We start from the raw sequence: 91,545 nt of genomic DNA, 5'->3' as shown, positions 1-91,545 counted from the left end.
AGATCAACGTCCTCTACGCCATGCTCCGTGACCGCCAGCCCTTCCAGGCCCGAGCACCCCTGCGTCTCGTGGCTTGACAACAGCATTAGGCAGCCACCTCCTCGCGGGTGAACAGCCCGGCCCGTTCGGCGGCCCGGTCGCGCAGCCGGTGCACTGGTCCGAACAGCAGCTCGTCGCCGGCGGCCCGCTTGAAGTACAAGTGGGCCTCGTGCTCCCAGGTGAACCCGATCCCCCCGTGCAGCTGGATCGCCTCCCCGGCCGCACACCGCAGCGCTTCCAGCGCCTGCGCCAGCGCGAGTCCGCCCACGGTCTCCCCCTGAGCGACGGCCCAGGCCGCGTAACAGGCGGCCGACCGGGCCGCCTGCACGGCCACGTACACATCGGCCAGCCGGTGCTTGACTGCCTGGAAGGAACCGACGGGCCGCCCGAACTGCTCCCGCTGACCGACGTACTCCACGGTCCGCTCCAGCACCCGGTCGGCGGCCCCGACGGCCTCGGCGGCGAGCACGGCGGCGGCGGTGTCACCGACGGCGGCCAGCGCGGGCAGTACGTCGGCTTCCGCGCCTCCCAGCAACTCCGCTGCCGTGTCGCGCAGTTGGACCCGGCCCTGCGGTCGCGTCGCGTCGAGTGCCGTCTGCCGGGTCCGTACGACCCCCTGCGCGTCCCCCGCCACCAGGAAGAGCAGCGTCCGCGAGCGGGCGAACCCGCCGGTGTGCGCGGCGACGACGAGCAGGCCGGCGCCGTGCCCGTCCAGTACCTGGTCGACCTGCCCGTACAGCCGCCACCCCTCCGCCCCCCGGCGGGCCTGGACTCCTCCCGCCCGGCCGCCGCCGGCCCACGCCCCGCCGTTCCCGCCCGTCAGGGCGAGGGCGGTGGTGACGGCCGGGCCGGGGACGGCGAGGGCCGCGGTGAGCGTGCCGGCGGCCAGCCGGGGCAGCAGTCCGGCCCGCTGGGCCTCGGTGCCGAGGGCGAGGATCAGCGGGGCGGCGAGGACGGCGGTGGCGAACAGCGGGGTGGGCGCGAGCGCGCGCCCCACCTCCTCGCAGGCGAGGGCGAGTTCGGTGACCGAGCAGCCGACACCGCCGTACGCCTCGGGGAGCGCGAGCCCCGGCAGGCCGAGCCGGCCGGCGAGGTCCGCCCACAGGTCGAGGTCGTGGCCGGCCGGGGTGTCGAGGGCGGCCCGCAGTTCCCCGGCCCCGCAGCGTTCACTCAGCAGTTCGCGCAGGGTACGGCGGATCTCGTCCTGCTCGGCGGTGAGGCGCGTGTCCATGGCTGTCCCGTCCTCTCCTGATCTGACGGCCCGTCATATTAGGGGCCGGGAGCAGGGATGCCCAGAGGTACGCGGAGGACGTGATCTGATGTACCGTCAGATTCATGAGCCGAGGGAACCGAAAGGTCGCCGTGGTGGGTGCGGCCCTCTCCGACTGCGGCCGGGTGGACGACGCGACCCCGTACACCCTGCACGCCCAGGCGGCCCGCCGGGCCCTCGCGGACGCCGGTCTGGACCGCTCGCAGGTCGACGGCCTCGCCTCCGCCGGCCTGGGCACGCTCGCCCCGGTGGAGGTGGCCGAGTACCTGGGTCTGCGCCCCACGTGGGTGGACTCCACCTCGGTCGGCGGCTCGACCTGGGAGGTCATGGCGGCGCACGCGGCGGACGCGATAGCCGCCGGTCACGCGAACGCCGTCCTGCTGGTCTACGGCTCGACCGCGCGCGCGGACATCAAGGCGGGCCGCCGAACGGGCAACCTGTCCTTCGGCGCTCGCGGCCCCCTCCAGTTCGAGGTCCCCTACGGCCACACCCTGATCGCCAAGTACGCGATGGCGGCCCGCCGTCACATGATCGAACACGGAACGACCGTCGAGCAGTTGGCCCAGGTCGCCGTCCAGACCAGGGCCAACGCGGCGCTGAACCCCGAGGCCATGTTCCGCGAGCCCGTAACGGTCGACGACGTCCTGTCCGGCCCGATGATCGCCGACCCGTTCACCAAGTTGCACTGCTGCCTCCGCTCCGACGGCGGGGCGGCGGTCCTGCTGGCGGCCGAGGAGTACGTACGGGACTGCCGCACCGCCCCCGTCTGGATCCTCGGCACCGGCGAGCACGTCTCCCACGCGGCCATGTCGGAGTGGCCCGACTTCACCGTGTCCCCCGCGGCGGTGAGCGGCCGCCTCGCCTTCGAGCGGGCCGGGGTGCGCCCCGCCGAGATGGACTTCGCCGAGATCTACGACGCCTTCACCTACATGACCCTGGTGACGCTGGAGGACCTGGGCTTCTGCGCCAAGGGCGAGGGCGGGGCCTTCGTCGAGAAGGGGCGGCTGCTGGTGCGGGGCGGCGAGCTGCCGGTGAACACGGACGGGGGCGGGCTGTCGGCCCAGCACCCGGGTATGCGGGGGCTGTTCCTGCTGGTGGAGGCGGTCAGGCAGTTGCGGGGCGAGGGCGGTGACCGTCAAGTGCGTGCGCGGGCCGGCGGGTTGCCCCGCCTCGGGGTGGCGTCCGGTACGGGCGGCTGGTTCTGCTCCTCGGGCACGGTGGTGCTGGGCCGGGACTGAGGCCCCCCGAGGCGCGGCATCCTCAGCCACGCGCTGAACCGACCCGACCGGGGGCGGGGGGCCGGGGCACGGGGGGCCGGGGCACGGGGGGGCCGGGGCACGGGGGGGCCGGGTGATACTCCCCCCATGTCACACACCGATCTCCATGAACTGCTGAGGACACTGCGGGTCTGGTCGCCCGAGGTGACCGAGCTGCGCCCGTTCGACCCGGACACGGCACCGGACGCGCCGCTCGGCCTGTTCACGAGCTGGTTCGCGGAGGCGGTGGCCGCGGGGCAGCCGGAACCGCACACCATGTCCCTGGCCACGACCGACGAGGACGGCGACCCGGACGTGCGGATCGTGATGCTGCACGGCGCCGACGCGTCGGGCTGGTCCTTCGCGACCCACTCCACGAGCCGCAAGGGACGCGCCCTGGCCGCCCGCCCCCGCGCCGCCCTGGTCTTCTACTGGCCGGCGCTGGCCCGGCAGGTCCGGCTGCGCGGCCCGGTCACCGCCGCGCCCTCACCGGAGAGCCAGGCGGACCTGCACACCCGGTCGACGGGCGCCCTGGCGGCGGCCCTGACCGGCAGGCAGAGCGAGGTCCTGCCCTCCCTGGACGAGCTGCGCCGCACGTCGGAGGCCGCCTGGCAGCAAGCCCGGCGCAACCCGGCCGAACCCTCCCCGACCTGGACGCTCTACCGGCTGCGCCCGGAGACGGTGGAGTTCTTCCAGGGGGACGCCGAGCGACGGCACGTACGGCTGGAGTACGTGCGGAGGGGGGAGGACTGGCACCGGCAACTGCTGTGGCCGTAGCGGACCTTTGCCGGCGGCCGTGGCGAACCCCCAGGGGCCGTAGCGCCTCCGCCCCCTCACTCCCCGAACCCGTACACCGCGAAGTCGGCCACCTCCCGGTAGCCGAGGCGTTGGTACAGGGCGTTGCTGGTCGGGTTGGCCAGGTCGGTGAAGAGGAGCACCTCGGTGACTCCGGCCGCCACGGCCGCCGCGCTCACCTCGGCCGTCACCGCACCCGCGTATCCGCGTCCCCTGAGGTGGGCCGGGGTGTAGACGGGGGCCACGCGGACCTGGCCGGCGATCTCCGGTGTCGCCCCGGCCATGGAGACGGGCGTGCCGTCGGGGGTCTCCCACAGGGTGATGCCGCCGTAGGCGATGCGGGCGTCGGCCCACTGCTCGGCGGGCTGTCCCGCTCGCAGGCCCGCGGCTTCCTTGAACTCCGCGTGCCAGCGGATGAGCAGGTCCCGGTCGGCGGGGCCGGCGATCCGGGGGCGGCCCTCCGGTGCGGGGCGCGGGGGCGTCAGCCCGGTGAGGCGGTAGAGGCGTTCACGCTCCCGCAGCTCGGCCGTCGCCCCGGTCAGGCGCTCCCACTCCTTGGCGAAGGCCTCCGCCGTGTCCCGCTCGGCCATGACGTCGGGGACCGGCAGGCCGCGCTCGGCCAGGTGGGCCGCCAGCGCCTCGGCGTCGGCGACCGTGAGCGGGGTGATGTTGACGGGGAACGGCGGTGTCCGGAACCACACGCCCCGCACCCCGCCGGTGTGTTCGCCGAGTATGCCGTACCGGGGAGGCTCGTCGCCGTACATCCCCGGGCCACGGCGGCGCAGGGCGTCCGTCACCGTGAGCGGCACGGTGTGCAGGGCGGGCCGGGAGCTCAGGAAGTCCCCGGCGCGGCTCAGGAAGTCGTCCAGGTCGGCCGTCAGTTGCCAGTCAGCGGCGTCAGTGGCATCAGCGGGGCGGTCAGCGTCCATCCGCTCATGATCGCGCTCGGCTCGCCGGTCTGAACACCGGATTTCCGTCCCGGAACGCCACCTCCAGCTCCATTCCGGCCAGGGGCTCGCCGCAGTCCACCAGCTCCGTCATCATGCGCGGACCTTCGGCCAGGTCCACGACGGCGGCCACGTACGGGGTGCGGGAGCCGAAGGGCGGCAGGTCGTTGCGGTGGACCGTGGACCACGTGTAGAGCGTGGCCCGGCCGCTCGCCTGCTCCCAGGTGACGTCCTCGCTCCAGCAGTGGGGGCAGAACTCGCGCGGGTAGTGGTGGGCGCGGGCGCAGGCCGCGCAGCGGCGCAGCAGGAGCCGGCCCTGTGCGGCCGCGTCCCAGTAGGGGCGGGTGAAGGCGTCCGGTTCGGGGAGGTCGTATCGGGCCGTGGTCACGCGAACCACCCCGCCGCCGCGTCCAGCGACCACACCTGCCAGGACATGCCGAAGAACGCGACGGCGGAGATCAGCGCCATCATGGTGTTCTGGCCCTGCTCCGCCCAGTCGTGGATCATGAGAGTGAAGTACAGCGCGTTCAGCAGCAGCCCGGCGATCAGGGCCACGGGGGTCAGGAAGCCGAGGACCAGGCCGAGTCCGAGGGCGAGTTCGGCGTTGACGACGACGTACGCCATGATCTTCGGGCGGGGTTTCACGACCGTGTCGAAGCCGGACCGGACCGCTTCCCAGCGGTGTTTCGCCGCCACGTCCGCCGCCCAGGCGATGCCGGTTCCGCGCTCGAACCAGGCTTTCTTGTCCTTGTGCCGCCAGCTCTCCAGCCACCACAGGCCGAGGCCGATCCGCAGCACGGCGAGCCACTGTGCACCGTCGAGCCAGATCGCATGCATGAATCTGACGGTACGTCAGCTCACTGCTCCTTGCCGAGGGGGGTGCACGGTTTCCCTCACATCCGGGCCGGGTGCGACACCGGCCGCACGCACACCTTCCACAGCCGTGATCAATCCGCAACCAATTCCGGTCTTGACCGAGACCCATCAACGGGGCATGTGATTACGCTCGCGCTCATGGCCGTCTCCCGTCCCTCCGCCGCGCTCCTCCCACCGACCACCGACGACCGCCCGGTGTACGTCATCGGTGCCGGTCCCGGTGGCCTGGCCGCCGCGTACGCACTGCGGGCGCGCGGGGTACGGGCCGTGGTGCTGGAGAAGTCCGACGCGGTGGGCGCTTCCTGGCGCGGGCACTACGACCGGCTGCGGCTGCACACCACCCGCCGCCTGTCCGCCCTGCCGGGGCTGGCGATCCCGCGCCGGTTCGGGCGCTGGGTGGCCCGGGACGACGTGGTGCGGTACCTGGAGAAGTACGCCGAGCACCACGAGCTGGAGATCGTCACCGGCGTGGAGGTGTTCCGCATCGAGCGGGCGGCGGACGGCGAGGGCTGGCTGCTGCACGCGTCCGGCGGACGGCGGCTGACCGGCAGCGCGGTCGTCGTCGCCACCGGCTACAACCACACCCCGCGCGTCCCCGACTGGCCGGGCCTGGAGGGCTACGCCGGAGAGTTCCGGCACGCCGGGGACTACCGCAACGCCGAGCCGTACGCGGGCCGGGACGTGCTGGTCGTCGGCGCCGGGAACACCGGCGCCGAGATCGCCGTGGACCTGGTGGCGGGCGGAGCGGCGCGGGTGCGGCTGGCGGTGCGGACGGCTCCGCACATCGTGCGCCGCTCGACCTTCGGGTGGGCCGCCCAGTACTCGGGGGTGCTGATCCGGCGGGTGCCGGTGGGTCTGGCCGACCGGCTCGCCGGGGCGCTGGCCCGGCTGAGCGTGCCGGATCTGTCGGCCCGGGGTCTTCCCCGGCCCACCGAGGGCTGCCTCACCCGGGCCCGGGCGGGCGCGATCCCGGTGCAGGACGTGGGGGTCATCGACGCCGTGCGCACGGGGGCGGTGGAGGTCACGGCCGCCGTGGAGTCGTTCGAGGACGGGAAGGTGGTCCTCGCGGACGGGAGCCGGATCTCGCCGGACGCGGTGATCGCGGCGACGGGCTACGTCCGGGCGCTGGAGCCGGTCGTCGGGCACCTGGGCGTACTGGACGGGCACGGGCGGCCCGTGGCGCACGGGAAGCGGACACCGGCCGAGGCCCCCGGGCTGTACTTCACCGGGTTCACCAACCCCATCAGCGGGATGTTCCGGGAGCTGGCGCTCGACGCGGAGCGGATCGCGAAGGCGGTGGCCCGCCGGCTGCGGTAGCCGCACACCGCTCCGCACACACCGCTCCGCACGCCCCGGTCCGCGTACACCGGCGTGCGTACGCCTGCCCATGCGACCCTACGGAGCAGTAGCCTTCGTAACTTTGCCGTTCCAGCCCATTCCTGACGCTCCGTCAGTTCAAGTAACCTGACAGAGCGTCAGCAATTTGCCACCACGAGAGGGCGGGGCGGAACGATGCTTGGATCAACCCACGGCACCCTCACCACCGACGCCCGCCGGGCCCGGGTCATCGCCTGCGGCGAGCAGCGGACCGGACCGGTCGTGCACGGCCGGGCGGACGACGCCGACGACCTCGACGTCAGCGGGCGCCCCCTGTACGCGGACGTGCCCGATCTGGCACGGTTCTTCCGGCCCGAGTCCCTCGCCGTGATCGGCGCCTCCGACACCGAGGGGCGGCCCAACACGGGCATCACACGGCAACTGCTGGCCTGGGCCGAGCGGGTGGGGGCGCGGGTGCACCCGGTCCACCCGAGCAGGCCGTCGGTGTTCGGGATCCCGTGCCGGCCGTCGGTCGCCGAACTGCCCGAACAGGTCGACCTGGCCGTCCTGCTGGTGGCCGACCCGCTGCCGGTGATCGAGGAACTCGCCGAGGCCAAGGTGAAGTTCGCGGTCGCGTTCGCCTCCGGGTTCGCGGAGACCGGCGCGGCGGGCGCCGAGGCCCAGCGGCGGCTCGCCGAGGCGGTACGGCGGTCGGGGCTGCGGCTGCTCGGCCCGAACACCAACCTCAACGCCTTCGAGCGGTTCCGGGACGACCTCGACGGGCCGGCGATCGCGCTGATCACCCAGTCCGGTCACCAGGGCCGGCCCGTGTTCGCCCTCCAGGAGCTGGGCATCCGCCTCTCGCACTGGGCGCCGACCGGCAACGAGGCCGATCTGGAGACCGCCGACTTCATCTCCTACTTCGCCGAGCAGCCGGAGACCGGTGCCATCGCCGCCTATGTGGAGGGCCTGAAGGACGGTCGCGCGTTCCTGCTGGCCGCCGACCGCGCCGCCCGCCGCAAGGTGCCGGTGGTCGCGGTGAAGGTGGGCCGGACCGAGGCCGGGTCCCGTACGGCCGCCTCGCACACCGGCAAACTCACCGGCGCGGACGACGTCGTGGACGCGGCCATGCGCCAGTACGGCGTCGTCCGCGTCGACGGCCTCGACGAACTCCAGGACACCGCCGCCCTGCTGGCTCGGGCGCGGGCGCCGCTCGCCGAGGGGGTCGTCGTGTACTCCATCTCCGGCGGCACGGGCGCCCACGTCGCCGACCTGGCCGCCGGTGCGGGGCTGCGGCTCCCCCGCCTCTCGGAGCCGAAGCAGGCCGAGCTGCACCAGTGGATACCCGAGTACCTGAGCGTCGCCAACCCGGTCGACAACGGCGGGCACCCGGTCGGCGACGAACGCGGCCGGAAGATCATCGACGCGATCCTCGCCGACCCTGAGGTCGGGGTGCTGATCTGCCCGGTCACCGGCCCCTTCCCGCCGCTCAGCGACAAGCTGGTCCGTGACCTGGTGGACGCGGCCGAGCAGACCGACAAGCTGGTGTGCGTGGTGTGGGGATCGCCGGTCGGCACCGAGCCGGCGTACCGGGACGTCCTGCTGGGCTCCTCCCGGGTGGCCACCTTCCGCACCGTCGGCAACTGCCTGACCGCCGTGGGCGCCTGGCTCGCCCACCACCGCTTCACCGCCGACTACCGCTCCCCCTTCGACGAGGCCCCGCGCACCCTCTCCCCCTCCTACCGCAAGGCCGAGGCGCTGATCCGGCCCGGTCAGCAGCTCAGCGAGCACGCGGCCAAGCAACTGCTGCGCGCCTACGGCATCCGGGTGCCGCGCGAACAGCTGGTGACCAGCGCGGCGGCCGCCGTCCGGGCCGCCGCCCAGGTCGGCTACCCGGTGGTGATGAAGGCGTCCGGAGCGCGGATCGCCCACAAGACCGAGCTGGGCCTGGTGAAGATCGGCCTGACCTCGGCCAGCCAGGTCCGGGACGCCTACCGCGAGCTGACCGACATCGCCCGCTACGAGGGTGTCCCGCTGGACGGCGTGCTGGTCTGCCAGATGGTCGAGCAGGGCGTGGAGATGGTCGTCGGCGTCACCCACGACGACCTGTTCGGGCCGACCGTCACGGTGGGGCTCGGCGGGGTGCTGGTGGAGGTGCTGCGCGACACCGCCGTACGCGTGCCGCCGTTCGGGGAGCGGCAGGCCCGGGACATGTGCGCCGAGCTGCGCGGCCGGGCCCTGCTCGACGGGGTGCGGGGGCGGCCCCCCGCCGACCTGGACGCCCTGGTGGAGGTCGTGCTGCGGGTGCAGCGCATGGCCCTCGAACTGGGCGACCGGATCGCGGAGCTGGACATCAACCCGCTGCTGGTGCTGCCCCAGGGGCAGGGCGCGGTGGCGCTGGACGCGCTGGTGATGTGCCGGTGAGCGGCGGGGAGCACGCCGCCGGTGCCGTACGGCACGAGGTGCGGGAGCAGGTCGCGTACCTCACCCTCGACCGTCCCGAGGCCCTGAACGCGCTCACGCCGGCGCTGCGGGACCGGTTGACCGCGCTGCTGGAGCAAGCGTCGGCGGACCCGGACGTGCGGGCCGTCGTCCTCACCGGGACCGGGCGCGGGTTCTGCGCGGGCGCCGACCTCCGCGGCCCGGGCAGCGGTGGGGAGCGGGTCGCCGGGGACGTGGCCCGGACGATCCGGCTGGGCGCCCAGCGGCTGGTCTCCGCCGTGCTGGACTGCGAGAAGCCGGTGCTCGCCGCCGTGAACGGCACGGCGGCCGGGCTCGGCGCGCATCTCGCGCTCGCCTGCGACCTGGTGCTGGCCGCCGAGTCGGCCCGGTTCATCGAGGTGTTCGTGCGGCGCGGGCTGGTGCCGGACGGCGGCGGGGCCTATCTGCTGCCGCGGCTGACCGGTCCGCAGCGCGCGAAGGAGCTGATGTTCTTCGGGGACGCGCTGCCGGCGGCACAGGCGGAGCGCCTGGGCCTGGTCAACCGGGTCGTGCCGGACGCCGATCTGGCGAAGACGGCCCGCGAGTGGGCGGCCAGGCTGGCCGCCGGGCCCACCCGGGCCCTGGCGCTGACCAAGCAGCTCGTCAACGCCTCGCTCGACGGCGACCGGGCCGGCGCCTTCGCCGCCGAGGCCGCCGCCCAGGAGATCAACATGACGACCGGGGACGCCGGGGAGGGCCTGCGGGCCTTCGTGCAGCGCAGGAGCCCCGGCTTCCACGGCCGGTGACGCCGTCGGTGACCGGCGAGGTCACTGGAAGGTGGCATGCTGCGGGCGCAGCCCCAGCAGGACGCGGTGCGGGGCGTCGGCGATGGGGCGCTCGAAGGTCATGCCGTAGCGCTCGGCGAGCGTGAAGAAGCCGTCGGTGGAGGGGTCGTCGACGATCTGCTCGATCGTGCCGCGCACCTCCAGGTAGCGGTAGGGCTTGTCGGGGTCGTTGACGGAGAGGGTGGCCTGCGGGTTCTTCACGATGTTGCGGTACTTTTGACATCCTCCCCCTCTTAAAAGAGGGGGATTCCAACCTATACGGGCTGAGGTTCACGGACGCTCGACCGCCGCTTGGGCGGTGTCGTCCCTCCGGCACCGGCTGAGCGCCGGGGGCGGGGAATCCCACCCTGTCCTGCCGCGACGTTGATGCTTGCGTTGGTGTCTGCGTTGCAGGTGAAGCCGCAGGAGGAACACTCGAACTCGGCTTGGCTCTTGCGCGAGTTCTTGTCGATCCATCCGCAGGCACTGCATCGCAGGCTGGTGTAGGGGGCGAGTACGTCTTCGACCCGGCCGGGCGCTTTCTGTTCGGTGCGCTGCCGCAGCAGTCCCCAGCCTTGGGCGAGGATCGCCCGGTTGAGTCCGGCTTTGGCAGCGCGCCCGTTCCTGAGGTACTGGCCGGGTCGGTCGGGGTCGGGCTGCGCCTTGGCCTTGGCGGTCATCGTCTTGATGTTCAGCTTCTCGAACCGCACCAGGTCGTACGATCTGGCGAGCATGGTGCTGGTCTTCTCGCACCAGTCCTTACGCCGGTCGGCTTCACGAGCCTTGAGCCGGGCGACCTTCGCGTACTCGGATGCCTTGCGTTCACTGTCCTTCGGGGCCCGTGCCGCCCGCCGCTGGTGCTTACGGATCTGCGCCCGCTCGCGGGTCGTGAGCTGCGGACAGTTGAGGGTGCGGCCATCCGACAGCGCGGCCGTGATCTTCACACCTCGGTCGATACCGATGACCTCACCCGTGTCCGGTGCGGTGATGGGGCCGGGGATGACGGCGAACGCGATGTGCCACTGGCCGTTGCGGAAGGTGACACGGAACGTCTTCGCCTCCGGCAGCTCTGCGCGGGTGAGGCGGAAGCGGACCCAGCCGCAACCCGGCACCTTCACCTGCGCCCACCGGCGGTTCAGCTTCTGCACCACGACCGACCGGCCCAGGACCTGCTTGCCGGTCTTCGCGTTCAGCTTCGGCGAGCCATCCGGCTCATACTCGGGCACGCGGTCGGTGCCGATGACCCGGAAGCCTTCATGCCGGTACTTCTTGCGCCAAGTCGGCTCACCGAACCCGGAGGCGAAGCGGGCGTTCTTGGCCTTGGCGAAGTCCTTGAGCGCCTGCTGCTGCACGTCTGCGTTCCCGGATCCGAGCCATTCATTGTCGCGTCGGGCCTCGGTCAGCTGGCGGCACTGCTCGGCGAAACCCGGCGCGGACTTGCGCCAACCGCGCCAGTGGGAGTGTTGTTCGACGGCGAGGTTCCAGACGTACCGGGCGTGCGCGCAGTGCAAGAGCATCTGCTCTGCCTGCGCGGGCGTCGGGTACATCCGGTAACGTGACACGCCGCCACCATAGTGGCATGATGGCGGCATGGTCAAAGTCACGGTTCGCATCCCTGATGAGCTACACGCCCGGCTGGTCACGCAGGCGGAGGCCGACCGGCGGTCCCTCAACTCCGAGATCCTGCACCTGCTTGAGGGCGCCCTCGCCACCCTGGAGGGAAACGAGCAATCGCCCTGAAGGCGATTGCCCTTTCCTGCCCCACCGTTCGGGAGCAGGCATTCACCCAGCCCTGAAGGGCCGGGCACCCTGCCCGGCAAGCAAGGTGATGAACCACAGCAGTTCGCCATCCCAGCGGAACCAGACCGGGTCGCCCTGCACGGCACCGTCCGAGCGCAGGGTGCCCAGGCGGCCGAAGAGGGACCGTTCGACCAGATCGGTGTGGGAATCGGGGACCACGATTACGAGGAGGTCTCCAGCGTGCGACACGGACATCAGAGCTTTGTAGCCGTACTTGCGCGGACTCCGGCCACGACCGCCCGAGCTCTTCCTATCTGATGGCCCGTCATTTTCAATGGAGGGATGATGGGACACGCAGGAGCGGCAGCCGTCGCTGTCCGGTATCTGAGGTCGGCTCCGGCGGCGGGGCCGGTGGAGGCGTTGCCGCGGCCCGAGTTGCGGTGTGTCGGGGCGGACGAGCGGGCGCCGGTGGAGGCCAGCGAGTTCCGCCGTGTGCTCGGGAACTTCGCGACCGGGGTGACGGTCATCACCGCGCCCGGCACCGGGGACACGCCCGCACCGGCCGGCTTCGCCTGTCAGTCCTTCTCGTCGCTCTCCCTCAATCCGCCCCTGGTCTGCTTCATGGTGGGCCGTACGTCCTCGACCTGGCCGCGCATCGCCGCTGCGGGCGCCTTCTGCGTCAACGTACTCGGCGCCGGCCAGGGCGAGTTGTGCCGGGCCTTCGCGGTGAGCGGCGCGGACAAGTTCGCCGGGGTCGCCTACGACGCGGCGCCCGTCTCCGGGGCGCCGCGGCTGGCCGGCGCCGTCGCCTGGGTGGACTGCGCCGTCCACGCCATACACACCGGCGGTGACCACCTCGTCGTCGTCGGCCGGGTGCACGCCCTCGGCGCCGACGGGGAGGGCGCACCGCTGGTGTTCCACCGGGGGCGGTTCACCGGGCTGTCCGGCGCCTGAGACGGGCGCCTGCGGGCCTCAGGAGCGGGGTGCCGGGCCTCAGGAGAGGGCCAGGACGGGCTTCGGCGCCGTCGTCCGCCTGATCACCAGGGCCGACCGACCCTTCTACGTGCTTCCTGTTCGAGCGCACCAGCGCACGACGCCATACGTGTTCCTGTATTTCGAGCTTCCCTTCCCTGGTGTCTCGCGGGACTCCGAAATCAACAGGTCCACACAGACAAAGGCGCAGGTCATCGTATACGAGAAGCCTCGTAAGGGCTCGAAACCGTGGCAGGATTTTGAGCTGGTAAGACCCGGCGGTGCCCCATTACGGGCTCAGGGGTCATAGCTCACCCCTTCGCCGCCGACCGATACACCCCTCGAAGGAGAGGCGTGGCCCCTGTGGTCGCCGTTGGCAAGATGGTCCACGTGCTTGTAGCCATGCCAACTGCCCTCACCCTCGTGCGTAGCGTCCTGTTCCTGCTATGCTGTGCGGTCCTGCTCTTCGCCTTCTCCTACGTCCCCTTCCAGCGACGGCTGTTGCGCCAAGTGCGGATTCCGATACGGCGTTGGCTACGCCGCAGGAGGAGTGCGATACGGGCCCGCTACGACGGCCTCGTCAACACGCTCATGGGCCGCATGATCAGCCAGGTCGCCCCCGTCATCGCCGAAACTCTCCCGGACAGCGGCCTGCGGGCACGCCCCCTCATCGCGGAAGCCGCCTTGAAGTGGTGGCGAGCCGCCCTGTGGGCCATCCCAGCCCGGGCGCTCAGTCTCCTGATCCTCGTCTACTGCACGGCGAACCTTGAAGCGATCGTCGACTTCATCCGCAACCCGCCGAAGTACGACAATGACCTGCCACGCGATGCCACCAGCGGCTCCGAGCACAGCCACCGGCCAGACGCTCCGCCGCCAGACCCTCTGAGCTCACTCTTCAGAGGCATGAAGGACGCCGCCGCATGGATCATTCACAAAGTGACGGACGGAGTGTCTGCGATCGAACATCTCTGGTCCCTTGCCCCCTCCTGGGGGATCTTCACGCCCCTGACCTACCTCGTATTGATCCTTACGATCCTCCTGGCACTCAAGGCGCTCTACCCGTTCGCGATCGCCGTGACGAACGGGGCACGACAAATCCCGCCGGAGAACTCCGGTCGACAGCGCTCACCACGTCGCACCCGGCATCCCGCCACTGTCGATGACGAGGCCCGCTACAGGCCCGTTGTGGTGCTACTGCTGACCGCCGCCGACTGCGGTCGCACCTGGCGCGCATGGGGTCAAGGCTCCCCGCTGAACACGCCGCGAGTGTCTGTTCGCCGTGCCGAATACGTCATCCGGAATGCGTGGCGAACGGGAGGCGCATACAACTCTTGGTCAGAACGAGCGCGACAGCGTCACGCCCTCAAGGCCCACGCCGCCAAAGTGATCGGGGCTCTTCGCACGGTCGAAGCTCGCCAGTACACAGACCCCGACACCGGCATGGTCCTCCAAGAACTGGCCGACATGTTGCTCACCATCGCCGAGCGGTATGCGGAAGGGCGCCTCGGCCAGCTCCTGGATGATGTCGACACCATGGAGGCCGCCACCGATTACGAGTGGCTGCGCCTCCTGGGCGTCGGTGCGTTCGGCGTCGGGGCCCTGGTTGCGGCGTCGATGGCCAACCTGCCGGAGGAAGCCAACGGTGTCCTGGTCGGCCTAGCCCTGTTGCTGGCCGGCTCCTGGCTCTTCAGGCACAAGCTGACGCATCCGATGGACCTGCTTGATGTGTTGCGAAGCGCCGACCGAAAGTGACGCGCTCTCAAGGTGTTGGCAAGCCGACATCTGTGGCGAACAGCGATCACGGCGCCGTGTCTCGAAACCAAGGCTTGTGAGTCCGGACGCGACGACGAACACGATCGCTGACCAGCTCGTCGGCTACGCCCGCCCCTCCATCGACGACCAGGGAGCACAGCTTCAGCGCGACGCATTGACAGTCGTAGACTGCTCCCGCATCTTCGAGGACAAGGGCCAGCGGGAAGAACACCAACCGGCCAGAGCTCACGGCCGCACTGGACTACGCAAGATCCGGCGACACTCTGTGCGTGTGGAAGCTCGACTGCTTCGCCCGGTCCCTCATCGACCTCGTGACCATGGTCAACACCCTCCGGGACAGGGGCATCGGGTTCAAGGAGCTCACCAGTGCGCTGGCTGACATCGCCCCCGGCACGGCCGACGGCCGTCTCATGGCTTCAGGTGGTCGGGGCCATGGCGGAGTTCGAGCGCAGCCTCATCAAGGAGCGCACCCGTGCCGGACCGACGCAGCCAGGGCGCAGGGACGTATCGGCGGACGGCCGTCCGTGGTCGATGAGGACGCATTCACCTTGACCCGTGCCAGGGAGGCGAAGGGCGAGAGCGTGAGCGCCAAGGCTCTCGGGATCTCCCGAGCCACCTTGTACCGACACCTCGGAGAGGGCGCCTGAGACAGGCGTAAAGTCGAGAGGTCAGGCCGCCAAGGCGCGGACAAGCATCGTGCCCACGACCCTGCCCTCTGGGGGGTCGAGCAGAGACACACACACATCAGAGAAGCCGTGCCCCGTCAGGATGCACCCCCACTCTTCCGGGGTGCGGTCGTGCCGCAGTCCGGCTTTGGCAGGCTTCGGCCCCTGGCTACCGGGGGGCAAATGAGAGAAGGCCAGGATGCCGCCGGGCGCCATACGCGAGCGGATCAACGGAAGCAGGGTGTCCGGATCGACGAACCACACGGCGCCAAAGATCGAGAGCACCACATCGAATGTCTCGTCCGTCTCGTTCAGGAACGCCGTCGCCTCCGCCGTACGGAACTCAAGGCCCGGCAGATTGCCCCAGTGCTCCCGCGCGACCGTCTCGCGGGCGGGAGCGATGTCCACCCCTTGACCGGTCGCGCCAAGCGTCACGAGGTGCGCGAGGTTACTACCGCTCCCCGAGCCAAGTTCCAGCACCCGGCGTCCGGCCACGGGACCCAGAACGCTTTCGTTCGGCCCGTGGTCGGCGTACTGGGTCCAGTTCAGCCAGGTCGTATCACCCTTGGCGTTCACGGACCGGCGTGGCTTGCTCCCGACGGCGTACCTGTTCCAGGACTCAGCCAATGACATGCGGTGGTCCTTCCGGTATGAGGGGCCCACCCCCAACGTACGGCGGTGGGCCCCAACTCATTTGCTGTTCGCTACTACTTGGGCGAGTCGTGGCACCCGGCGTGACACTGGTTGCAGTCGGCCGCGTCCTCCATGCCCCACAGGTCGGGGTCGATCTCGAACCCTGCCGCCTTGATGGCCTTGATCGTCTGTTCCAGGACGAGCGGGCCGCCGGTCTTGGGGTCGTGGCCGTCCCGCGTCGCCTTGTCGTCGCTGACGCATTGGACACCGGCCATCGCGCCGGGAAGCTCCGGAACGTGATGGATGTACCGGCCCAGGTGCCGGCTGGTGAAGTGGTGGTACGGGATCGAGTCGAGCATGAACGAGTGCCATGCTTCGTCCACCTGCTCGGACGGGCCCATGAGAAGGTCCGGGTTCTCGCCGCACGTGACCAGGTAGGCGATGGCCTGGCCGAACTTGGCCTCTGCCAGTTCGCGCGTGTTCTCCGGGTTGCGGAGAAGGAGGGCCACCTCCCGTTCCCACACGTCCGGGGTGACGTACGCCTTCGGGTCACGGATCACTACTGCCGTGCTCATGCTGGCTTGCCTCCACGTAATTGATGGTCCGTGGTGCTCCGGTCATTTCGCCCACCCCTGCACCTGGGACACAGGCACGGCGGCATCAGGCCAGTAGCGAGGGGTTCTCCGCCCTCACCCTCGTACAGGGTTCGTGGCTTGGTCTGAGTGCCGTCGGCTCTCACCGTGTAAGCGCTGATGCGGATGGACATGACGACCATGTTCCGGATCGGGCATGACCGTTGCGGCGACGTTCAAGGCGTCCCTCAGGCGTCATGTCGGTGTCACCCGAGGGCGTCAAGCTGGTGTCAGTGGAGGCGCGACGTGGCTACCCTCGGATCATGACGACCACGGGCGAGGGCGAGCGAATCCCCAACGACGTGCTGACCTCCGTACGCAAGTCGATGAACCTCAGCCAAGACGAGTTCGCGCGGGGCTTACGTGGCGCAGGCGAGGAGCTGGGGGAACCGAACGACGCCTCCAAGCGACTCGTGCAACGCTGGGAGTCCGGGGAGACCAGGACATGCCGCCCGCTGTATGCGCGGGCACTGAAGCGGTTCACCGGCCGTACCCCCGAGTCGCTGGGGTTCGCGATCCCGATGGCACGCGTCCACTCGGACGGGGCAGGAGGCCACGACATGGAGGCTGGGGAAGTCGGCACGGCTGGCGCTGTCGCAAGCCCGGAGCCAGAGCCGGAGCCGCAGAGCGAGTACGCGGGCATCTGGCTGTCCCGCTACGAGTTCTACTCGTCCAGCCGTGACGAGACGTTCGACTGCAAGCATCGCGTCGTGATCGTCCAGCACGGCAACCGGCTGACAGCCCAGAGCCTGCCCGGAGCGTCGACCAACCCAGACAGCCCGTTGTCTCTGGATCTCACCGTTCATCGGAACGTCGTCACCGGTACGTGGACCGAGCAGACGGCTGCTGACGGGTACTACCAGGGCGCCCGGTACCACGGTGCGATTCAGTTGCTCATCGAGCCGACAGGCCGACGCATGGCAGGTAAGTGGGTCGGGTTCGGCAAGGACTTCGATGTGAACACGGGTCCGTGGGAGCTGCGCCTACTCGACCGATCGACAGGCCGCGCGAGCATCGAGCGGTACTCAACCACACTAGAGTGAGGGATCGGGCGCCACCTTGCGAGACCGCCCCGTACGGGCGCCTTGCCCCTAGTTCCACCTCGACCGGTTGGAACTGGCAGGGACGCAACCCGCATTCAGCTTCCCCGTCGTCTGCCGGGTGCACGCCCTCGGCGCCGACGGGGAGGGCGCACCGCTGGTGTTCCACCGGGGGCGGTTCACCGGACTGTCCGGTACCTGAGACGGGCGCCCGCGGGCCTGGGAGAAGAGCGCGCACGGCCCTCAGGAGACGGCCAGGGCGGGCTTCGGCGCCGTCGTCCGCCGGATCACCAGGGCCATCAGGGCCGCCGCCGCGCACAGCGTGCCGGACGCGTACCAGACGACGTCGTAGGAGCCGAAGACGTCGCGGGCCACGCCGCCGAGGAAGGCGACGGCGGCCGCGCCGATCTGGTGGGAGGCCAGGACCCAGCCGAACACGATGGCGCTGTCCTCGCCGTAGTGCTCCCGGCACAGCGCCAGGGTGGGCGGGACGGTGGCCACCCAGTCCAGGCCGTAGAAGACGATGAAGAAGAGCATCGGCGGGTGGACCGAGGGGGCCAGGAGCATGGGCAGGAAGAGGAGCGAGACACCGCGCAGGGCGTAGTAGACGGCCAGCAGGCGGCGGGACTCGAAGCGGTCGGTGAACCAGCCGGAGGCGACCGTGCCGACGACGTCGAAGACGCCGATGACCGCGAGCAGCGAGGCCGCCGCCGTGACCGGCATGCCGTGGTCGTGGGCGGCCGGCACGAAGTGGGTCTGGACGAGGCCGTTGGTGGAGGCGCCGCAGATCGCGAAGGTGCCGGCGAGCAGCCAGAACGGCCCGGTGCGCACGGCGGCGCCGAGGACGGTGACCGTGCGGCGGGCGGCGCCGGTCACCGGCGGCGGCTTCGGCACGAACTCCTCGGCCCCGTACGGCTTCAGACCGACGTCGGCCGGATGGTCGCGCAGCAGGAGCCAGACGAACGGGACGACGGCGAGCGCGGCCAGGGCCACGGTGACGGCCGCCGGGCGCCAGCCGTGGTGCTCCACCAGCCAGGACAGCAGCGGCAGGAAGATCAGCTGGCCGGAGGCGGAGGCCGCGGTGAGGATGCCGGTGACCAGGCCCCGGCGCTCGGTGAACCAGCGGTTGGTGACCGTGGCGGCGAAGGCGAGGGCCATCGAGCCCGAGCCCAGGCCCACCAGCAGGCCCCAGCACAGGAGCAGTTGCCAGGCCGCCGTCATCCACACCGTCAGGCCCGAGCCGAGCGCGATCACGGTCAGCGCGACGGCGACCACGCGGCGGATGCCGAAGCGGTCCATCAACGCCGCCGCGAACGGCGCGGTGAGGCCGTACAGGGCGAGGTTGATGGAGACGGCCGCGCCGATCGTGCCGCGCGACCAGCCGAACTCCCCGTGTAGCGGGTCGATGAGCAGCCCCGGCAGGGAGCGGAAGGCCGCCGCGCCGATGATCGTGACGAAGGTGATGGCCGCGACGAACCAGGCCCGGTGCACGCGCCGGCGCCCGAGGGGCGCCCGGCCGCGCCGGGCGGGGGAGACGGCGGCTTCGCTTGTCTGAGTCACGTCATAAAGAGTGCGGCAGCCGCACGCCTCGAACGAGTGGCCCGAGGGACAGCATTCGCTAGGATCGGGCCATGACCTCTTCCGGCCGGAAGCGCCGTCCGCACCGCGTCGTCGTCCTCGCCCTGGACGGCCTGCTCCCCTTCGAGCTGGGCATCCCGCACCGCATCTTCGGCCGCCCGATGGACGCGGACGGCCGGCCGCTGTACGAGGTCGTGACCTGCTCGGTACGGCCGCCCGGCCCGGTGGAGACGGACGCCGACTTCGCGATCCACGTGGCGCACGGGCCGGAGGCCCTGGCCACCGCCGACACGGTGATCGTCCCGGCGTCCTACGAGATGGGGCCGGTCTACGACGAGGGCAGGCTCACCGGGGAGCTGGCGGCCGCGCTCGCCCGGGTCCGGCCCGGCACCCGGATGGCCGCCATCTGCATCGGGGTGTACGTCCTCGCCGCCGCCGGTCTCCTCGACGGCCGCCCGGCGGCCACGCACTGGGCCGACGCCGACCGCTTCCAGCGGCTGTTCCCGAAGGTCCGGGTCGACGCGGACGTGCTGTTCATCGACGACGGCGACGTGCTGACCTCGGCCGGGGTGGCCGCCGGGATCGACCTGTGCCTGCACATGGTGCGCGGCGACCACGGCACGGCCGTGGCCAACGACGTGGCCCGGCACACGGTCGTGCCGCCACACCGCGACGGCGGCCAGGCCCAGTACATCCACCGCCCGGTCCCCGACCCCCAGCTGGCCACGACCGCGGCGGCCCGCGCCTGGGCGCTCGGCCGGCTGCACGAGCCGATCCAGCTGCGCGACATGGCCGAGCAGGAGGCCATGTCGGTGCGCACGTTCACCCGGCGCTTCCGCGAGGAGGCCGGCGTCAGCCCCGGGCAGTGGCTCACCCGGCAGCGGGTCGAACGGGCCCGGCACCTGCTGGAGTCCACCGACCTCTCCGTGGACCAGGTGGCCCAGGAAGCGGGCTTCGGTACGGCCCAGTCGATGCGGCAGCACCTGCAGCAGGCGCTCGGGGTGACGCCGACGGCCTACCGGCGGACGTTCCGGACGACCGCGCTCAGAACCTGAGCACGCGAAGGACGACTGCTCAGAACGTGAGCACCCCGCGCGCCACCCGGCCCGCCTCCGCGTCCGCGCGGGCCTTCTCGAAGTCCTCCACCGGGTAGGTCTCGGTCACCAGCTCGTCCAGCAGCAGGCGCCCTTGGCGGTACAGCCCGGCGTACAGGGCGATGTCCCGCTGGGGGCGCGAGGAGCCGTAGCGGCAGCCCAGGATGGACTTGTCCAGGTACATGGAGGAGACCAGGAAGGACGCCTCGGCGGTGGCCGGCGGCACCCCGAGGAGGACGGCCTGGCCGTGCCGGTCGAGGAGGTCGACGGCCTGCCGGATCAGCTCGGTGCGGCCGACGCACTCGAAGACGTGGTCCGCGCCCGTGGGCAGCAGCTCCCGCACGCCCTCCGCCGAGGTCAGGAAGTCGGTCGCGCCGAACCGCCGGGCCACCGTCTCCTTGGCCGGGTTGGCGTCCACGGCGACGATCCGGAGCGCGCCCGCGAGCCGCGCCCCCTGGAGGACGTTCAGCCCGATGCCGCCCGTCCCGATGACGACGACGCTGTCCCCGCGGTCCACCCGCGCCCGGTTCAGCACCGCGCCGACCCCGGTGAGCACCCCGCAGCCGATCAGCGCGGCGGAGGTCAGCGGGATGTCCTTGGGGATCGGTACCGCCTGCACCGCCTTGACGACCGTGCGTTCCGCGAACGCCGAGTTCGAGGCGAACTGGTGGACCGGCCGTCCGGCCCGGGAGAAGGGTCTGCCGGGCCTGCCGATCGCCTGCCGGCACATGGTCGGCCGGCCCCGGTCGCACTCCGGGCAGGTGCCGCAGTTGGCCAGCGTGGACAGGGCCACATGGTCGCCGGGTGCCACATGGCCGACGCCGGCGCCGATCGCCTCCACCACCCCGGCGCCCTCGTGGCCGAGCACCACGGGCGCCGGGAACGGGATGGTGCCGTCCACCACCGACAGGTCGCTGTGGCACAGCCCGGCCGCCGCGATCGCGACCAGCACCTCGCCGGGCCCCGGCTCCCGTACGTCCAGGTCGTCGACCACCTGGATCCGTTCGCCGTCGAACACCACGCCACGCATCACACGGCCCCCTTCGGTTCCCTCGGCAGACCGAGCACCCGCTCGGCGACGATTCCGCGCTGCACCTGGTCCGAGCCGCCGTAGATGGTGTCGGCCCGGGAGAACAGGAACAGGTACTGGTCCGCGTCGACCTCGTACGGCGCCGCCGCCGACCAGTCCTTCGGCCCTACGGCCGCCTCAGCGCCCCGCACCCGTACGGCCAGCTCGCCGAGCCGCTGGTGCCAGTTGCCCCACAGCAGCTTGGCGACGCTGGGCGCGGCCGGGTCCGCGTCACCGCCGAGGGTGCGCAGCGCATTCCAGCGCATGACGCGGAGTTCGGCCCACTGGCGCACGAGCGCGGCGCGTACGACGGGGTCGCCGACGGCTCCGGTGCGTACGGCCGTGCGTACGACCTGGGCCAGTTCCTCGGCGAAGCCGATCTGCTGGGCCAGGGTGGAGACGCCGCGTTCGAAGCCGAGGAGGCTCATCGCCACGGTCCAGCCGTTGCCCTCGCCGCCGACGAGGTGCGCGGCACGCGCGTGTGCGCCGTCGAAGAAGACCTCATTGAACTCGCTGGTGCCGGTCAGCTGGCGGATGGGCCGTACGTCGATCCGGCCGGGCTGGTCCATGGGCACGAGGAGGAAGCTCAGGCCGTGGTGGCGGCGGGAGTCGGGGTCGGTGCGGGCGAGGACGAAGCACCAGTCGGCCTCGTGGGCGAGGGAGGTCCAGATCTTCTGTCCGCTGATCCGGTAGCCGGAACCGGTGCCGGTGCCGTCCCGGACCGCGGTGGTGCGGACGCCGGCGAGGTCGGATCCGGCGCCGGGTTCGCTGTAGCCCTGGCACCAGAGTTCCTCGCCTGCGGCGATGGGCGGAAGGAAGCGGGACTTCTGGTCCTGGGTGCCGTGGGCGATGAGGGTGGGTGCGAGCAGTTTCTCTCCGATGTGCCCGGAGCGGGGCGGTGCTTCGGCCCGCGCGTACTCCTCGGCCCAGACGACCTGCTGCGTCAGCCCGACGACCCGGTTCCCGTACCCCTCCTCACCCCACCCCAGTCCGATCCACCCCGCCTTGCCGAGTACTCTCTCCCAACTCCGCCGTTCCACAGCCCCGTTGAGGTGCTCGACCAACCACCCCCGAGCTTCTCCCCTGAACGCCTCGTCCTCATCACTGAACCCGAAGTCCATAGGTGCCACCTCCATCACTCACAGCAAGGACAGCCGGCCGGGGGTGGGTCCGCTCACCGGCGCCGCCAGGGTGCCGCCGCGCCCACCCGTGCCGCCCTGGGGGTCCCCCAGGCCCTCAAGGCGCTGGGGGAGGCACGCCTGCCCGTGGCTGGGGCAGGTTGGGGGGCTGCGGCTGCTTCGAAACCAACGGCACTGCAGCGCCCCGTCAGGGGCGCGGGGAACTGCGCGAGAAACCACCACGCACCCGCACGTGCACGACCACACCCACCACCCCATGGGCGCGGGGAACTGCGCGAAAGGCCACCACGTGCCCGCACCCGCCAGTCCACAACGCGGCCCGAGCTACTGGGCGTTCGGTCGGTCCGAGCGCCGCGCCGCGGACTCCATCGCCGCCAGTTGGGACAGCATCGGCATCGGATCCACCCCCACACTCCCCCCCAGCACCTCCCCCACCCGGGCCGGAGTCCACCCCCCCTCCTCGTGAGCCGAACGCAGTTCCCTCGGCTGGGCCCAGACCGCGATCTTCGGCCCGGCGACGGTGTAGACCTGCCCGGTGATGCCCCGCGCGGCAGCCTCGCCGGAGAGGAGGTAGACGACCAGCGCGGCCACATCCTCCGGCTCGCCGATCTCCTTCAGCTCCATCGGCACCCCCGCCGACATCCGCGTACGGGCGACGGGCGCGACCGCGTTGGCGGTGACCCCGTACTTGTTGAGCCCCAGCGCAGCGCTGCGGACGAGCGAGATGACGCCGCCCTTGGCCGCGCTGTAGTTGGCCTGGGAGACGGACCCCTGATGGTTGCCGCTGGTGAAGCCGATCAGGGTGCCGGACCTCTGCCGGCGCATGACGGCGGACGCGGCACGGAAGACGGTGAAGGTGCCCTTGAGGTGGGTGGCGATCACCGGATCCCACTCCTCCTCGGTCATGTTGAACAGCATCCGCTCGCGCAGGATGCCCGCGACGCACACGGCCCCGTCGATCCGCCCGTACCGTTCGAGCGCGGTGTCCACGACCCGCTGCCCGCCCGCCATGGTGGAGATGTCGTCGGCGACGGCGACCGCCTCCCCGCCGGCCGCCTCGATCTCCTTGACGACGGCGTCGGCGACCTCGCTCGCCGGCGCGGTGCCGTCGGCGGCGACCCCGTAGTCGTTGACGACGACCTTCGCTCCCTCGGCGGCGGCCGCCCGCGCGACCGCCAGGCCGATGCCCCGCCCGGCGCCCGTCACGGCGACGACCCTGCCTGCCAAGAAGTTCCCCACGTCCGGCCCCTTCCCGCGGTTTCTGACGGCCCGTTAGATTCTATGGCGCGCCGGACCGTCGGACACAAGCCCCGGGGAGGCACCGGATGTCACTGCCGGAGGAGTTCCACGACATCGCCAAGCGGGTGAACAACTGGGGGCGTTGGGGGACGGACGACGAGATCGGCACCCTGAACCTGATCACGGACGCGGTGGTGCGCGAGGCCGCCGCGACCGTGCGCACCGGCCGCCGCGTCCCCCTCGCGCTGCCGCTGAAGCAGGACGGTGTGCAGACCGGCATGATCCCGGGGCGGCTCAATCCGCTGCACGCGATGGTGCAGGTCAACCAGGAGATCTTCGGCCCCGGCACGGTCGCGTGCAGCGACGACGCGGTGACCATGGGGCTACAGGCGGGTACCCACTGGGACGCGCTGACGCATGTCTCGCACTCGGGGCGGCTCTACAACGGCCGCCCGGCCGGCACCGTCACCGCGCACGGGGGCGCGGAGTTCGCCGGGATCGACAAGGCGCGGCACGTCGTCTCGCGCGGGGTGCTGCTGGACGTGGCCCGCGCGCGGGGCGTGGACCGGCTGGCGGGCGGGCACGCGGTCACGCCGGAGGACCTGGCGGCGGCGGAGGAGTTCGGCGGGGTGCGGGTGCGCGCCGGGGACGTCGTGCTCGTGCGCACCGGTCAGATGCGGGTGTATCTGGCCGGGGACAAGCACGGTTACGGCTATCCGTCGCCGGGGCTGTCGGTGCGCTGCCCGGAGTGGTTCCACGCGCGCGACGTGGCGGCGGTCGCCAACGACACCCTCACGTTCGAGATCTTCCCCCCGGAGATCGAGAACCTGTGGCTGCCGGTGCACGCCCTGGACCTGGTGGAGATGGGGATGCTCCAGGGCCAGAACTGGAACCTCGAAGAGTTGTCCACAGCCTGTGGAGAAGAGGGGCGGTACGCCTTCTGGCTGTCGGCGATGCCCGAGCCGTTCGTCGGGGCCACGGGCACTCCGGTCGCCCCGGTGGCCGTCCTCTGAACCACCCCCGCCCCGCGGCCGGGTTGGCGGCGCGCCCCCCACGCACACCCCCCACGCATGCGTCACGCGCCGCCATCCGACTCGACCCACTCTCGACGAGGGCGCCCCCCTCGGCCCCTGCCCTCGTCGTCCCCTCGCGGCGAATCGTTGCCCACAAGCGTGTTCAAACAGTCACCCGGCGTCAACACGGGCGAGACGATTCATCACTTACATCCCTTTTGCAGGACCCGCGCACGGATGCACCACCCGGCGCACCACCGCACCGGGCGGTCACACCGCCTCGTACGCCAGGTCCTCGTACGCGGACCGTCCGCCCCCGTACGCCACCGCCGCGCCCTCCCCTGCGGCGTCACACCGGTCGAGTTCGCACCAGATGCTCTTGCCGGCGCTGTCGGAGCTCCAGCCCCAGCGGTCGGCGAGGCAGTCGACGAGCGCGAGACCCCGGCCGCCGGTCGCCTCGCCGCCGACGCAGCGCGGGACGGGCGCGCGGGTGCTGGCGTCGGCGACCTCCAGGCGGACGGTGGCCGTGGCGGCCGCGTCCCCCAGGTCCGCCGCCGCACCCGGCAGGGAGAGGCGCAGCACGGCCGGACGGCCGGTGTGCACCACGGCGTTGGTCACCAGTTCGGAGACGAGCAGGACCAGGGTCTCGGCCACGGGTTCGTCGTCCCCCGCGCCCCATCCGGCGAGCCGCGAACGGACCCACCTGCGGGCCCGCCCCACCTCCGCGGGGTCGGGCCGGATCTCCAGCTGCACTTGAAGCACCTGCACCGCTCACACCATCCGAACCGGCGGACACATGACCGCACGCCGTGCGAACGCCGCAGCAGAGGCCGCGACGAGCATCACGACGAGGGCCACGATCGTAGCCATTTTCTGCATGGCCAGAACAACAGCCAGCGCAAGGGTCACGGAACGTGATTCCCTTGAGAGACAGCATGGTTGACGTACAGTCACTCCAACAAGCGCTTCAGGCATATTCCAGCGCGAAGGAGTACCCGTACGGCATACTGTGCGACGCTCAAGCGGGGGAGTCGAACAGGCGGTGGCGCAAGCCCTTACCGCCCCGCGAGCAGCGGCGCGCACCGCACGGCCCGGAGAGGCCCCCGGGGCGCCTCCGGCACGGCACTGGCTCGGAACCACTCGCACACCGGACAAGGTACCGGAGGGGCCGCCCGGCGACCGCCCGTGACGAGTCACGTCGAGGACACAACCCGGTATCGACGCTCCGTGATTCCGGTGGTGCCACGATCGGCGGCATTCCGCGCCACTCAGGTCAGCAGATCGGCGGCCAGCAGCTCCTCGTGCTCCGCGCTGCCGCCTCCGCGCGCGGCGCGCACCCAGGCCCGCTTCAGGTGGAGGTGGACGTCCGCCTCCCAGGTGAAGCCCATGCCGCCGTGCACCTGGAGGCAGTCGCGGGCGCCGCGTACGGCGGCCTCGTCGGCGAGGAGGCGGGCGGCGGCGATGTCCTCGGGGGTGGCGGTGAGGGCGGCGGCGTAGACGGCGATGCGGGCCGTCTCGGCGCGGACCAGCATGTCGGCGCAGAGGTGTTTGACGGCTTGGAAGGCGCCGATCGGGGTGCCGAACTGTTCTCGGGTCCGGGCGTGTTGCACGGCGAGCTCGCCGACGCGGAGGGCGGTGCCGATTTGTTCGGCTGCGGTGAGGAGGTCTGCGACGCCTGGTGCGGTGCTGGTACCGGTGCCGGTGCCGGTGCCGGTGCTGGTGCTGGTGCTGCGTGGTGCGGCGGTATCGGTGCCGGGCGGGGGTGGGGACGCTTGCCGGCGCTGAGCGGGCGCCTCCCCCACTCTCGGCTTCGCTCGAGCGGGGGGACCCCCATCGCCCACCCGTGCCGCCCCAGCGGCACGACTGCCCGCAGCTGCGTTCGTCCGGTGCAGAGGGGTGAGGGGGTCCAGGGAGCGTATGGGGGTGGCTCCTGTGGTGTCGCCGCTCACGGCGTCCGCCGCCTCCAGCCATTCCACCAGGTCGCCGTCGACCGCCGTCACGATCGTTTCGCCGGTGGCCGCTCCAGGGATCGTGGCCGCGGCCAGGTGGGTGGCGAGGGTGGGGCCGGGGAGGAGGGAGCGGCCGACTTCCTCGAAGGCGAGGACCGCTTCGGGGAGGCCGAGGCCGATGCCGCCGTCCCGTTCGGGGAGGCAGAGGGCGAACAGGCCGGCCTCGCCGAGGGCGCGCCAGCGGGTCCGGTCGAGGCGGGGCGGGCCCACCGCGTCGGCAGCCGCGCGGAGTTCCCCGGGGCCGAACAGCCGGGCGAGTACGTCCCGTACGCCCTGCTTCAGCGCCCGCTGGTCGTCGGTCAGTCGGAACCGCACGGGTCACCGCCCCTTGGGCAGGCCGAGGATGCGCTCGGCGACGATGTTGCGCTGGATCTGCGAGGTACCCGCCGCGATGGTGTACGACAGCGAGGAGAGCCGGTCGAGGACCCAGGGGCGGTCCAGGTCCAGGCAGCCGGTGCCGAGGACGTCGGCGGCGGTGTCGTACAGCTCCTGGCGGGCGTGCGAGTACCTCAGTTTGAAGACCGAACCCCCGACTCCGGGCACCGAACCGCTCGCCTCGGCCTCGCTCACGTTCCACTGGGTGAGCCGCCACAGCGCCCGGAACTCCGCGTTGAGGCGGCCGAGCCGGCGCCGCAGCCCGGGGTCGTCCCAGCGGCCGTCGTCGCGTGCTGCGCGGGCGAGCTCGGCCAGCACCCGGCGGCACGCGACGACCTCGCCGACGAAGGCGGTGCCGCGTTCGAAGGACAGCGTCACCATGGTCACGCGCCAGCCGTCGTTCTCCGCTCCGACCCGGTTGGCGACCGGCACCCGCACCTCGTCCAGGAACACCTCGGCGAACTCGGCGGACCCGGCGAGCGTGCGCAGGGGCCGTACGGTGACGCCGTCGGCATCCATGGGCATCGCCAGCCAGGTGATGCCCCGGTGCTTGGGCGCGTCGGGGTCGGTGCGGACGAGCAGTTCGCACCAGTCGGCGACCTCGGCGTGCGAGGTCCAGATCTTGGACCCGCTCACCACGTACTGGTCGCCGTCGCGCCACGCGCGCGTGCGCAGCGCGGCGAGGTCGGAGCCGGCGCCGGGTTCGCTGAACCCCTGGCACCACACCTCGTCCCCGCGCAGGATCGGGCCGAGCCAGCGCGCCCGCTGGCCGGGTGTGCCCTCGGCGGCGATGGTGGGTCCGGCGTGCAGCAGCCCGACGAAGTTGGCGCCCACGTAGGGCGCGCCGGCCTTCTCGGTCTCCTCCAGGAAGATGAGGCGCAGGGTCGGGGAGGCGTCCCAGTGGACCTCGCCGTATCCGGCGTCGTACAGCATGCGCTGCCAGCCGGTGTCGTAGGCCCTGCGCGCGGGCCAGTCGTCGGGGGACGGTTTCGGCGGCAGGGTGGGCAGCGTCGTGCCGAGCCACTTGGCGAGCCGGGCCCGGAACTCCTCTTCCTCCGGCGTGTACGAGAGGTCCATCAGGTGTCGAGGTCCCGGTCGAGATCCAGGTCCAGCATGCGGATGGCGTTGCCCCGCATGAGCTTGTGGACCGTCTCGTCGTCGAGGCCCTTCACGTGGTCGAGGGCGACGTCCTTGGTGTGCGGAAAGGTCGAGTCGACGTGTGGGTAGTCGGTCTCGAAGGTGGCGTTGTCCCGGCCGACGACGTCGAGTGAGGCGACTCCGTGCTTGTCGCGGAAGAAGCAGCAGAAGATCTGCCGGTAGTAGTACGTGGACGGCGATTCGGGGATCAGGTCCCGGACGCCGCCCCAGGCGCGGTGTTCCCGCCAGACGTCGTCGGCGCGTTCCAGCGCGTAGGGGATCCAGCCCATCTGACCTTCGGAGTAGGCGAGTTTGAGCGCCGGGAACTTCACCAGGACGCCGCTGAAGAGGAAGTCCATCATGGAGGCCATGGCGTTGTTGAAGCTCAGCGAGGCCTGGACGGCGGGCGGGGCGTCCGGGGAGGCGGCCGGCATCTGCGAGCTGCTGCCGATGTGCATGTTGACGACGGTTCCGGTGTCCTCGCAGGCCGCGAAGAACGGGTCCCAGTACCCGGAGTGGATGGACGGCAGCCCGAGGTGGGTGGGGATCTCGGAGAAGGTGACCGCGCGTACACCGCGCGCGGCGTTGCGCCGGATCTCGGCGACGGCGAGGCCGACGTCCCAGAGCGGGATGAGGCAGAGCGGGATCAGCCGGCCGCCGCTGTCGCCGCACCACTCCTCCACCATCCAGTCGTTGTAGGCGCGCACGCAGGCGAGCGCGACCTCCTTGTCGTGGGCCTCGGCGAAGGTCTGGCCGCAGAAGCGCGGGAAGGTGGGGAAGCAGAGGCTGGCCTCGACGTGGTTGAGGTCCATGTCCTTGAGCCGTTCGGCGGGGTCCCAGCAGCCGGGCCGCATCTGGTCGCGGGTGATGCCCTCCAGGGTCATCTCGTCGCGGTCGAAGCCGACGGCGGCGATGTTGCGCTTGTACGGGAACTTGAGGTCCTCGTAGAGCCACCAGTCCGTCGGCGGGCCGTCCGGGTCCATGGTGATCTGGTACTTCCCGCCGACGTAGGCGAGTTCACCGATCCCGGCGGTCAGCGGGCGGGGCCCGCGGTCCCGGTACCGGGCCGGCAGCCAGGTGTCGAAGAGGTGGGCGGGCTCGATGACGTGATCGTCGACGCTGACGATGCGGGGCAGTTCGGTAGCCATAAGTCCCCTCCGCCGAACAGGCGCGGCAGGTGTCCGGTTTCGGGTGGCGACCGGACCCTGCTCTTCTGATGGTCCGTCAGATAGCATGGCACCTGACGAGTCGTCAGCCAAGCAGTCGTCAGCCACGCAGGGGGCACACGTGAACGAGACCCCGCACTCCCTCGGTTCCGCGCCCACCCTGTGGGACCTGGTCGACCGCCGCGCCCGCCTCACCCCGGACCGGCCGGTCCTCCTCCAGGACGACCGCACGCTCACCTTCGGGGAGCTGCGCGACCGGTCCGAGCGGGTCGCGGCCGGCCTGTACGGCCTGGGCGTGCGCCCCGGCACGGTCGTCGCCTGGCAGCTGCCCACCCGCGTCGAGACGGTCCTGCTGTCCTTCGCGCTGGCCCGCCTGGGCGCCGTGCAGTCCCCCGTCATCCCCTTCTACCGGGACCGCGAGGTCGGCTTCGCCCTGCGCGAGTCCAAGGCGGAGTACTTCGCCGTACCGGGCGTCTGGCGCGGCCACGACCACACGGAGATGGCCCGTCGGCTCGGCGCGCGTGGGGTCTTCGAGGCGTACGACGACCTCCCGGACGGCGACCCCGTCGTCCTGCCCGCCCCGCCCGCCGACGGCACCTCGGTCCGCTGGATCTACTGGACCTCGGGCACCACCTCCGACCCCAAAGGCGTGCTGCACACCGACCGTTCGCTGATCGCGGGCGGCTCCTGCCTCGCGCACGCGCTGCGCCTGACGGCCGACGACGTGGGCTCCATCGCCTTCCCGTACGCCCACATAGGCGGCCTCGACTACACGGTGATGCTGCTCCTCTACGGCTTCCCGGCCGCCCTGTTCGAGCACTTCGCCCTGCCCGACGCGCTCGACGGCTACCGGCGGCACGGCGTGACGGTGGCCGGCGGCTCCACCGCCTTCTACTCGATGTTCCTCACCGAACAGCGCAAGCGGCCGGACACGAAGGTCGTCCCGACGCTACGGCTGCTGGCCGGCGGCGGTGCCCCCAAGCCGCCCGAGCTGTACCACGCGATCGTCCGCGAGATGGGCGTCCAGCTCACCCACGGCTACGGCATGACCGAGGTCCCGATGATCACCATGGGCGACCCGGAGGACACCCCCGCGAACCTGGCGGCGACCGAGGGCCGGCCCCCCGAGGGCATGGAGATACGGATCGTCGACGGCGAGGTCCGGCTGCGCGGGGAGGCCGTCTGCCGGGGCTACCTCGACCCCGGCCAGTCGGCGGCCGCCTTCGACGAGGAGGGCTTCCTGCGCACCGGCGACCTGGGCCACCTGACCCGCTCGGGGCACCTGGTGCTCACCGGGCGCCGCAAGGACGTGATCATCCGCAAGGGCGAGAACATCTCGGCGAAGGAGATCGAGGACCTCCTCGCCACGCACCCGTCGGTGGCCGACGCGGCGGTGATCGGCCTGCCGGACGTCGAACGGGGGGAGCTGGTCTGCGCGGTGGTGGAGCAGCGTCCGGGGAGCGCCCCGCTGACGCTTCCGGCGGTCGCCGGCCACCTGCGCGCCGAGGGCCTGTCGGTGCACAAGCTGCCGGAACGCCTGGAGATCATGGAGGCACTGCCCCGGAACGACACCCTGCGCAAGGTGCTGAAGTACAAGCTGCGGGAGCGTTTCGCGGCGGTGCCGGAGTCCTAGGGCCTGTCTGGGATCAGGACCGCTCGGGGACCGTGAAGTAGCGGGCGAAGGCCGGGACGATCTCCGGCTCGGCGAGGCTGCCGTCGCCGTCGGCGTCCAGGGCGGTCGCCACCGCCTGGGCGATCTCGTCGGGTACGCGCAGGACGCGGAGGAAGCGGGCGGTGTCCTCGACGGTGACGGTCACCCCGGGCGCCTTGGCGTTCGCGTCACCGGCCGCGACGGCGAGGGCCGCGTGCAGGAAGGGGCGGGCGATCTCGGCGAAGCGTTCGGGGTTGTCCCGCAGCCGCTTGACGGCGCCGGTGACGAACTCCTCTCGGGTGATGCGCTGGTCGCCGTCCCGGTCGGCGATGCCCGCCATGCCCTGCCAGAACGCCTCCGCCCCGGCGTACAGCGCCTGCCCCCGGTCGGAGCGGGCGGTCACCGCGAACTCGGCGAGCAGCGCCTTGGCCGCCCCGCTGAAGTCCTCGCGGTCGATGTATCCGTTGCCGTCCTGGTCGAAGAGGGCGAACCGGGCGGCGATCCTGCGCTCGTACTCGGTGCTGACCATGTCTGTTCGGGCCCGCCTTACGTGATGACGTGGGTCGATCCGGTCGGTCTCGGTCGATCTGGCAGCGAGCGTACGGCGCGGAGGACCACCGGGCGGCGCGAAGCGGAGGGTTGTGCCCGGACCGGGGGAATCCTGCGACAACAGTGTGGCTTTGTCGCGCAGACGGTCAACGTGTGGAGTGGCGGGCGGACCAGGCCGACAGGGTCACGCCGAAAGGGGGTCGATCTCGTCGGCGGTGGCGGAGTCGATGTCGGGGTGGACGTCGAACAGCCGGCGCACGCCGAGCGCGCCGAGGACCCGGTTCACGTGCGAGCCGTCGTCCGCGCCCCGGTCGGGCAGGATCAGCCGCAGCCGGCCCTGGCAGGAGCGGATGAGGCGGCGGGCGGCGATGAGCACGCCGACGCCGCTGGAGTCGCAGAAGAACACGTCGGAGAGATCCACGACGAGTTGGTGGTGCCCCTCGGCGACCACGTCGTGCACGTGCTGGCGCAGCACCGGCGAGGTCATCAGGTCCAGTTCCCCCGACACCCGGAGCACGGCCCACTCGCCCCCGTCGACGCCGGTCACGTTGAATGCCACGGCCATGCCCCTCCGCTCGCCGGATCTCGGGAACCGGAACCGTCCGGAAACGGAAGCAGTTCCTACGCTTCTTTTCGCGCGGCTGCCCAGCGGCCGTTCCCTGAAACCCCGGAGCACAAACCGTCGACGATCGACATAGGTCTTGTTTCGGTCACTACCGATCCTGTTCGATCAGAGATGCACAGTAAGTTCGCACCTGTTGTGTGAAGGTTGCGTGAAGGGGGCACTATCACCTGCGGCGCTTCGGGGGCGCACACTGACACAAGGGGGCGTGCACTGTCAGACGTGCCGACTACATTCGGGATGACGGTGCCGACAGGCTGGACAGGACGAGGGGAGGGTCACATGCCGGCGAAGGACGCACCACCCCGCTGGGACCGCAAGATGCAGCAGCGGCTCGCGCGCGGCGAGGCGGCGGCCCTCGGCGAGCTGTACGACCGGTTCGCCTCGCTCGTGCACAGCCTCGCCCACCGTGTCCTCGACGACGAGCAGGCGGCCGACGGCGTCACCCGTGAGGTCTTCGCGCACGTCTGGGAACACCCCGACACCTACGACCCCAAGCACGGCCCGCTGCGCTCCTGGGTGGCCGCGGTGACCCACCGGCTCGCCGTCCAGCGACTGCGGGCCACCGCCACCGCCGCGCTGCCGCCGGGGCACGCCGACGCCGGGGAACTGGAGAGCACCGTGCGCCGCGCCTCGGTCGCCGCCCGCGCCGACTACATCGTCCACTCCATGCCGGCCCCGCTGCGTGCCGCGCTGGAACTGGCGTACGTCCAGCGGCGCGACTACCGGCAGACCGCCGCCGACCTCGGCGTCACCGAGGAGGAGGCCCGCCGCCGGCTCCGCCTCGGCCTGCAACTCCTGTCCACCGCCCACGACACCGGGACGCCGCCGGGGTACGGGGGTACGGCGTGAGCGAGAACACGGGCGACGTACCGTACGGGATCGGTGACGGCGAGCCGCCCCGGCCGCCCCGCATACCCACGCCCCGGGCCTCCGTCGAGGACGGTGGGCTGCCGCTGCCCGACCCCGGAGACCTCGTGCCCGTGCCGCTCGACCTCTCGCACGATGTCCTGAAATCGCTGCTCGGCGCCTGGGCGCTGGCCGCCTGCTCGGCGGCGGAGACGGCGGCCGTGGAGGACCACCTGGGCGACTGCGGGGCCTGCGCGGAGGAGGCGCTGCGGCTGCGGGAGGCGGTGGGCCTGCTGCGCGGGCCCGAGAGCCTCGACCTGGACCCCGCCCTGCGGGCCCGGGTCCTGGAGAGCTGCCTGGACCGCCGCCCGCCGCAAGTCCCCGTGCCCGAGTGGGCGGCGCCGTACGACGCCGAGACCGCCCGACTGGACGCGCTGCTCCAGGACTTCGGGGACGCGGAGTGGCACGCGCCGGTGCGGTTGCGGTGGTTCGAGGGCGGGGCCGCGACGAGCCGCCGTACCACCGTGGCCGGGGTGATCGCGCACCTGCTGTCGGTGGACGGGCTGGTCGCGGTCGCGCTGGGACTCGACGACCCGCTGGCCGATGTCGCCGGAGCGGCGCAGAAGGCGGGGCCGGCCGCGCGGACCGAGGCGTTCTGGGAGGGGTCCCGCTTCCCGCCGACCGCCTCGGTGCGGGCGCCCTGGCGGCAGCAGAGCCACGGCCTCGTACGGACCGTGTCGTTCACGGGCAGCGGAGCCGGCGGACTGACGGTGCCGTACGGCGAGTTCGAGCTGCCGCTGTACGACGCGATGGTCGACCGGGCGTTCGAGTGCTGGGTGCACGCGGAGGACATCGCGGAGGCGGTGGACTATCCGTACGAGCCGCCCGCCCCGGCGCACCTGCACCGGATGATCGACCTGGCCGCCCGCATGCTGCCGGCCGCGCTGGCCGAGCGGCGCCGGGCGGGACTGTCGGCGCCCGGCGCGGCCCCGCACCTCGTTCCCGCGGGGCGGCCGGGGCGGAGCCTGCGGCTGGAGATCGAGGGTACGGGCGGCGGGGAGTGGCTGATCCCCCTCGACTCCCCCGCCGCGGTCGGCTCCGCCGAGTTCACCGTGGCCCATGTCGCCCTGGACGACGTCGAGTTCTGCCACCTGACCGCGGGCCGAATCCCCCCACAGGACGCGGCGGCCGGCCAGACCGGCGACGAGTCAGCCATCAGGGAGGTCCTGAGCGCGGCGGCAACACTGAGCCGCATGTAACGCACCGCTGCCACACCGGCCCGGAGTGGGGACACTTCCCGGCGCTACCAAGGTGCCGCCGCGCCCACCGTGCCGCCCTGGGGTCCCCCCAGGCCACCACGCACCCGCAGGCGGAAACGGCGACCGTGGGGCAGCGCCCCCTAGGGGGCGCGGGGAACTGCGCGACAAGCCACGACGCGCCCGCAGGCGCCCGCGGCGAGGAGGGGGCCGCCCCTCAGGCGAAGACCACCGTCCGGCGCCCGTTGAGCAGGATCCTCCGCTCCGCATGCCACTTCACCGCCCGCGCCAGCGCCTGGCACTCCACGTCTCGCCCGATCGCGACCAGCTGGTCCGGCGTGACGTCGTGCCCCACCCGCTCGACCTCCTGCTCGATGATCGGCCCCTCGTCGAGATCCGCGGTGACATAGTGCGCGGTCGCACCGATCAGCTTCACACCCCGCGCATGCGCCTGGTGATACGGCTTCGCCCCCTTGAAGCTCGGCAGGAACGAATGGTGGATGTTGATGATCCGCCCGCTCAGCGCCTTGCACAGATCATCGGAGAGGACCTGCATGTAGCGGGCCAGCACCACCAGTTCGACCCGCTCCTCGCGGACGATCTCCAGCAGCCGCGCCTCGGCCTCCGCCTTGCTCTCCCTCGTCACCGGGATGTGGTGGAACGGCACGTTGTACGACCCCACCAGCTCCTCGAACTCGGTGTGGTTCGACACCACCGCCGCGATGTCCACCGGCAGCGCCCCGATCCGCGCCCGGAACAGCAGGTCGTTCAGGCAGTGCCCGAACTTGCTGACCATGAGGACGATCCGCATCCGCTCGTCGGCCCGGTGGATCTGCCAGTCCATGTGGAACGAGTCACCGATCGCCGCGAAGCTCGCCCGCAGCTTGTCCACGGTCACCGGGGCCTCCGCCGAGAAGTGCACCCGCATGAAGAACAGACCGGTGTCGTGGTCGCCGAACTGCTGGCTGTCCTCGATGTTGCAGCCGGTCATGAACAGGTAGCTCGACACGGCGTGCACGATGCCCTGTTTGTCCGGGCAGGAAAGGGTGAGGACGTACTGATCGGCGGCGGCCGCGGCTGACGTGGACTGCTCGTTCATGCACCACAGGGTCCCACACGGCCCCACCGCCACGACCGCCCGTCCCGCAGGACGGACGGGCCGGAGTACGACTCCGGATGTCCTACGCGGACCGCGTCATGATCCGCAGAACCTCCAGGTTCCGCGGCGCCGTGTCCGGGTCCTCCCCGTCGCTCGCCGCCATCCGCACATGGGCGTCCCGGGCGGCCTGCACCGCCTCGGGCCACGCCTGGTGCTCGAGGTAGGCGGCGACCGGCGCGTCCGGCCCGACCTGGTGCATGATCCGCAGCACGCGCAGCACGGCGGTGTCGACGAGGGCCGCCTCCTGCGAGTCCCGGAAGATCGTGCCGACGTACTTCTCGGCGGACCAGTTGTCGAGCCAGGTGTCCTCCACCAGCCGGTACACGGCGTCGGTGACGTCGCCGAACCCGTCGACGCCGGCCAGCCAGACGTCCCGCTGGAACGCCGGATCGGAGAGCATGTGCAGCGCCGAGCGCACGTTGCTGCGCCAGCGCCACCACGGCATGTCGTTCACAGGCATGCCGCCCATGGTGGAGGAGCGACGGCCACGACGGGAAGAGTTCTCCGAACCTTGCACGGTCATCGATCGTACGTTCCGCACCGCGAGGCCCGCACCGGCCCCCGCAATTCACCTGGCTGTCACCTCGCGTCGACCCACGGTCACCTCCGGGTTGAAGCGGGGGCGGGATCGTTCGTGTCCATGACCGGCAGGCGACGCCCCCGCAGCACGCGCACGCTCCTTCCCTCCCTTCCCCGGCGCGTCCGCAGGGCCGCGCTCTCGGCGGGCGCGCTGGCCGCGTGCCTGTCTCTGACGGCCGGGTGCGGGACCGTCCTCGGTGCCACGGGGGGCTCCGGGGACGGCGCCCCGGTCACCGTCATGACCTGGGCCCCGCAGGGCACCGGCGCCACCAACAAGCCCGGCATGCCCGCCATCGCCCTCGCCTACGCCCGCTGGGTCAACGCCCACGGCGGCGTCGCCGGACACCGGCTGCGGGTGCTGACCTGCAACGACCACGACAACAGCGTGGGCGCGGCGGCCTGTGCCCGGCGGGCGGTGCGCGAGGGCGCCGTCGCGGTCGTCGGGTCGTACAGCCAGTACGCCGACTCCTACATGGCGCCGCTGGAGTCCGCCGGCATCGCCTATCTCGGCGGCTACGGCGTCACCAACGACGAGTTCACCAACATGTACTCCTACCCCGTCAACGGCGGCCAGCCCGCCCTGCTGGCGGGCCTCGGCCGGGCCCTCGCGGACACCTGCGGTCCGGTCTCCCTGGTACGGCCCGACAGCATCGCGGGCGACGAACTGCCCCCGCTGCTCGACGCCGGCCTGAAGGCGGGCGGACACGCCCCGGCGGCCGACCAGCTCGCCGCCGAGGACGCCACCGAGTACGACGGCCAGGCGCGACGGGCGATGCGGCACGCGAACTCGGCGAACGGCACCAGGAAGGCGGGTTGTGTCGTGCCCGCGCTCGGGGACCACACAGACACCTTCATGGACTCCTTCCGGCGGGCCCGCGACGACGCCTCCGCCGGCCCGCGGCAGGGCTCCCGCGCGGTGCGGACGGCGACCGTGCTCGGCAGCGTCGACCAGACGGTGATCAACGCGACGGGCGGGGCGTCCGGGCCGTACGAGGGGGCGTACGTCACCGGCTGGTACCCGGTGACGTCGGACGCCCGCTGGGACCCGATGAAGAAGGTGATCAGCGAGGAGGCGTTCGGCGACAACCGCGTCGACGCCGGGGACGCGGGCGTGCAGACGACCTGGATCGCCTACACCGTGCTGCGGGCCGTCCTGGAGCGGATCGGCTCGGGGGACGTGACCGCCGCCGCCGTGCGGCACACCCTGGACGACGGCCTGAAGGTCTCCACCGGCGGCCTCACCCCCACCCTGAGCTGGCCCTTCGAGGGCAGGCTCGCCACGATCGGCCTCTCCCGCCTGGCCAACGCCGAGGTGACGCTCCAGGTCGTCCGGGACGGCCGCCTGGTCGCCGCGCGGGACGGCCACACGGCCACCGACACGACGGCGGTCCTGCGCAGCGCCGACCTGGGCTGACCCCCGGCCCGCTCCCGTCGGCGCGCCCGCGTCAGAGCTGGGTCGGCTGCCGCTCGGTCAGCCCGTACTTCTTCGCGATCGTGTTCCACAGCGCGGACGCCTTCACCTTCTGCCCGCTGGCCACACCGCTCTCCCGGTTGCCCGCCTGCGTCTGGCCGGTGGGACGGGCGTGCCCCTTGTGGCAGCCCTTCTTGCCGCCGACCTGCTTCGCCCAGGCCGCGTAGTGGTTGTCGGCGGCGGCGGAGGCCCGCCAGGCCTTGGTCAGGGCGGTGGTCAGCGCAGCGTGGTCGGGCAGCTTGTCGACGGACAGCTTGCCCAGCCGGGTGACCAGATCGCCGCGCTGCGTGGCCGCGTCCCTCAGGTCTGAGGACGCTTGGCTCAGGTTGTCGCACCCCTTCACGTCGGCCACCGCCTTGATCACCGACGCCCGGCTGCTGCCGCTGTCGGCGAGCAGCTTGTCGAGGGCGATCGCCTGCTGCTTGCCGGGGTCGGCGGCGGGCGAGGCCGAGTTCTGGGCCGCGGTCGGGCTGGAGTCGGCCACGGGCTTGTTGTCGTCGCTCTGCTTGTCGCCCCCGCCGCCGCTGAGCATCGCCCCGGCGCCGATGCCGAGCACGGCGATGGCGACGCCGATGGCCGCGATCAACGGCACCCGCGATCCGGTACGACCGCCCCGGCGGCCGCCCGCGTCGCCGTCGTCGTCCTCGTTCACCGGCCGGTACGGCACCTGCGCGGGGCCGGCACCCGGGTAGCCGGCGGCGGGCTGCACCGGCAGCTGCTGCGTGGCCCCGGCCGGACCCTCACCGAGACCCGGACCGCCCGGTTCGCTGCGGAACAGGTTCTCGAACCCGGCGGGCGGCTGCTGCGTGCCCGCGCCGACCGGCGGGATGTACTGGGTGGCCTGGGAGTCCGGGTGCGCGGGGCCCGCGCCGGGCTGCTGCGGCGCGCCCTGACCGGGGTACGGGTTCGGGTTCCCGGCGGACTCGGGCGGCATCGCGCCCGGCGCGACCGGCGGTATGTACTGGGTGGCACCCTCGTCGGCGGGGGCGGGGCCGGGTCCGGACATCGGCGTGAACCCCGCGGGGACCGGGGGCAGGTACTGGGTCGCGCCCTCGTCGGCGGCGTGGACCGCCGGGCCCGCCTGTACGGGCGGCACGGGCGGGAGGTACTGGGTCGCGGCCTCGTTCCCGGCAGCGGCCGGGGCCGGCGGGGCGCCCTGCGCGCCCGCACCCGCCTGCGTCCCGTACTGCTGCTGGTAAGGGTCGGGAGCGCCGTAGGAGGGCTGCGCCTGGGGCGCACCACCGCCGTACGGGGGCGCTTCGCCACCGGCGCCGTACCCTTGCGGGCCGCCCGCGGCCGGGGGCAGCTCATGGCCCGCCCCGCCGTGCTGCTGCTGGTGGCCGCCGCTGCCGTAATGCTGCGGGCCGGCGGCGGCGCCGGCCGGGAGTTCGTGGCCGGGGGCGGGCGTGCCGTAGGGCTGCTGGTCGCCGCCGGTGCCGTAGGGCTGCGGGCCCGTGCCGTTGCCGGTCGGGAGTTCGTGGCCGGGGGCCGCGGTGCCGTAGGGCGGGCCGGCGGCGTACGGCTGGCTGTCGTACTGGGGTGCCGGGGCGCCCTCGGGGGGCAGCGGGCCGGGGCCGGTGGTGGGCGGGGGTTCCGGCTGGGTCCACTGCTGGGCGGCCGCCGGGGGCCAGCCCTGGCCCGGCTGGGGCTGCGGGGACTGCTGCCCGGGGCCCCAGGGGCCGCCCCAGGCCTGCCCGCCGGCGGGTGCGGCGGGCGCGGGCGCTGCGGACATGCCCGGCAGCAGCGGCTCCCCTCCGTCCGAGGGCAGCACGATGCCTTCGTGCGCGGGCCGCGCCGAGGGCTCCTCGCCCTGTCCACTCTGCGTCACCGGGACTCCTACGAATGGGGGACCTTCGGAATCGTCGGCTCACGCTACCGGGTCCCCGGAGCCCGTTGCCACGCAGCACTGGGCGCGATCTTCTCCCCTGTGACTGCGGTAACAAAACCGCCCCGCGATGCGCTGTTTATGTTCCCTTTCGCGATCACGCGCCCGCGGGGCTCTTTCAGAGGTGGTCCTCAAGTGGCCGTTCAGGCCGCCTGCTGAAGATCCAGCCGTGCCCCGAACTCCCGTACCACCGCCTCCTCCCGGAAGGGTTCCAGGCGTTGCTGGAGGTCTTCGAGGTACTCGGCGCCCCGGTTGGAGCGCAGGCCGCCGAGCAGCTCGACCGCCTTCATCCCGGTGGAGCAGGCCTGTTCGATCTCCCGCTGCTGCACCTGGGCCGTGGCGAGCAGCACATAGCCGATCGCCCGGCGCCGGGCCCGGGACTCGGGGTGCCCGGCCAGCGACTGCTCGGCACACCGCGCCGCCGCCTCGGCCTGCCCCAGGTCACGGTGGCAGTGCGCCAACTCGTCGGCCAGGTAGGCCTCGTCGAAGTGGGCGATCCACACCGGGTCGTCGCCGCTCGCCGCGTCGGCCCGCTCCATCGCCGTCAGCGCCTGCCCGGAGGCCGCCTGGGTGGCGCGGGCGTCGCCGAGCAGCGCGTGCCCGCGCGCCTCGGCGGCGTGGAACATGGCCTCCACGCGCGGGGTGACCCGCCCGCGTGCCCCTTCCTGCGCCGCGCGCGCCAACTGGGCGATCTCGCGCGGGTTTCCGAGCTGGGCGGCGAGGTGGCTCATGGAGGCGGCGAGGACGTAGCCGCCGTAGCCGCGGTCGCCGGCGGCCTGGGCGAGGCGCAGGGACTGGATGTAGTACCGCTGGGCCAGACCCGGTTGCCCGGTGTCGACCGCCATGTAGCCGGCCAGCTCGGTCAACCGGGCGACGGCGGCGAAGAGTTCCCGGCCGACGGCTTCCCGGTACGAGCCCGCGAGCAGCCCGGAGACGACGCTGTTGAGGTAGTGCACGACGACGGGCCGGACGTGCCCGCTGCCGTACGTGTGGTCGAGGCCGGTGAGCGCCTGGGTCATGGAGCGGACGGCGGCCACGTCGGAGCGGCCCACGCGCGGGCCCGCCTGCCGGGCCACCTGGGCGTCCGGCACGGAGATCAGCCAGTCGCGGCTGGGTTCGACCAGCGCGGAGGCGGCGACGGAGGAGCCGGACAGGAAGTCCCGGCGCCCCACGTCGCTGCGCCACAGCTCGCAGACCTGCTCGATGGCCCCCAGTACCGTCGGCGAGAACTGGAGACCCACTCCCGAGGCGAGGTTCTTGCCGTTGGCCATGCCGATCTCGTCGATCGTGACCGTACGGCCGAGCTTGCGCCCGAGCGCCTCCGCGATGATCGCGGGGGCCCGGCCCCGCGGCTGCTGGCCGCGCAGCCAGCGGGCCACGGACGTCTTGTCGTAGCGCAGGTCGAGTCCGTGCTCGGTCCCGCACATGTTGACCCGCCGGGCCAGCCCGGCGTTCGAGCACCCCGCTTCCTGGATGAGCGCCTGCAGCCGTTCGTTGGGCTGCCTCGCCACGAGAGGCCTTGCGGCCATGTGCTACCCCCTGCGAACCCCTGGAGCGAAAAGATCCGGCCGGACGGGTTCCGGCCGTGAAGATCACTGCCCAGCTGACATAGCGTCAATGCCTGACATATGCGGTTTGCCGGGGTAAAGGCTGCTGCCGACCCCACCCCTGGCTACCCACCTCAGGGCCCGCTTCCCCCCGCGCGCCCCCGGCCGTGCACCCATGCGCCCCAGGTGCGGGATCGATGCTCCTCCCCCGCGCACACCGGAGCCGTAACCGGAGGTGGGTGCGGGAGTTGAGTTGAGCGTGGAAGAGACGATCGCGGGCGCCGAAACCGCTCAGATTCCGCAGCAGCGCGGCGAATCGCTGCTGGAAACCGCCGTGCGCTATGCCGAGGAGCGCCACTGGGACGTGTTCCCGGGCACCTGGCTGGAAGCCGTCGACGGGGTGCAGCACTGCTCCTGCGGCGACGCGACCTGTCCTGCGCCGGGTGCGCACCCCACGCGCCCCGACTGGGCCACGCAGGCGACCGGCAGTGCGACGGTGGCCCGCCGGATGTGGCAGAAGCAGCCCACGGCGTCGATCCTGCTGCCGACGGGGCGGACGTTCGACGCTTTGTCCGTCCCGGAGAGCGCGGGGTTCCTGGCGCTGGCCCGGATGGAGCGGATGGAGCTGACGCTGGGGCCGGTGACGCTGACGCCGGACCGGCGGATGCAGTTCTTCGTGCTGCCGGGGGCTTCCGTGAAGGTGCCCGAGCTGGTGCGGAAGCTGGGGTGGTCTGTCGCTTCGCTGGATCTCGTGCCGTTGGGGGAGGGGGGGTATGTGGCGGCGCCTCCTACGCGGTTCGCTTCGCGGGGGGCGGTGCAGTGGGCCTGCCGGCCTACGCCGGCGAATCGGTGGTTGCCGGATGCGGAGGAGTTGATCTCGCCGTTGGCGTATGCGTGCGGGAGGGATCGGTAACCGTCGCCTGTGCGTGTGCGGGGCTTGGGTGCACTGGCGAATGCGGCTGCTTTGTGGCTTGTCGCGCAGTTCCCCGCGCCCCTTCCGGGGCGCTGTGGTGGAGCCGTGTTTCAGGTGCCGCCCCGAGCCCCTTTCGGGGCGCTGGTGTGGTCGTAGCCTTCATGCATGACCGATGTTGCGGTGCGGGTGCGTGGGCTCTGGAAGCGGTTCGGGGAGCAGGTTGCCGTTGGGGGCATTGATCTCGATCTGCCCGCTGGGAAGTTCGTCGGGCTGGTGGGGCCCAATGGGGCGGGGAAGACGACGACTCTGTCCATGGTGACCGGGCTGTTGCGGCCGGACGGTGGGTCGGTCGAGGTGGTCGGGCACGATGTGTGGCGGGACCCGGTGGCCGTCAAGGCGCGGATCGGGGTGTTGCCCGAGGGGCTCAGGCTGTTCGAGCGGCTGTCGGGGCGGGAGCTGCTCGCGTACTCGGGGCGGCTGCGGGGGCTGCCCGGTGACGAGGTCGACAAGCGGGCCACACAGTTGCTGGACGTGCTCGACCTGGCCGGCGCCCAGCACAAGCTGGTGGTCGACTACTCCACCGGCATGCGCAAGAAGATCGGACTCGCGGCCGCTCTGCTGCACAACCCCGAGGTCCTCTTCCTGGACGAGCCGTTCGAGGGCGTCGACCCCGTCTCCGCGCAGACCATCCGGGGCGTGCTGGAGCGGTACACCGCCTCCGGGGCCACCGTCGTGTTCTCCTCTCACGTGATGGAGCTGGTCGAGTCGCTGTGCGACTGGGTGGCGGTCCTGGCGGCGGGCCGGATCCGGGCCACCGGTGAGCTGGCCGAGGTGCGCGGGGAGCATCCCACGCTGCAGGCGGCGTTCCTGGAACTCGTGGGCGCCCGGGGCCGGGACGCCGGGTCCGACCTGGACTGGCTGGGCGGCGGCGCGCCCCGATGACCAACCTGACCTCCACCTTCGTACGGCTGAAGCTGTCGCTGCTCAGGAACGGCCTGCGTCAGTCCGCCGGGCGGCGGGCGGCGTTCGTGGCCTCCGCGGTCGTCGCGCTCCTCGTCGCCGCACTGCAACTGCTGGGCCTGCTCGCGCTGCGCGGGCACGCGCACGCCGACGCGGTCGCCGTCCTCGGCACGGCCGTGCTGGCGGTGGGCTGGGCGGTGATGCCGCTGTTCTTCCCGACCGGCGACGAGACACTGGACCCGACCCGGCTGGTGATGCTGCCGCTGCGGCCCCGGCCGCTGGTCCGGGCGCTGCTCGCGGCCTCCCTGGTCGGCATCGGCCCGGTGTTCACCGTGCTGCTGCTGACGGGCTGCGCGCTGTCGGTGGCGCACGGCGCGGCGGCCTACGCCGTGACGGTGGTCGCCGTCCTCCTGGGGCTGCTGGTGTGCGTGGCGCTGGCGCGGGCGGTGGCCGCGGCGAACGTGCGGCTGCTGACCAGCCGCAAGGGCCGCGATCTGGCGGTACTCAGCGGGCTGGTGATCGCGGTCGGGGCACAGCTGGTCAACTTCGGTGCCCAGCGGCTCGGTTCGGCCGGGCTCGGGCAGCTGGGGCCGGCCTCGGACGTGGTGCGGTGGCTGCCGCCGGCGTCGGCGGTGGGCGCGGTGTGGTCGGTGAGCGAGGGGTCGTACGGCGTCGCGGCCGGGCAACTGCTGCTGTCGCTGGCCGTGTCGGCGCTGCTGATCGCCGTGTGGGCACGCAGCCTGACCCGGTTGATGACAGCGCCGGACGGCTCCACCCTGCAGGCCGCCGACGCCGGCACCCGGGACCGCTCCTCCGCCGGGCTCGGCCGGCTGCTGCCCGGCGGACGCACGGGCACGGTCATGGAACGCGCCCTGCGCTACATCTGGCGCGACCCCAAGACGAAGGCCGCGTGGGTGACGTCGCTGGCCATCGGGCTGATCGTGCCCGTGTTCAACGCGGTCCAGGGCACCGGGTCGGTGTACTTCGCGTGCCTCGCGGCCGGCATGCTCGGCATCCAGATGTACAACCAGTTCGGGCAGGACACCTCCGCCTTCTGGATGGTGGCCCTGACGATCTCCTCACCCCGGGACGCCTACGCAGAACTGCGCGGCCGCGCCCTGGCGTTGCTGCTGATCACCCTGCCGTACGCCGCCCTCGTCACCGTCGTGACGACCGCGCTGCTCGGCGACTGGGCGCGGCTGCCCGAGGTGCTCGGCCTGTCCTTCGCGCTGCTCGGGGCGATGCTGGCGACCGGCGCATGGACCTCGGCCCGCTTCCCGTACTCCATCCCGCAGGAGGGCCACCGCAACGTGGCCGCCGGGCAGGCCGGGCTGGCCTGGATCTCCATCTTCGGCGGCATGGTCGCGGCCGCCCTGCTGTGCGCCCCCGTCATCGCCCTGGCCGTCGCGCTCAACGTCAGCGCGGGCGGCGACGCGTGGACCTGGCTGCTGCTGCCTGTGGGCGCGGTGTACGGCACGGCGGTCACGCTGGCGGGCCTGCGCCTCGCCGCGCCGCGTACGGCGGCCCGGCTGCCGGAAATCCTCACGGCGGTCAGCAAGGGGTAGGGCGGCCGCCGGTCTGCCGGGTCAGCGTTTCGTGCGCTGTCACGAGGGCGGGTCAGCGTTTCCTGGCGGTCGCGAGGGCGGGTCAGCGTTTCCTGGCGGTCGCGAGGTGGATGCCGAAGTGGCAGGGCAGGTCGTCGTCCGGTCCGCCGGTCCGGGCGAGGAAGGCCGCGCGGAGGCCGGCGAGGGTTCCGGCGTCCAGGGCGGCGAGGTCGTACAGGCCGGACAGGGCCGTCCAGACGCGCTCGGGCGGTCCGCCGATGTCGAGGGTGAGCGTCTCCCAGTCCGGTGCCGGGTCGAACCCGGCCGCGGCGAGCAGTCCGCTCATGGCGTCCCGGTCGCGGGTGCGGCGGTCACCGAGAACGGGTATCCGGCGTTCGGCGGGGGTGCGTTCCAGCGCCTCCCCCAGCAGCTCGCGGAACACCTCGTACGCCGTTCCCCGCCCGCCCGCGCCGACGACGAACGCCAGCACGCCGCCGGGCACCAGCACGCGCGCGATCTCGGCGGCGACCTGCTCGACGTCCCCCATCAGCATCAGCGCCATGTGGGAGGCGACCGCGTCGAAGGCGCCGTCGGCGAAGGGGAGTTGCTGGGCGCGGGCCTCCAACAGCACCGCACCCGCCTGTATGACCTCCGGGCGCCGGCGGGCGAGGGCGAGTGCCTGGGGGGAGATGTCGGCGCCGGCGAGGGTGCGGCCCGGGGTGCGGGCCAGCAGGTGGAGCAGGTGGCCGTCGCCGCAGCCGAGGTCCAGGACGCGGGGGTGGGCGGCGACGCGTTCGGCGAGGAGTTCGTAGCTGGAGGCCCGGCCGTCGGTGGTCCGGGCGCCGGCGAACGCCTCAGCCGTCACCGCCGGGCGCTCGGCGTGAAAGGCCTTCAGGAAGGCTTCCTGGGCGGCGGTGGTCATGGCGGAGCCCTTCTGTGATCACTCTCTGGTCAGGGGACCAGGACGCGGTTCAGGAACGGTTCGATCGCGGCGCGCCAGGCCGTGGGCTGGTCGTAGTGGATGAGGTGACCGGCGTCGGCGATCTCCGCGTACTCGCCGTGAGGCAGGACGCGGACCATCTCCTGGGCCTCCGCGCGGCCCAGTTCGCCGTCCAGGCCGCGGACGACCAGGGTGGGGCAGCGGACCTGGGCGAGTTCCTCCCAGTGCGCGTCGTGGACCCAGGTCTCGCGGGACCTGAGCATCTGATCGGGGTCGAACACGGGGCGCCAGCCGTCGGCGCACTCGTGCATGACCTCGGCGTAGAAGGCGCCGCGGGACGGGTGGGGGCGCTCCACCCAGGGGTCGTCCTCGCCGAACCACTTGCGGACGTCGGCGAGCGTGGCGAAGGGGACGGGCCAGGAGCGGAACCAGTCGGCCCACTCGCGCTGCGAGGCCGCGCCGAGCGCGGAGGCCCGCATATCGCAGATGACCAGGCCGGACACCAGGTCCGGGCGCCGCGCGGCGAGCTGCCAGGCGGTCAGCGCGCCCATGGCGTGGCCGACGAGGACGGCGGGGGCGAGACCGAGCTGTTCGAGCGCGGCCTCGGCGTCCTCGACGTAGGCCTCGCGGGTGTACGCGGCCTGCGGGGGCTTGTCGCTCTGGCCGTGGCCGCGCTGGTCGAGCGCGACGGCGCGATGGCGCGCGGAGAGCCAGCGGGCGGCAGACGCCCAGTGCGAGGCGCGGCCCATCAGGCCGTGCAGTAACAGGACGCCGGGGGTGGTGGCAGAGGCGATCGCGGGCGACGCGGGGGCCGTGCCGGGTGGCGGGGGTGCGGCCCGCGGCGAGGGCAGGGGTTTCGCGCCGGCCGGAGTCGAACGGGCGTCCGAGGTCGGGGACTCGGGCGGGCGGGCGTCCGCCGGCGGGGGTGGGTCGGCCTTCGGGGGGTCCGCGAACTCCCAGGCGGCCAGGGTCACCCCGCCCGTTCCCGTCACGTCGATCCGCCGTGCCATGACCTTGACCCCCTCGCTCCGCCTGCCTCGTGCTTGTGCCGCCTACCGCCTACCGCCTACCGCCGCAGACTATCGAATGCGCATTCGAAAATGCCGTATCCGGAGACAACACCCCTCCTTCGGGTGACACCGCCCCAGGAATGATCGCCGCCACCGAGGGGAGTTCTTCATCGGGAGGCGGACCGCTCGGGGAAACCGGTCCGAGGGGATGACCCTGAGAGCTCGGGGCTCCGGGTCAGCACAGGGGAGGACAGGCCCCGGCGCCGCAAGGTGCCGGGGCCCTCTCCGTCAGCGCTTGGCCACGAACACGTGCGAGGCGACATCCGCCTCCAGCTCGGCCGCCTCGCCGCCGCTGCCGACCAGCACCCCGCCGGCCGACTCCGTCACGCTCACCACGGAGCCGGGCTGCACGCCGGCCCGCCGCAGCGTGTACATCAGCTGGGCGTCCGTCTGGATCGGCTCGCCGATCCGGCGCACGACGACCGTCTTGCCGTCGGAGCCCGGATCCAGGTCGGCCAGCGAGACCATGCCCGCGTCCAGGAACGGGTCGGCGCCGTCCTTCTCACCCAGCTCCTCCAGCCCGGGGATCGGGTTGCCGTACGGCGACTCGGTCGGGTGCCGCAGCAGCTCCAGCACACGCCGCTCGACGGCCTCGCTCATCACGTGCTCCCAGCGGCAGGCCTCCGCGTGCACCTGCTCCCACTCCAGGCCGATCACGTCGACGAGGAGACACTCGGCCAGCCGGTGCTTGCGCATCACGCGCGTCGCCAGCCGGCGGCCCTCGTCGGTCAGCTCCAGGTGACGGTCGCTGGCGACGGACACCAGCCCGTCCCGCTCCATCCGCGCGACCGTCTGGCTCACCGTCGGCCCGCTCTGGTCGAGCCGCTCCGCGATGCGGGCGCGCATGGGGACGACGCCTTCCTCTTCGAGCTCGAGGATGGTGCGGAGATACATCTCCGTGGTGTCGATCAGTCCGGACATACGTGCCCCTCGATTACCTCTGCCGGAAACCTCACCCGGCGCGTGCGCTGGCCCTGCCACCAATTCTGCCGGATCCCACTGACAAGTGGGGGGCACCGCGAAAACGGGGTGGACGCGGCGCCGAGGTCGACGGGCATCCCCTGGCCGCGGGCAATCGTGCCGCAGGGCGGCACGGGTGGGCGCGGCGACACCCGGTGAGCGCCGGTGAGCGTAGCCACCCCCGGCGGACCCGGACTCCGTATTGACACCGCAGTGGTCCAGACCTCACGGTGATCCACGACACAACCGCTGCGAAGGGGCTCCGCATGAGCGACGGCACGCCGGCCGACCTGTTCTTCGACGCCGCCATCAACCTCCTGCACCGCGTCCGCGAGGAGGACGCGGAGGCCATCACCGCGGCCGGCACCCTCCTCGCCGACACCGTCGCCGCCGGCGGCCGCCTCTTCGCCTTCGGCGCCGGCCACTCCTCCCTCCCCGCCCAGGACGTCGTCTACCGCGCCGGCGGCCTCGCCCTCATGAACCTCCTCGCCGTCCCCGGTGTCGTCGGCGTCGACGTCATCCCCGCCACCCTCGGCTCCGCCCTCGAACGCGTCGACGGCCTCGCGAGCGCCGTCCTCGACACGTCCCCCCTCCGCGCCGGCGACGCCCTCGTGATCATCTCCCTCTCCGGCCGCAACGCCCTCCCCGTCGAGATGGCCCTCGGCGCCCGTGCACGCGGCGTGAAGGTCATCGGCGTGACCTCGGTCGCGTACGCCTCTCAGACCACGTCCCGGCATTCCTCGGGCACGTTCCTGAAGGACCACTGCGACATCGTCCTGGACTCGAAGATCGCGGTCGGCGACGCCGAGCTGACCCTCGACACGATCCCGGCGCCGTTCGCCCCCGCCTCCACGGTCGTCACCAGCGCCCTGATGCAGGCGATGACGGCCACCGCAGCCGCCACCCTGGCCGACCGCGGCATCGAGCCACCGCTGCTGCGCTCCGGCAACGTCGACGGCGGCCACGAGTGGAACAGCCGCGTCATGCGGGAGTACGGCGACCGGATCTTCTACCGACACTGACCGCCCCGCTGCGGGAAACGGGCCCTCGGGGGCCTACTCCCCGACCACCCCGGCCAGATCCAGCGCCGCCGCGACCCGCACCGCCACGTCCTCCGCGTACGCCGCGTCCGCCCGCTCGAACCGGTTGCGCCCGGCCCCCCGTACGAACGTCACCACGCCCAGCGTCCGCCCCCGGCTGCGCAGCACCGCGCACAGCGCGTGCACCGCGTCCGGCGGCCACTGCCGGGCCAGCGCCCACTCCCGCGCCCGCTCGGCCGGCACCGATCCCGCGTCGGCCCGGACGGTCCCGGCCCGCTCGACGCAGCTCAACGCCGGATGCCCCTCCTCGTAGCGCGCGGGCAGCCCGGCGGCCCCGCTGAGCAGACTCGGGCCCGGCGCGCCGGCGGGCGTCGCGGCGATCCGCACCAGCCGCACCGCCCCCGCGTCCTCACGATCGGCCGAGGTCTCCGCGCGCGGGGGCGCGGCCACCCGGTCCAGCAGCGCGTGGTCGGCGAACCCGGCGAGCGCGAAGTCGAGATGGACGGTGGCCGCCTCCGCCGGATCCTCGCACTCGGCGGCGGCCCGCGCGGCCCGGTGCAGCTGATTGCTCCGGAACCGGATCAGCGCCGCTTCCTGCTCCGCCTGCTTCGCGTCGGTCACGTCCTGGAACAGCCAGCCCACCCCGAGCGGCACGGGTTCCTCGGCGAGCGGCGAGGCCAGCCGCAGGAAGCCACTGCGCCAGCAGCGCCGCTTCTCCCCCTCCGCCGTACGCACGGCAACCCACATCTCGGCCGGCGCCGGCGGCGCACCCTCGGCGAGGACATGCGTGAACGCGCCCTCCAGCTCCTCCACGCCCCGCGCGAGCAGTTCACCGAGCGGCCGCCCGAGTACGGCCGTACGCCCGATGCCCAGGGCCCGCGCCGCGAACGCGTTGACCACGGCGGGCCGCAGATCCGCGTCGACCAGGACGACTCCCCAGGACGCGTCCTCGAACAGCGCCTCGCTCAGCGCGATCGACCGTTCCAGGTCGATCTGCGCGTGCACCTCGCTGAAGGCGCAGTACACGCCCGCCGGTTTGCCCTCCGGCCCGCGCACGGCCGCCGACTGCGTCCGTACGAGCACCCGCCCGCCGTCCTTCGTCACCAGCGCGAACTCGTGCACCTGGCGGCCCGGCGCGTGCATGGCGGCCATCAGCCGCGTCTCGACCTCCTCGGCGTCGGCACTGCGCACCGCCCACCCGGCGAACCCGTGCCGCCCGACGGCCTCCGTGGCGCTCCAGCCGAGGATCCGCTCGGCCTCACGGTTCCAGTGGGTGACGACCCCGTCCGCGTCGAAGGCGCACAGGGCCGCGTCCATGCCGTCGAGCAGCGCGGCGAGCAGATCGGACCCGCCGGGGTCGCTGCTGTCGTCCATGGCGCCGGAGCCCTCGGGACGCTCCGGCTCGGGCTCGTCCGGCCCCAGCTCGTCGGTGGTCCCACTCCGCCGGGAAGCACTCACCTGGACCCCCTGGAGGCTGCGTCCGCGCACGTACGGCGCGTGTTTCGCTCACTGGTCCTCATTCAACTGGAACGTGACACAGCCCACACCATGTTCCCGCAAGATTGAAGGAATCTTGTCCCCCGCGCAGCCCGGCGTTCACCCGCTCCAGGCAGCCGCCGTCAGCTGACCGGCGCGGGAACCAGCCGCAGATCCACCCACTCGTCGCTCTCCCCGTCGAGCACATACCGGTCGACCTCCACGAACCCGAGCCGCTCCGCGAACCGCAGCCCGTCCCGGTTCGCCGCGAGGACACAGGTCTCGATCACCTCTGCGCCCAGCACGCGCGCGTACGCGAGGGCATGCTCGTACACGGCCGCCCCGAACCCCCGCCCCCGGTACTCGGGCAGCACCCGCGCGATGACCGTCGCCACCGCGTCCTCCCCCGTCGGCGGCCGAACGGTGGAGCACCCGACGAGCACCTCCCCCAGATACGCGTTCTCCAGCCGGTTCCGCCCCAGCCGCTCCCGCGCGTCCTGCGGTGCCATGGCCGCGGGCGGCACAACCACGTTGTGCACGTGCCGCCACTCCTCCAGCATCACGTCGCCGTCGACGGGCTCGATTCGAAGATCGTTCATACCGGGCAGCGAACAGGGCGGCCACGCATGGCGTCAATCAAGAAAAACAGTTGAACCCCCTTCGACCGCTTCTTAGGCTGGGGCCCACGTAGGAAAGGAGGTGATCGGGTTAATGAGTTACACCCGGACGCGCGAGGTGGCTGCGGGCTAGCGGCCTGCCACCACATGAAGTGCGGTGCCGGACCAGCGTGAGTACCAAGCACGCAGCCGGCCGAATCCAACGCAGTCACCCGACCCGCGAGCTCGCCGGTATCGTCCGGCCGGCTCCCCCGCCGCAAGGCGGAGGACCCGAGCTCGCGGGTCGTCTGCGTTTCCTGAAGAGCCGCGCGAGGTCAGGGGCTGAGTCGTTCCACTCGCCAGGAGCCGTCGGGGCGGGCCGTGTAGCGGAGTCGGTCGTGGAGGCGGTTTTCGCGGCCCTGCCAGAACTCGACCGTGTCGGGGGCGATGCGGAAGCCGCCCCAGTGCGGCGGGACCGGGACCTGCTCGCCCTCCGGGTAGCGGGCGGCTAGCGCGGCGTGGGCGGCGTCGAGTTCGGCGCGGGAGGCGATCACGGAGGACTGTGCGCTGGCCCAGGCGCCGAGCTGGGAGCCGTGCGGCCGGGTGCGGAAGTACGCGGCGGTCTCGTCGCGTCCGGTACGGCGGGCGGTGCCGGTGACGATGACCTGGCGGGCGACCGGGTGCCAGGGGAAGAGCAGCGAGACGTACGGGTTGGCGGCCAGGTCGAGGGCCTTGCGGGAGCCGTAGTTGGTGTAGAAGACGAAGCCGTCCGTGTCGAACTGCTTCATCAGGACCGTGCGGGTGCTGGGGCGGCCGGTCGCGTCCGCCGTGGAGACGACCATGGCGTTGGGCTCGTACAGCGTTCCGTGCAGGGCGGCCCGCGCGGCGTCCTCGAACCAGCGGCCGAACTGGTCCATGGGGTGTGCGGCGAGATCGTGCTCGTCCAGGCCCTGCGCGCGGTACTGCTTGCGCATGGCGGCGGGGTCCACCACGGGGTCGGGGCTCGGTTCGCGGTCGGTCACGGCGCCATCCTGCCGCATCGAACGAAGGTGGCACTGAGTGTCGTGTGGTCTCCCCAAAAGTGGCACTGAGGGTTATCGTGCTGGTTCCCCCCGCGGTGGGGTGACCACCGGCTGATCCGGGCATCACCGGGGTGACCGCCGCCCACTGATCACGAGGAGCCGCCAGATGTCCGACTTCGTACCCGGGCTCGAAGGAGTCATCGCGTTCGAGACGGAGATCGCCGAACCGGACAAGGAGGGCGGCGCCCTGCGCTACCGGGGCGTCGACATCGAGGACCTGGTCGGTCACGTCTCGTTCGGCAACGTGTGGGGGCTGCTCGTCGACGGCGCCTTCAACCCCGGCCTGCCGCCCGCCGAGCCGTTCCCGATCCCGGTGCACTCCGGTGACATCCGGGTGGACGTGCAGTCGGCGCTGGCCATGCTCGCCCCGGTGTGGGGCCTGAAACCGCTGCTCGACATCGACGTCGAGCGGGCCCGCGAGGACCTGGCGCGCGCCGCCGTGATGGCACTGTCGTACGTCGCCCAGTCCGCGCGCGGGCAGGGGCTGCCGATGGTGCCGCAGCGGGAGATCGACAAGGCGCAGTCCATCACCGAGCGGTTCATGATCCGCTGGCGCGGCGAGCCGGACCCCAAGCACGTGGCCGCCGTGGACGCCTACTGGTCGTCGGCCGCCGAGCACGGCATGAACGCCTCGACGTTCACCGCCCGGGTCATCGCCTCCACCGGCGCGGACGTCGCCGCCGCGCTGTCCGGTGCGGTCGGCGCGATGTCCGGTCCGCTGCACGGCGGCGCCCCCTCGCGCGTGCTGCACATGATCGAGGAGATCGAGCGGACCGGGGACGCGGAAGGCTACGTCAGGCAGGCCCTGGACCGCGGCGAGCGGCTCATGGGCTTCGGCCACCGGGTGTACAGGGCCGAGGACCCCCGCGCGCGCGTGCTGCGGCGTACGGCCCGCGAGCTGGGCGCGCCCCGCTTCGAGATCGCGGAGGCGCTGGAGAAGGCCGCGCTGGAGGAGCTGCACAACCGGCGGCCCGACCGGGTGCTGGCCACCAACGTGGAGTTCTGGGCCGCGATCATGCTGGACTTCGCCCAGGTGCCGGCGCACATGTTCACCTCGATGTTCACGTGCGCCCGGACGGCGGGCTGGTCGGCGCACATCCTGGAGCAGAAGCGGACGGGCCGCCTGGTGCGGCCCTCGGCGCGGTACGTGGGCCCGGGTCCGCGCAGCCCGCAGGACGTCGAGGGGTACGAGGACATCGCGCACTGAGAGGGCCGCTGCCCCGGCCCACGGCTTTTCAGGCCGGTGTCAGCAGGTCCGCGTGGTGGCGTTCCGCGCCCAGCGGGTGGGCGCGGAGCTTGCCCTTCAGCTCGTTGTAGCCGTATTCGGCGTACAGCGGGTTGGCGGGGTCGTCGGTGATGCCGGGGGCCGTGGCGGCGTGGGGGAAGGGCAGCGGCCGGACGCGGGCGTCGAGGCGGGGGTTGTAGAAGAACGGGACGGAGAAGCGTTCGGTGGCTCCGGGCGGGCTGACCACGCGGTGGTTGGTGGCCAGGAGGTAGCCGTCGGTGGCGACTTCGAGGAGTTCGCCGAGGTTGACGACGAAGGCGCCGTCGATCGGCGGGACGTCGTGGAAGCGGCCGTCCTCACGCTGGACCTGGAGACCGCCGACCGTGTCCTGGAGCAGCAGGGTCAGGAAGCCGTAGTCCTTGTGGGCGCCGACGCCCTGGTCGGTGCCGTCGCCCGCGCTGCCGGGGTAGCGGACGAGCTTGAGGTGCGGGTGGGCGTGGGCGCCGAAGACGGGGTCGTAGAAGCCGGCGGGGGCGCCGATGGCCGTCAGGAGTTCGTGCAGCAGGCGCTCGGCGACGGCGCTGAGTTCGGCGATCCAGTCGAGGGCGGCGGTGCGCAGCTCGGGCAGGGCGGCGGGCCACTGGTTGGGGCCTTGCAGCCACCAGTAGGGGGGTTCGCCGGGGGCCGGGACGTGGGCGGGGCGTTCGGCGCCTATGTCGAGCTGGTCGCGCCAGTCGCGGGCGCCGGCGGTGCGTTCGTCGCCGGTGCGGGTGTAGCCGCGGAAGTGCGGCGAGTTGGTGTTGTCCAGGGCGAGCCGGTCGGCCTCGGGGAGGGCGAAGAACGCGCGCATGGCGGTGAGCAGCGCCTGGGTGCGGGCCTGGGTCACGCCGTGCCCGATGAGCTGGAAGAAGCCGACGTCGTGGGCCGCGCTGTGCAGCTGCGCGTGGAGCAGCGCGCGGGCCTGGGGGCCGCGGTCGGCGGCCGACAGGTCGATGATCGGGAGCTGGGTGTACGACGGGTTCGTCGCGAGGTGCGTCGTCATGGGGTGCGTCCGCGGGGTCTACGGGGCACGGGTGGGCCGCGAGGGGTGGGCGGCCCCCGGTGCCGGAAGGAAGTCGAGCAGGCAGAGAAGTGCGAGGGGGCTGGTCAGGCGGTGTGACGCCGACAGCCCATGCTCGTGACGCGCACGTAGTCCACGTGGCGGCGGCGGACGAGCATCGGAAGCATGCGGACAGCGTACTGCGGTGCGCGTCGGATGCGTGTGGTCCCGTTCACACCGGCGGGTGCCCGGTGGGCAGGTCAGCCGAGTGCCTCGTCCAGCAGGGCCGCCCACTGGGCCACGACGCGTTCGCGGCGGGTGGTGTCGTCGGTGAGGAGGTTGGCGAGGCCGAGGCCGCGGGCCATGTCGAGGAAGCCCTGGACGGTTTCGCGGGCGCCGGGGCGGGTCTCGTCGGCGCCGAGGAGTTCCACGGCGATGCGGTGGGTCTCGCGGCCGACGCGGGCCTCGAGTTCGGTGACGCGGGCGCGGAGCTGGTCCTCGTTGGAGGCGGCGACCCAGAGGTGGAGCGCGGCGCGGAAGAGGGGGCCGGTGTAGAGGTCGACGAGGGCGGCGAGGACGGCGTGCCGGTCGGCGGGGCCGCCGGGGCTGTCGGGGAAGAGGTCGCGCAGGGCGGTGGAGCGTTCCTCGGCGACGTATTCGACGGCCGCGGTGAAGAGGTCCTCGCGGGTGGGGAAGTGGTGCTGGGCGGCGCCGCGGGAGACGCCGGCGCGTTCGGCGACGACGGTGACCGTGGAGCCGGCCCAGCCGTGTTCGGCGAGGCAGGCCACGGCGGCTTCGAGGAGCCGCTGCCGGGTGGCCCGGCTGCGGTCCTGTTTGGGGACCCGGTCGCGTTCCGCCGTACTCACGCCACCACCCACGCCGCTTCCCGTCGTTCGAGGAACGCTGTCATCCCCTCCCTGGCCTGGGCGGAGGCGAACAGCTGGGCCGAGAGCGCGGTCAGGTGGGCCGCGTCCCGGTCGAATGTCTCCAGCACCCTAGCCGTGAGCAGCCGTTTCGTCTCGGCGAGGCCCTGGGGTGAGGAGCGGCGCAGGCCGTCGAGGACGGGGGCGAGGGCTTCGTCGACGTCGTCGGCGGTGGTGGTGAGCAGTCCGAGGCGTACGGCTTCGGCGGCGTCGAAGCGTTCGCCGGTGAGGTAGTAGCGGGCCAGCGCGCGGGGGTCGGCGCGGGGGACGACGGGCAGGGAGATCACGGCGGGGGCGACGCCGATGCGGACCTCGGTGAAGGCGAAGGTGGCGGTGGTGGCGGCGGCCGTGATGTCGCAGGCGGCGAGGAGGCCGAGGCCGCCGGCGCGGACGTGCCCGGTGACGCGGGCGACGACGGGCTTCGGCAGTTCGACGATCTGGCGCAGCAGGGCGACCAGCGCGTCGGGGTGGGGTGGGTCGCGCAGGTCGGCGCCCGCGCTGAAGGTGGTGCCGGTGTGGGTGAGGACGACGGCGCGTACGTCGGTGTCCTCGGCGCAGTCGGTCAGCGCGGCGGCGAGTTCGGTGACGAGGGCGGCGGAGAGGGCGTTGCGGGTGTCGGTGGCGTCGAGGCTGAGGGTCTCGACGCCACGCGCGCGCGTGCCGCCGACGAGGGTGGTCATGGGCGCTCCCTGAGCTGTCGGCGCAGGATCTTGCCGGAGACCGCGCGGGGGACGGCGTCGATGAAGGTGACCTTGCGGACGCGTTTGTAGGGGGCGACGCGTTCGGCGACGTAGAGCATGACCTCGTTCTCGGTGAGTTCGGTGAGTTCGGTGAGTTCGGTGAGTTCGGTGAGTTCGGTGGGTTCGGTGAGTTCGGTGAGTTCCGTGGGATCAGTGGGGTCGCTGGGACCAGTGGGGTCGGTAGTAGTGGGCCGGCGGACGACGAAGGCGTGCGGGATCTCGTTGCCGTTCTCGTCGCGGTCGCCGATGACGGCGGTGTCGGCGATGCCGGGGTGGGTGAGCAGGAGGGCTTCGAGTTCGGCGGGGGCCACCTGGAAGCCCTTGTACTTGATGAGTTCCTTGACCCGGTCGACGACGAAGAGCCAGCCTTCGGGGTCGGTGTGGCCGACGTCCCCGGTGTGCAGCCAGCCGTCGGGGTCGATCATGGCGGCGGTGGCGTCGGGGCGACCGAGGTAGCCCTTCATGACCTGGGGTCCGCGGATGAGGATCTCGCCGGACTCGCCGGTGCCGAGGTCCTTGCCGGGGTCGTCGAGGGAGACGATCCGCATCTCGGTGCCGGCGATGAGCTTGCCGACGGTGCCGGCAGGCGCCCGGTCAAGGGCGTCGAGGGGGACGACGTGGGTGCCGGGGGACAGTTCCGTCATGCCGTAGGCCTGGCCGAGCGGGGGCAGGCCGAGGCGTTCGGCGCAGGCGCGGGCGAGGGCGGCGTCCAGGGGCGCGGCGGCGCTGATGACGTACTTCAGGGACGACAGGTCGTAGCGCGCGACCACGGGGTGCTTGGCGAGGGCGAGGACGATGGGCGGGGCGACGTAGAGGCCGGTGATGCGGTGGTTCTGGATCGCGGCGAGGAACGTCTCCAGGTCGAAGCGGGGCAGCACGACGACGGTGGCGCCCTTGCGGAGCGGGGCGTTCATCAGCGCGGTCAGGCCGTAGATGTGGAAGAACGGCAGGACGGCGAGGATGCGGTCGCCGGGGCCGGCCGGGACGACGCTGTCGAGCTGGGCCAGGTTGGTGGCGATCTGCCGGTGGGTGAGCATCACGCCCTTGGGAACGCCGGTGGTCCCGGACGAGTAGGGCAGCGCGGCGACGTCCTCGGCCGGGTCGATGTCCACCCGGGGTTCGGGGGCGGCCGAGGCCAGCATGTCGATCAGCGAGCGGTGTCCGGGGGCGCTGTCGCAGACGAGGATCTCCTGGACGCCGCCCGCGAGTTCGGCGGCCCGGCGGGCGGAGTCCAGCAGCGGTGAGACGGTGACGATCCAGCGGGCGCGGCTGTCGCGGAGCTGCTTGGCGAACTCCTCGGGGGTGGCGAGCGGGTGCACGGTGGTCACGGAGGCGCCCGCGCGCGTGGCGGCGTAGAAGGCGGTGGGGAAGGCGATCGTGTTGGGGCTGTGCAGGGCGAGGACGTCGCCCTTGCGGACACCGGCGTCGGCGAGGGCGGCGGCCAGCCGCCGGTGGAACCGGTCCACCTGCTCGTACGTGAGGGTGGTGCCGTCCGTGCCGTCGATCAGGGCGGGCAGCTCCCCGAACTCGGCCGCCCGGCCCAGCACGGCCTCGTGGATGGGCAGGTCTACGGGCGGAACGTCTGCGTACTCGCTGCGGAACACGGTTCCTCCAGTGCGGTCGCGGTGCGGTCGCCTGCCGGTGGCTCAGGCGGTGCGGGCTCAGTACGACTTGGGCAGGCCCAGGGTCTGGTGGGAGACGTAGTTGAGAATCATCTCCCGGCTGACCGGTGCGATACGAGCCACGCGCGAGGCCGTTATCAGCGAGGCGAGGCCGAACTCACGGGTGAGGCCGTTGCCGCCGAGGGTGTGCACGGCCTGGTCGACGGCCTTCACACAGGCCTCGCCGGCCGCGTACTTGGCCATGTTGGCGGCTTCGCCGGCGCCGACGTCGTCCCCGGCGTCGTACAGGTGGGCGGCCTTCTGCATCATCAGCCGGGCCAGTTCCAGGTCGATGTGCGCCTGGGCGAGGGGGTGGGCGATGGCTTGGTGGGCGCCGATGGGGGCCTTCCAGACGGTGCGCTCGCGGGCGTACTCGATGGCCTTCGCGAGGGCGTGGCGGCCCATGCCGATCGCGAACGCGGCCGTCATGATCCGCTCGGGGTTGAGACCGGCGAACAGCTGGAGCAGTCCGGCGTCCTCGTCGCCGACGAGCGCCTCGGCGGGCAGCCGTACGTCGTCCAGGACCAGCTCGAACTGCTTTTCGGCGGCGGTGAGTTCCATGTCGATGGACCGCCGTGAGAAACCTTCGGCGTTCCTCGGGACGATGAACAGGCAGGGCTTGAGGGTGCCGGTGCGGGCGTCCCCGGTGCGGCCGACGATGAGGGTGGCGTCCGCCTGGTCCACCCCGGAGACGAAGACCTTGCGGCCGGTGAGGAGCCAGTCGGCGCCGTCCCGGCGGGCGGTGGTGGTGATGCGGTGGCTGTTGGAGCCGGCGTCGGGTTCGGTGATGCCGAAGGCCATGGTGCGGGTGCCGTCGGCGAGGCCGGGGAGCCAGGTCCGCTTCTGCTCCTCGGTGCCGAAGCGGGCGATGACCGTGCCGCAGATGGCCGGGGAGACGATGAGCATGAGGAGGGGGGAGCCGGCCGCGCCGAGTTCTTCCAGAACGATGGAGAGTTCGGTGATGCCGCCGCCACCGCCGCCGTGTTCCTCCGGGAGATTGACGCCGAGGTAGCCGAGTTTGCCGGCCTCGGACCAGAGTTCGGTGAGGGGGTTGCCTTCGGCGATGGTGCGGGTCATGTAGTCGCGGCCGTAGCGTTTGCCGAGGGCGGCTACCGCGGCTCGGAGTGCCTTGTGTTCTTCGGATTCGATGACGGGCGTCATGGGGCTCCTAAGAGAGGGGGCGTTCGGCCGTGTGGAGGGGTTCGGTCCGTCGTGGCTTGTCGCGCTCACGCGGCGGTAGCCGCATATCGATACAGCCCCTGCCCCTATAGGGCGTCTGGCTCGACCACCGCCAGCAGGGCGCCCATCTCCACTTGCTGTCCCGGGGTCACCGGGAGGGCGCCGAGTGTGCCCGTCACCGGTGCCGTGATGCGGTGTTGCATTTTCATGGCCTCCAGCCAGATCAGGGGCTGGCCGGCCTGGACCGGCGAGCCTGGTTTCAGGTCCTCGGCGATGCGGACGACCGTGCCCGGCATGGGGGCGAGGAGGGAGCCCGGGGCGAGTTGGATGGTGGGGTCGGGGAAGCGGGGCAGGGCGGTGAGGCGCGTGGTGTTGACGTGGATCTCGTCGCCGTAGGCCGAGACCGTGTAGCGGCGTTCCACGCCGTCCACGTCGAGTACGACCGTGCGCGCGTCGGTGTGCACCACGCGTACTCCGTCGGCTGTGAGGCCCTGCCTGGTGTGCTGGTAGCGGGCCTCGTGCTCCTCGCCTGCCATCGCGTAGCGCTTGGTCTGCGGCTGTGACGGAACGTTGCGCCAGGCGCCGAAGCGGGAGCGGCCGTGGGCGTCGGCGAGGGCCGCGGCGAGGGGGGCGTACGGGTCGGGGGTGGGGGCGGTCAGGTCGGTGAGGTGGCGGTCGTAGAAGCCGGTGTCCATGCGGCCGGTCGTGAACTCGTCGTGGCGCAGGGAGCGGACGAGGAGGTCGCGGTTGGTGACGGGGCCGTGGATCTCGGCGGCGGTCAGCGCGCCCGCCAGTTTGCGGATCGCCTCCGCGCGCGTGGGCGCGTGCGTGACGATCTTGGCGAGCATGGGGTCGTAGTGGACGCCGATGGTGTCGCCGTCGGTGTAGCCGGTGTCGAGGCGGACGCCGTGGGGGACGGTGAGGCGGTGCAGGGTGCCGGTCTGCGGGGCCCAGTCGTGGGCGGGGTCCTCGGCGTAGAGGCGGGCCTCGACGGCGTGGCCACGCGCGCGTGGGGGTGTGGTGGGCAGGGCGTGGCCCTCGGCGACGCGGATCTGTTCGGCGACCAGGTCGAGGCCGAAGACCGCTTCCGTGACGGGGTGTTCGACCTGGAGGCGGGTGTTCATCTCCAGGAAGTGGGCCTGGTCGCCGGCGACGAGGAACTCGACGGTGCCCGCGCCTACGTAGGACACGGAGCGGGCGGCGCGTTCGGCCAGGCGGTGGAGCCGCTCGGTGAGTTTGGAAGTCAAACCCGGTGCGGGGGCTTCCTCGACGACCTTCTGGTGGCGGCGCTGGAGGGAGCAGTCGCGGGTGCCGAGGGTCCAGACGGTGCCGTGGGTGTCGGCGAGGATCTGCACCTCGACGTGGCGGCCGTCCTCGATGTAGGGCTCGACGAACACCTCGCCGTCACCGAAGGCGCTCGCGGCCTCGGCGCGGGCGGCCTCCAGGGCCGCCCGGAGGTCTGCGAGGCGGCGCACGATGCGCATGCCGCGTCCGCCGCCGCCCGCCGCCGCCTTCACGAGGACCGGCAGGTCGGCCTCGGTGACGTCGTCGGCGGCGAGGGGCGCGATGCCCATCAGCTCCTTGGCGCGGGTCTTGGACGCCATGGCCTCGATGGCCCGCGGGGGCGGCCCGATCCAGGTCAGACCGGCGTCCTGGACGGCGCGGGCGAAGCCGGGGTTCTCGGAGAGGAAGCCGTAGCCGGGGTGGACGGCGTCCGCGCCGGCGGCGAGGGCGGCCTTCACGACGAGGTCGCCGCGCAGGTACGTCTCGGCGGGGGTCGCCCCCGGCAGTCGTACGCCGGTGTCGGCCACGCGCGTGTGGAGGGCGCCGGCGTCCGCGTCGGAGTGCACGGCGACCGTCCGGATTCCCAACTCGGCGCAGGTGCGGGCGATACGGCAGGCGATTTCGCCACGGTTGGCGACGAGAACGGTGGTGATCATGGGCCTCACATCCGGAAGACGCCGAAGCCGCCGCGGGCGCCCTCGTAGGGGGCGGTGTGGATCGCGGACAGGCACATGCCGAGGACGGTGCGGGTGTCGCGCGGGTCGATGACGCCGTCGTCGTACAGCCGCCCGGACAGGAACATGGGCAGCGACTCGGACTCGATCTGCTGCTCGACCATCGCACGCAGAGCGGCGTCCGCGTCGTCGTCGTACGGCTGTCCCTTCGCGGCGGCGGACTGGCGGGCGACGATGGAGAGGACGCCGGCGAGCTGTTGGGGGCCCATGACGGCGGACTTGGCACTGGGCCAGGCGAACAGGAAGCGCGGGTCGTAGGCGCGGCCGCACATGCCGTAGTGCCCGGCGCCGTACGAGGCTCCCATGAGGACGGACAGGTGCGGGACCCGGCTGTTGCTGACCGCGTTGATCATCATGGCGCCGTGTTTGATGATGCCGCCCTGCTCGTACTCGCGGCCGACCATGTAGCCGGTGGTGTTGTGCAGGAACAGCAGCGGGATGTCGCGCTGGTTGGCGAGCTGGATGAACTGGGCGGCCTTCTGTGACTCGGCGCTGAACAACACGCCCTGGGCGTTGGCGAGGACGCCGACCGGATAGCCGTGCAGACGGGCCCAGCCGGTGGCGAGGCTCGTGCCGTACAGCGGTTTGAACTCGTCGAAGTCGGAGCCGTCGACGATGCGCGCGATGACCTCGCGGGGGTCGAAGGGGGTCTTCAGGTCGCCGGGGACGATCCCGAGAAGCTCCTCGTTGTCGTATTTGGGTGGCTCTGCGAAGGGGGGATCGGGATGGGCCTTGCGGTGGTTGAGGCGGGCGACGACGCGGCGCGCCTGCCGCAGGGCGTCCGGTTCGTCGGCGGCGAAGTAGTCGGCGAGGCCCGACACGCGCGCGTGCATCTCCGCGCCGCCAAGCGACTCGTCGTCGCTCTCCTCGCCGGTCGCCATCTTCACCAGCGGCGGCCCGCCGAGGAACACCTTGGCCCGCTCCTTGACCATGATCACGTGGTCCGACATGCCGGGGATGTAGGCCCCTCCGGCGGTCGAGTTGCCGAAGACGACGGCCACGGTGGGGATGCCGTCCGCCGAGAGCCGGGTCAGGTCGCGGAAGATGGCGCCCCCGGGGATGAAGATCTCCTTCTGGGAGGGGAGATCGGCGCCGCCGGACTCGACGAGGCTGATGCAGGGCAGCCGGTTGGCGAGCGCGATGTCGTTGGCGCGCAGCGCCTTCTTCAGCGACCACGGGTTGCTGGCCCCACCGCGCACGGTCGGGTCGTTGGCGGTGATCAGGCACTCCACACCCTCGACGACGCCGATGCCGGTGACGAGGGAGGCACCCACCGTGTAGTCGCTGCCCCAGCCGGCCAGCGAGGACAGCTCCAGGAACGGCGTGTCCGCATCGAGGAGCAGCTCGATCCGTTCGCGGGCGAGCAGCTTGCCCCGCTTGCGGTGCCGTTCGACGTATTTGGGGCCGCCGCCCGCGAGTGCCTTCGCGTGCTCGGCGTCCAGGTCGGCGAGCTTGGCGAGCATGGCCTCGCGGTGGGCCCGGTAGTCGGGGCCGCCCGTGTCGAGGGCGGAGGTCAGGACGGTCACAGCAGGGCCTCCGGGATGTCCAGGTGGCGGGAGCGCAGCCATTCGCCGAGGGCCTTGGCCTGCGGGTCGAACCGGGCCTGCGCGGCGACGCCGGCGCCGAGGATGCCTTCCACGACGAAGTTCAGGGCGCGCAGACGGGGCAGCGCGTGCCGGGTGACGGGCAGTTCACGGGCCTCGGGGATCAGCTCCCGGAACCGGTCGACGGTCAGCTCGTGGGCGAGCCACCGCCAGGCGTCGTCCGTGCGCGCCCACACGCCGACGTTGGCGTCCCCGCCCTTGTCGCCGCTGCGGGCTCCGGCGACCAGACCGAGGGGCGCCCGACGGGTGGGGCCGGGGGGCAGGGGTTCGGGGAGCGCAGGTTCTGGCAACCCGGCCGTATCCGGGGTCTTGTCGGGGGCCGGTGCCACCGGGACACGGCGTCCGTCGTGCAGGACCGCCACGTGCTCGACGGCGTCCTGCGGGACGTACGCGGCCTCGAAGACGCCGTAGGGCGCGCCCTTCCCGGGCGGGGCCAGGACGTGGAAGCCGGGGTAACTGGCCAGGGCCAGTTCGACGGCGGCTTGGCCGACCGCCCGCCCGACGGCGTGCTGGTCGGGGTCGCGTACGACGAGCCGCAGCAGCGCGCTGGCCATCTCCTCGGTGCCGGCGTCGGCGCGGTCGGTGCGGACGAGGTCCCAGCGCACCTCGGCGGGCGGCGACTTGGCGAGCGCGTCGGTCATCTGCTCGCGCACGAGGGCCGCCTTGGCCTCGATGTCGAGCCCGGTGAGGACGAAGGCGACCTCGCCCCGGAAGCCGCCGAGCCTGTTCAGCCCGACCTTGAGCGTGCCGGGCGCCGCCTCCCCCCGCACGCCGTCGATCCGCACCCGGTCGGGCCCGTCCTGGGTCAGCCGTACGGTGTCCAGCCGGGCGGTGACGTCGGGGCCGAGGTAGCGGGCGCCGGACGTCTCGTAGAGGAGCTGGGCGGTGACGCTGCCGACGTCGACGAAGCCGCCGGTGCCGGCGTGCTTGGTGATGACGCTGCTGCCGTCGGCGTGGATCTCGGCGAGCGGGAAGCCGGGCCTGCGCACGTCACCGTCGCCGAAGAACGCGTAGTTCCCGCCGGTCGCCTGCGTCCCGCACTCCAGCACGTGCCCGGCGACGACGGCACCGGCGAGGCGGTCGTGGTCGCCCGGTCCCCAGCCGAAGTGGGCGGCGGCGGTCCCGGTGACCAGGGCGGCGTCCGTGACGCGGCCGGTGATCACGATGTCGGCGCCGGCCCGCAGGCACGCGGCGATGCCGAAGCCGCCGAGGTAGGCGTGGGCGGCCAGCGCGCCGGGGTGGGCGGCGGTCAGGTCGTCGCCCTCGACGTGCGCGACGCGCACCGGGATGCCGAGCCGCCCCGCCAGCTGTCGTACGGCGTCGGCCAGTCCGGCCGGGTTGAGGCCGCCCGCGTTGGTGACGATGCGGACCCCGCGTTCGTGGGCGAGGCCGAGGCAGTCCTCCAGCTGGCGCGGGAAGGTGCGGGCGTATCCGGCGGCAGGGTCCTTCAGCCGGTCGCGGGCGAGGATCAGCATGGTGAGTTCGGCGAGGTAGTCGCCGGTGAGGACGTCGAGCTCGCCCCCGGTGAGCATCTCGCGCAGGGCGTCGGAGCGGTCGCCGTAGAAGCCGGAGAAGCTGCCGATGCGCAGCACGCTCACGCGGGCTCCCCCTTCGGCGGGCGGCCGGTGCCGGGCGGGCCCGCGAAGGCCTGGGCGATGTCGAGCCAGCGGTCGGCGTCGGGCCCCTCGGCGCGCACGGCGAGGTCGGCGCGATGGGCGCGCTGGGTGACGAGGAGACAGAAGTCGAGCGCCGGGCCGGTGACGCGCTGCGGGGCGCCCTCGGGGCCGTGGGACCACAGCTCGCCCGAGGGGGAGGTGACCTCGACCCGGAACTCCTCCCCCGGCACGGGCAGCCCCCGCGCCCCGAAGGCGAAGTCCCGGGCGCGCACCCCGATGCGGACGATGTGCCGCAGCCGGTCGGTGGGCGCGCGGACCACACCCAGGGTGTCCGCGACGTCCTGGCCGTGAGCCCAGGTCTCCATGAGCCGGCCGGTGGCCATGGAGGCGGCCGACATGGGCGGCCCGAACCAGGGGAAGCGAGCGCCGCGCGGGGCCGCCCGCAGAGCCCGGTCCAGCGCGGCCCGCCCCTCCCGCCAGCGTGCCAGCAGTGCGCCGGGCGCGAGGCGGGCGCCCTCGTCGGCCGCCTCGTCGACGAAGGTGTCGGGCGCCTTGAGCGCCGTCTCGACGACCTCGCTGAACGCGGCCGGGTCGGTGACGGCGAGCAGGGCGCTGCGGTCCGTCCAGTGCAGGTGGGCGATCTGGTGGGCGACGGTCCAACGGGGCGCGGGCGTCGGGAGGGCCCAGCGCTCCTCGCTCAGGGCGGCCACGAGGTGGTCGAGTTCGTCGCTTTCCTCGCGCAGGTCGTCGATGACGGGCGTCGGCTCGGACATGGGTGGGAGCATGGCAGCGGAGGAAGAAACAATCAAGCATGCTTGCATGATTTTCTGCCAAGACGCACCGGGGCGGCCGGCGACCGCGCCGGTGGGGCGCAGGCCCGCGACCGCGCCGGTGGGGTGTGGTCGGCGACCGCGCCGCTCTCAGTCGGTGACCACCGGGTCGACGCTCCCGCGCCGGCCGACCTGGGTGCGGATCGCGCCGATGCTGGCCGCGATGACCAGGGAGATCGCGGCCGCCTGCGGGAGGGAGAGGGACTGGCCGAGGACCAGGAAGCCGGCCGTGGCGGCGATGGCCGGTTCCAGGCTCATCATGACGGCGAAGGTGGAGGCGGGCAGTCGGCGCAGGGCGAGGAGTTCGAGGGTGTAAGGGAGGACGGAGGAGAGCACGGCCACGGCCGAGCCGAGGGCGACCGTCGTCGGGTTCAGCAGGCGGGAGCCCGCGTCGGCGATCCCGAGGGGCAGGAACAGCAGGGCGGCCACCGCCATGGCCAGCGCCAGACCGTCCGCCTGCGGGAAGCGGCGGCCGGTGCGCGCGCTGAACACGATGTACGCCCCCCACATCGCGCCGGCGCCCAGCGCGAAGCCGACACCCACCGGGTCCAGGCCGTCGAAGCCACCGCCGCCCAGCAGGAAGACGCCGGCGAGGGCGAGCCCGGCCCAGAGCACGTTGATCGCGCGGCGCGAGGCGAGGACGGAGAGGGTGAGCGGGCCGAGGACCTCCAGGGTCACGGCCGGGCCCAGCGGGATGCGGTCGACCGCCTCGTAGAAGAGGCCGTTCATCGCGCCCATGGTGATGCCGAAGACGATCACCGTGCCCCAGTCGGTGCGCGAGTGTCCGCGCAGCCGGGGGCGGCAGACCAGGAGCAGGACGACGGCCGCCGCGAGGAGCCGCAGCGTGACCACGCCGAGCGCGCCGGCGCGCGGCATCAGCGTCACCGCGAGCGCGCCGCCGAACTGGACCGAGACGCAGCCGCCCAGCACCAGCCCGACGGGCCCGAACGCTCCGAACCGGCCCGGCCCGGGTTCGCCCGGAGCCGCCGCCGTGGCCGAAGTCGACGGGGTGGAGGCGCGGGAGGTGCTGGCGGTGCTCACTGGCGGTCCTGGGGGCTGGCTCGGGTGACGAACTTGTTCATCTCGATGTACTGCCGAGTTCAGGGTAATGGACTACGTCAGGAGTGTGAACCGCTTATGCGACTGTTCTGGATGCTGAGACGGCGGGTCGCGGGACGGCGGGTTGGTGAGACGGGGGTCAGCGGCGGGCCATGTAGAGGTCGAGGGCCTTGTGCAGGAGGCGGTTCAGCGGGAAGTCCCACTCGCCCAGGTACTCGACGGCCTCGCCGCCCGCACCCACCTTGAAGCGGAGCAGGCCGAGCAGGTGGTTGGACTCCTCCAGGGTGTCGGTGATGCCCCGGAAGTCGTAGACGTGCGCGCCGAGTTCGTGGGCGTCGCACATCATGCGCCACTGCATGGCGTTGTTCGGCTGCACCTCGCGCCTGCGGTTGGTGGAGGCGCCGTAGGAGTACCAGACGTGAGAGCCGACGACGAGCATGGTGGCCGCGGCGAGCACCTCGCCGTCGTGGTGGGCGAGGTAGAGGCGCATCCGGTCGGGGTGTTCGGCGGTGAGCGCGGTCCACATGCGCTGGAAGTACGGCAGCGGGCGCGGGAGGAACCTGTCCCGTTCGGCGGTCTCGCCGTAGAGGCCGTAGAACACCGGAAGGTCCTCGTAGCCACCCCGGACGATCTTGACGCCCGCCTTCTCCGCCTTCTTGATGTTGCGCCGCCACTGCTGGTTGAGCCCCCGGTGGATGTCCTCCAGCGACCGCCCGGCGTACGGCACCTGGCACACGTACCGGGGCTGCCCGGCCGCGAACCCGTCCTCGCCGCCCGGCTCGGCCTGCCGCCAGCCCAGGGCACGCAGCCGGCCGGCCAGTTCGGCGGCGCCCGCCTCGTGCGAGGTGGGCTCCGCGTCCCCCAGCCGGCGCAGGCCCGGGTCGGCGATGGCCGCCTTGACCGCGTCCGGACTCCAGCGCCGGGCCACCACGGGCGGGCCCATCTTCACCGAGAACGCGCCGCGCGCCTTGAGGTGGGCCAGCATCGGCGTCAGCCACTGCTCCAGGTCGGGGGCGTGCCAGTCGATGACGGGGCCCTCCGGCAGGTAGGCGAGGTACCGCTTCACCTTCGGCAGCGGCCGCAGCAGGACCAGCCCGACGCCGACCAGCCGGCCCCCCGCGTCGAACCACCCCAGGCTCTCCGCCGTCCAGTCGGGCTTCACGTCCCCCCACGACGGCACCTGCATATGGCTGACGGAGGGGCGGGCCGCCACGAAGGCGAGGTGCTCGGCACGGGTGATGGTCCGCAGGGTGAGGGACATGCAGGCTCGCTCCTTGTGCTCCTTGTGGATCGCGGCTCACCTCACCCTACGAACACCCGCCCTCCCCCGCGTTCCCTGCCGTGGCACCCGGGTGTCCCTGCATCCGGCGCGGGCTACGGCGCTCAGCTCGTCCTCGACTCGTGCCCAGCTCGTGCTCGGCTCGTCCTCAGCCCACCTCGGGTATGCGGGCCGAGAGCCGCAGGGCCCAGGCGACGCAGCCGAACGCGGCCGTACAGGTGAGGGCGCGGATCAGGTTCCAGCGGACCCAGGTGTCCTCGAAGGCCGCCCGGACGGCGGCGGGATCGGCGATGTGGTCCGGCGTACCGGCCGCCGCCAGCCGGTCGTTGAGCGGCACGCTGACCGCCCCGGTGATGACCAGCATGGCCAGCTGGAACACGGCCGCCGCGCCGATCCACAGCAGCACCGTACGGCTGCCGCCACGCAGCTCCAGCACCCCGGCGACGCCGATCAGCACGAGCGCGCCCAGGAAGGACAGCATGAACCAGCCGTTGAGGATGGCCACGTTGATCCGCTGCATCACCTCGATGAAGCTCCGGTCGTCGGCGCGGGCCAGGCCGGGCATGACCGAGCACGAGTACGCGTAGAACAGTCCGGCGCCGAGTCCGGTGGTGAGCGTCGCCCCGAACAGTACGGCCGTGCGAAGTGCGGGCATGTCGGCATTCCCCCGTTTCTGTGGTGTGCCCTCAGTCAACCGACCGGCCGGATCCCGGGCCATCGTCGAGACGCTCGGCCGCATACGCGACCGTCCACGACGATCTACGCTGCCGGGTGTGGACGCACTCGGCGCACTCTTGACCGGTCCCCGCGCCCGCGGGGCCTTCCTGCTCCGCTCGGTGTTCGACCCGCCCTGGGCGATCCGGATCCAGGACGAGGCGCCGCTGACCGTGCTGACGATGGTCCGGGGCGAGGGCTGGATCGTGCCCGACCACCGGCCGGCCGTGCGGCTCGGCCCCGGGGACCTCGCCATCGTGCGCGGCCCCGATCCGTACCTGGTCGCGGACGACCCCGCCCGGGAGCCGCAGGTGGTGATCCACCCCGGGCAGGTGTCGACCGACCCGGGCGGCGGCGAACTGTGCGCGGAGCTGCACCAGGGCGTCCGGATGTGGGGGGAGCGCCCCGACGCCGAGCACGTGCTGATCAGCGGCACCTACCAGCTGCCCGGCGAGGTCAGCGGGCGGCTCCTGCGCACGCTGCCGACCGTGCTGCTGCTGACGGCCGGGGAATGGCGCTCGCCTCTGCTGCCCCTGCTGGAGGAGGAGTTGAGCCGCGACGAGCCCGGACAGCAGGTGGTCCTCGACCGGCTGCTCGACCTCGTGCTGATCACCGCCCTGCGGACGTGGCTCTCCCGGTCCGCTTCCGAGGCACCCGCCTGGTACCGGGCCCACGGTGACCCCGTGGTGGGTCCCGCGCTGACGCTGCTCCACTCCGATCCGGGCCGGCCCTGGACGGTCGCCGATCTCGCCGCGGAGGTGGGCGCCTCGCGTGCCGCCCTCGCCCGTCGCTTCACCGAGCTGGTCGGCGAGCCCCCGATGGCGTACCTCACCGGCTGGCGGCTCGCTCTCGCCGCCGACCTGCTGGCCGAGCCCGACGCCACCCTCACCTCGGTCGCCCGTCAGGTCGGCTACGGCAGCGCCTTCGCGCTCAGCGCGGCGTTCAAGCGGGTGCGCGGAGTCAGCCCGGCCGAACACCGCGTCCTGACCGGCGCGGACACGGGTGCCTGACCCTTCACCCCACCTCCTCGCCGCCCGGTCTCTCCCTGCCCAGGGCCTCGGCCAGGACTTCCGCGAGATGCCGCCCGCGCACCCCGGCGAGCTGCTCCAGCTGGGTGCGGCAGGAGAAGCCGTCCGCGAGGACCACCGTCCCGTCCTCCGCGTCCCGCACCGCGGGCAGCAGCTGTTCCTCCGCGCAGGTCTGGGACACCTCGAAGTGCCCCTCCTCGAAGCCGAAGTTGCCCGCGAGGCCGCAGCAGCCGCCGCTCAGGTCGCCGGTGAGGCCGGCGGACTCGCGCAGTTCGCGGTCTGCGGTGTCGCCGAGGACCGCGTGCTGGTGGCAGTGGGTCTGGCCGGTGACCGGGCGGTTCACGGCGGGCGGGGTCCAGTCGGGGGCGTGCCGGCGCAGTGTCTCGGCGAAGGTGAGGACCGCGGAGGCCAGTTGCCCGGCACGCGGGTCGTCAGGGAGGAGTTCCGGCAGGTCGGTGCGGAGGGCCGCGGCACAGCTCGGCTCCAGGACCACGACCGGGAGTCCTGTGCGCAGGGCCGGTTCCATCAGGTCCAGGGTGCGGCGGTGCACGGCGCGGGCGCGGTCGAGCTGGCCGGTGGAGACGTAGGTCAGGCCGCAGCAGACCTTGGCCGGTGCGACGGCGACCCGGAGTCCGGCGTCCTCCAGGACGGTGACGGCCGCCCGGCCGACGGATGGTGCCAGGTGGTCGGTGAACGTGTCGGGCCACAGGACCACCAGGTCCCCTCCCCCGCCCGGCTGTCCGGCACCGCACGGCTGTCCGGCGCCGGCCTGCTCTCCGGCACTGCGGGACTCTCCGGCACCGCCCGGCTCTCCAGCCCCGGCCCGTTCTCCGGACCGCTTGCGGTGCACGCGCTCCCGCCACCACCCGCTGAACGTCTCCGGTGCCAGCCGGGGGATCTCCCGCTGGGGCGCGATACCGCCGAGGCGTTTCGCCGTGCGGGCCAACGGCCGTATGCCGCTCAGGTAGTTGACGAGCGGCGCGGTGTGGGTGCGGGCGGCCCAGCGCAGCCACAGGGGCAGCCACCCCATGGCGTAGTGGGCGGCGGGGCGGCGCCGGCCGGCGTAGTGGTGGTGCAGGAACTCCGCCTTGTAGGTGGCCATGTCGACGCCGACGGGGCAGTCCGAGCGGCAGCCCTTGCAGGACAGGCACAGGTCCAGGGCGTCCCGTACCTCCGTGGAGCGCCAGCCGTCGGTGACGACCTCGCCCGCGAGCATCTCGTGCAGCAGCCGGGCCCGCCCGCGCGTGGAGTGCTCCTCCTCGCCCGTCGCCCGGAAGGAGGGGCACATCACGGCCGGCCCGGACGCCGTCGTCGTACGGCACTTGGCGACGCCGACGCAGCGGCGGACGGCGGCCCGGAAGTCGCCGCCGTCCGCCGGGTAGCCGAAGGCCACGTCGACCGGGCGGCTCGGGAGCACGGAGAAGCGCAGGCCGGTGTCGAGGGGTGCGGGGCGGACCAGCATGCCGGGGTTGAGCAGGTCGTCGGGATCCCAGACGGCCTTGGCCCGCTCGAACAGCGCGACCGTCTCCGCGCCGTACATCCGGGGCAGCAGTTCTGCGCGGGCCTGTCCGTCCCCGTGCTCCCCGGACAGTGAGCCGCCGTGGGCCACCACGAGGTCGGCCAGTTCCTCGGAGAATCGGCGGAACCGGCCGACGCCGGCCGGGGTGAGGAGGTCGAAGTCGATACGGACGTGGATGCAGCCGTCGCCGAAGTGGCCGTACGGGGTGCCGCGCAGGCCGTGATCGGTGAGCAGGGCGCGGAAGTCCCGCAGGTAGGCGCCGAGCCGGGCGGGCGGCACCGCGCAGTCCTCCCAGCCGGGCCAGGCCTCACTGCCGTCGGGCATGCGGGTCGCCGTTCCGCTCGCGTCCTCCCGGATCCGCCACAGCGCCCGCTGCCGGGCGGGGTCGGTCACCACCAGGGAGTCGACGACGTCGGCGGCCCGCACCACCGTCTCCGCACGCGCGCGTGCCTCGCCCTGGGTCCGCCCGCCGGTCTCGACGAACAGCCAGGCGCCGCCCCTGGGCAGCCCGGCCGGGGAGCGCACGAGGTCGGCGGCCATGCCCTCCACGGTCAGCGGCCCGTGCTCCAGGAGTCCGGCGGCGGCCTCGGCGGCGGCGCTCTCGTCGCCGTAGCCCAGCACGGCCAGGGCCCGCGCGCGGGGGGCCTCCACGAGGTCCACGACCGCTTCCGTGAGCACGCCGAGGGTGCCCTCGGAGCCGCAGAAGGAGCGGGCGACGTCGGCATGCTTCTCGGGGAGCAGGGCGTCCAGCGCGTACCCGGAGATGCAGCGGGGCAGTTCGGGGAAGCCGGTGCGCAGCCGGGCCAGGTCGCCCTCCACCAGCGCGCGCAGCCCCTCCGGTGCCCCGGCCCAGTCCCGGCCGGGCCGGAGCCACTGGCCGCGCGCGGTGACGACGGTCAGTTCGCGCACGCTGTCGGCGGTCGTGCCCCAGGCCACCGAGTGGGAGCCGCACGAGTTGTTGCCGATCATTCCGCCGAGCGTGCAGCGGCTGTGGGTGGACGGATCGGGGCCGAACCGCAGCCCGTGCGGTGCGGCGGCCTCCTGGAGGTGGTCCAGGACGAGACCCGGCTGCACGACGGCCGTACGGGTGCCGGGGTCCAGGTCGAGGAGCCGGTTCATGTGCCGGGTGAAGTCCAGGACCACGCCGGTGCCGGTCGCCTGGCCGGCGATCGACGTGCCGCCGCCCCGGGGGACCACGGGCACGCCGCGCGCCCGGCACACCTCCAGCACGGCGGCCACGTCGTCGGCGTCCCGCGGGGCGACCACCCCGGCCGGGACGCGCCGGTAGTTGGAGGCGTCCATGGTCACGAGCGCCCGGGAGGAGGTGTCGAAGCCGACCTCGCCCCGGACGGCTCCGCGCAGCGCGGCCTCCAGGCCCGTGTGATCCGGCGTGATGTCCGGCGTGAGATCCGTCATGCGTCCAGGATGCATCCGATCACGGACAGTCACCGAAAGTTGTCCACAGCGCCCCCCGTATCGTCGTACAACCGCACAAGTTCACCACCCCAAGATCCCGTCTCATCCGACGGACAGCCCTCCACGCGCCTTCCCCGCACCCGCTAACCTCGCTTTCGTGGCCGATATCGAGATTCCCGCTGACATCAAGCCCGCCGACGGACGCTTCGGCGCAGGCCCCTCCAAGGTGCGCACCGAGGCGCTGGACGCCCTCGCCGCGACCGGCAGCTCCCTGCTCGGCACCTCGCACCGCCAGGCCCCGGTCAAGAACCTGGTCGGCCAGGTCCGCGAGGGCATCAGCTCCCTGTTCTCCCTGCCCGACGGCTACGAGGTCGTCCTCGGCAACGGCGGCTCCACCGCCTTCTGGGACATCGCCACCCACGGTCTGATCGAGAACAAGTCCCAGCACCTCAACTTCGGCGAGTTCTCCTCCAAGTTCGCCAAGGCCTCCAAGCTCGCCCCCTGGCTGGCCGAGCCGACCGTGATCGCCTCCGACCCCGGCACCCACCCCGAGGCGAGGGCCGAGGCGGGCGTCGACGTCTACGCCCTCACCCACAACGAGACCTCGACCGGCGTCGCGATGCCCATCAAGCGGGTCGCGGGCGCCGACGAGGGCGCGCTCGTCCTGGTGGACGCCACCTCCGGCGCCGGCGGCCTCCCGGTCGACGTGTCCGAGACCGACGTCTACTACTTCGCCCCGCAGAAGTCCTTCGCCTCCGACGGCGGCCTCTGGATCGGCGTCTTCTCCCCGGCCGCGATCGAGCGCGCCGAGCGGATCCACGCGTCCGGCCGCCACGTTCCGGAGTTCTTCTCGCTCCCGACGGCGATCGACAACTCCCGCAAGAACCAGACGTACAACACCCCCGCCCTCGCCACGCTCTTCCTGCTCAACCAGCAGCTGGAGTGGCTGAACGGCCAGGGCGGCCTGTCCTTCTCCACCGCCCGCACGAAGGACTCCTCGACCCGCCTCTACACCTGGGCCGAGGACAGCAAGTACGCCACCCCGTTCGTCACCGACCCGACCAAGCGGTCCCAGGTCATCGGCACGATCGACTTCGCCGACGAGATCGACGCGGCCGCCGTCGCCAAGGCCCTGCGCGCCAACGGCATCGTCGACACCGAGCCGTACCGCAAGCTCGGCCGCAACCAGCTCCGCATCGCCATGTTCCCGGCGATCGACCCTGCGGACGTCGAGGCGCTGACGAACTGCGTGGACTACGTCATCGAGAAGCTGTAGTCGCTTCCGCGAGGACGCTTACGACGCCGACGGCGGGCCGGCCCGGGGATGACCCGGGCCGGCCCGCCGCGTTCGTCCCGTCAGCCAGGGCGGTACTCCAAGAGCAGGGTCTCTCCGGCACCGGCACCCGCCAGGTTCTCGTCCCCGCCGCCGTCATCGGGCACGCGGCGAAAGCCCGCCTTCTCCCACGCGCGTACGGCCCGCACGTTCGCCGCCGCCGGATCGACCGTCACCCGCTCCCACCCGAGGGTTCCGCACACGTGCCGCACGAGAGCGCCGGCCGCGTCCGGCCCCAGCCCGCGGCCCCGCGCCCCTGACGTCAGCACCATGTCCAGGCCGCCCTCCCGCGCGCCCACTGACCAGTACTGCGCGTAGCCCACGGGCACGCCCTGGTCGAGCACCAGGAACGACTCGACCTGCGGCCTGCGGCGCCCCACGTACTTGGCGGCCACCACGGCACGCGACAAGGGGACCCCGCCCCAGTTCGCCACGAACTCCGGATCGGCGAACCAGCCCGCCAGCAGGTCCAGATCGCCTTCGCCCGTGGGGACGAGAAGCGTCAACTCCCCTGGCAAAACAGATCTGTTGCCTGTCATGAGGACCACCTCCCCTTAGCGGCTTTCCGACTTCGAAACCGTCGGAGAGAAACCCTCTTCAGAAACAGTTGGCCGCGGTTCTGTTAATTTCTGCGGCGCTCACCAATCTTGTCATGCGCGCGGCCACCTAGAAAGGTTCTCCGTGCGGTCGCGGCCCCCTTTCCCCGCCGTAAACCGCACTTCCCTCACATGCCGCCACTCGCGGCTGCCCGGAATTGGAGAAATGGTGCTTCGTCCACGCGTAATCATGGCGTCAGGTGCCGCAACGGCGGCACTGGTCCTCTCGGCGGGTGTCGCCGGTGCAGCCCCGGCGCACGGGTCCCCCGCCGGGGACTCCTCCGCGTCCGGCGGGCAGTACCAGCAGCAGATGGTGCACGCGCTGGCCGGCTCGCTCGGCATCAGCGACGCGGCCGCGGTCCGGCGGCTGGACTCGCAGGCCCGCCAGCAGTCGACGCTCCGGGGCCTGCACGCCCCGGGTGTCGACGCCCGCGGAGCCTACTTCGACGGCAAGGGCCGTCTCACGGTGAACGTCACGGACGCGGGCTCGGCCCATCGGGTCGAAGCCGCGGGCCTCAAGGCGCGCATAGCGCGGCACACCGCCGGCGAACTGGACGCCGTCAAGGCGGTACTGGACGCCACGGCGGAACACGCGCTGCCCGCCGGTGTGCAGGGATGGGGTGTCGACCCCGTCTCGAACAAGGTCGTCATCCAGCTTCGCGACAACTCGACGGCGGCCGACCGGGCGTTCCTGAACAAGGCCGCGTCCTACGCCTCCGCGGTCGCCGTACGGGACAGCGAGGGCAAGGCCGTCTCGATGGCCGGCACCATCTACCCCGGCAGCAAGATGGACTTCGGCAACCACTACTGCTCGGTCGGCTTCGGCGCCCGGGACTCCTCGGGCCGGCAGGTCCTGGTCACCGCCGGCCACTGTGTCGAGAGCCTGCCCGACCTGTACTACGACGGCAGCCACTTCGCCAAGGGCACCGCCACCCGGTTCCATCACGGCCAGAACAGCACCGACATGGGAATCGCCTCGGTGGACGGCGGCACCACCATCGCCACCGAGATCGGCACGTGGGGCAACGGCGGGAACGTCGCCGTCGAGGGCAGCAGGCGGGCCCCGGTCGGGTCCGACGTCTGCAAGTCCGGGGTCACCTCGCACTGGACCTGCGGCGCGATCAAGGCCTACAACTACTCGGTCACCTACAACGACGCCGGTCAGCCGCCGACCCTGGTGACCAACGTCGCGCTGAGCAACGTCTGCGACCTGGGCGGGGACAGCGGCGGTCCCTGGATCTCCGGCAACCAGGGTCAGGGCATGACCTCCGGCGGCCGCAACGACAACCAGTGCAACGGCGTCTACGGGCAGGGCACCTCCTACTTCCAGCCCCTGGACGACGCCCTTCGGTACTACGGACTGAGCCTGAACACCGCCTGACCGGCCCGTTCACCGGCCCGTTTACCGGCCCGTTCAGCGGCCCGGCGCGACGGTCTCCCCAGCCGCCGCGCCGGGCCGGCGGATCGCCGGTACCCTGCGGTGATCCGCCTCGGCAGGTCGGCCGCCCCACCAGCGGCGGCCGCCCTGCCGGACCTGACCACGCCCTTCAGGAGCGCCGATGAACCAGAAGGAGCACCAGCCGACGGCGGACCGGCCCGGGAATCCTGAGTGCGCGCAGGAGGCGACCTTCGGGGAGGCGTTGCACGAGGCCCTGAAGGCGCGCGGGCTGTCGCTACAGCGCCTGCACCACCACCTCGGCGCACGCGGCATCTCGGTGAGCCCGGTGACGCTGAGCCACTGGCAGCGAGGACGCAGCCAGCCCGAACGCCGGCAGTCCCTGCGGGCCGTGGCGGAGATCGAGGTCATCCTGAACCTGGCACCGGGCACCCTGCAAACCCTGCTGACCCACCGCCGTCCGCGCGGCAAGGCACTGGCCCCGACGAGTCACATGCCGGACGCCCTGTCACGCGTCCTGGGCCCCGGCGCGCCCCTTGAGCGGGCGCTCGGAGCGGACGCCTACCGGTTCAACGAGGACCTCGTCAGCCTCTCCGTCCAGGAGACGGTGCGTCTCGACGAGCACGGGTGCATCGACCGCTACTCCGTCAGCCACGTCGTGCGGGCCCTGAACGACGGGGTCCGCCGCGTCACGGCCCACCACCACCTGGACGATCCGGACACGCCGTCCGTGCAGGTGACCGTCAACTGCGGGAGCCTGGAAGCACTGCGTTTCCGTCAGGAAGTCAGTTCAGCGATATTCGACATCGGATTCGGGCGACCCCTCCGGCGCGGAGAAACCGCGATCATCGACTACACGCTCGACATCGGCCCCCGGTGGAAACCCTCGAACCATCACGAGCGCACCCTGCCGGTTCCCGTCCGGCAGTATCTCCTGCACATTTTCTTCCATCCGCGGCATGTTCCGTCAGCCGTGTACGGATACTACGGTCACAACTCGGAAGCGGGGCCGGAGGAAATCCGCCCACTCAGCCTGGACGCTTCGCACAGCGTGCACATCCTGCCCGCGAAATGCCACGCCGGTATTTACGCCTGGAAACGGCATGCGGACACCGGGCCGGGGGACCCGCCGGACCGGCCACCGCAGCACCCCGCCGACTGACGCACCCCGCCGCGACTCAATGGCCGCCGCTGGGAGTCTCGCAGCCGGTGTGGTCCGGGTAACCGCCGAAGGCGTCGGCATGGGTGGAGTCGCGGTCCATCGTGCCCTCCACGCACAGCGGAGAGGGGTCGGCCTCGATGAGGAACCCGACGGCGGTCGGGCCGTCCTGGTACGACCGCACGTCCCCTTCGGAGTAGCCGAGGCGGATCAGCGCGCCGCGGGCGTGTTCCGGAGCGAAGTCGCCACGCTCACGCAGCGGTTCGAGCGCGGCCTCGACGCGACCGACGGCCGCGAGCCCGTCGCAGCGCCGTCGGCCGTGCAGGGGGAACGGCACCCTGAAGCCGTGGTTCTCGGCATAGTGGTCGCCGGGCGCGGCCGAGCCCCGCGTGCCGGCCGAAGACGACGGCGCCGGCGCGGCGCTTTCGCCCGGGCACCGGAAGTCCGCGGGTGTGCCCGGCGTCGATATCCCCGTCGGCGTGGGGTGCGTACGCCGGTACGCGTCACCGGCATCGTCCGAGCGCTGCGTTCCGCATCCCGCCGCCAGCACGGCGAACACCGCCAACGGCAACAGCCGGCGCCCGGCCTGCGTCGTACTGATCATCGTCATGCCCCGATCCTTGCCCACACAGAGGGCAGGCGGCATGAGTACGCGCACTCACGCCAGAACGCCTCCCGGATCCCGCTCACCGGTCACACCGCGGCACCCTCACCTCCGCCGCCGCACCCTCCGCAGTCCGAACAAGGCCGCCACGCCCAGGAGTACGACGATCGCGCCCACCTTCAGACCGGGGGTGCTGTCACCCGATGTGGTCGAACTCCCACCGAACGAGGGGGACTTGGCGGAGGCTGACGAGCCGCCGCCCGGTGCGTCCTGTGCCTGGACCGGGCTGTCGGTGCCCTCGCTGCCGTACAGGAGTTTCGTGCCGTCGATGGAGTAGGTGACCGACTCGCCCTGGCCCTGCAACGGTACGTTGAGCCGGCCCTCGCGCTTGATCTTGCCGCCGTTCCAGTCGTAGTAGATGCCGCCGAAGTAGCCGCGTACGGCGAGCTGTCGGCCGTCGGGGGAGAAGGCGGCGTCGGTGGCCCACAGGTCGACGGGGGCGACCGGGTGGAAGACGTTCGTGCCGGAGGCGGAGAGGTGCGCCGGACCTTCGTACAGGTGGCCGCCGTCCTGCTTCTTGTCGACGATGTAGACGCGCCCGGTCTTCGGGTGGACGAGCAACGACTCGGCGTCCCGCGGGCCGTTGGAGTACTTGACGACGTACTGCGTGGCCGTGACCGTCTGGTCCTTCAGCTCCTTCGGCTCGGGCAGCCGGTAGATCCACACGTACGGCCAGGTGCCGCCGAGGTTGTCGCCGATGTCGCCGACGTAGATCTCGTTGTGCGGGCCGATGGAGATGGCCTCGACGTCACGCGGGGCGCCGATGCCGCGCAGCGTCACCCGGGCGACCGTCTTCCCGGTCCGGCTGTCGACGGCGTAGATGTACGGCCCGTCGTCGCTGTCGTTGTGCGTCCAGTAGATGCCGGGGTGCAGACGGGACGCGGCCAGGCCGCTGGACTCGGTGATCCTCGGGTCCTTGATCGTGAAACCCTGGTCACCGGCACCGCCGTCGGCGGCGGAGGCGGGCAGCGCGGTGGCGGGCAGCACGCAGGCCCCCGCGAGCAGGGCCCCGGCGAGCAGGGCGAACGGTCGGCGCATCCTCCCAGCCTGCCATCCCGGCCGGTCCCGCCGTCCCGGACCCCGGGACGGGACCACCGGACGTGGTGGGCCTCACACCCCACCCGCCCCCGGGATCGACCATCATGAGCGGATGCTCAGGTTCATGCCCGTAGGTGACTCCATGACGATCGGGAGCGCGGGCGAACACACCTGGCGTTACCGGCTGTGGCGGCACCTGTGCGAGACGTACGGCGGCCCGTTCACGTTCGTCGGCCCGCGCGAGGAGCTGTACGACAAGTCCGCCGAGGCTCCGACCTCGTACGCCTACGCCGACCCGGACTTCCCCCGCGCCCACCTGGCCGGCTGGGGCGAGGGCTGGCAGCAGATGACTCCGCTGATCGGCGAGGCGGTACGGCGGCACCGGCCCGACGTGCTCCTGATCTCCCTCGGCCTGATCGACCTGGGCTTCTACACCAACGCCGAGCAGACGGCGGCCAACGTCCGCGCCTTCGTCGCCGCCGCCCGCGAGGCCCGCCCCCGCGTCCGCATGGTGCTGCTCCCGGTGATCCCCAACATCCGGGCCCTGACGGACGCGCCCTTCGCCGCCCAGGTCGAGCAGTTCAACGACCTGCTCGCCAAGACGGTCGCCGACCTGGACGAACCCCGCTCGCCGCTGCTGCTGGCCTCGCCGCCGGAGTCGTACGACATCGACACCGACACCTACGACGGGACGCATCCCAACGCGCGCGGCGAACACCGCGTCGCGGCGGCGTTCGCGGGGGCGATGTGGGAGGCGTGGGACATCGGACATCCGTACGCGGCCTGAACAGATTGGCAGTTTTGGCCGAATTCCGGCGCCTCCTGGTCACGCTGCGTATCGTTGAACCGCGCGGCTCCACTCGTCCACAGAGCGGCCGGGGAGGAGCGCCACGATGACCGTCCTGGAAGACAGGATCGCGATGGCCGAGAGCGACAGCGAGAGCACGCTCGACGACATGTTCGAGCGACTCGAGAAGATGCCCGTCCCCGAGGGATACAAGGTCGAGATCGTCGAGAGCACCGTATACATGTCGCCGCAGCGGGACACCCACTGGGAGATCATCCTGGACATCGTTGAGCAGTTGCGGCCCAAGTACCCCTGCAAGCGGGTCAAGTCCGACGTCCGCCTCGACTACCCGGGGCACCTCAACGGCTTCGCGACGGACGTGACCGTCATGGTCGAGGGCGCCGAGAAGACGGAGACCGGCCGCTGGCGGTATCAAGACGTCGAGTTCGTCGCCGAGGTCATCTCCAAGGGCACCGCGGCGAACGCCTACAGCCCCAAGAAGGCCGCGTACGCCAAGGCTGAAATCCCCGTCTACGTCATCGCCGACCCTTACCAGCGCCGCTGCCACGTCTACACCCACCCCAAGGGTGACGAGTACGCGACCGAGACCAAGGTCGACTTCGGGGACGACGTGGATCTCACGGACACCGTCGTGGGCCTCACCCTCAAGACCGGCGAGTTCCCCCACGACTGACCGCCCCCGCGCCGGCCTCCTGCAGTAGCCGCTCCGCCAGGAACGCCAGGATCTCGTCCCTCGCCCGCACCGTCGGATGCCCCTCCCCGTCGACGAAGTGCGCGGTGACGACGCTGTGCGGGGTGCCGACCGTCTCCCGGAAGAACGGCGGCGGATCGGTGTTCGCGGCGGTGTCGGACAGCACGCGGCCGTCGAAGGCCTCGCCCAGCAGGGCCCGGTAAGCGGCGAAACGCTGCCCGGTGCACCAGCGGTCCCCCGCGAAGCGGTAGGCGAGGACCGTCAGCCCGTCCCGGTCCACCCGCTCCCGTACGGCGACGGCGTCCGGCGCGCTCAACTCCAGCCCGGCCGGATCGTCCAGCGGCAGGGAGGGGTGGTTGACCACGGGCGCGATGACGGCGGGCTCCAGCGCCATCGTGAGGGCGAAGTTCCCCGTGAAGCACAGTCCGACCGCCCCGACCCCCGGCCCGCCGCACTCGGCGTGCGCCTGCCGCGCGAGCCCCCGCAGCCACGCGGTCACCGGACTCGTCCCGCCCCCGGCGAACGCCCGGAACTCCGCGCTCACGCACGCCCGCCGCACCACCACCTCCCCCCGCTCGACCGTGGGATATCCCCCGTCGGTCCCGAACAGCGAGGGCACGTACACCCGGAACCCAGCGTCCCGGACCCAGCGCGCCAGCCGGAGCACGTCCGGACTGATGCCCGGCATCTCCGGCATCAGCACGACGGCGGGCCCGGACCCGTCGGCGTACACGGTCTTCACCACGCCGTCCACCTCCACCTCGCGGCGCACGAAGTCAGTGATGGGGTCGTCGGCGGGATGACGGTCGTCAGCGGCAGCACTCAGGGGCCTCATGCGCCCTACGGTGACGGCCCGGACCACCCCGCGACGAGAGGCGGCATCGCCACCCTCCGGGGTAATCTCGCCACCACTGTCACCACCCCAGGGGGCACCCGTGACCGCACTCCGGATCGGCGTCCTCGCCTACCCCGGCTGCTTCGCCTCGGAGGTGTTCGGCGTCCCCGACCTCCTCACCATGGCCACGCACATCGCCGGCCCGGACCACCCCGGCTACGAGGTCTCGGTCGTCTCCCCGCGCCGCCGGGTCACCGCGTCCGGCGGGACGCCGCTCGCCGTCAGGCCCCTGCGCGAGGTGGACGTCCTCATCGTCCCCGGCTTCGAACTCGTGCCCGCCTCCGACATACCCGCGGCAATGGCCGCCCTCCGCCCCGAGATTGAGGCGATCCGCGCCCACGCGGCCACGGGGAACGCGACGGTCGCCATCTGCGTGGGCGCGTTCCTCGCCGGGGCGGCCGGCCTGCTCCGCCACCGCGAGGCCACCACCGCCTGGCTGTTCGCCCCCGAACTGGCCCGCCTGCACCCCGACACCCGCGTCCGGGCCGACCGTCTGGTGGTCACGGACGACGGCGTGACGACGACGGCGGCCTTCAGCGCCATGTACGACTTCGCCCTCGACCTGATCCGCAGGCACAGCGGCCCGGCCGTGGCCCGCACCACGGCACGCGTGGCCCTCGTCGACGACGCCCGCTCCTCCCAGACTCCCTACGTGGACGCGAGGCTCCTCCCCCGCCCCGGCGCCGCGTTCTCCCAGCAGGTCATGCGCCGGCTCGACCAGCACCTGGCCGCCCCCTACGACCTCCCCGCCCTCTCGGCCGCCTTCGGCGTCAGCACCCGCACCCTGCTGCGCCGCTTCACCACCGAGACCGGACAGACCCCGCTGCGGTACCTCCAGAGTTCCCGCGTCCGCCGGGCCCGCCACCTCCTGGAGACCACGGACCGCACGGTCGCCGCCATCGCCGCCGCCGTCGGCTACAAGGACCCCGGCACCTTCTCCGCCCTGTTCACCGCCCACACCGGCAGGCGCCCCACCGCCCATCGGGCCGCCTTTCGCCGCCCGGCCGATCGGACCGTCCGCCCCGGGCCGCCGTAATCGCTTGCTTCGAGCGCACTCCACGCCGTTGGCTAGGGAGACATGGAGTACACGCAGCTAGGACGCACCGGACTCAAGGTCAGCCGACTCGTCCTCGGCACCATGAACTTCGGCCCGCAGACCGAGGAAGCCGACTCGCACTCGATCATGGACGCGGCGCTGGACGCCGGCATCAACTACTTCGACACCGCCAATGTGTACGGCTGGGGCGAGAACAAGGGCCGTACCGAGTCGATCATCGGCAGCTGGTTCGCGAAGGGCGGCGAACGGCGCGACAAGGTCGTGCTCGCGACCAAGGTGTACGCGAACATGGCCGCCAGTGCCGACGCCTGGCCCAACCACGACAAGCTCTCCGCGCTGAACATCCGCCGGGCGGTCGACGCCAGCCTGAAGCGGCTCCAGACCGACCACATCGACATCTACCAGTTCCACCACGTCGACCGTGACACCCCGTTCGACGAGATCTGGCAGGCGATCGACGTCCTGGTCCAGCAGGGCAAGATCCTGTACGCGGGGTCCAGCAACTTCCCCGGCTACAAGATCGCCCAGGCGAACGAGGCCGCGGCCCGGCGAGGCGGCACCATCGGGCTCGTCAGCGAGCAGTGCCTCTACAACCTCCACGAGCGGCGCGCCGAGATGGAGGTCATCCCGGCCGCCCAGGACTACGGCCTCGGCGTCATCCCGTGGTCGCCGCTGCACGGGGGCCTGCTCGGCGGGATCCTCAAGAAGCAGGTCCAGAGCGGACGCCGTGCCTCGGGCCGGGCCGCCGACACCCTCGCCGACCCGGCGGCACGGTCGCGGATCCAGGCGTACGAGGATCTGCTCGACAAGCACGGTCTGGAGCCCGGCGAGGTCGCGCTGGCCTGGCTGCTCACCCGGCCCGGCGTGACCGGCCCGATCGTCGGCCCGCGCACGGCCGAGCAGCTCGCCTCCGCGCTGCGGGCGGCCGAGCTGGAGCTGAGCGAGGAACTGCTGGCCGGTCTGGACGAGATCTTCCCGGGGCCGGGTCCGTCGCCGGAGGCGTTCGCCTGGTAGCGGCCCGCCGAGCCGCGAGGCGCGGGGCACGCCGGCGGGCGCCGCACGGCGTGCCGGGGCGGCGGCCGGTCACTTTCCCAGGGCCGCCGCCACCGCCACCACCGCGAACATCAGCACCAGCACGACGGCCATGATCAGGTTCCGGGTCTTCGGGTCCACGTCGTCGAGCCTAACCGGCCGCCTCGAACGCCCAGCGGCCGACCGTCTCGTAGCGGGGCTGTTCCCCCGGCACCCCGGACCTCGGCAGCCGGCTGCGCACGAGCGCCAGCTCGGACACGGTCCACTCGGCGCTCCGGAAGCCGGCGAGGGCGTCGAGGAAAGGCCGGGGGTCGAGCATGTCGCGGCTGCGGGCCAGGGTCAGGTGGGCCTTGTAGCGGCGGTGCTCGTCCATCGCCAGGCCGGCCTTGCGGGCCGCCGCCTCCGCGCGGCCGGCCAGCAGGCGCAGGGCGTCGACGTCGCCGGCCGCACCCGTCCAGAGGGCCTTGCCGTGGCCGAACTGGCCGCCGCCGGCCAGGGCGAGCGGGAAGGGGGCGGTGCGGTTGACCGCGCGGGCCAGGCGGTCCGAGAGGGCCGGGAGGAGTTCGCCGTCGACCTCGCCGTAGAAGGCGAGGGTGAAGTGCCAGCCGGGACGGCCGGTCCAGCGCAGTCCGTCCGCGCCCGGCAGCTCCCTCAACCGGGCCGTCTCGGCGGCGAGTTCGGCTGTGACGTCCTCCGGGGGCAGCACGGCGGCGAAGAGTCTCATGCGGTCACTGTTCCAGAACCGTCCCCGGACGGTGCGGGCGGAAATGCCGTCGCGCGGGCCGGGACGGGCATGGGCATGATGACCGGCATGACGCTCACGATCCGCGCAGGCGGCTCCGCAGACGCTCCGTCGATCCTCCGGATGCTGGACAGCTCCGTGGCGTGGCTGGTCGCACAGGGCCGGACCCGGCAGTGGGGCACCGAGCCCTGGTCCACGGACCCGAAGGCGGTGGCGATGGTCGAGCGGTACGTCGCCCAGGGCACCCCGTACATCGCGGAGGTGGACGGCGTCCCGGCCGCCACCCTCACCCTCACCGACGCCCCCGGCCCCTACCTGGCCCCCGCCGACGAGCCCGAGCGGTACATCCACCTGCTCGCCTCCGACCGCCGCTTCAAGGGCCACGGTGCCGGAGCCGCGCTCCTCGCCCACGCCGCCGAGGAGACCCGGCGGGCCGGGGTGTCCCTGCTCCGCGTCGACTGCTACGCGGGCGACGACGGCAAGCTCGTCGCCTTCTACGAAGGCAACGGCTTCACCCGCACCGAGTCCTTCCTGCACGGTGCGGACGAGTGGCCGGGGCAGGTGCTGGCCCGCCGGGTGCGCCAGCGGCGCGGCCAGCGGTTCCGGTAGCCGCGCGACTACGCCGTCGCCAGCTCCCGTTCTCTCGGTACGAACCGCACGCGCGGGTAGCCGCGGTGCCAGCCGACCGAGACCCTGAGGCCGCCGATGCGGACCAGGGCCAGTCCGATGGCGGCGGCGGCCGCGGCGGAGACGATGCCGCCGAGGGCGAAGCCGACGTGGGCGCCGTAGGTGTCGGTGACCCAGCCGACGAGCGGCGCGCCCAGCGGCGTACCGCCGACGAAGACCATCATGAACAGGGCCATCACACGCCCCCGCATGGCCGGGTCGGTGGACATCTGCACGGCGGTGTTCGCGGTGACGTTGACCGTCATGCCGAACACCCCGAGCGGCACCATGAACAGCGCGAACAGCCAGTACGACGGGGTCAGCGCGGCCACGACCTCCAGCAGCCCGAAGGTCGCCGCGGCCGCGATCAGCAGCCGCATCCGGGCCGTGCCGCGCCGGGCGGCGAGCAGGGCGCCGATCAGCGAGCCGACGGCCATCAGGGTGTTGAAGAGGCTGTAGGCGCCGGCGCCGGCGTGGAAGACGTCGTCGGCGTAGGCGGACAGCCACACCGGGAAGTTGAAGCCGAAGGTGCCGATGAACCCGACGAGGACGATCGGCCAGATCAGGTCGGGGCGCCCGGCGACGTAGCGCAGGCCCTCCCGCAGCTGGCCCTTGCTCCGCGGCGCGCGCTCGATGACGTGCAGTTCGCGGGCGCGCATCAGCAGCAGGCCGGTGATCGGCGCGACGAACGACAGGCCGTTGAGGAGGAACGCCCAGCCGGTGCCCACGCCGGTGATCAGGAGACCGGCGACGGCCGGGCCGACCAGGCGGGCGGACTGGAAGTTCGCCGAGTTCAGGCTGACCGCGTTCTGCAGCTGCGCCGTCCCGACCATCTCGGTGACGAAGGACTGGCGGGCCGGGTTGTCCACGACCGTGGCGAGGCCGACGGCGAAGGCAGCGACGTACACGTGCCAGACCTGGACGTGGCCGGTCAGGGTCAGGGCGGCGAGGACCAGGCCGGTGAGGGCCATGGACGACTGGGTGACGAGCAGGGTGGGCCGCTTGGGCAGCCGGTCGACGAGGACGCCGCCGTAGAGGCCGAACAGCAGCATCGGCAGGAACTGCAGGGCCGTGGTGATGCCCACGGCCGCGGAGGAGCCGGTGAGGCTGAGCACCAGCCAGTCCTGGGCGATGCGCTGCATCCAGGTGCCGGTGTTGGAGACGACCTGGCCTATGAAGAACAGGCGGTAGTTCCGGACCTTCAGCGAGCTGAACATCGAGGACTTGCGGGCGGTGGGGGTAGTAGGGGTCGGTGCGGGGGCGGAAGCTGCTCCGGATCCCGTACTCAAGAAAATGCGCCTCCCTGGTGTTCTGGGTGCGTCGACTCGTTCGACGTGTTTCTTACAGATGTGCGAGCTTCTCCAGGACGGGGGCGGCGGCGCGCAGTTTGGCCCACTCGTCCTCGTCCAGGTCCGCGACGAGGCCGGCCAGGAAGGCGTTGCGCTTGCGGCGGCTCTCCTCCAGCATCGCCTCGGCCTGTTCGGTCCGGGTGACGACCTTCTGGCGCCGGTCGTCGGGATGCGGCTCCAGACGGACCAGCCCCTTGGCCTCCAGCAGCGCGACGATGCGGGTCATCGACGGCGGCTGCACGTGCTCCTTGCGGGCCAGCTCACCGGGGGTGGCCTGGCCGCAGCGGGAGAGGGTGCCCAGCACCGACATCTCGGTGGGGCTCAGCGACTCGTCGACCCGCTGGTGCTTGAGCCGACGGGACAACCGCATCACGGCGGAGCGGAGGGAGTTCACGGCGGCCGCGTCGTCGCCATGGGAAAGGTCCGGCATGGTCTTTAGCGTAACTCATTACTCTCGCTAAGGACCACTGGAACACGCCAGAATGCCCGTGATCCGGGCCACTCAAGCGCCGCATCACCCATATGGGTGATCTCCGCGCGGAACGTGACACACGGAGCCGTGGCGTGCCGGGACCCTCGTCTGCATGGGGACCAGCGTGCTCAGCCTGCGGATAGACGGGGAGCTGCTCGAGAGGCTCCGGCACCATGCGGCCAAAAGGGGAATGAGCGTCCAGGACTATGTCGTCCGGACGCTCGTTCGCGATGACTTCGACGAGCGGTTCCAGGCCGCCGTGGAGGAGACGGAGCGGTTCTACGGGGTCGGGTGACCGGTGTTCCACGGGGTCGGGTGACGCCCCGCGTCAAAGGTCCTACGTGAGGCCGAACGCCGGCATCAGGTAGTAGAAGGCGAACACCGCCGAGACGACGTACATCGGCACCGGGATCTCCCGCGCCCGGCCGACCGCGAGGCGCAGCACCACGAAGGTGATGAAGCCCATGCCGATGCCGTTGGTGATCGAGTAGGTGAACGGCATCATCAGCATGGTCACGAAGGCCGGGACGGCCAGCGTGTAGTCGGTCCAGTCGATCTCCCGGACCGAGCCGGCCAGGATCAGGAAGCCGACCGCGAGCAGCGCCGGGGTGGCGGCCTGGGACGGGACCATCGTGGCGACCGGGGTGAGGAACAGCGCCAGGCCGAACAGGGCGCCGGTGACGACGTTCGCGAGGCCGGTCCTGGCCCCCTCGCCGACGCCGGCCGTGGACTCCACGAAGCAGGTGGTGGCCGAGGAGGAGCTGGCGCCGCCGACCGCGACGGCGACGCCGTCGATGAAGAGGACCTTGCCGATTCCGGGCATCTGGCCCTCGGCGTCGGTCAGCTTGGCCTCGTCACTGACGCCCATGATCGTGCCCATGGCGTCGAAGAAGCAGGACAGCAGGACGGTGAAGACGAAGAGGACGCCGGTCAGGATGCCGACCTTGTGGAAGCCGCCGAACAGGCTGACCTGGCCGATCAGCCCGAAGTCGGGCGAGGCGACCGGGTTGCCGGGCCACTTCGGGGTGGTCAGGCCCCAGGAGGGCACCTTGGCGACCGCGTTGATGATCACCGCGAGGACGGTCATCGACACGATGGAGATCAGGATGGCCCCGGAGACCTTGCGCACGATCAGCGCGAGGGTGAGCAGGGAGCCGAGCACGAAGACGAGGACCGGCCAGCCGTTGAGGTGACCGTCGGCGCCGAGCTGGAGCGGGACGGTGGTCTGGGCGATGTCCGGGATGCGGCTGACGAAGCCGGAGTCGACGAGGCCGATCAGCATGATGAACAGGCCGATGCCGATGGAGATCGCCTTGCGCAGGCTGTACGGCACGGCGTTCATCACGCGCTCGCGCAGACCGGTGGCCACCAGCAGCATGACGACGAAGCCGGCGAGGACCACCATGCCCATGGCGTCCGGCCAGGACATGCGGGGGGCGAGCTGGAGCGCGACGACCGTGTTGACGCCGAGGCCGGCGGCGAGGGCGATCGGGACGTTGCCGATGACGCCCATCAGGAGGGTGGTGAAGGCGGCGGTGACGGCGGTGGCCGTGACCAGCTGGCCGTGGTCGAGGTGGTGCCCGTACATGTCCTTCGCGCTGCCGAGGATGATCGGGTTCAGCACGATGATGTACGCCATCGCGAAGAAGGTGGCGAAGCCGCCCCGGATCTCGCGGGCGAGGGAGCTGCCGCGCTCGGAGATGCGGAAGTAGCGGTCGACGGCGCCGGAGCCGGCGGCGCCGCCCGGCTTCCCGGGGGTGGGGACCTTGGCGGGTGCCGAGGTGGAGGACATGCGGGACCTCATCACCAGCGGGGGTCCCCCGAGTCCCGTTGGAGTTTCTGACGAAAGAAAGTCGGACAGAAGTTGGCCAGAAGTTGACCCTAGACAAACGGCTTCAGTATGAACGTATGAGGGCGAGATCGCTATCTCCGCGCGTAGAGCCCGGTGGGGCGGGGCGTCGGGCAGCGGCTCACCGTGGCCGGCGGCCGCCTCGTAAGCTGTGCTCCATGGCTAAGTGGACCGCGAAGCACGAGGCGCCGGAACCCCTGGAGGGGCCCGTGGTCGCCACCATCACCGGCGGCACGATCCTGTGGTTCGTCCTCTTCCTGGTCCAGCTCCCCTTCTACGGCTGGTTCGACTCCCACGACCACCTGTGGTGGCTGTGGACCTGCCTCGCCGGGGCGGGCCTGGGGCTCATCGGCATCTGGTACGTCCGCAAGAGGGACGCGGCGATCAAGAGGGACGCGGCGCTGAGCCAGGAGGACTCCGCGCCTCGGGAGCCTGCCGAGTAGCGGGTCTGCGCGGTGCCCGCCCAAAGGGCACCGCCGCTGGGCGGGTAAGCCTGTTCGCACGTACCGTCGGAGGCATGGCCCACATCGATGCGGGGGCCGAGCTGGACCCCGTGCATCCGGTCGCCCTGCCCGAGCGCCGGGCGGCGGGGCTGACCGGTGCCGAGGTGGCGCAGCGCGTCGCACGCGGCCAGGTGAACGACGTGCCCGTGCGCAGCAGCCGTTCCCTCACGGACATCGTCCGGGCCAACGTCTTCACCCGGTTCAACGCCATCATCGGCGTTCTGTGGATCATCACCTTCCTCGTCGCCCCCATCCAGGACAGCCTCTTCGGCTTCGTGATCCTCGCCAACACCGGCATCGGCATCGTCCAGGAGTGGCGGGCCAAGCAGACCCTGGACTCGCTCGCCGTCATCGGTGAGGCCCGGCCGACGGTCCGCCGGGACGGCACCGCCACCGAGGTGCCGACCAGCGGGATCGTGCTGGACGACCTCGTCGAGATCGGCCCCGGCGACAAGGTCGTCGTGGACGGCCTGTGCGCCGAGGCCGACGGCCTGGAGATCGACGAGTCACTGCTGACCGGCGAGGCCGACCCCGTCGTCAAACGCCCCGGCGACTCGGTCATGTCCGGCAGTTTCGTCGTCGCCGGCGCCGGCGCGTTCACCGCGACCAAGGTGGGCCGCGAGGCCTACGCCGCCCAGCTCGCCGAGGAGGCGTCCCGGTTCACGCTGGTCCACTCCGAGCTGCGCACCGGCATCTCGACGATCCTGAAGTACGTCACCTGGATGATGGTCCCGGCCGCGCTCGGTCTGGTCGCCACGCAGCTGCTGGCCCAGCACCACGCCGCGAAGGACGCGGTCGCCCGTACCGTCGGCGGCATCATCCCGATGGTCCCGGAGGGCCTGGTGCTGCTGACGTCGGTCGCCTTCGCGATCGGGGTGATCCGGCTGGGCCGCAAGCAGTGCCTCGTGCAGGAGCTCCCGGCGATCGAGGGCCTGGCCCGGGTCGACACCGTGTGCCTGGACAAGACGGGCACGCTCACCGAGGGCGGCATGGACGTCACCGCGCTGCACACCCTGGGCGACGGCGACGAGGCGTACGTCCGAACCGTGCTCGGCGCCCTCGGCGAGTCCGACCCGCGCCCGAACGCCTCGCTCCAGGCCATCATCGACGCCTACCCGGACAGTGAACAGTGGCGGTGCGTGGAGTCGCTGCCGTTCTCCTCGGCCCGCAAGTACAGCGGCGCCACGTTCAGCGAGGGCGACGGCGAGACCAGCACGTGGCTGCTGGGCGCCCCGGACGTGCTGCTCGGCGGCGACGGCGACGGCGACAGCGGAAGCGGAAGCGGAAGCGGCGGAGACGCCGTCGCCCCGGCCCTCGCCGAGACCGAGCGCCTCAACGAGCAGGGGCTGCGGGTCCTGCTCCTGGCCCGCGCCACCCGCGACCTGGACGACACCGAGCCGCAGCGCGGAGCCCGCCCGGCCGCCCTCGTCGTACTGGAGCAGCGACTGCGCCCGGACGCGGCCGACACCCTGCGCTACTTCGCCGAGCAGAACGTCCGCGCCAAGGTCGTCTCCGGGGACAACGCGGTGTCCGTCGGCGCGGTCGCCGGGAAACTGGGGCTCGCGGGTGCGGCGGTGGACGCGCGCCGGCTGCCCGCCGACCGCGACGGCATGGCGGGCGCGCTGGAGGAGGCGACCGTCTTCGGCCGGGTCACCCCGCGGCAGAAGCGGGACATGGTGGGCGCGTTGCAGTCGCGCGGGCACACGGTCGCGATGACCGGGGACGGGGTGAACGACGTCCTGGCGCTGAAGGACGCGGACATCGGGGTCTCGATGGGCTCGGGTTCGGAGGCGACGCGGGCGGTGGCGCAGATCGTGCTGCTGGACAACAGCTTCGCCACGTTGCCGTCGGTGGTCGCCGAGGGCCGCCGGGTGATCGGCAACATCACGCGGGTGGCGACGCTGTTCCTGGTCAAGACGGTGTACTCGGTGCTGCTGGCGGTGCTGGTGGTGTGCTGGCAGGTGCCGTACCCGTTCCTGCCCCGGCATCTGACGCTGCTGTCGACGCTGACGATCGGCGTCCCGGCGTTCTTCCTGGCGCTGGCCCCCAACGCGGAGCGGGCGCGGCCGCACTTCGTGCGCCGTGTGATGCGGTACGCGGTGCCGGGCGGGCTGGTGGCCGGGGTGGCGACCTTCGTGATGTACATGATCGCCCGCCACTTCTACACCGGCCCCGGCTCCCTGGACGCGGAGACCAGCGCGGCCACGCTCACCCTGTTCCTGATCTCGATGTGGGTGCTGGCGATCATCGCCCGCCCGTACACCTGGTGGCGTGTCGCGCTGGTCGCCGCGATGTTCGGCGCGTTCCTCGTCGTGCTCGCCGTACCGGCCCTGCAGAGCTTCTTCGCGCTGCGGCTGGTGGGCGTCACGATGCCGTGGACGGCGGTCGCGGTCGCGGCGGTGGCGGCGGCCACCCTGGACCTCGCGTGGAGGTGGGTGGACCGCCGCTTCCCTGGGTGACCGGTGCTACTTCACGTCCACGTAGTCGCCCGTGGCGTTGACCGCCGGGGTCGTGGTCGTGCCGGCGAAGCTGTAGCGCCAGTAGCCGTCGTAGTGGGCGGTCGTCGTGGTCTTCGCGACGCCGTACGCGTCGGTGTAGACCGTCTTGACGGTGGTGTACGTGCTCGTGCCCGCCTTGCGGAACTGGAGCTTGACCGGCTGCTTGGTGTAGCCGTGGTAGTGGTTGTCCTCCCAGTTGGCGCGGGAGAGCTTGCCGGTGACGGTGAGGGTCTTGCCCTTCACCACCGGCTCGGGCGAGGCGTTGACGGTCAGCTGCGAGAAGCGCTGGACCAGAGTGGTGCCGAGCCCGTACTGCATCGTGGCGCTGTTGTCCTGGCTGTACTTGAGGGCCATGACGCCGGCGTGCCAGGTGCCTGCGTCGGAGTTCGTCAGATCGGCCTGGTCGGCGCTCGGGTGGATGTCGATCGGGCCCTTGCAGCTGGCGGTCGTCGCCGACGTGGCGGTGCACTTGGCCGCGTCGTAGCCGAACAGCAGGTTGCTGGGGGCGGTGGACGAACCCTTGTAGATGAAGGGGCCGTTGGCGAAGTCGGTGGAGGCGATGTTGATGTCCGCGCCGTGGGTCAGGGTGTAGCTGACCGTGGTGGTGACCTGGTGGGTCGTTCCGACCTTGACCGCCTTGGCGATCTTGAGGTTGGAGAACGAGACGTGCAGGGGTCCCACCGGCGCGGTGGCGGTGACGGCCGTGAAGGCGGTCTTGCCGGACGCGCTGTGGGAGAGGGCCTTCGCGGCCGCGGCACGGTACGCCGAATCGGCGCCGGTGGCGTGCGCGGCGGGCACGACGAAGGCGGAGAGGGCCAGGGCGCCGGAGACGGCGGCCACAGTGGCACGAATGCGCATGAAAATTCCCCTGTGTGGAGAAAGGTGGACACGGGGTCCAAGTGATCGGGGAGCCAGACGGCTCGAATGATCAGAATCGGTCAGCTGTTGTGAGGTTGTACAGGTGTTCCTGTGAATATTGCCTGCACTTGACGTACGGGAGCTGTTGGTCAGGAGCCGTACCGCGGGCCGTCAGTCGAACCAGCGGTCGCGGGCCAGTTCCTGGGTCCTGGACGGGTCCTCCAGGAGCGCGGCGACCTCGAAACGGCGGGGCCACTGGCCGGCCGCCCAGGCGAGGCCGGCGGCGACGCCTTCCAGGGTGGCCGCGTGCAGCACCCCGTCGTCGGTGAGCCGCCAGTCGATCTCGACACCGTCTACGACGAGTTCCTCGTGTTCGACGTACGTCCGCGGGGTACGCGCGCCGAGCAGCACCCGCACCGGTTCCGGTACGTCGTGCTCGGCGCCCTCGGAGTGCACCTCGCCGGTGACGGACTCGCTCAGCCGCCGTACCTGGAACAGCTCGGCCAGTTCGGCGGCCCGGGACGGGCGGACCGGCAGCAGCGGGACGCCGGAGGTGAAGGGCAGCAGGTCGGGCGAGTCGACGACGACGGCGTCGGCCGCGTCCACGACCGCCACCCGTCCGTCGACGACGGCCCGCAGCTCCTCCGGCAGGGTCACCTGCTCGGGGTCCAGGTCCGCCAGGGCGCCGTAGAGACCGTGCAGTTGGGCGGGGCCGACCGTCCGCTCCGGGTCGGCGAGCCGGTCGAGCAGTTCGGCGGCGCCGCCCGGCTCGTCCAGCAGCGCGGCCACGGAGGTCCGTACGCCGAGCGCCCGCAGGACCTGCTCGTCCTCGAACCCGGTGGCGTCGGCCTCGTCGTACAGGCCGTGCAGCAGCGGGTCGCTGCCCGCCGCGAGGAGTCCGGCGGGCCGGCGGCCGTCGAG

86 protein-coding genes (1 of these 86 running past the window's edge) are annotated in these 91,545 nt (G+C 72.2%); 33 read left to right on the top strand and 53 right to left on the bottom strand.

Features of this window, described 5'->3' with window-relative positions; all coding sequences use genetic code 11:
• Positions 1 to 85 precede the first annotated feature (85 nt).
• On the bottom strand, positions 86 to 1,270 hold the full coding sequence (locus ABZ854_RS19015) for an acyl-CoA dehydrogenase family protein (protein ID WP_361211890.1): 1,185 nt from the start codon (positions 1,268 to 1,270) through the stop codon (positions 86 to 88).
• Between the two features lie 104 nt (positions 1,271 to 1,374).
• Here ABZ854_RS19015 and ABZ854_RS19010 point away from each other — a divergent pair, with 104 nt between their 5' ends.
• Entirely contained in the window at positions 1,375 to 2,547 is a 1,173-nt protein-coding gene (locus ABZ854_RS19010; RefSeq protein WP_361211888.1) for an acetyl-CoA acetyltransferase, read from the top strand.
• A gap of 126 nt (positions 2,548 to 2,673) precedes the next feature.
• Positions 2,674 to 3,342: a pyridoxal 5'-phosphate synthase gene (locus ABZ854_RS19005; RefSeq protein ID WP_361211885.1), complete on the top strand. Its 669-nt coding sequence runs from the start codon at positions 2,674 to 2,676 to the stop codon at positions 3,340 to 3,342.
• 56 nt (positions 3,343 to 3,398) lie between these two features.
• Here the strand turns inward: ABZ854_RS19005 and ABZ854_RS19000 are convergent, their stop codons facing one another.
• From ABZ854_RS19000 to ABZ854_RS18990, 3 genes are read right to left on the bottom strand one after another with little or no spacing between them, the layout of a single operon-like run.
• Positions 3,399 to 4,289 carry a GNAT family N-acetyltransferase gene (locus ABZ854_RS19000; RefSeq protein ID WP_361211882.1) on the bottom strand — a complete coding sequence of 297 codons (891 nt, stop codon included), beginning with the start codon at positions 4,287 to 4,289 and terminating at the stop codon, positions 3,399 to 3,401.
• 4 nt (positions 4,290 to 4,293) lie between these two features.
• Entirely contained in the window at positions 4,294 to 4,695 is a 402-nt protein-coding gene (locus ABZ854_RS18995; protein WP_361211879.1) for a Zn-ribbon domain-containing OB-fold protein, read from the bottom strand.
• Complete coding sequence (locus ABZ854_RS18990) at positions 4,692 to 5,144, bottom strand: DoxX family protein (protein ID WP_361211876.1); 453 nt, start codon at positions 5,142 to 5,144, stop codon at positions 4,692 to 4,694. The genes ABZ854_RS18995 and ABZ854_RS18990 overlap by 4 nt, the downstream gene beginning before the upstream one ends.
• Before the next feature lie 177 nt (positions 5,145 to 5,321).
• Between ABZ854_RS18990 and ABZ854_RS18985 the strand changes: the two genes are divergently transcribed.
• The 3 genes from ABZ854_RS18985 (at position 5,322) to ABZ854_RS18975 (ending at position 9,727) form a co-directional block, all read left to right on the top strand.
• Positions 5,322 to 6,500 carry an NAD(P)/FAD-dependent oxidoreductase gene (locus ABZ854_RS18985; RefSeq protein ID WP_361211873.1) on the top strand — a complete coding sequence of 393 codons (1,179 nt, stop codon included), beginning with the start codon at positions 5,322 to 5,324 and terminating at the stop codon, positions 6,498 to 6,500.
• A gap of 195 nt (positions 6,501 to 6,695) precedes the next feature.
• A complete protein-coding gene (locus tag ABZ854_RS18980) occupies positions 6,696 to 8,924 on the top strand; it encodes an acetate--CoA ligase family protein (protein WP_361211870.1) in 2,229 nt (742 codons plus the stop codon).
• Positions 8,921 to 9,727: an enoyl-CoA hydratase-related protein gene (locus ABZ854_RS18975; RefSeq protein ID WP_361211867.1), complete on the top strand. Its 807-nt coding sequence runs from the start codon at positions 8,921 to 8,923 to the stop codon at positions 9,725 to 9,727. Before ABZ854_RS18980 ends, ABZ854_RS18975 begins: the two co-directional genes overlap by 4 nt.
• Before the next feature lie 21 nt (positions 9,728 to 9,748).
• On the opposite strand, the gene ABZ854_RS18970 is transcribed toward ABZ854_RS18975, so the two are convergent.
• Together ABZ854_RS18970 and ABZ854_RS18965 are read right to left on the bottom strand one after the other, a co-directional pair.
• Complete coding sequence (locus ABZ854_RS18970) at positions 9,749 to 10,024, bottom strand: pyridoxamine 5'-phosphate oxidase family protein (RefSeq protein ID WP_361211912.1); 276 nt, start codon at positions 10,022 to 10,024, stop codon at positions 9,749 to 9,751.
• Positions 10,021 to 11,349 (bottom strand): transposase, encoded by a 1,329-nt coding sequence (locus tag ABZ854_RS18965; RefSeq protein WP_361211864.1) that lies wholly within the window; start codon positions 11,347 to 11,349, stop codon positions 10,021 to 10,023. Before ABZ854_RS18965 ends, ABZ854_RS18970 begins: the two co-directional genes overlap by 4 nt.
• Here ABZ854_RS18965 and ABZ854_RS18960 point away from each other — a divergent pair.
• The gene (locus ABZ854_RS18960; RefSeq protein WP_361211861.1) at positions 11,336 to 11,485 is read left to right on the top strand and encodes an Arc family DNA-binding protein; all 150 of its coding nucleotides are present in this window, start codon (positions 11,336 to 11,338) and stop codon (positions 11,483 to 11,485) included. The two genes, ABZ854_RS18965 and ABZ854_RS18960, sit on opposite strands and share 14 nt — an antisense overlap.
• A 42-nt stretch (positions 11,486 to 11,527) precedes the next feature.
• Here the strand turns inward: ABZ854_RS18960 and ABZ854_RS18955 are convergent, their stop codons facing one another.
• Entirely contained in the window at positions 11,528 to 11,740 is a 213-nt protein-coding gene (locus tag ABZ854_RS18955; protein ID WP_361211858.1) for a hypothetical protein, read from the bottom strand.
• Positions 11,741 to 11,830: 90 nt separating this feature from the next.
• Here ABZ854_RS18955 and ABZ854_RS18950 point away from each other — a divergent pair, with 90 nt between their 5' ends.
• From ABZ854_RS18950 to ABZ854_RS18940, 3 genes are all read left to right on the top strand, one after another.
• On the top strand, positions 11,831 to 12,439 hold the full coding sequence (locus tag ABZ854_RS18950) for a flavin reductase family protein (protein WP_361211855.1): 609 nt from the start codon (positions 11,831 to 11,833) through the stop codon (positions 12,437 to 12,439).
• A 372-nt stretch (positions 12,440 to 12,811) separates the two neighbouring features.
• The gene (locus ABZ854_RS18945) at positions 12,812 to 14,209 is read left to right on the top strand and encodes a hypothetical protein (protein WP_361211852.1); all 1,398 of its coding nucleotides are present in this window, start codon (positions 12,812 to 12,814) and stop codon (positions 14,207 to 14,209) included.
• A 257-nt stretch (positions 14,210 to 14,466) separates the two neighbouring features.
• On the top strand, positions 14,467 to 14,877 hold the full coding sequence (locus ABZ854_RS18940) for a recombinase family protein (protein ID WP_361211909.1): 411 nt from the start codon (positions 14,467 to 14,469) through the stop codon (positions 14,875 to 14,877).
• Between the two features lie 21 nt (positions 14,878 to 14,898).
• Here ABZ854_RS18940 and ABZ854_RS18935 read toward each other — a convergent pair whose 3' ends face one another.
• Both ABZ854_RS18935 and ABZ854_RS18930 read right to left on the bottom strand, forming a co-directional pair.
• Positions 14,899 to 15,471: a class I SAM-dependent methyltransferase gene (locus ABZ854_RS18935; protein WP_361211849.1), complete on the bottom strand. Its 573-nt coding sequence runs from the start codon at positions 15,469 to 15,471 to the stop codon at positions 14,899 to 14,901.
• Positions 15,472 to 15,602: 131 nt separating this feature from the next.
• The gene (locus ABZ854_RS18930) at positions 15,603 to 16,103 is read right to left on the bottom strand and encodes a hypothetical protein (protein WP_361211846.1); all 501 of its coding nucleotides are present in this window, start codon (positions 16,101 to 16,103) and stop codon (positions 15,603 to 15,605) included.
• Between the two features lie 320 nt (positions 16,104 to 16,423).
• Between ABZ854_RS18930 and ABZ854_RS18925 the strand changes: the two genes are divergently transcribed.
• The gene (locus tag ABZ854_RS18925; RefSeq protein WP_361211843.1) at positions 16,424 to 17,203 is read left to right on the top strand and encodes an XRE family transcriptional regulator; all 780 of its coding nucleotides are present in this window, start codon (positions 16,424 to 16,426) and stop codon (positions 17,201 to 17,203) included.
• Positions 17,204 to 17,443: 240 nt separating this feature from the next.
• Here the strand turns inward: ABZ854_RS18925 and ABZ854_RS18920 are convergent, their stop codons facing one another.
• Positions 17,444 to 18,760, bottom strand: a complete 1,317-nt coding sequence (locus ABZ854_RS18920) for an MFS transporter (protein WP_361211840.1) — start codon at positions 18,758 to 18,760, stop codon at positions 17,444 to 17,446.
• 71 nt (positions 18,761 to 18,831) lie between these two features.
• On the opposite strand from ABZ854_RS18920, the gene ABZ854_RS18915 reads away from it, so the two are divergent.
• Positions 18,832 to 19,833: a helix-turn-helix domain-containing protein gene (locus ABZ854_RS18915; protein WP_361211837.1), complete on the top strand. Its 1,002-nt coding sequence runs from the start codon at positions 18,832 to 18,834 to the stop codon at positions 19,831 to 19,833.
• A gap of 19 nt (positions 19,834 to 19,852) precedes the next feature.
• Here ABZ854_RS18915 and ABZ854_RS18910 read toward each other — a convergent pair whose 3' ends face one another.
• From ABZ854_RS18910 to ABZ854_RS18900, 3 genes are all read right to left on the bottom strand, one after another.
• Positions 19,853 to 20,902, bottom strand: coding sequence for a Zn-dependent alcohol dehydrogenase (locus ABZ854_RS18910; protein ID WP_361211834.1), 1,050 nt, complete (start codon positions 20,900 to 20,902; stop codon positions 19,853 to 19,855).
• Entirely contained in the window at positions 20,902 to 22,062 is a 1,161-nt protein-coding gene (locus tag ABZ854_RS18905; protein ID WP_361211831.1) for an acyl-CoA dehydrogenase family protein, read from the bottom strand. The genes ABZ854_RS18910 and ABZ854_RS18905 overlap by 1 nt, the downstream gene beginning before the upstream one ends.
• A 342-nt stretch (positions 22,063 to 22,404) precedes the next feature.
• Positions 22,405 to 23,319, bottom strand: a complete 915-nt coding sequence (locus tag ABZ854_RS18900; protein WP_361211828.1) for an SDR family oxidoreductase — start codon at positions 23,317 to 23,319, stop codon at positions 22,405 to 22,407.
• Positions 23,320 to 23,405: 86 nt separating this feature from the next.
• On the opposite strand from ABZ854_RS18900, the gene ABZ854_RS18895 reads away from it, so the two are divergent.
• A complete protein-coding gene (locus ABZ854_RS18895; protein ID WP_361211825.1) occupies positions 23,406 to 24,332 on the top strand; it encodes a cyclase family protein in 927 nt (308 codons plus the stop codon).
• A 270-nt stretch (positions 24,333 to 24,602) separates the two neighbouring features.
• On the opposite strand, the gene ABZ854_RS18890 is transcribed toward ABZ854_RS18895, so the two are convergent.
• From ABZ854_RS18890 to ABZ854_RS18870, 5 genes are all read right to left on the bottom strand, one after another.
• Positions 24,603 to 25,085 (bottom strand): ATP-binding protein, encoded by a 483-nt coding sequence (locus ABZ854_RS18890; RefSeq protein WP_361211906.1) that lies wholly within the window; start codon positions 25,083 to 25,085, stop codon positions 24,603 to 24,605.
• 18 nt (positions 25,086 to 25,103) lie between these two features.
• Positions 25,104 to 25,241, bottom strand: coding sequence for a hypothetical protein (locus ABZ854_RS18885; RefSeq protein ID WP_361211822.1), 138 nt, complete (start codon positions 25,239 to 25,241; stop codon positions 25,104 to 25,106).
• A gap of 359 nt (positions 25,242 to 25,600) precedes the next feature.
• Positions 25,601 to 26,656 carry an acyl-CoA dehydrogenase family protein gene (locus ABZ854_RS18880; RefSeq protein ID WP_361211819.1) on the bottom strand — a complete coding sequence of 352 codons (1,056 nt, stop codon included), beginning with the start codon at positions 26,654 to 26,656 and terminating at the stop codon, positions 25,601 to 25,603.
• Between the two features lie 3 nt (positions 26,657 to 26,659).
• Entirely contained in the window at positions 26,660 to 27,793 is a 1,134-nt protein-coding gene (locus tag ABZ854_RS18875; RefSeq protein WP_361211816.1) for an acyl-CoA dehydrogenase family protein, read from the bottom strand.
• On the bottom strand, positions 27,793 to 29,001 hold the full coding sequence (locus ABZ854_RS18870; protein WP_361211813.1) for an amidohydrolase family protein: 1,209 nt from the start codon (positions 28,999 to 29,001) through the stop codon (positions 27,793 to 27,795). The genes ABZ854_RS18875 and ABZ854_RS18870 overlap by 1 nt, the downstream gene beginning before the upstream one ends.
• Before the next feature lie 139 nt (positions 29,002 to 29,140).
• Here ABZ854_RS18870 and ABZ854_RS18865 point away from each other — a divergent pair, with 139 nt between their 5' ends.
• Entirely contained in the window at positions 29,141 to 30,652 is a 1,512-nt protein-coding gene (locus tag ABZ854_RS18865) for an AMP-binding protein (RefSeq protein WP_361211810.1), read from the top strand.
• Positions 30,653 to 30,665: 13 nt separating this feature from the next.
• Here the strand turns inward: ABZ854_RS18865 and ABZ854_RS18860 are convergent, their stop codons facing one another.
• Both ABZ854_RS18860 and ABZ854_RS18855 read right to left on the bottom strand, forming a co-directional pair.
• Complete coding sequence (locus tag ABZ854_RS18860; protein ID WP_361211807.1) at positions 30,666 to 31,199, bottom strand: EF-hand domain-containing protein; 534 nt, start codon at positions 31,197 to 31,199, stop codon at positions 30,666 to 30,668.
• Positions 31,200 to 31,403: 204 nt separating this feature from the next.
• Positions 31,404 to 31,784 (bottom strand): STAS domain-containing protein, encoded by a 381-nt coding sequence (locus ABZ854_RS18855; protein ID WP_129308475.1) that lies wholly within the window; start codon positions 31,782 to 31,784, stop codon positions 31,404 to 31,406.
• Positions 31,785 to 32,123: 339 nt separating this feature from the next.
• On the opposite strand from ABZ854_RS18855, the gene ABZ854_RS18850 reads away from it, so the two are divergent.
• Both ABZ854_RS18850 and ABZ854_RS18845 read left to right on the top strand, forming a co-directional pair.
• Positions 32,124 to 32,693 (top strand): sigma-70 family RNA polymerase sigma factor, encoded by a 570-nt coding sequence (locus ABZ854_RS18850; protein WP_361211803.1) that lies wholly within the window; start codon positions 32,124 to 32,126, stop codon positions 32,691 to 32,693.
• Positions 32,690 to 33,949 (top strand): maleylpyruvate isomerase N-terminal domain-containing protein, encoded by a 1,260-nt coding sequence (locus ABZ854_RS18845; RefSeq protein ID WP_361211800.1) that lies wholly within the window; start codon positions 32,690 to 32,692, stop codon positions 33,947 to 33,949. The genes ABZ854_RS18850 and ABZ854_RS18845 overlap by 4 nt, the downstream gene beginning before the upstream one ends.
• 214 nt (positions 33,950 to 34,163) lie before the next feature.
• Here the strand turns inward: ABZ854_RS18845 and purU are convergent, their stop codons facing one another.
• Both purU and ABZ854_RS18835 read right to left on the bottom strand, forming a co-directional pair.
• On the bottom strand, positions 34,164 to 35,045 hold the full coding sequence (purU, locus tag ABZ854_RS18840; RefSeq protein ID WP_361211797.1) for a formyltetrahydrofolate deformylase: 882 nt from the start codon (positions 35,043 to 35,045) through the stop codon (positions 34,164 to 34,166).
• Between the two features lie 82 nt (positions 35,046 to 35,127).
• Complete coding sequence (locus ABZ854_RS18835) at positions 35,128 to 35,628, bottom strand: hypothetical protein (protein ID WP_361211795.1); 501 nt, start codon at positions 35,626 to 35,628, stop codon at positions 35,128 to 35,130.
• Between the two features lie 117 nt (positions 35,629 to 35,745).
• Here ABZ854_RS18835 and ABZ854_RS18830 point away from each other — a divergent pair, with 117 nt between their 5' ends.
• Positions 35,746 to 37,098 (top strand): ABC transporter substrate-binding protein, encoded by a 1,353-nt coding sequence (locus ABZ854_RS18830; protein ID WP_361211792.1) that lies wholly within the window; start codon positions 35,746 to 35,748, stop codon positions 37,096 to 37,098.
• A 31-nt stretch (positions 37,099 to 37,129) separates the two neighbouring features.
• On the opposite strand, the gene ABZ854_RS18825 is transcribed toward ABZ854_RS18830, so the two are convergent.
• Both ABZ854_RS18825 and ABZ854_RS18820 read right to left on the bottom strand, forming a co-directional pair.
• On the bottom strand, positions 37,130 to 38,983 hold the full coding sequence (locus tag ABZ854_RS18825; RefSeq protein ID WP_361211789.1) for a hypothetical protein: 1,854 nt from the start codon (positions 38,981 to 38,983) through the stop codon (positions 37,130 to 37,132).
• Between the two features lie 200 nt (positions 38,984 to 39,183).
• Complete coding sequence (locus ABZ854_RS18820) at positions 39,184 to 40,569, bottom strand: transcriptional regulator (RefSeq protein WP_361211787.1); 1,386 nt, start codon at positions 40,567 to 40,569, stop codon at positions 39,184 to 39,186.
• Between the two features lie 277 nt (positions 40,570 to 40,846).
• Between ABZ854_RS18820 and ABZ854_RS18815 the strand changes: the two genes are divergently transcribed.
• From ABZ854_RS18815 to ABZ854_RS18805, 3 genes are all read left to right on the top strand, one after another.
• Positions 40,847 to 41,500, top strand: a complete 654-nt coding sequence (locus ABZ854_RS18815; RefSeq protein WP_361211784.1) for a bifunctional DNA primase/polymerase — start codon at positions 40,847 to 40,849, stop codon at positions 41,498 to 41,500.
• Positions 41,501 to 41,665: 165 nt separating this feature from the next.
• On the top strand, positions 41,666 to 42,442 hold the full coding sequence (locus ABZ854_RS18810; RefSeq protein WP_361211781.1) for an ABC transporter ATP-binding protein: 777 nt from the start codon (positions 41,666 to 41,668) through the stop codon (positions 42,440 to 42,442).
• Positions 42,439 to 44,025 (top strand): transporter, encoded by a 1,587-nt coding sequence (locus tag ABZ854_RS18805; RefSeq protein ID WP_361211779.1) that lies wholly within the window; start codon positions 42,439 to 42,441, stop codon positions 44,023 to 44,025. Before ABZ854_RS18810 ends, ABZ854_RS18805 begins: the two co-directional genes overlap by 4 nt.
• An 82-nt stretch (positions 44,026 to 44,107) precedes the next feature.
• Here the strand turns inward: ABZ854_RS18805 and ABZ854_RS18800 are convergent, their stop codons facing one another.
• The 3 genes from ABZ854_RS18800 to ABZ854_RS18790 form a co-directional block, all read right to left on the bottom strand.
• Positions 44,108 to 44,926, bottom strand: a complete 819-nt coding sequence (locus tag ABZ854_RS18800) for a class I SAM-dependent methyltransferase (protein WP_361211776.1) — start codon at positions 44,924 to 44,926, stop codon at positions 44,108 to 44,110.
• A gap of 29 nt (positions 44,927 to 44,955) precedes the next feature.
• Entirely contained in the window at positions 44,956 to 45,954 is a 999-nt protein-coding gene (locus ABZ854_RS18795) for an alpha/beta hydrolase (protein WP_361211773.1), read from the bottom strand.
• A 288-nt stretch (positions 45,955 to 46,242) separates the two neighbouring features.
• Positions 46,243 to 46,935 carry a metal-dependent transcriptional regulator gene (locus tag ABZ854_RS18790; RefSeq protein ID WP_129308462.1) on the bottom strand — a complete coding sequence of 231 codons (693 nt, stop codon included), beginning with the start codon at positions 46,933 to 46,935 and terminating at the stop codon, positions 46,243 to 46,245.
• A 305-nt stretch (positions 46,936 to 47,240) separates the two neighbouring features.
• On the opposite strand from ABZ854_RS18790, the gene ABZ854_RS18785 reads away from it, so the two are divergent.
• A complete protein-coding gene (locus tag ABZ854_RS18785) occupies positions 47,241 to 47,996 on the top strand; it encodes an SIS domain-containing protein (protein WP_361211770.1) in 756 nt (251 codons plus the stop codon).
• 33 nt (positions 47,997 to 48,029) lie between these two features.
• Here the strand turns inward: ABZ854_RS18785 and ABZ854_RS18780 are convergent, their stop codons facing one another.
• The 3 genes from ABZ854_RS18780 to pdxH form a co-directional block, all read right to left on the bottom strand.
• Positions 48,030 to 49,472, bottom strand: a complete 1,443-nt coding sequence (locus ABZ854_RS18780) for a PAS domain S-box protein (protein ID WP_361211768.1) — start codon at positions 49,470 to 49,472, stop codon at positions 48,030 to 48,032.
• Positions 49,473 to 49,633: 161 nt separating this feature from the next.
• Entirely contained in the window at positions 49,634 to 50,089 is a 456-nt protein-coding gene (locus tag ABZ854_RS18775) for a GNAT family N-acetyltransferase (protein ID WP_361211765.1), read from the bottom strand.
• 332 nt (positions 50,090 to 50,421) lie between these two features.
• Positions 50,422 to 51,108, bottom strand: coding sequence for a pyridoxamine 5'-phosphate oxidase (gene pdxH / locus ABZ854_RS18770; protein ID WP_361211762.1), 687 nt, complete (start codon positions 51,106 to 51,108; stop codon positions 50,422 to 50,424).
• A gap of 166 nt (positions 51,109 to 51,274) precedes the next feature.
• Between pdxH and ABZ854_RS18765 the strand changes: the two genes are divergently transcribed.
• On the top strand, positions 51,275 to 52,375 hold the full coding sequence (locus tag ABZ854_RS18765; protein ID WP_361211759.1) for a citrate synthase 2: 1,101 nt from the start codon (positions 51,275 to 51,277) through the stop codon (positions 52,373 to 52,375).
• Positions 52,376 to 52,403: 28 nt separating this feature from the next.
• Here ABZ854_RS18765 and ABZ854_RS18760 read toward each other — a convergent pair whose 3' ends face one another.
• The 12 genes from ABZ854_RS18760 to ABZ854_RS18705 form a co-directional block, all read right to left on the bottom strand.
• Positions 52,404 to 53,435 carry a 2-oxoglutarate and iron-dependent oxygenase domain-containing protein gene (locus ABZ854_RS18760; protein ID WP_361211756.1) on the bottom strand — a complete coding sequence of 344 codons (1,032 nt, stop codon included), beginning with the start codon at positions 53,433 to 53,435 and terminating at the stop codon, positions 52,404 to 52,406.
• 257 nt (positions 53,436 to 53,692) lie between these two features.
• Positions 53,693 to 54,298, bottom strand: coding sequence for a TetR/AcrR family transcriptional regulator (locus ABZ854_RS18755; RefSeq protein WP_361211753.1), 606 nt, complete (start codon positions 54,296 to 54,298; stop codon positions 53,693 to 53,695).
• Positions 54,295 to 55,035 (bottom strand): enoyl-CoA hydratase family protein, encoded by a 741-nt coding sequence (locus ABZ854_RS18750; RefSeq protein WP_361211751.1) that lies wholly within the window; start codon positions 55,033 to 55,035, stop codon positions 54,295 to 54,297. Before ABZ854_RS18750 ends, ABZ854_RS18755 begins: the two co-directional genes overlap by 4 nt.
• Entirely contained in the window at positions 55,032 to 56,699 is a 1,668-nt protein-coding gene (locus ABZ854_RS18745) for a 4-coumarate--CoA ligase family protein (protein WP_361211748.1), read from the bottom strand. Before ABZ854_RS18745 ends, ABZ854_RS18750 begins: the two co-directional genes overlap by 4 nt.
• A 57-nt stretch (positions 56,700 to 56,756) precedes the next feature.
• Positions 56,757 to 57,917: an acyl-CoA dehydrogenase family protein gene (locus ABZ854_RS18740; protein WP_361211745.1), complete on the bottom strand. Its 1,161-nt coding sequence runs from the start codon at positions 57,915 to 57,917 to the stop codon at positions 56,757 to 56,759.
• Between the two features lie 104 nt (positions 57,918 to 58,021).
• Complete coding sequence (locus tag ABZ854_RS18735) at positions 58,022 to 59,875, bottom strand: biotin carboxylase N-terminal domain-containing protein (protein WP_361211743.1); 1,854 nt, start codon at positions 59,873 to 59,875, stop codon at positions 58,022 to 58,024.
• Between the two features lie 5 nt (positions 59,876 to 59,880).
• Positions 59,881 to 61,479, bottom strand: a complete 1,599-nt coding sequence (locus ABZ854_RS18730) for a carboxyl transferase domain-containing protein (protein WP_361211740.1) — start codon at positions 61,477 to 61,479, stop codon at positions 59,881 to 59,883.
• Complete coding sequence (locus ABZ854_RS18725) at positions 61,476 to 63,155, bottom strand: acyclic terpene utilization AtuA family protein (RefSeq protein WP_361211737.1); 1,680 nt, start codon at positions 63,153 to 63,155, stop codon at positions 61,476 to 61,478. Before ABZ854_RS18725 ends, ABZ854_RS18730 begins: the two co-directional genes overlap by 4 nt.
• On the bottom strand, positions 63,152 to 63,946 hold the full coding sequence (locus tag ABZ854_RS18720) for a TIGR03084 family metal-binding protein (protein WP_361211734.1): 795 nt from the start codon (positions 63,944 to 63,946) through the stop codon (positions 63,152 to 63,154). The genes ABZ854_RS18725 and ABZ854_RS18720 overlap by 4 nt, the downstream gene beginning before the upstream one ends.
• A gap of 147 nt (positions 63,947 to 64,093) precedes the next feature.
• A complete protein-coding gene (locus ABZ854_RS18715; RefSeq protein ID WP_361211731.1) occupies positions 64,094 to 65,044 on the bottom strand; it encodes an EamA family transporter in 951 nt (316 codons plus the stop codon).
• A 157-nt stretch (positions 65,045 to 65,201) separates the two neighbouring features.
• On the bottom strand, positions 65,202 to 66,323 hold the full coding sequence (locus ABZ854_RS18710) for a peptidoglycan bridge formation glycyltransferase FemA/FemB family protein (RefSeq protein ID WP_361211728.1): 1,122 nt from the start codon (positions 66,321 to 66,323) through the stop codon (positions 65,202 to 65,204).
• A gap of 166 nt (positions 66,324 to 66,489) precedes the next feature.
• The gene (locus ABZ854_RS18705; protein WP_361211725.1) at positions 66,490 to 66,996 is read right to left on the bottom strand and encodes an anthrone oxygenase family protein; all 507 of its coding nucleotides are present in this window, start codon (positions 66,994 to 66,996) and stop codon (positions 66,490 to 66,492) included.
• 118 nt (positions 66,997 to 67,114) lie between these two features.
• On the opposite strand from ABZ854_RS18705, the gene ABZ854_RS18700 reads away from it, so the two are divergent.
• Positions 67,115 to 68,065, top strand: coding sequence for an AraC family transcriptional regulator (locus ABZ854_RS18700; protein ID WP_361211722.1), 951 nt, complete (start codon positions 67,115 to 67,117; stop codon positions 68,063 to 68,065).
• A 4-nt stretch (positions 68,066 to 68,069) separates the two neighbouring features.
• Here the strand turns inward: ABZ854_RS18700 and ABZ854_RS18695 are convergent, their stop codons facing one another.
• On the bottom strand, positions 68,070 to 71,018 hold the full coding sequence (locus ABZ854_RS18695; RefSeq protein WP_361211719.1) for an FAD-binding and (Fe-S)-binding domain-containing protein: 2,949 nt from the start codon (positions 71,016 to 71,018) through the stop codon (positions 68,070 to 68,072).
• Between the two features lie 157 nt (positions 71,019 to 71,175).
• Between ABZ854_RS18695 and serC the strand changes: the two genes are divergently transcribed.
• Complete coding sequence (gene serC, locus ABZ854_RS18690) at positions 71,176 to 72,294, top strand: phosphoserine transaminase (protein WP_361211716.1); 1,119 nt, start codon at positions 71,176 to 71,178, stop codon at positions 72,292 to 72,294.
• Positions 72,295 to 72,374: 80 nt separating this feature from the next.
• Here serC and ABZ854_RS18685 read toward each other — a convergent pair whose 3' ends face one another.
• A complete protein-coding gene (locus ABZ854_RS18685; RefSeq protein ID WP_361211713.1) occupies positions 72,375 to 72,890 on the bottom strand; it encodes a GNAT family N-acetyltransferase in 516 nt (171 codons plus the stop codon).
• Positions 72,891 to 73,137: 247 nt separating this feature from the next.
• Here ABZ854_RS18685 and ABZ854_RS18680 point away from each other — a divergent pair, with 247 nt between their 5' ends.
• Positions 73,138 to 74,328 (top strand): alpha-lytic protease prodomain-containing protein, encoded by a 1,191-nt coding sequence (locus tag ABZ854_RS18680; protein WP_361211710.1) that lies wholly within the window; start codon positions 73,138 to 73,140, stop codon positions 74,326 to 74,328.
• 178 nt (positions 74,329 to 74,506) lie between these two features.
• On the top strand, positions 74,507 to 75,505 hold the full coding sequence (locus tag ABZ854_RS18675) for a helix-turn-helix transcriptional regulator (protein WP_361211707.1): 999 nt from the start codon (positions 74,507 to 74,509) through the stop codon (positions 75,503 to 75,505).
• A 16-nt stretch (positions 75,506 to 75,521) separates the two neighbouring features.
• Here the strand turns inward: ABZ854_RS18675 and ABZ854_RS18670 are convergent, their stop codons facing one another.
• Together ABZ854_RS18670 and ABZ854_RS18665 are read right to left on the bottom strand one after the other, a co-directional pair.
• Positions 75,522 to 76,112, bottom strand: a complete 591-nt coding sequence (locus tag ABZ854_RS18670; RefSeq protein WP_361211704.1) for a hypothetical protein — start codon at positions 76,110 to 76,112, stop codon at positions 75,522 to 75,524.
• Positions 76,113 to 76,211: 99 nt separating this feature from the next.
• Positions 76,212 to 77,204, bottom strand: a complete 993-nt coding sequence (locus ABZ854_RS18665) for a WD40 repeat domain-containing protein (RefSeq protein ID WP_361211701.1) — start codon at positions 77,202 to 77,204, stop codon at positions 76,212 to 76,214.
• Between the two features lie 112 nt (positions 77,205 to 77,316).
• On the opposite strand from ABZ854_RS18665, the gene ABZ854_RS18660 reads away from it, so the two are divergent.
• Together ABZ854_RS18660 and ABZ854_RS18655 are read left to right on the top strand one after the other, a co-directional pair.
• Positions 77,317 to 77,991 carry an SGNH/GDSL hydrolase family protein gene (locus ABZ854_RS18660; protein WP_361211698.1) on the top strand — a complete coding sequence of 225 codons (675 nt, stop codon included), beginning with the start codon at positions 77,317 to 77,319 and terminating at the stop codon, positions 77,989 to 77,991.
• A 106-nt stretch (positions 77,992 to 78,097) separates the two neighbouring features.
• Positions 78,098 to 78,685 carry a Uma2 family endonuclease gene (locus tag ABZ854_RS18655; RefSeq protein WP_361211695.1) on the top strand — a complete coding sequence of 196 codons (588 nt, stop codon included), beginning with the start codon at positions 78,098 to 78,100 and terminating at the stop codon, positions 78,683 to 78,685.
• On the opposite strand, the gene ABZ854_RS18650 is transcribed toward ABZ854_RS18655, so the two are convergent.
• Complete coding sequence (locus tag ABZ854_RS18650; RefSeq protein ID WP_361211692.1) at positions 78,657 to 79,538, bottom strand: dienelactone hydrolase family protein; 882 nt, start codon at positions 79,536 to 79,538, stop codon at positions 78,657 to 78,659. The genes ABZ854_RS18655 and ABZ854_RS18650 overlap by 29 nt on opposite strands.
• 100 nt (positions 79,539 to 79,638) lie before the next feature.
• Here ABZ854_RS18650 and ABZ854_RS18645 point away from each other — a divergent pair, with 100 nt between their 5' ends.
• Positions 79,639 to 80,634, top strand: coding sequence for a helix-turn-helix domain-containing protein (locus ABZ854_RS18645; RefSeq protein WP_361211690.1), 996 nt, complete (start codon positions 79,639 to 79,641; stop codon positions 80,632 to 80,634).
• 42 nt (positions 80,635 to 80,676) lie between these two features.
• Positions 80,677 to 81,669 carry an aldo/keto reductase gene (locus tag ABZ854_RS18640; protein ID WP_361211687.1) on the top strand — a complete coding sequence of 331 codons (993 nt, stop codon included), beginning with the start codon at positions 80,677 to 80,679 and terminating at the stop codon, positions 81,667 to 81,669.
• Between the two features lie 169 nt (positions 81,670 to 81,838).
• Here ABZ854_RS18640 and thpR read toward each other — a convergent pair whose 3' ends face one another.
• A complete protein-coding gene (gene thpR / locus ABZ854_RS18635; RefSeq protein WP_361211684.1) occupies positions 81,839 to 82,411 on the bottom strand; it encodes an RNA 2',3'-cyclic phosphodiesterase in 573 nt (190 codons plus the stop codon).
• An 87-nt stretch (positions 82,412 to 82,498) separates the two neighbouring features.
• Here thpR and ABZ854_RS18630 point away from each other — a divergent pair, with 87 nt between their 5' ends.
• Positions 82,499 to 83,038: a GNAT family N-acetyltransferase gene (locus ABZ854_RS18630; RefSeq protein ID WP_361211681.1), complete on the top strand. Its 540-nt coding sequence runs from the start codon at positions 82,499 to 82,501 to the stop codon at positions 83,036 to 83,038.
• 8 nt (positions 83,039 to 83,046) lie between these two features.
• Here ABZ854_RS18630 and ABZ854_RS18625 read toward each other — a convergent pair whose 3' ends face one another.
• Entirely contained in the window at positions 83,047 to 84,384 is a 1,338-nt protein-coding gene (locus tag ABZ854_RS18625; RefSeq protein ID WP_361211678.1) for an MFS transporter, read from the bottom strand.
• A gap of 52 nt (positions 84,385 to 84,436) precedes the next feature.
• The gene (locus ABZ854_RS18620; RefSeq protein ID WP_129308433.1) at positions 84,437 to 84,874 is read right to left on the bottom strand and encodes a MarR family transcriptional regulator; all 438 of its coding nucleotides are present in this window, start codon (positions 84,872 to 84,874) and stop codon (positions 84,437 to 84,439) included.
• Between the two features lie 154 nt (positions 84,875 to 85,028).
• Between ABZ854_RS18620 and ABZ854_RS18615 the strand changes: the two genes are divergently transcribed.
• A complete protein-coding gene (locus tag ABZ854_RS18615; RefSeq protein ID WP_361211675.1) occupies positions 85,029 to 85,211 on the top strand; it encodes a ribbon-helix-helix protein, CopG family in 183 nt (60 codons plus the stop codon).
• A 42-nt stretch (positions 85,212 to 85,253) separates the two neighbouring features.
• Here ABZ854_RS18615 and ABZ854_RS18610 read toward each other — a convergent pair whose 3' ends face one another.
• Positions 85,254 to 86,708, bottom strand: a complete 1,455-nt coding sequence (locus ABZ854_RS18610; RefSeq protein WP_361211672.1) for an NCS2 family permease — start codon at positions 86,706 to 86,708, stop codon at positions 85,254 to 85,256.
• Positions 86,709 to 86,923: 215 nt separating this feature from the next.
• Between ABZ854_RS18610 and ABZ854_RS18605 the strand changes: the two genes are divergently transcribed.
• Entirely contained in the window at positions 86,924 to 87,208 is a 285-nt protein-coding gene (locus ABZ854_RS18605) for a DUF2530 domain-containing protein (RefSeq protein WP_361211669.1), read from the top strand.
• 74 nt (positions 87,209 to 87,282) lie between these two features.
• Positions 87,283 to 89,727 carry an HAD-IC family P-type ATPase gene (locus tag ABZ854_RS18600; RefSeq protein WP_361211666.1) on the top strand — a complete coding sequence of 815 codons (2,445 nt, stop codon included), beginning with the start codon at positions 87,283 to 87,285 and terminating at the stop codon, positions 89,725 to 89,727.
• Positions 89,728 to 89,733: 6 nt separating this feature from the next.
• On the opposite strand, the gene ABZ854_RS18595 is transcribed toward ABZ854_RS18600, so the two are convergent.
• On the bottom strand, positions 89,734 to 90,624 hold the full coding sequence (locus ABZ854_RS18595; RefSeq protein WP_361211664.1) for a hypothetical protein: 891 nt from the start codon (positions 90,622 to 90,624) through the stop codon (positions 89,734 to 89,736).
• Positions 90,625 to 90,795: 171 nt separating this feature from the next.
• On the bottom strand, positions 90,796 to 91,545 hold the final stretch of the coding sequence (locus ABZ854_RS18590) for a molecular chaperone Hsp90 (protein WP_361211661.1). Its footprint extends 2,409 nt past the window's final position; 750 of the gene's 3,159 nt are visible here — the last part of the coding sequence; its start codon lies beyond the right edge, outside the window; it ends in the stop codon at positions 90,796 to 90,798.

Source organism: Streptomyces sp. NPDC047028, assembly GCF_040644095.1.
Taxonomy (GTDB): Bacteria; Actinomycetota; Actinomycetes; order Streptomycetales; family Streptomycetaceae; genus Streptomyces.
Note: the sequence above shows the minus strand (reverse complement) of the source record. Positions and strands in the feature narration are given on the sequence as shown.

Coding starts and splice junctions, on each gene's coding strand:
- ABZ854_RS18630 (WP_361211681.1), top strand. CDS start 82,499: ATGACGCTCACGATCCGCGCAGGCGGCTCCGCAGACGCTCCGTCGATC.
- purU (WP_361211797.1), bottom strand. CDS start 35,045: ATGAACGAGCAGTCCACGTCAGCCGCGGCCGCCGCCGATCAGTACGTC.
- ABZ854_RS18640 (WP_361211687.1), top strand. CDS start 80,677: ATGGAGTACACGCAGCTAGGACGCACCGGACTCAAGGTCAGCCGACTC.
- ABZ854_RS18795 (WP_361211773.1), bottom strand. CDS start 45,954: ATGGCACGGCGGATCGACGTGACGGGAACGGGCGGGGTGACCCTGGCC.
- ABZ854_RS18720 (WP_361211734.1), bottom strand. CDS start 63,946: ATGTCCGAGCCGACGCCCGTCATCGACGACCTGCGCGAGGAAAGCGAC.
- ABZ854_RS18650 (WP_361211692.1), bottom strand. CDS start 79,538: ATGAGGCCCCTGAGTGCTGCCGCTGACGACCGTCATCCCGCCGACGAC.
- ABZ854_RS18850 (WP_361211803.1), top strand. CDS start 32,124: ATGCCGGCGAAGGACGCACCACCCCGCTGGGACCGCAAGATGCAGCAG.
- ABZ854_RS19015 (WP_361211890.1), bottom strand. CDS start 1,270: ATGGACACGCGCCTCACCGCCGAGCAGGACGAGATCCGCCGTACCCTG.
- ABZ854_RS18860 (WP_361211807.1), bottom strand. CDS start 31,199: ATGGTCAGCACCGAGTACGAGCGCAGGATCGCCGCCCGGTTCGCCCTC.
- ABZ854_RS18785 (WP_361211770.1), top strand. CDS start 47,241: ATGAGCGACGGCACGCCGGCCGACCTGTTCTTCGACGCCGCCATCAAC.
- ABZ854_RS18760 (WP_361211756.1), bottom strand. CDS start 53,435: ATGACGACGCACCTCGCGACGAACCCGTCGTACACCCAGCTCCCGATC.
- ABZ854_RS18960 (WP_361211861.1), top strand. CDS start 11,336: ATGGTCAAAGTCACGGTTCGCATCCCTGATGAGCTACACGCCCGGCTG.
- thpR (WP_361211684.1), bottom strand. CDS start 82,411: ATGAGACTCTTCGCCGCCGTGCTGCCCCCGGAGGACGTCACAGCCGAA.
- ABZ854_RS18670 (WP_361211704.1), bottom strand. CDS start 76,112: ATGACGATGATCAGTACGACGCAGGCCGGGCGCCGGCTGTTGCCGTTG.
- ABZ854_RS18615 (WP_361211675.1), top strand. CDS start 85,029: ATGGGGACCAGCGTGCTCAGCCTGCGGATAGACGGGGAGCTGCTCGAG.
- ABZ854_RS18985 (WP_361211873.1), top strand. CDS start 5,322: ATGGCCGTCTCCCGTCCCTCCGCCGCGCTCCTCCCACCGACCACCGAC.
- ABZ854_RS18930 (WP_361211846.1), bottom strand. CDS start 16,103: ATGAGCACGGCAGTAGTGATCCGTGACCCGAAGGCGTACGTCACCCCG.
- ABZ854_RS18705 (WP_361211725.1), bottom strand. CDS start 66,996: ATGCCCGCACTTCGCACGGCCGTACTGTTCGGGGCGACGCTCACCACC.
- ABZ854_RS18895 (WP_361211825.1), top strand. CDS start 23,406: ATGTCACTGCCGGAGGAGTTCCACGACATCGCCAAGCGGGTGAACAAC.
- ABZ854_RS18805 (WP_361211779.1), top strand. CDS start 42,439: ATGACCAACCTGACCTCCACCTTCGTACGGCTGAAGCTGTCGCTGCTC.
- ABZ854_RS19010 (WP_361211888.1), top strand. CDS start 1,375: ATGAGCCGAGGGAACCGAAAGGTCGCCGTGGTGGGTGCGGCCCTCTCC.
- ABZ854_RS18680 (WP_361211710.1), top strand. CDS start 73,138: ATGGCGTCAGGTGCCGCAACGGCGGCACTGGTCCTCTCGGCGGGTGTC.
- ABZ854_RS18710 (WP_361211728.1), bottom strand. CDS start 66,323: ATGTCCCTCACCCTGCGGACCATCACCCGTGCCGAGCACCTCGCCTTC.
- ABZ854_RS18750 (WP_361211751.1), bottom strand. CDS start 55,035: ATGACCACCCTCGTCGGCGGCACGCGCGCGCGTGGCGTCGAGACCCTC.
- ABZ854_RS18830 (WP_361211792.1), top strand. CDS start 35,746: ATGACCGGCAGGCGACGCCCCCGCAGCACGCGCACGCTCCTTCCCTCC.
- ABZ854_RS18925 (WP_361211843.1), top strand. CDS start 16,424: ATGACGACCACGGGCGAGGGCGAGCGAATCCCCAACGACGTGCTGACC.
- ABZ854_RS18810 (WP_361211781.1), top strand. CDS start 41,666: ATGACCGATGTTGCGGTGCGGGTGCGTGGGCTCTGGAAGCGGTTCGGG.
- ABZ854_RS18605 (WP_361211669.1), top strand. CDS start 86,924: ATGGCTAAGTGGACCGCGAAGCACGAGGCGCCGGAACCCCTGGAGGGG.
- ABZ854_RS18740 (WP_361211745.1), bottom strand. CDS start 57,917: ATGACGCCCGTCATCGAATCCGAAGAACACAAGGCACTCCGAGCCGCG.
- ABZ854_RS18790 (WP_129308462.1), bottom strand. CDS start 46,935: ATGTCCGGACTGATCGACACCACGGAGATGTATCTCCGCACCATCCTC.
- ABZ854_RS18610 (WP_361211672.1), bottom strand. CDS start 86,708: ATGTCCTCCACCTCGGCACCCGCCAAGGTCCCCACCCCCGGGAAGCCG.
- ABZ854_RS19000 (WP_361211882.1), bottom strand. CDS start 4,289: ATGGACGCTGACCGCCCCGCTGATGCCACTGACGCCGCTGACTGGCAA.
- ABZ854_RS18910 (WP_361211834.1), bottom strand. CDS start 20,902: ATGCGTGGCGTGGTGTTCGACGGCGAACGGATCCAGGTGGTCGACGAC.
- ABZ854_RS18820 (WP_361211787.1), bottom strand. CDS start 40,569: ATGGCCGCAAGGCCTCTCGTGGCGAGGCAGCCCAACGAACGGCTGCAG.
- ABZ854_RS18915 (WP_361211837.1), top strand. CDS start 18,832: ATGACCTCTTCCGGCCGGAAGCGCCGTCCGCACCGCGTCGTCGTCCTC.
- ABZ854_RS18595 (WP_361211664.1), bottom strand. CDS start 90,624: ATGCGCATTCGTGCCACTGTGGCCGCCGTCTCCGGCGCCCTGGCCCTC.
- ABZ854_RS18955 (WP_361211858.1), bottom strand. CDS start 11,740: ATGTCCGTGTCGCACGCTGGAGACCTCCTCGTAATCGTGGTCCCCGAT.
- ABZ854_RS18800 (WP_361211776.1), bottom strand. CDS start 44,926: ATGACCACCGCCGCCCAGGAAGCCTTCCTGAAGGCCTTTCACGCCGAG.
- ABZ854_RS18765 (WP_361211759.1), top strand. CDS start 51,275: ATGTCCGACTTCGTACCCGGGCTCGAAGGAGTCATCGCGTTCGAGACG.
- ABZ854_RS18835 (WP_361211795.1), bottom strand. CDS start 35,628: ATGACCGTGCAAGGTTCGGAGAACTCTTCCCGTCGTGGCCGTCGCTCC.
- ABZ854_RS18950 (WP_361211855.1), top strand. CDS start 11,831: ATGGGACACGCAGGAGCGGCAGCCGTCGCTGTCCGGTATCTGAGGTCG.
- ABZ854_RS18660 (WP_361211698.1), top strand. CDS start 77,317: ATGCTCAGGTTCATGCCCGTAGGTGACTCCATGACGATCGGGAGCGCG.
- ABZ854_RS18905 (WP_361211831.1), bottom strand. CDS start 22,062: ATGGACTTCGGGTTCAGTGATGAGGACGAGGCGTTCAGGGGAGAAGCT.
- ABZ854_RS18980 (WP_361211870.1), top strand. CDS start 6,696: ATGCTTGGATCAACCCACGGCACCCTCACCACCGACGCCCGCCGGGCC.
- ABZ854_RS18675 (WP_361211707.1), top strand. CDS start 74,507: ATGAACCAGAAGGAGCACCAGCCGACGGCGGACCGGCCCGGGAATCCT.
- ABZ854_RS18775 (WP_361211765.1), bottom strand. CDS start 50,089: ATGAACGATCTTCGAATCGAGCCCGTCGACGGCGACGTGATGCTGGAG.
- ABZ854_RS18735 (WP_361211743.1), bottom strand. CDS start 59,875: ATGATCACCACCGTTCTCGTCGCCAACCGTGGCGAAATCGCCTGCCGT.
- ABZ854_RS18855 (WP_129308475.1), bottom strand. CDS start 31,784: ATGGCCGTGGCATTCAACGTGACCGGCGTCGACGGGGGCGAGTGGGCC.
- ABZ854_RS18655 (WP_361211695.1), top strand. CDS start 78,098: ATGACCGTCCTGGAAGACAGGATCGCGATGGCCGAGAGCGACAGCGAG.
- ABZ854_RS18875 (WP_361211816.1), bottom strand. CDS start 27,793: ATGGACCTCTCGTACACGCCGGAGGAAGAGGAGTTCCGGGCCCGGCTC.
- ABZ854_RS18600 (WP_361211666.1), top strand. CDS start 87,283: ATGGCCCACATCGATGCGGGGGCCGAGCTGGACCCCGTGCATCCGGTC.
- ABZ854_RS18870 (WP_361211813.1), bottom strand. CDS start 29,001: ATGGCTACCGAACTGCCCCGCATCGTCAGCGTCGACGATCACGTCATC.
- ABZ854_RS18620 (WP_129308433.1), bottom strand. CDS start 84,874: ATGCCGGACCTTTCCCATGGCGACGACGCGGCCGCCGTGAACTCCCTC.
- ABZ854_RS18685 (WP_361211713.1), bottom strand. CDS start 72,890: ATGACAGGCAACAGATCTGTTTTGCCAGGGGAGTTGACGCTTCTCGTC.
- ABZ854_RS18665 (WP_361211701.1), bottom strand. CDS start 77,204: ATGCGCCGACCGTTCGCCCTGCTCGCCGGGGCCCTGCTCGCGGGGGCC.
- ABZ854_RS18695 (WP_361211719.1), bottom strand. CDS start 71,018: ATGACGGATCTCACGCCGGACATCACGCCGGATCACACGGGCCTGGAG.
- ABZ854_RS18990 (WP_361211876.1), bottom strand. CDS start 5,144: ATGCATGCGATCTGGCTCGACGGTGCACAGTGGCTCGCCGTGCTGCGG.
- ABZ854_RS19005 (WP_361211885.1), top strand. CDS start 2,674: ATGTCACACACCGATCTCCATGAACTGCTGAGGACACTGCGGGTCTGG.